Origin of the sequence: Weissella viridescens, from assembly GCF_003862435.1 — a bacterium.
GTDB classification, from domain to species: Bacteria; Bacillota; Bacilli; order Lactobacillales; family Lactobacillaceae; genus Weissella; species Weissella viridescens_A.
Genome location: NZ_RHGY01000005.1, coordinates 1 through 115,343, shown reverse-complemented (window position 1 = coordinate 115,343; position 115,343 = coordinate 1). Strand labels below are relative to the sequence as shown.

Below are 115,343 nucleotides of genomic sequence, written 5' to 3'. Positions count from 1 at the left end.
TTTGATTGATCATTAAAGTATTGTTCGTTCAAACGAGTTGAGACCTTAATATCTTCCTCAAAGAAAGCTTCCAATTGACTAGCAATATCTTCATCATACATGAAAGCATTCCCTTCGAAATTCAGTCCAAATGAACGCATGTCCATGTTAGCTGAACCAACTGATGACACCTTACCATCAATCGTAACAACCTTGGCATGAATAAATCCATTGTCATACGTATAAACTTCACCACCAGCATCCAAAAGTTCCTTGGCATAGTATTCTGTGGCACGGTAAACAAATGGGTGATCAGGCATACATGGAATCATCAAACGAACCTTAACACCTGACATGGCTGCAACGGTCAACAAATCCATAACACCTTGATCAGGAATGAAGTAAGGGGTTTGAATGGTAATTGATTCACGAGCTGAAGCGATTTGACGCATGTACCCTTGCTTAATTTGTTGGGTATCTTGATCAGGACCAGACGTAACGATTTGTACGGCTGTATTTCCCTTAACTTGTGGATCACTTGGGAAATAGTTCTTAGCAAATTGAAGCTTTTTATCCTTCTTAGCGGTTGCATTCCAATCCATAAAGAAACGACCTTGCAAAGCTAAGACAGCATCACCTTCAATACGTGTGTGTGTATCACGCCAGTTTCCAAATTTCTTTGAATCCCCAACATATTCATCTCCCACGTTCAATCCACCGATGTATCCAACCTTACCATCAATCACAACAAGTTTACGGTGTAGGCGGAAGTTAGCACGGAAAGTGATTGGCCATGGTGATTCAAGAAAGGCCATATCTTGTCCACCAGCTGCACGAAGGCGCTTATAAAGTTTCTTATTGCGCCCGTGTGAACCGAATTGGTCAAACAGTACGCGAACCTTAACTCCTTCATGGGCTTTTTCAGTCAATAAATCAATCAATTGATTTCCTAACTTATCGTCAAAGATTGAGAAGTATTCAACGTTAATGTGGTCCGTTGCATTACGGATATCTTCAAACAACGCCTTGAACTTATCAGGGCCATTATTGAACAAACGCACATCATTCTTTTGTGTCAAAACCGCTTCGTCACTATTCAAAAATAGGTTGAAAAATGGTTCTTGTTCACTGTACTTTTCACGGTCTTCATCTGAAGTCTTCGCTAATAAGGCACGTTGATTTTCGGCAATTTGATCAATCCCCAAATCCTCTTGTGTACGCAAATCAAAAATCTTGCTGTGTGAGATTTTACGGCCAAAGAATCCATAGATGAAGAATCCGATGACTGGGAAAAGAAGTAGGACCAATAACCAGGCCCAAATTGACGCAATATCACGCTTTTCATCGAAAACCGTGATGATTGCTGCAATTAAATTCACAACGAAAATAACTACAATAATACTAATAATAATGCTGCTTGACATATCAAGCTCCTCTCGCGGTTAAATTAATCTTATTTTATCATAATCCATTTATAAATGCATATTCATTAACGATGCATTTATATTTCCCGTAATTAAAAAGCCCCCACATACTGTGAGGGCTTTTACTTTACTTTTCGTCGCTATTTACAAACTTACGTTGGAAATCAGCAATTGTTTCATATTCAGTTTGTAGTTGACGTGACAAACGAATAAAGATTGGTGACAACGCACGATAAACGGCATAGTTTTCAGGCTTTGGTTCATAAGTGTTTGAATCACCGATCATACCACCGATCACATCCAAGCTATCAACCATACCAAGCGCCTTTTGTGCCATAACTGTAGCAGCCAATGCACCTGATTCAAAGGCCTTTGGCACTGTGACAGCTTGTTCAAAGATGTCAGCCATCATTTGACGCCATAACGGTGAACGGGCGAACCCACCAGTTGCTTGAATTGAAGTCAAGCTTCCAGTCACTTCTTCTAGGGCTAGTGACACCATGTAGATATTAAAGATAACACCTTCCATCACGGCACGTACCATGTGGGCACGCGTGTGCTTGTAAGTGAGACCAAAGAATGACCCCTTAGCATTTGCATCCCAGATTGGAGCACGTTCCCCACCAAGATATGGGTGGAAGAGCAAACCATCGGCACCAGCCGGTACGTGGTTCGCAATTTCAGTAATCAAATCGTATGAGTCCATGCCCATCAAGTCAGCAGTTGACTTTTCGGCATCGAACATATTGTCGCGGGCCCAACGCAAAACGTCACCCCCACTGTTCACAGGCCCACCAACAACCCAGTGATCCTTATCCAAAGCATACGTAAATGTACGTCCCTTTGGATCAATCTTTGGTGCATCCGTTACGACACGAATGGCACCAGAAGTTCCAATCGTCACCGCAGCAACACCAGGTTGCACAGCGTTAACACCCAAGTTAGACAATGGACCATCTCCGGCACCATAAACGAATGGGGTTTGTGGGTCAAGACCAAGGTATTGCGCCAATTGTGGATCCAAGCCACGTTCCATGGCGTAAGGATCAACAGTTTCAGGCATTTGGTCCTTACGAACACCAGTCACTTCAAGGGCTTGTGAATCCCAGTCCAAGTCAAAGATGTTAAACATTCCAGTTCCAGAAGCAATTGAGATATCCATACGGTTTACACCGAACAATGAGTGGAACAAGTATTCTTTAATTCCCAAGTAATGTGCTGCATTGTTATAGATGTCTGGCTTTTCGTTCTTTAACCAAAGAATCTTTGACAATGGTGCCATTGGGTGAATAGGCGTTCCCGTCTTTGAGTAAATTTCTTGACCCAAACCAGTTGAACGCAATTCTTCAGTGTACTTAACGGCACGGTTATCGGCCCAAGTAATGACACGTGTCAATGGTGTCCAGTCTTCATCGAAAGCAATCAATGAGTGCATGGCTGAACTGAATGAAACCGCAACGATTTCACCATCTGTTGCTTTAGCAGAAACTGTGTGAATGGCTTCAACAAAAGCACGCCAAATCTCTTCTAAGTCTTCTTCGGCCATATCTGGCTCATCACGATATAATTTGTAGCCTTTGTTGGCACTAGCAATAACATGTCCAGCCTTATCAAACAAAACAGCCTTGGTTGACGTAGTTCCTAAATCAACCCCAATTAGATACTCCATTTTCAATCTCCTATCGGATGTAAACGTTTTTTTGTTTTTCTTTACTTTTCTATTTTATGCTTATTTATTCGTTTTGAAAACCCTATCATTGCTGTTTTAACAACTTCTTTTAGATTAAAGGTCTTCAGTTTGATTCTCTTGTAGTGGTCGATAAACTCGACGTCGATCAAGCGCAAATTGTGGACTTGAAAACTCGCCTGGTTCAGTCTGTGACAACGCTTGATCAAATGATTGAATATTCGCGTCTAACTCATCTAACTGATGTAAAATATTGGCTTCTTTGATTTGGGGACGAACTGGTGAACCGTAATCAAGTTGACCATGATGTGCCAGTACCGTATGGCGGAGTACCAGCATATCTTCTGAATTTAAATCAAGTTTGAGTTCATGGGCTGCGAGAACAATTTGCTCATCAATCAATGTGATATGGCCAATTAGGTTCCCTGCCGTTGTGTATTTCGTTGCAACTGGTCCCGTTAATTCAATGACTTTCCCTAAATCATGTAAAAGTCCTCCCGCATATAAGAGACTCCCATTAATATTTTCATATTGTTCCGTCACAGCTTGTGCTAAATGCACGATTGAAAGTGAATGGTATGCTAATCCACCTTTAAAGGCATGATGATTGGATTTAGCAGCTGGAAAAGTAAAAAATTCATCATGGTACTTCTTAAACAAGTACCGCACGACCCGCTGCCATGTGGCATTGGTAATTTGGAACATAATCTGGCTCACTTCTTCTTCGAGTCCTTCTTTTTTCACCGGTGCTGACTGCATAAAGTCAGCCGGATCATTCGGTTCACCAGGCTCAGTTTTACGCATCTCTAATACGCGTAGTTGAGGTTGATCTTTGTAAGTTTGGCGAATAGCCTTAATGTGTACGACTTCCCCGGCCACAAATTCTTTCGTTTCAGCTTCTGAAACATCCCATTTTTTGGCACTAATTTCCATTGAACGATCGGAAACCATTAGATTTAGATAAGGCTTGCCTTGTTGGGTGCGTCGGACATCAATATCATTCAATAGCACGTTAGCTTCAAATTGTTCATTATTTGTATAATCTTTTAGCATACGGGTGCCTCCCTTGGCGCATAAACGATTGTTAGTTTTACGTCATTTTACCATGTTCTGGTATGAAACACGAAAAATAGGCATTACTGCGCAAAATCTTTTTTTGGCAACAAAAAAACCTGTTCATAAAAAATGAACAGGTTCACGGTTAGAAAGCGAGTTGCTTCCAGTTTGTTTAATTAGAACTTATCTTTAACACTATCAACGGCGTCTGAGGCAGCATCCTTGGCATCACCAAAGGCTTGCTTAGCCTTACCCATCAAACCTTCAGCCTTACCCTTGGCTTCAGTCTTTGAATCTCCAGTAGCCTTACCAGCAACTTCCTTAGCCTTACCAGTTGCTTGGTCCATAGCACCCTTAGCTTGATCTTCTAATGACATAATAAATACCTCCACTTGATATAAGTTAATTTGTTACTTGATTATTATACCATTGTATGGCAAATTAATCAAAACTTTAGTGCAATTGCATTATGCTTGATACAAATCAGCAATCGGTTTCGTTAATGTGTTGTTGATTTCCATCAACAATTGGTTCATAGCTTGTTCTGATTCCATCAACTTTTCAATGGCATCATATTCTTCAATTTCTTGTGCAACAGTTTGCCATGCGGCAATTTGAGCTTCGTCAGGTTCTTCACCAGCTTGCATGGCATCGTTAATTGCAATTTGTGCTGATTGGAAACGTGTAAATACTTCGTTTGTCTTTTCGTCTTCACGAACAGCCTTAAGGGCTTCAGCCAAGTTCTTGTATTGTGGTGTTTCTACCAAGTCACGTGCTGTTGCATTGACATTATCAAAAATATTAACCATCTTAAATTCCTCTTTTCATTGATTGCCTCTATTATGGCATACCCACAGTGCTTTTAAAAGTTTCCAATCAAATCTGACCAAACCTTTTTCGCCCCACGGTTGAAGTTGTCAATCGTATCTTGCGTCCCTTGGCGAATCTTGCCTGTAATATCGTTGGTTCCTGAATCAGAATTTTGATTTTGGGAAGCTTGCCTTGCTTTTGCGGCAGCCTCATCAGCTTGTTGTTCACGTACACTTTTGACATCAAATGGTGTATTCGGTGTATTTGGCAACACTTGCTCCAACGTTTGCTTCATTAACGGACCAGCCGTTTGACTAAGATAAATTGGCAAAGTATGTTCTGCATCCGTTTTATCATAGCCCATCCAAGTTGTGACCACGACATCCGGCGTATACGCGATGGCCCATGAATCAGTCGCATTCGTTGCTGATGAATCCTTACCGGTCACTTCTGTCGTTCCAGTCTTGCCGGCAACCTTAAAGCCATAAGGATTAGCAGAAACACCGGTTCCATTCGTATATACGCCCAACATCATTGACGTCATTTCCTTAGTCACCTTAGGACTCCACAAACGCTTTTGTTGTGGTTTAGCCTCGACGATTACCTTACCTGAGGCATCCTCAATTTTGGTAATAAAGTGACCATTACTCATCTTTCCACCATTCGCAAAACTTGTATAGGCTTGTGTCATTTGAAGTGGTGAAACCCCTTTCTTCATCCCACCAATTGCTAATGATAGATTGTTATCTGACTTTTCAACTGGCAAACCAGCATCCTCAGCACTCTTAAATCCGACCTTAGTCCCGATCTGATCCAATAACCATACCGCAGTAATGTTATATGAATTTTCAATGGCCTGATACATTGGTACCGGCTTAGTTTGGACATCTTCCGCATTATGTGGTTCATAGCCATTCGAGCCAAACGACGAGATTTGATTCTTCAACTTTGAATCAACTGAAAAACCACGTGATAACGCTGGTGCATAATCAACAATTGGCTTAATTGTTGAACCCGGTGAACGATACATTTGCGTAGCTCGATTAAAGCCGCGGAAAACGTGTTCACCACGTCCGCCAACAACCGCACGCACCCCACCATTTTTGGCATCCATCACAATTGAAGCGGCTTGCGAATCGCCACCAACAGGATTTAGACTGGGATCATCAAAATTATTTTGCAAATTCGTTTGATCATCTTGGTCCAGACTGGTGTAAATCCGGTAACCATCATTCAAGAGTTTGTTTTCCTTAAGATGATACTTGCCAATGGCTTCATTGATAACAGCATCAAAGTAAGAAGGATAACGATAACTATTATCAACATGCTCATGATTGCTGGCACCGATTGGTGTTTTCGCAATTGTGTCAGCATCAGCTTGAGATAATTTATGATCATTAACCAAATTTTGGAGCACTTGATTGCGTCGATTCAAGGCTGCTTGCGGTTGACTAATGGGGTCATATCCATTTGGTGACTGCAACATCCCCGCTAACATCGCACCTTGTTCAACATTTAGATCCTTAGCATCAACCCCAAAGTATTTTTGGGCTGCATCTTGGACACCCCAGGCGCCACGACCAAAGTAAGCATTATTCATGTACATGGTAATAATGTCATTTTTACTGTATTCTTTTTCAACTTGAACTGACAAAAATAGTTCTTTAATTTTACGACTAATCGTCTGGTCTTGCGTCAAGAATGCATTTTTAACTAACTGCTGGGTAATGGTTGATCCACCTGCCGAAGCGTGACTTCCTTTCAGACGATAATAAACGGTCGTTAAGGCTCCCCGTAACGTCCCTTTAACTGAAAAACCCGGTTCCTTATAAAAATTACGATCTTCGGTTGCAATAATCGCATTGGTCACATTCGGTGAAATTTGGTTAAATCCCACGTATGTCCCCTTTTGTCCAGCAATCGAACCGGCTTTTTTATTGGCATGATCGTAAATAATGGTCGAATCTTTAAGGCGCGTTTTTAGATCGCTGACATCTGTCGTCTTTGCTTTAAACGTTCCCAAGGCACTGATAACAAAAATCAGCGTTAAAAATAGCACAATCAACCAGCGTGTTATCTGATATCGCTGCCAAATTGGCTTAATGCGCGCAAATCCTTTTTTAAACCAGTTCTTCATCTTTCTCTCCATATCTTAAAGCCAAGCTTGAATGGTTTCAGCCGTTCGCTTCGCTTCTTCGACACTATGGGTCATCACAAAAATTGTGTCATGACCCGCCAACGTACCGACAATATTTTTAAAATTAACATGATCAATTAAGGCCGCAATACGATTTCCGTTTCCTTCAGCAGTCTTGAGCACCACCATAAATTCAACCCGTTCAACAGAACTCACTAATTGCGTTACGTTTAGTTTCAATTGACTTAATTCATCTGCCGCATACGGCTCTAAGACTTGATAACGATTGAGACCATTTTCATCTGTATGGCGCACAATCTTCAACTCATTGATGTCACGCGACACGGTTGCTTGCGTCACGCTGTATCCAGCTGCTTTTAGCGCATCCATCAACTTCTCTTGTGAATCAATCACATTTTTTGAAATAATATCCAAAATCTTAAGTTGTCGACTTTGTTTTTTGGTTGGCATGTTTTCATCCTCAATGTTCATTCTTGGTAAAAAACCGACGCCGTTCCACTCAGTTGAGTAAAATGAAGTCGGTTCTATATCAGCAAATCATTGCATCCGTTTTAATGCATTGCTACATTTCCTTAGGTGCTTTAACCCCTAGCAAACGTAGTGATTCTGTCAAAACTTGTGACACGGACTTAACCAATGCCAAACGTGCGTTTAACTCTACATCATCTTTCAAAATGACTGAGTTAGCGTAGTACTTATTGAAAGCGCGTGCCAAACTCAAAGCATACTTGGCGATAACAGATGGTTCGTATTCACGCCATGCACGCTTTAGCGTATTGGGGAATTCCGCCAATAACTTTTCAACTTCCCAAACTGCATCATCAGTAATTGTTAAGTCATCCATGACCAGTTCAGGGTTACCAGCTTTACGCAAAATTGATTGTGCCCGGGCATTTGTATATTGCACATATGGACCAGTATCACCTTCAAAGCGAACAACATCTTCAAGCTTGAAATCAAAACTCTTTGTGCGTTCGTTCATCAAGTCGTGGAAGACAACCGCGCCAACTCCCACTTCGTGCGCAACTTCTTCTTTGTTTGGTAAGTCAGGGTTCTTTTCTTCAATTTGTTCTTGAGCTAATTCAACAGAATCATCCAAAACATCCTTCAACAAAATAATCCGACCTGAACGCGTTGATAGTTTCTTACCGTCAACGGTAATCAAACCAAATGAAACGTGTTCAATATCATCAGCCCAATCAAAGCCCATCTTCTTTAAGACAGCCTTCATTTGTTGGAAATGTTCACGCTGTTCACCACCAACAACGTAAAGTGACTTCACGAAGTTATAGTTACGCTTACGGAAAATAGCCGCGGCCAAATCACGCGTCATGTACAAGGTTGCCCCGTCAGTCCGCTTAATCATCGCCACATTCAAATCCTCGTCGTCCAAATTAACAACTTGGGCGCCTTGTGATTCTTCTAGGAGCCCTTTATCTTCAAGCATATCCACAACTTCATCCATCTTATCGTTGTAGAATGATTCACCATTAAATGAGTCAAATTCAATATCAAGTTCATCATAGATATCCATGAATTCCTTCAATGATTCATCACGGAACCACTTCCAAAGATGCGTTGCCTCTTCATCCCCATCTTCAAGCTTCTTGAACCAAGCACGACCTTCGTCGTTTAAGGCTGGATCTTTTTCAGCCTCTTCGTGGAATCTCACGTAATACTTGACCAAAGTGTTGATTGGGTCAGCCTTAACTTCTTCTTCTGAACCCCAACGCTTGTAAGCAGAAATCAATTTACCAAATTGGGTACCCCAATCACCAAGGTGGTTAATCTTAATAGGTTGGTAGCCATTGGCACGCGAAATTTCTGCCAAAGAATTTCCAATAACCGTTGAACGTAAGTGTCCCATTGACATTGGCTTAGCAATGTTTGGTGATGACATATCAATGGTGACATGCCCCGCTTCACCGTCCGTGTTGTGTCCATAGTCTTCATTTAACAAAACATCACGCAGGAAGTTTTGTCCGGCTTGGGCCTTATCTAGGAAGAAATTAACGTATGGGCCAGTTGCTTCAACTGTCTCAAACTGACTTTGATCAATTGCATCAACAATGGTAGCGGCAATTTGATTTGGCGCTTGATGGCGAGATTTTGCTAAAGTAAATGTTGGAAACGCAAAATCTCCCTTACTTGAATCCTTTGGAATCTCAATTTTACCTAAGATGTCAGCTTGACTCAATTCGTCAACTGCTGGATCAAGAACTTGCGCAACAAGTGCTTTATAGTCCATTAATTCTCCTCCTCCGTTTCAGTTTCTTCTTCATCGTCATCATCCAAAATACCAGCTGGTGCTTCTTCTTCTTCTTTTTCGTCATCATCTTCGTCATCAGATGGACGTGGTGCTGGGTTATCGGTCTTCTTTAAAATTTGTGCGTCTGACATACGCACAACGGCCCGTTGGTTATATTCGTTAACGGTCGCTGTATCTTCTGGATCGAAATCCGTAATCAAAATCATGATTGAGTGTTCGTAGATTTTTTCAACGATTCCTGCAAAATCATGTTCGAAGTTCGCAAACTTCTTTCCTGAAACGTAATCACCGATATCAAATTCTGATGTATTTTCAATAGGTTCTTTAGCCATGTGCTACGTACCCCTTTTCTATTTTTAACTCTTATGTTCACTGCATTAATCTTTGTATTATACCAAACAATGGTTGGCAATTCTACTCTGATTCATGAGTCAATTCGTTGACCACACGGTTGGCAATCGCCCAATCATTTTCATAAGGTGTATCAACCCCATCAATTTTTTGGTATTCATCCAACCCTTTTCCAGCCAAAACCACAACGTCATTTGGACCTGATGCTTTAATGGCCTCTGTGATTGCCTTAGTCCGATCTAATTCTTCTATGACTTGGACCTTATCCGTATCAATATTTGCTGCAATCTCAGCATTAATATCAGCTGGGTTCTCATATTGTGGATCATCACTTGTCAAATAAGCGACATCCGCACCCTCATTAATGGCTTGTCCAATTCCGGGGCGACGTGAAACACCCTTATTTCCAGGTGCACTCACGACAATGGCCAATTTATCGACACGCTCGTTGGCGCGAACAAACTGCAACAAAGCTGCGATTGAAGCATAGTTATGCGCATAGTCAACATAAATCGTACCGTGATCTGCACTCGTTAATTCTTGCATCCGACCAGGCACCTTCACTTCATTCAAAGCAGTCCGCATTGCTTCTGGATCAGCTCCAACTAGGCGTGTGGCAATCATAGCAGCCGTAGCATTACCTTGATTGAAATCCCCCGGCATATCTAGGTCATATTCCCCATCAAGTTCAAGCGCTTGTCCTTGTTGTCCATGAGCATTTACTGCAAACGTGCTCCCTTGTAAATCTTCCTTAACCGTCCGATAAGAAACATCCGCACCCATATCTTCGTCAGCATTGGCATGTTCTTGTGCATATAACCAGAGACCATCCTTTGGTACGGCCATTTCAGCTCGTTCAATTAATTGAGCAAAGTGGTCAGAATCGGCATTCAAAACAATTTGATCTGAGTGATCAAATAATTCCATTTTGCATTCAAGGTAATCCTCAAATGTTGGGTGCTCATTTTCACCAATGTGGTCAGGACTAATGTTTAAGAAAATCCCAACATCATAACGCAAGCCATACACACGTTCTTTTTTGTATGCCTGAGATGACACTTCCATCACCATGTGGGTCATCCCATTTTCAACAGCCTCTGCCATCCAACGGAACAAGTCAAGTGATTCTGGTGTCGTCAAGTGGGCGCGATAATGGAACTTTGGATCTGTCCCAGTAACGACGGCCAACGTTGAAGACAACGCCACCTTATCATCAGTAGCCTCACGCAAAATTTCATAGGCCATATAGGCACTTGAAGTCTTTCCCTTCGTTCCGGTAATCCCAATCAATGCCAACTTATCTTGAGGACGGTCATAAAAGGCCATACTCAAAATACTCATCGCAGCCGCAACATCATCCACAATCCATGTTGGCAAGTCCAATGTTTCTGTAAAATCGGCTGGTGCGACAACCGCAATCACACCCTTTGCTTTGGCATCTGCTAAATATTCAGGCTTAAAATTGCCCTTGATAAAAAACAATGTTCCTGCGGTCACATCATTTGAATTATAAGATAAATGCTGAATGTCACCTTTAAAATCTGGTGCCGTTAAAACCAAACTTTCATCAGCCAAATAATTCGTAACTTGTTCTCCAGTAAGTGCCATGTACAGCGATCTCCCTCTAATCTTTGTTTAAAGCTTTCATAATTGTTTGTACAGCACGGCCCCGCGCAGCATAATCAACGCGTTGCGTCACAGACATCTCGCCCAAGGTTGCCCCTGTTTCGGTTTCAACAATGGCATCTAGGCCATTGGCACCCCGTGGTGCCTGCGCAATCCGCACCCCACCTGTGGCTTGAGTCGTCATTGTCTGACCATCTGGAAATATCACATAAAAATCTGATTGCAAATATCCAGATCGATCAGATACAGTATCAGCCAAATCTAAAACATATTGATTAATTTCGGCATCCGTTTTTAACGCGTGGGCCTTAAATTCACGCATCGTCGTTACCCCAAAATGTTCCGGTAATGCTGGAATAAATAAGGCAGAATCATCAGCTAAGACAATTTCATTTGGTAATAAGGCGTGAATCGTGCTAGCTTTCATTTTAACATTTTCTGCCATGTTATCAGTTGTTTCTTTAGGAAAAGTTATTTGTGCATGCAATTGGCGATAATTCACAACTGGTTGATCAAAAAGCGCAAAAAATTCTGCAATTTCAGCTGTTTTATGTGAATTATTTGAAGCAATGACAATTGGTTGACGCATATTAAGCTCCTTCATGAATCGCCTTCAGTGTGTAAAATGAACCCGTTACCAAAATCATCGCCTGTGTACTTTCACGCGCTTGTCGTGCTAGTGAAATCGCAGCAGCCGAATCGTCGGCAACATCGACATTAACGTTACTCATCATCACAATTTTAGCGGCTAGCTCATCCGCCGACATCGCATTGGGTGCATCAGGGGTAACTGTAATCACTGAATCCGTAAATGGTAATAACTCATCCAACATCTCATGCCAGTTATTATCCTTTAGGAATCCAAGAACCATCAAAGGTTTAGCTTGTAAATGCCAAGCTTTTAGTGAATCAACTAAACTTGCTACGCCACTTGGGTTATGGGCCCCATCATATAAAATATTTTGGTCTGCATCATACTCCATGCGTCCTTCGATTTTAACGCGTGACAATGCTTCAACTAAATCAACATCTTGGATATAAGCACCTTTTTGCTTTAACACATCAACGATTTGGAGCACCGTTGACAAATTTTGAATTTGATATGACCCAGTAAGCGACAGTTTTAGTCCTTTTAAATCATTCACATTCAATAGCAAACCATCTGGAGCAGATTTCAACAGCGTAATCTTAGGCTTATGATCATACCAAGTTGCCCCCACTTTTTCGGTCGTTTCTTGCAAATACTTATTAACGGCAGCATCTTGTCCAGGATAACTCACGACCGTTGCACCAGGCTTAATCGCCCCTAATTTTGTCTCGGTAATCTTAACGAGGTTTGTCTCTTGTTGTTCAAAATAATCTGGTGCAATTTTAGCAAAAGCAACCACTAATGGATTATCAACGGCATTAGTGGGGTCACACAAACCATGTTGTCCCGCTTCCAAGACCACATAATCAACTTGTTTACGACCAAAATACTCTAGCGCAATTAAAACCCACCATTCAAACTTGGTTAAGACTGATGCATCCCCACCGTGACGATGAATTTCAATTAAGATATTTTGGTAACTCGCAATGAACTCAGTCTCATTAATTTCCTTACCATCGATACTAATCATTTCACGATCATCATTAATCACGGGTGATGTAAAATGCCCAACTTTATAACGGGTATGTTTGATAATGTCCGAGAGCATAATGCCCATCGAACCTTTTCCGTTCGTTCCAACAATATGAATGATTTTTAAGCGTCGGTCTGGTTGACCAATCCAACCTAAAACCTCACGGACAATATTCGTTCGGGTGCGATCACTGGCATCTACGTCAGGACGGGCACTAATTTTTTTATTGATTTGTCGATAGACATCTGCAATTGGCATACTGGCCCCCTTCATAAACTTTATACTAGCTCATGCCATTAAAAAACGTCCTAGCTAAAGGACGCATCTTGTTATAGATCAATACTTGGCAATGTGAATTGATTATCAGTCATAGCGTCAACATTGGCCACCATGGCAATGTGCGCATGATGATTCACAAAGTTAACGGGTGCATCCCCACCATATTCACCATCCAAATTAATCATAATTGGATTTTGCTCATCACCCTCTGGAATAATCTTAACTTCATTTGATTTTACATAAAGCACATTTGGATCATTCACGTGCTTACCCTTGAGGGCTTCACTCATAATCGCCATCAATTCGTTCAACTTGCTCGTCTTCAAAACAAGCAATGTAAACTTACCATCATCTAATTTTGCATCGGGCACAATTTGTTCAAACCCACCGACTGAGTTTGTTAATGCCAAAAAGAAGAGTGAAGATGGACCATCATAAACGCCATCATCATACTCAATCCGTAAATTCATTGGACGAATGCGTGGCAATAATTCGGCCCCTTTAACAACATAAGCTAAATAACCATACATTGACTTTAACTTAGAAGGCACTGAATACGTCAATTCTGACAGTGAACCACCAGCTGCAATATTCATAAAGTACATGTCGTTGGCTTGACCAATATCCATGCGCGCTGCCTTCTTTTGTAGGATAACTTTAGCGGCTTCGATTGGATTGTCACGCGGAATGTGTAAGGCGCGAGCGTAATCGTTGGTCGTCCCAGCTGGGATAACAGCCATCACTGGTCGCTCATCTAAATCAGCAATTCCGTTAACCACTTCATTAACGGTTCCATCACCACCGGCAGCAACAATCAATTCAAAACCATCAAGTGCGGCACGGCGCGCTTCATTCTTTGCTGAATTTTCTTCGGGAGTTGTCGCAAACGCACTAGTCTCATAACCAGCCAATTCATAAATATTTAAAATATCGACCAAGTCCCGTCGAACAGCCTCACGTCCGGAAGTTGGGTTGTAAATAATACGCGCTCGTTTTTTCATGCGTCATCTCCTTATTTTCATAATATAACATTATGTATTGCTGATTATGCAAGTTGCACAATCAGCATGTTTTTTATTCTGGCTTACGATCCTGCAAGGATGTCATCAAAAGTTGGTTAACAACACCTGGGTTTGCGTTCCCCTTGGTTGCTTTCATAATTTGACCAACTAAGAAGCCAACTGCACGGTCTTTCCCATTATGGAAATCAATGATTGATTGTTCATTGTTATCCAAGATTTCATCGATAATTGGTTGCAATTCAGCAGGATCAGACATTTGCTTAAGGCCATTCGCTTCAACGAATTCAGCAGGATCTTCACCCTTAGTGATGGCTGTGAAGACACGCTTAGCCATCTTTGTTGAAATTGTACCATCATCAATCAACTTAATCATCTCAGCGAGATGATCAGGCGTCAAAGCAGTATCTTGCAAGTCAACTTGCTTTTCATTCAAATAGGCATTCACATCACCCATGAGGTAATTAGCAGCACGCTTAGGGTTGGCCCCAGCTGCAACCGTTGCATCAAAGAAATTAGACATTTCAAGGGTCTGGGTTAGCACCTTTGCATCATATGGTTCCAATCCCAAATCTTCAACGTAGTGCTTACGACGTTCTGGTGCAGATTCTGGCAATGCATCTGCCACTTTGGCAACCCACTCATCCGAAATGTGCACAGGTGACAAATCTGGTTCTGGGAAGTAACGGTAATCATCTGCCGTTTCCTTCACGCGCATCAAGACAGTTTCACCAGTGGTCTCGTCAAAACGACGTGTTTGTTGTTGAATCGTTCCCCCAGCAAGATAAATCTTAGCTTGGCGATCTTCTTCAAAGGCAAGTCCTTTACGAACGTAGTTGAAAGAATTCAAATTCTTCAATTCAACCTTAGTCCCATATTCCTTTGAACCAACCGGACGAATTGAAATATTGGCATCAACACGCATTGATCCCTCTTGCATCTTAACGTCAGAGATACCCGTGAATTGGATGGCTTGGCGCAATGCTTCCAAATAAGCGTACGCTTCATCAGGCGTTGACATATCAGGCTCACTCACGATTTCAATCAGTGGTGTGCCTTGCCGGTTCAAATCAACATAAGAATAGCCATCAGTTCCGTGGGTATTCTTTCCGGCATCTTCTTCAACGTGCATTTCAGTAATGCCAATGCGCTTTGTGCCATTCTCTAATTCAACATCAATCCAACCCTTTTGTCCGATTGGCTTTTGTTGTTGCGTAATTTGATAAGCCTTAGGGTTATCGGGATAAAAATAATTCTTACGATCCCAGTGCAAATCACGTGTGATGTCAGCATGCAACGCAGTAGCTGCCATCATACCGTATTCCAAAGCACCTTGGTTTGCTTGTGGCAAAACCCCAGGATAACCCCAGTCAATCACATTTGTGTTTTGATTTGGCTCTGCCCCGTACCCAACTGGGGATGGAGACATTGCCTTAGAATTCGTTTTTAATTCAACGTGGACTTCAAGTCCAATCGTTGTTTCAAAATTTGGTACAGCCATTACTTTGCACCTCCAGGAGTCTTTTCATATAACTTTGTTGCTTGCTCAAAAGCATAACCAGCTTGGTATAGCTTTGCTTCTTGGAATTGGTCACCAATAAATTGCATACCAACTGGTAAATCATTGGCAAAGCCAGCATTGACTGACATTCCTGGCAAACCAGCCATATTCACTGGAATTGTCAAAACATCATTCATATAAGTGATTTCTGGATCATCTGAATTTTCACCAAAATCATACGCTACATTTGGTGCGGTTGGTGCCACAATCAAATCGTAGTCGGCAAAAACCTTCTTGAAATCGTTAATCATCAAAGTTCGAATTTGCGCCGCTTTCTTAAAGAAGGCATCATATGAACCAGCAGAAAGTGAATAAGTTCCTAGCATAATCCGACGCTTAACTTCATCTCCGAACCCTTGAGAACGTGTTTGAACATACAAATCATCCAAATTCTTCACATTTTCAGCACGGAAACCATAGCGAATACCGTCGAATCGTTGCAAATTAGATGAAGCTTCAGCTGAAGCTAGAATGTAATAAGCTGCAACACCATACTTAGTATGTGGTAATGACACTTCGTGCACCGTGGCCCCCAAAGACTTGAGTGTCTCTAGGCCAGCCATGATGGTCGCTTTAACTTCTTCTGAAACACCGCGACCAAGGTATTCTTTGGGCACAGCAATCTTCATTCCAGTTAGGTCGGTTGTTAAATCAGCCGCAAAATCAGGTACGACTTGTTCAGAACTCGTTTGGTCCTTCGAATCAACACCAGCAAGGGCGCTCAAAACGTGCGCATTATCCTTAACCGTGCGTGACAATACACCCACTTGGTCAAATGATGAGGCAAAGGCGATAACACCCCAACGTGAGATACGACCATAAGTCGGCTTCATCCCCACTAACCCATTAAAGGCGGCCGGTTGACGGACTGAACCACCTGTATCAGTTCCCAAAGCATATGGGATTTGACCAGAGGCAACTGCAGCAGCTGATCCACCAGATGAGCCACCCGGTACCTTTGCGGTGTTCCAAGCATTCTTAGTTTTCTTGAAGTAAGACGTTTCGGTGGTTGATCCCATCGCAAATTCGTCCATGTTCAACTTACCAACACCGATAGCACCGGCATCGCGTAGCTTTTCAACAACCGTTGCATCGTAAATTGGAACGAAGTTTTCCAACATGCGTGATGCGGCAGTCGTCTTAACCCCATCGGTGACAATGTTGTCTTTAATCCCGTAAGGAATTCCAGACAATACATTATCAGCATCAATGCCAGCTTCGTCTTGTGCTTTGGCAGCAACAAGTGCTTCTTCCTTCATCACAGTCAAAAAGGCGGCATACTCTGGATCAGTCGCATCAATATTGGCCAACGTGGCTTCAACCAGTTCAGTGGCAGTTATTTCCTTATCAACAAGTTGTTGATGTAACGTTTCTAAATCAGTGTGTAGAAAATCCATTAGTTCTCAGCTCCTTCATCAATGATTGTTGGAACCTTAATTAAGTTCCCTTCGCGCTCAGGGGCATTCGCAAGCAAAGACTTGGTTTGATGTGCATTCACAGCAACATCTTCACGCAATACAGTGTGCGTATCAATTGGTGAATAAGTCGGTTCAACACCTGTTGTATCGACTTCGGCTAATGTCGTCACCAAATCAAAAATCTTATCTAATTGTTCTGTCATCATGTCGGCTTGGGCATCATCCAAAGTCAACTTGGCCAATCCCGCGACATTTTCCACGGCTTGGCGATTCAGTTTTTCTACTGCCATTATTCAATCTCCTTCGTTATTTCACTTCGGTTTGGGGTAAAAAGCGTAAGCCCTTGGGATAGAAATTCTTCATTTGGCCATTAACCAATTTACCGAATCCCACGCCATTGTCAGCCATCGACAGGCTATACCAACCGTTTTCCTGGGCATGCTCCGGGTCAACCATAAAAGTGTCACCGTGTACATACTGCGCCCATTCTGTGGTCGTCAATGGGTATGTTCGTTTAAAGTCAGCTGGCTTTGCGGCTAACGCATAAGCCAAACTTGGCTCAAAACGTTTCTTCTTAAAGGTACCTAAGTGTAGACCTGCTCGTAAAACCTGTAACCCCTTTAGATCTGGGGCTGCCTCCGGCAATGCGTATAGTTGATCACCAAAAGCATACAAAACGCCTTGGGGTTGCGTCTTAATATTCGCTTGGGCAAATGTTTCCCACAACTCACGTTGCTCGGCAGTCAAGTTTGAGCGTGATAGCTTAACTGGCTTTGCTGTGTCATCTGACTCCGCTTTATGTAGTTTTGCCATAAAGTGACCCTCACCTGCAACATGGTTGGGGAATAAACGTACTGTATCTGCTAAAGCAGGATTTCCGTCAGCCCATTCTGGGCGTCCATCATCAATCCCCTCAGCTTTGTCAACTGGGACAACCGAGAATTCCGGGTAAGTTTCCAATAACCACGCAATAATCTGCTCATCTTCCTCTGGCGCAAACGTACATGTCGAATAAACTAACGTACCACCTGGTTTCAGCATTTTGACTGTATCCACTAAAATTTCTTTTTGTCGTTGGGCATTTTCTGCCGGATACTCAGGCGTCCAATATTGAATGGCATCCGGATCCTTACGGAACATCCCTTCACCTGAACACGGTGCATCCAAAACAATTGTATCAAAATATAGCGGGAATTTTTTTGCCAACACTGTTGCATCATGGTTCGTCACTAATGCATTAGCAACACCAAAACGTTCCATATTTTCACTTAGAATTCCGGCACGTTTGCGGTTAATTTCGTTAGATACCAACAGGCCATCTTGATTCATGAATGACGCTAGGTGCGTTGATTTCCCACCAGGTGCAGCGGCTAAGTCAAGCACCTTGCTCCCTGGTGTTGGTTGTGCCAACTCTCCGACCAATTGAGCTGAGGGTTCTTGAGAATAAATCACACCGTCTGTATGATCAATCGAATGGCCAGAAACAGCACCATAATAGCCCCAACGGCTCCATGGTACCCGGGGACCAAGTGGGGTGTCTACGGGTTGGTCATTGGGCTTCAAGGGATTCACCCGAAATGCTTTGCTGGGTTGGTCATCCAATGCTTGAAAAAAAGCATCTGCATCAGCTCCAAGCAGCCGACGATATTTTTCTTTGAAAGCTTCGGGTAACTGCATCGTCTCAACGCTCCTTATTTAGCCTATTTTGATTTTAATTTTACCACAAAAAAAAGCCAAACTCACGTTATGAGCCGACTTTTTCGTTTTTATAAAATTAAAACTGACTAGACCAACTTTAAAACATTTTCAATATAATCGGCTAAGCCATCTTCATCATTTGTTTTCCGTGTGATCGCCTGGGAAACTGGTGCCAATTTCTGGTTACCGTTCTTCATCAAAATACCATGGGCCGCCCCACGTAGCATTTCATAATCATTCATTTCATCCCCAAACGCATACACCTGGTCTGGTTCGATGTCGTATGCTTTTTGCAACGCTGTTAACGCCATGTACTTATTCACATATTGCATGCGTAATGAGACAATTGATGACCCTGATCCCCACGGCACTGCTTCAACGTCCTGATCCCCATACGTATCACGTACAAACTGTACAAAAGCTGGTTGATATTCAGGGGCAATATAAAACAGTACTTCATTAAAACGTGCTGGTAAGTTATCAATCGTCAATAGGCGACGCTCTTTGACACTCATTGGGAAGAAAATCTGTTCTTCAGGACTTAGGATAATGCGCTCTGTCCGCCCCCAAGCATCTTCGCGATTTTCAGCGGCAATTCCTTGGATATGATGCACGTCAAATGCAATCATAATGCGATACAAAATATCACTTGAGAAGGTAATACTGTACTCCCCATCCCAACTAGCATTCGGSTTAAATCCCAACCCACCATTGAAAGTCATTAATGGAGAAGTTAGCCCAATTTCACGATAAATTGGCTCCGAAACGCGTGGTGAACGTCCGGTCACAATCGACACAACATCCCCTTGCGCCTGTAACGCTTGTAAGACTGAAATTGTATAGTCAGATACCTGACCAGCTTCATTTAAAGTTGTATGATCCAAATCAATTGCAATTAGTTTTTTCATAGTTTTCATCCATTTTTTTAGTTTAAATTGCCCATAGCACGGGCATCGATAGTTTTCAGATTAACTGATAGTTTCAGTTATTGCAAGCCTCACCCAATCCAATTTGACACAAAAAAAGATGATTGCATTCACCTCAATCATCTTTTTAATATTCATTAATAATCATCTTCAGAATCGGAATCATCAGAATCATCTGGTAATCCTGTATGTTCACTCAACGTAATTTCACTATAGTTTGCATTGATGGTTAACGCTCGTTGTTGGTTACCACGTGTCACAGTATTATTTTCATCATCTTTATCAATCTTGACATACTTTCCCTTGCTATCCTTGGCACCTGATTCAAAGATAATTTCATCCTTAGCATGCAAGTTATAGCCAGGGGCTTGGATTTTATCAATGGCGACATGTCCATCACGAAGCTTAATGTCGCTGGCTTGATTCAACTTCAAACCTGAACCGCTAATTCCCATATCACGACCAGTGACGTGAAGTTTGTCAAACGTACTATTTTCAACATACATGCGTCCATCACTTGAACTCATATCCATTGATTGACTTTGAATATTACGGAGACGGGCCCCACCATCCTGCATCTGTACCTTAATTCGGTTGGCCTTAAAGTCATCCATAATCACGCCACCATCTTTACCAGTGACGTTTACTTGATCAAGCTTAACATTCTTTGGTACAACAATCGTTGTATCACTCTCATCATCATAGTCGTTAATTGTAAACCCAGTATCTGAATCACCTAATGTCATGACCATGTTATCTTGTGTATTGTCTTTTGTTGTCACATGAAGCGTGCCATCTGAGACATTCACAGAACTCTGCTTACCACCCCAAGAGGTTGTTTTCACTTGCCAACTATCCGTATCACCTTGTTTCAATGTAACTTGTTGGTTTTTAACATTTAAGTCAATATTTTTAATGGCATCCTTAGCAAAATTCTGTTGGTTTTTACGTACAGAGACGGTTTGCAATCCCTTCCCTTTTTCCCAAGAAATATTGAAGTTGGATTCATTAAAAGTGGCGCACATTAACGCAACACCAGCAACAGACAAAATCCCACCAATAATTAAAGGCTTCTTTAGTTTCATTGGACTACACCCCCTTTGATTGGTTGCCACGGTGATTTGACACCAACTTACGACCCAACCACTTCATAAATTTAATAAACATTTCAAACATCCACTTTGTAATATTCCAAATAATTGGACCAAAGATCACAACTAACCCTGTTAGCAAAAGTCCTAATCCACCAAAGAAAATTGCTGTAGGTACTGAACTTGAAAAAAGTGAAAATCCGGCAAAAATCGCAGCTAATCCAGCCCCTAAGACACCGATAACGCCGGCGTAAATTGAAAAGATCATCATGACAAAGGCAAACAAGATGCCTAAAATCATTGGAATCAAGAAGAGTGCCAACAATACTAAGATTGGGCTTGCCAACAAGCCTAAGATAATCAACCAAATCATTTGACTACGATTCTTCCCCTTAGCTTGAGGCGTAACATCGCTCGCTTGGTTAGCTTGTTCATCGTCTAAGTTCATTGTGTATTCCAAACGTAATGAACGTGCAAATTGCTTAGGCGTACCATATTTTTGTACCATCTCTTCAACAGTCCAATTGGCATCCATGGCTTGTTCTTCATAGAACTGAATCATTTCTTCTTGATCATGGCTCGGTACGCCATTTAAATAGTTACGGACTTCCGCAAAGTAATCGTTAAACATTAACCTTCCTCCAAAAGTGAACTGACAGCTGCGTCAAAATCGGCCCAAGCTGAACGAATTTCAGCTAAGTGTTCTAACCCGGTTTCGGTGACGTGATAATACCGGCGAATTCGACCTTCGAACGGTTCATCATAATTTGTTAAATAGTTATTCTTCTTTAAGCGACGTAAGACGGGATACATCGTTGATTCACTCACATTCAATTTTTCTTGAACGGCTTTTGTGATGATATACCCATATGTATCCTCCTTAGACAAAATTGATAAGACTGTGCCATCAAGAATTGTCGTTGGTACTTGAATATCCATATCATGTTTCCTCTCATACTGTTTTCGATATAATATATACTATATCATCTATAACATAACGTCAAGTCGGTTATGCAAAATAAATTGATGATATTAAAAAAAGTGCCTTGGAACAGGATTCCAAGGCACTTTTAATTTTATTATTGCGCTAAAATACGATCAATTTCAGCTAATTCATCAGGCGTAAAGGTCATGTTACCAGCAACCTTCACGTTGTCCAACAGATGATCAACAGATGACGCACCAATGACGATTGAAGCGACACGTTTATCACGTAACAACCAAGCTTCGGCCATTTGAGCCAATGTTTGGTTACGGTTCTTCGCCAAATCGTTCAATGCATTCAACTTAGCAACCGTCCCCTTAGGGTCATCGGCAATAAACGAATTTGAACGGTGCAATGGCAAGTCTTCTGGGAAACCATCCAAGTAACGGTCCGTTAGCAAACCTTCAGCTAAAGGTCCATAAGCAATCAAACCAGCATGGTGGGCATCCAAAATATCTAACATATTATCTTGTTCAGCTTCACGGTTGAACATATTATATGACATTTGGTTACCAATGAATGGTGTATGCAATTCTTCGAAAATTTCGGCAATCGCTTGTGTTTGTTCAGCAGTATAGTTAGAAACCCCCACGTACAAGGCCTTACCCTGACGCACAAGTGAATCTAGTGCTTCCGCTGTTTCACGTAAGTTTGTATTCGGATCCCAACGATGTGCGTAGAAAATGTCAACATAATCCAAGTGCATGCGTTGTAATGACAAATCCAAAGCAGCTGTCAATGTCTTACGCCCTGAGAATTCGCCTAGCGGACCAGGCCACATGTGGTAACCAGCCTTTGTTGTAATAACCAATTCATTACGGTAAGGCTTTAAATCACTTTGATAAACTGCCCCAAAGGTTTCTTCCGCCGTTCCATTTGAAGGACCATAATTAGACGCGTTGTCAAAAGAAAAAATACCGTTATCAAACGCTTTCAACATCACTTCACGAGAGTTTGCAAGAGGCTTTTGATCACCTAAATTACGCCAAAGTCCAAATGACAATGCTGGTAAAATTAAACCAGAATCTGACACTCGGCGATATGGTAGAACATCATAGCGATTATCTGCAGCTGCATAGACCATCATTATTTCTCCGTTTCTTCAAGTAACTTATAGTTTTACAGTAGGGTTGTTATGTGACTTTAAAAGTTTATCAAGGGGTTCATTTTGGTGAATACGCTTAATTGCTTCAGCCAAAAGTGGGGCCACTGACAAAACCGTCAACTTTGATGATTGATTTTCTGGTGCGATTGGCACGGTATCAGTCACCACAATGTGGTCAATGTTTGCATCATTGGCCAAAAGACGTCCAGCATCGTTTGAGAAGACTGCGTGCGTTGATACCGCAAAGACTTCTGTTGCCCCATTGGCCTTCAATGCTTCAGCCGTCATTTGCATGCGACGACCAGAGTCAATGATGTCATCAATGATAATGGCACGACGACCTTCAACTTCACCCACAATTGCATCTGGTGATTCAGGCATGACTGCTGCAACTGAATCATTGATGACACCCCAAGGGGCTTCCAATAGTTCCGCAAACTTACGGGCACGTCCAGCCCCGGTATGATCTGGTGAAACTACCACCAAGTTTTCGGTTAGCTTACGTTCAAAGAAGTAGTCTGAAAGTAATGGTGCGGCCAACAAGTGGTCCACTGGGTTGTTGAAGAACCCTTGTAATTGATCAGCATGAAAATCAACGGCAACCACACGGTCAACTCCGTTCATTTCAAGTAATGAAGCCACCAGTTTAGCTGTGATAGGCTCACGTGCTTTTGCTTTACGATCTTGACGACCATAACCGAAATATGGAATCACCACATTAATGGTTTCAACTGAGCTGCGACGCAAAGCATCAACGGCAATCATAATTTCCATGAAGGCATCGTTGGCTTCGGTCGCAATGGGCGCAATGATGAAAACATCATCCCCACGGACGCTTTCCAAAATACGCTCATAGATTTCACCATCAGCAAAACTGGCTTGATCAATTTGTCCTAAATCCATATGTAATTCGTCAGCCACTTTTTTAGCTAACGCATGGTTTACTGATAAACCAAATAATTTTAATTCAGATGACACAGGCTCTTCCTCCGATATATCTCTGCACTTAAGCTTTAACGTGTTCATAATATATTTTCATTTTAACAGATTTTAGACGGTCGTGCTATGAGTTGCCCTGAAATCCCCAATTCATCAAATGTTGTTAAATCGATTTAAACAAACTAGTTTTTTTACCTTCAAACTGGTAAAATAAGTAAAATTAATTAAATGCGGTTAACGCATCACTATAAGGAGAACATTATGACAACAATGACTGCGAGCATTGCCGGCTTTACTTTTGACGATATCTTGTTAAATGCGGCTGGAGTGTATTGTCAAACAACCAAAGAATTGGATCAAATTCTTGAAGCCCCAGGTGCTGGTTCACTGGTGACTAAGAGTGCCACACCAATCGAACGCGCCGGAAACCCTGGTGTCCGTTATGCTGATATGGCCTTGGGTTCAATCAATTCAATGGGTCTCCCAAACTTGAGCTTAGATTATTACTTGGAATATGCAATTGCGCACCAAGATGATAAGCCACTCTTCCTTTCAATTGCTGGACTATCAAAAGATGATAACTTACAAATGTTGCGTGAAATTCAAGCCTCAGATTTCAATGGTTTAGTTGAATTAAACCTTTCATGTCCTAACGTGCCTGGTAAGCCTCAAACAGGTTATGATTTTGAAACAACCCGCCAAATTTTGACGGAAGCTTTCACTTTCTTCAAGAAGCCTTTGGGTGTTAAGTTGCCACCATACTTTGATATTGCGCACTTTGATATGATCGCTGAAGTCCTAAACGATTTCCCATTGGCGTTCGTGAACACCATCAACTCAATTGGAAACGGTTTGATGGTTAACCCAGATACCGATACAGCCATGATTGCCCCTAAGGGTGGCTTTGGTGGCCTTGGGGGTGCAATTGCTAAGCCAACTGCACTTGCTAACGTTCGTGGATTACGTCAACGTTTGAATCCTGAAATCAAGATCATCGGAACTGGTGGCGTAAAGGACGGTCGTGACGTTTATGATTTGATTTTATGTGGTGCTGATCTCGTTTCTGTTGGAACCACTTTGCATCAAGAAGGTCCAACCGTCTTCAATCGTTTAAAGCACGAATTGGAAACCGAAATGAAGGTCAAAGAATACAATGATGTCGCACAATTCCGTGGACAATTGCAAACACTCGACTAATCCGCTATACTAAGCGTAACGAATCAACCATGCTGGGGTGCCAAACGGCTGAGATAATACCCACAAACCTGATCCAGATAATACTGGCGGAGGAAGCTTGGTTTTGTTTACGCGCAACACCGCCCATTTTTTATGTGGCGTTTCATACTGTAAACAAAAACCGTAGTCAAACCTTTCAATAGTGTTTGATTACGGCTTTTTTTGTCTCCACTGTTTGATTCGAATAACTTTAAGGAGGTTGCTTGTCATGCAGACAGTGCAACAAAACAACACACGCTGGCATCTAAAAGATGTCATTTTCTTGGCGATTATCGCTATTTTCTTTGGAATTATTTACCAACTATGGGGCTATATGTACTACGCCCTCGCCGCGACACCACTCAAACCCTTCGCCAATGACCTAACCCTCGGGGTTTGGCTCATGGCAGGTCCGATGGCTGGCGTTCTCCTCAAAAAAGTTGGGGCGACTTTCCTAGGAGAATTACTCGCCGCCACTGTGGAAATGCTACTCTTCTCAAGTTGGGGTGTTTCAACCCTCCTTTCTGGAAGTATTCAAGGACTTGGTAGTGAACTTGGTTTTGCCATGACGGGATATAAAAACTGGGACAAATTAGGGCTAACCCTTTCGGTCATCACTTCTACGATTGTGACACTTGGCTGGGATCTCTTTAGTAACGGCTATCTCCACTACCAACCTATGATGTTGGTTGGCTTGTTCGCTGCCCGCTTGCTTTCAGTGGGATTCTTTGCTGGCGTCTTAGTTTATTGGATTAAACGCCTCCTTGACCAAACCGGACTAATGAAATAGCACGATGACTAAACTCGCCATTGAAAATTTCAGTTTCCGCTATCGGGACTCCGGCCCTGATGAACTCAGTCAAATTACTTGGACACCCGCTGCGGGTAGTTTTAACCTTCTGATTGGTGCATCAGGTTCCGGTAAATCTACGTTACTTAAAGCCATGACCGGTCTATTACCACAATTTGGTGGCACAGTTACTTCCGGGGAAATCACCCTCGACGACTTGCCCATTGCCACCGTGGCTCCTTTCGAACGCGCCAAGCGGGTGGCCCTTTTATTCCAAAACCCGAACCGACAGTTCGCCATGGCCACACCGCTCGAACAAATAACGTTTGCCCTTGAAAATATTCAAGCGCCAGCTGCCGACATCCCCCATCAAGTTGATGAGGCATTAGCCACCATTGGCATCACCGCACTGGCCAACCAAAATCTAATCACCCTTTCCGGCGGTGAGAAGCAAAAAGTCGCGTTAGCTACAATTCTTGCGCTTGGGAGTGACTATATTCTGCTTGATGAACCATTCGCTAATGTCGATCCGCATGCCCGCCATGAATTGATGCATTTGCTCAAACAACTTCAAATGCACCATGGCAAGACCATTATTGTCGCTGATCACGATTTTTCTGGCTATCCGGACTTGATTGATACTGTGTATCAATTGGTCGATCATCAGCTCACGCAAACGGACGCCAGCGTCCTTTCCGCAAATACTGGTGTTGACCCGCTTTTTCCAGCACCTTCGCGCAACGCCTTGAGTCCGTTAGCATTGGATGATGTATCGATTGACATGGCTGGACGTCCCTTAATTGAATCCGCCACGTTTGCGCTGCCAGCCGGTCAACTCGGCCTGCTATCTGGCGTCAACGGAAGTGGGAAGTCAACGTTATTTGCAGCAATAACCCATCAACGTCCCTATCGAGGTTTGTTGCACTGGGATGGCCAAGATAGTCAAAAAATAAAAATGAAACGCTGGGCCCAAACTGTCGGCCTTGTTTTTCAAGACGCGATGGACCAATTCGTTGCTTTAACGGTTGCCGATGAACTTGCCTTATCTCAAAAGCATACCCGACTACCTGATTACTGGACAACAGCACGCATTGAACAGACCCTGGATCAATTGAACCTAACGCCACACACTGAGGCAAATGTGTATCAATTATCCGGTGGCCAACAAAAGAAACTTCAAGTCCTCAGCATGCTCATTATGAGCCAGCCGGTATTGCTTTTGGATGAACCGTTGGCAGGCTTGGATACCGTTTCTATGCAACACGTCTTGGACTTAATTCAAACAAGCATTCAAGCCAATCACATCAGCGCCTTAATGATTTCACATCAACGAATCGGCTTAGCTGATTATGTCGACTATGAAATTCACTTACAAGGGCACCATTTAATCATGGGAGGTGCACAATGACCTTCAATCCAAGTGTTTTATTGATTATTCTCTTAGGGATTGGCTTTCCCATGGCTTTTACTCAGTCAATAACCGCTAATGTCGTGGTTTGTGTGCTGGCGCTATTGTATCTCATGCTTCACCACGCCAATCTTAAAACCATTGGCTTAGTGACGCTAATTTCACTCCCTCTCGCTTTGGGGACCGGTTGGTCCTTCATCGCTTTCGGAACAGGTGACGTCTGGCTGCAAGCGTGGCTGCAAGTTAGTCGTCTCTTCGCCTACTTATTCTTGGGGATGTCCCTCACACTGACGACCCCAGTGAAAGATATGTTGATGAGTTTCGTCTTACATCTACATCTTTCACCAACCTTCGCCTACGGCTTGCTGGCAGCGTTTAATCTGCTACCACGTATCCAACGCCAAGTGAAAACGATTCGTTATTCTGCCAATCTGCGTGGCATGACGTATCATTTGTGGCAACCCCAACTGTATTTCAAAGCCATTTTAAGTGCGATTCAATGGTCTGATGATTTAGCACAAGGGATGGCCTCACATGGGTTTTCTGAGGGCTTCCCACGTACCATGACCTATCAAGATACGCTACCGAAATGGCAATGGTTAGTTGCTGGTATCCTTATTATTGGCTATGTGGGGATGAGTTTTTTCATTTAACGCCCCCTACACCCACCCCAACAAAAACCCCGCCTAGCTAAATGCTAAGCGGGGTTTTTAATCTGTCATATTTTAGGCATCGCCTTTTTGTGCTTCAATAATGAGCATCATTGGTCGCCTTAATTCATCGCGCATACCTGGCTGATCCAACATTCGTTCTGGTGGTGTTGGTTCAATCACATGTTCAAGTATAAATCCATTTTTTAATAATGTCTCGATGTACGTCGTCAAGGTACGGTGATATTTTTTGACATCTGATCCAAGAAAATGGGTTGCACGTTCGCCTTCTTCAAAATAATGATCCACGGGAAAATGATCAATATTCCCGTCCGTATCTTTGACCCAGTCTTCTGACCCTTCTGCCGTGAAGATTGGATGTTCCACGGTAAAAATGAGTTTTCCCTGCGGTTTAAGCATGCGTCGCAATTTTTGAATGAGCTGTTCGTAATCAGCAACATAATGTAAGGCTAAAGAACTCAAAATGACGTCGAATTGTTCATCAGCAAATTGCAGACTTTCAGCATCCCCTAATTCATATTGCACAACGTCAGGATACTGATTTTTAGCCTTGGCTACCTCTAGCATTTTCTCAGACGGATCAATTCCGATGACAGATGTTGCACCTTGTTCCGCAGCATATTGGCAATGCCAACCATACCCACAGCCAATATCTAAAACCGTCTTCCCTTGGAAATCTGGCAAAATTGCTTTAAGCGCTTCCCACTCGCCAGCACCAGCTAATCCCTCCACACTGCGTTGCATCTGACTATACGCGTCGAAAAACGTCTCATCATCGTAAATTGATTTTTGCATGACCTTCACTGCCTCCTGAAATCAGTTTGTTGCGCCTATTGTAGCATAAACGTAGCGATACAAAAAAAGGCCACGCGCTATGCCTGGTCTTTTTTAGTCAATGCTGGCTGGATTTGCTGATAAATCCCCCACATCACATAGATAATCGCAAAAGTTAGAAAAGTTGAGCATGTCACATCTGTCAAAAAGTGTGCACCTACTCGAACTCGGGCTAAATCAACGATCACGGTAAACCCAATGCCCCCAAACCACCATAACTTATGCCACTTTCCCGTGGTAAACCAGGCTAGAACAACTGTTAAAGTTGCTGCCATCGCATGCCCTGAGGGAAATGACTTATGACCATTTGCTCCATTCATCGTATACCATGCCGTAAAGTGGTTACCTTGTTGCATTAATTCATACGGCCGTGCGCGCCCCCATGCCTGTTTGAGTGCACCATTCACTGCCATTGCTAGCAAAACGGTCAACGTAGCAAAGACCGCAACCACGAGCAGACCTTCCAATTGCTGTACTGATTTATTTGTGAGCCACAGCTGGATCAAGCAGGTGAATAGTATAAAAATAACGACAGCGATGACAAAAGTCATGCCTGAGCTCAGTGGGCTCACTTGCATATCGCTGTTCGCCACAGCCACCGGCTGCCCCATTTTTACATTATGTAAAACAGCTCCACCGTAACTAAGGACTTCTTTCAAAGCTTTCTGGGTTTGCCAGAGTCCTAACGCGCCACTTCCCACCATTAAGCAATTCGCAAATAGGCGATTTGTGCGAACGCGCCAACCATACGCCATTCCAATTTCGCCACTCACCATCACGACCAGATACATTGGCAAAATACCGATAATCTGAAAAAAGGTACCATACCAACTATTTTGATTCATGAACGTGCGACTAATCGCGAGATCAAAGCCAGTCCCAATCAACATAAGCACTAAAAAGATGCTACTTGCGAGACCAAAGACTTGATATTGTTTTTTAACTGACATCATGCGCTCCATTCTGGTTTTATCTTTCCCTATGTTATAAGAAAGGACCCCAGAATAGCAAGTGCAACATAAAAAAGCGCTACGGTTCCCCTAGCGCCTTTGGTTTTATTGTAATTGATTCGTTGGTGCGATTAATATGCGATATAGTTCCCACATGATATAAATAATTAAGAATGTTAAAAATCCTGAGAAAACAGTATCACTCATAAAGTGGGCGCCGATGCGCACACGTGAGATATACATAAGGACGGCATAGCCAATGCCAAAGCCCCAAATATACCGATGCCACTTTCCAGTCGTAAACCAAGCAAAAACAATCATTAGGGTTGCCGCCATTGAATGACCAGACGGGAATGATAGATGTCCGTTGGGTCCATTAATGTGATACCACGCTGTAAAGTCACTTTGTGTCGCATTTAATTCGTACGGACGGACCCGACCCCAGGCTTGTTTTAAGGCAATATTGGCTTCATAGGCTAAAAATACCGTTAAGGATGCAAACACACTCACAATAAGCAATTGTTTCACTTGTTGGTCTGATTTATTGTATAACCAATATTGCAAAACAGCTGTCACGACAATAAAGATAAAAACCAAAATGACATACGTTACTGCCAGATTTAAGCTCGCTTCGCTGCTATCACTATTGGCCAACCCAATTGGTCGATGGCGATGCAAGTTATCTTGCACAGCTAAGGAATAGCTTTCAATTTCTGATAAATATTTTCGGAGTTGCCAAATCGCCAACGCGAAGCCACCCACGATTAAACTACCTGAAAAAAGTCCATTCGTCCGATCACGAAATCCATAGGCCATCGCAATTTCACCACTTAAGACGAGTAGCATATAGACTGGAAATTCCCCAAATGTCTGAAAAATCGTCCCAAAAACACTATTATAATCAATGAAATGACGACTAATTTGCAAGTCCCAAATGCCTGCAATCACCATGAATACGACAAAAATCCCCGTCGCACCAATAAACCATCGTTTCTGTTCTGCAACGCTCATCACATACGCTCCCTTTTTGTTAGCCACTCTACTACACTTTTTATTATGGCAGGTCGATGTAAATCTAGTGTAAATTTATGGTAAAGAAAAACGCCAGTGTATTATCACACACCAGCGTTTTCGCTTTATTTATCGGCAAAAGCAATATCTGCCAAATGTTGATGATCGCGCCAGAAACCTGTCAGTGAAAGGTGCTGCGTTAAAATCTTCATCACGAGATCTTCGATTGCCATATCATCTGACAAAGCAATCACAACTTGACCATCTGTCTTAGAAACAATGTCGACTTGTGGCACTTCCGTTAAGAAGGTCACTAAGTTTCCAGCATCATCGGTCGTGAAGACATAGTGATTTTGCGCTAGACTGTCTGCTTCCAAATCTTGCATGGTTCCAGATTGATCAATCTTTCCATTCCGCAAGATATACAAATAATCACTATTCGTTTCAAGCTCAGTCATGTTATGTGAGGTTAACAAAACCCCTTTACCCTGCTTAGCTAATTGCATTACCAGCCCCAACATCACCTTAGCCGATGGCACATCCACCCCAGACGTTGGTTCGTCAAAGATATAGGTATCAAAATCACCGACATAAGCTTGCACGAAACTAATTTTTTTCTTCATGCCAAATGAGTACGTACTCATCTTCTTATTCAAATCATTACTGATTTCCAAAACATCAGCAATATGCAAGGCATCTTTATAATCAGCCTTTTTGATTTTACACATATACTTTAGAAAAGCTTTTCCAGTCATTTGAGCGTATAGGTTGTCTGCATCCGGCATAACTGAAACCGTACCATGCGCGACTTCACCACTCGTTGGGCGGAAATAACCACTAATCAAACCAATGATTGTTGATTTACCAGCGCCGTTTGGCCCAACAATGGCTGTAATTTTACCATCCGCAATCTTCAGATTAATATCATCCAAAACAACTTTATTTTTAAAGCGTTTGTTCACATGCTTAAGTTCAATCATGCTACACCTCCTTGCGACTGAAAATCAAACCACCAATAACGGTCAATCCAACACTCAGTGCGAAAACAGATAGGATGCTGCCCCAATTAGCGGGTTCTAAATAACCAAATGGTGTTAACTTTAAAATGAAATTAATAATATTATTGGATTGGATTGCATTGATAAGCGCCAAAACAGGTAAGACAATGCCGACAATTGCCGCTGTGAAAATGCTGAGCTTTTCTTGATTAAAGAGACTTGAAATTAACATTAATAAAGCCGCCACATATAAGAACGTGACAAACAACATCGAAATATCCAACCATGGCAAGTCAAACTTTTGACGATAAACGAGAACAAAGCCAAACGTTACAACACTCAACAAGACTAAATAAACGAAGATAGCCAGGAACTTTGCTGCATAAATTTTAACACGTGAGACATATGGCACAATAAATCGAATTGTTTGTCGATCCACTTCACCTGAAACAATACCACCGAATAGGGCACCGGCAATCAGTAAGCCAAAAATCAACAACATCACATCAACCGAACCAAATAAGGGAAATTGACCTGCATCTGGATTCACGACAAATGTCTCTTTGTTTTTGGCGATAACATAAGCCATCCCAGTAAAAACGATATAGACAAAAATATTCTTCTTCGTTTTAAAGGCATCCAAAAAATCTTTTTTAAATATTTGCCACATAGTACTCCTCCACTTTTTAGCATTACATCATTATAACATGTTCATATCTAACCCTTTAACCGACCAATTTCTACCCTACTCGTACCTAAAGAAAAAACGTGATAACTCAAGAAAGAGTCATCACGTTTTTTAGGGTTATTAACCGCGCTTCTTCAAACCAAATCCTAATGCACCCAATCCAGCTAACATAGCTGCACCGGCAATGGCTAGACCGTTTTGTTGGTCTGAACCAGTGTTAGGCAAAGTCTTGGCATTTGACCCATGGAACTTTTCCATACGCGTTTGTGCTTGTGATGCGACAACACCGTTTGATTGCTTAGTAGCAGTTGAACCAGCGTTCTTAGCACCAGTGTTTGCTTCAATCGCATCATCTTCGTCATCAAGGAATTCATCTTCAAAGTCATCAAAGTAATCATTAAAATCATCAAACAAGTCATTGAAGTCTTCATCATCGATGCCGTACTTATTGACGTAATCTACCAATGCGTTGTAAACATTGATTGGATCTTCATAAAATGTCTTCAAGAAGGCATCGTATTCAGCATCCGTCATGTTCAAATCAGGATTCTTTTCCAATAGATCTGCAAGCTTGTTATTCAAGTTTTCAAAGTAATCTGAAGTCTTGTTATACATTGCATCATCATCACGCTTAGCGGCAACGTTTGCCTTTGGCGCAGCAGCCTTTGGTGCAGCAGCTTTTGGAGCTACCTTAGCCTTAGGTGCAACAGTCTTTGGTGCTTCTGTTGTTGCAGTTGCATCAGCCTTTGGTGCTTCTGTTGTCGCAGTTGCATCGGTCTTTGGTGCTTCTGTTGTTGCAGTTGCATCAGTCTTTGGTGCTTCTGTTGTTGCAGTTGCATCAGTCTTTGGTGCTTCTGTTGTTGCAGTTGCATCAGTCTTTGGTGCTTCTGTTGTTGCAGTTGCATCAGTCTTTGGTGCAGCTTGATCTAGGGCAACCGTGTTGTCGGCTGTAGATGTTGCAGCTGGAGCAACTTGTGTTGTCGCTGGAGTTGATGCCTTAACATCGTCAGCGTGTGCATTAGTTGTTCCTTCAGTTGCAACAACTGCAGCAAGCGCAGCTGAGGCAAACAATAATTGCTTCTTAGTCATATGTTCTCTCCCGAATAATAAAAAAATACTTCCAATGAATTAAATACTTAAGGTAAGTTTAACAAAATGATTTTATAAGTCAATGGAATATGACAAAATTTACAAACGAAACTCAGTTACTAATATAATATAAGTAATAAAAAAGGCATTATTGTGCATACATATCAAGCATTTTCTCACTTTTTATGACAAATTGTCACAGAAAATTTTTTCAAAATACCATTTGATTAATTGGCGCTCGGCCCAAGCAGATTCAATAATTCGAACAGCTGTAGTTGGCCTGGTGCTGAGGTTTCGGTCAGGCTACCAAAAGTTAACTGCGAACCGAACTGGTACCCTTCCATTCGTGACCTTTGCCCAGCTACACCCATTGCTATCGTGATGAGCGGTTTTTCTGTCTTTGCAGCAACTGACTGTGTCACCATTAATAGCGTCTGCGCCTCAGCCGACGTCTGCACACTTTCAGCAAATTTAACAACGTCGACGGGCAGTTGCACCATCTCAGCTAAAATTGTGTGCACAGCAGGTTGTTCGAGGTCAAAACAATGCTTCGACCCAATCACGGTCACTTGCTTTTGCTCAGCCAGCGCACATATGTCAGTCATCATATCCAAATGGTCGACTTCAATATCAATGGCGCTCGCTCCGTTGGTGACAGCAAGCAGATTTAACTGATGGTACAACTGCTGATCAAATACCGCTTGTCCGCCTTCCGCCTGAGTCCGGTAGGTCACCAATACCGGCTTATTAAACTGCGCCAACAATTTGGGCATTATTTTAATTAAATCAAAAAAAATATGCCAAGCATCGATTCGCCATTCTATGATATCGGCTTGGCATTGATTAAACTGATTAATTTGGGCTTGAAACATCGCTTCATCAGCTACCAGCATTGGCACTGCAATTAAAGGGCGTTGTGGTGTCGCCAGTGCTGTCCCAATTTTTAATGCTTTAGACATCTTCTAACTCCTGTTGGATGGCACTAACAATTGCGTCGGGTGTGAGCTGTTCGACTGGTTGCACAAATGTTGCAACTTGCTGGTATTTCGCAAGCCGTGCTTGATAGAGTTCCACCACATCTTGGAAAGACTTTTCTGCCAGAATGGGGCGTGTTGTATCCCCCATCAAGCGTTCTGCCACCGTACCAAAGCGAGCATCCAAATAAACGACTGGAATTTGCGCTGATTTTAATAACTGCAAATTTTCGGGTTGCTCAACGATACCCCCGCCAGTGGCTAAGACACCCTGTGCTTCACCCAAAGCTTGTTGCAACACTGCTTGTTCACGTTCTCGAAATGCGGCTTCTCCATCCTGCGCAAAAATTGCACCAGGTGTTTGTTGCGTCTGTGCTTGAATGAGTGCATCTGTATCATAAAACGGAACGTTCAGGCTTTCAGCTAAGGCTTGCCCGACCGTGGTTTTACCGGCACCCATGAAGCCGACTAAAATTGCTGTTAACATCGAATGCCCTCCCAATCATAATTGTGCTAAATCGTTGAAAAATGTTGGATAAGAAATGGCGACCGCTTCTGCACCTTCCAACGTGATGGTTCCTTCTGTTAGTAATGACGCAATTGCTAACATCATCCCAATCCGATGATCGCCATGACTATGAACCGTTGTTGGCTCTGTTACATGTAACGCAGTGGGACCAACAATCCGGAACCCATCTGGTAAGGCAGTGATTTGCGCCCCTAATCGATTTAATTCCGTTGTCACAGCATCAATGCGATCCGTTTCTTTAACGCGCAGTTCCTCGGCGCCAGTAATTTCGGTGACCCCTTTTGCTTGCGTTGCTGCTAAAACAAGCAATGGCATTTCATCAATCACTGCCGGTATATCCACTTCAGTGACTTTAATACAATGCAACTGCTGCGTTTGTGCCAACACATCACCAATGGGTTCACCTGTTGTCGACTGCATCTGAACTGGAATCTGCGCACCCATGCGGGTTAACAATTGAATCAATCCCGTGCGTGTTGGGTTCATCCCTACTGCCGGTAATTTAATGCGACTTTCTGGAACAAGCACGCCAGCGGTCAACCAAAAGGCAGCTGAAGAAAAGTCACTAGGTACCGTCACTGTTGCTGGCGTTAACTTTTGTTCAGCGGGTACAGTTAACGTTTTGCCATCCCGAGCTAAAGTCACCCCAAAAGCAGATAACATGCGTTCGGTGTGGTCTCTGGTCGCAATCGGTTCGGTAATCCGCGTCGTTTGACTTGCTTGGAGGCCAGCCAGAATCAACGCACTTTTTACTTGCGCTGATGCGACCGGCAACGTGTATTGTATCCCATTTAACGTCCGATTTGGTGCCAACTGAATGGGCAAGCCTGTGGCAGGTGTCACAGTCCGTAAGCCCATTTGTTTGAGTGGGTTTAAGACGCGGCCCATCGGCCGTTGTTGGAGGCTAGCATCCCCTGACATATCAAGTTCAAATGGTTGCTTGGCCAGCACGCCCAAACTCAATCTAAGCGTCGTTCCCGAATTCCCAAAATCAAGGGTCTGGCTTGGCGCACTGAAACGTGCGAACCCTGGACTTTGAATGACTGTTGTCGCACCTTGGGTTTCAATCGTGACGCCAAGTTGGCGATACACACGCATGGTCGTTTGCACATCCTCAGCCTCTAATATGTGTTCAACGTGCGAGGTTCCCTGCGCCATACTACCCAACATAAGCGCCCGATGCGAAATACTTTTATCACCCGGAACATGAACGGTCCCCGTTAAATGGGTACGTTTACCTGGTAATTGTTGTTGTGTCATATTAAAACTCTTTCAATTCAGTTCGATATTGGTCAACTTGGGCTTTAAAGCGTGCCATCTGATCCGTATCAAACTTATCTAACATCGCTTGGGCAATGGTAATTGCAACCATTGCTTCAGCAATGACAGCTGCAGTTGGTACTGCTGTCGTATCAGAACGTTCGATAGATGCCCGGTCAGTTTCATGCGTAGCAATATTGACACTTTCCATTGGCCGATAAAGGGTTGGAATCGGCTTTACAACACCCTTCACAACAATCGGTTCACCTGTCGTCATCCCGCCTTCAAAACCACCTAAATGGTTTGATGTTCGGAAAAAACCACGGTCAGCATCCCAACCAATTTCATCCATGACTTCACTACCAAATGCTTCCGCATTCGCAAAGCCACCACCAAACTCAACCCCTTTAAAGGCATTAATACTGACAATGGCTTGGGCAATTTGACTATCCAATTTTGTATCGGCTGCAACGTATGAACCCAACCCAGCTGGGACACCAGTCGCAATCACCTCAACCGTTCCACCCACGGTGTTACGGTCACGCTTAGTCTGATCAATCAAGTCTTGCATGGCTTGATCAGTTTCAGCATCTAATGTACGTGTTTCAAACTGTTCCGTTTGCGCACGTAAAGCTGACAGATCGTTAAAATCAGTTATGTTTTCCAACGGTGTCCGCACTGGTCCGATATTCACCACAAAGCCATGTACATCCACACCGACTTCCGCTAATAATGTTTTAGCAACCGCACCAACCGCAACACGCATAACCGTTTCTCGTGCTGAAGAGCGCTCCAAAACATTTCGCAAGTCTTGGGCATGCCCATATTTCATCCCACCAACCAAGTCAGCATGACCTGGCCGAGGCCGCAATACTTTGCGCGTACTATTTTCAGGTGTTGCCGCGACATTTGGGTCCATAATATCCGCCCAATTATTGTGGTCACGATTATGGACATTTAACGTAATCGGTGACCCTAGCGTTTCTTGATGCCGCACCCCACCTAAAATAGCAATGGTATCATGTTCAATTTGTTGACGGGCACCTCGCCCATAACCTTTTTGACGACGTTGTAACTCTTGATTAATCATCTCCGCTGTCAACGTTAATCCAGCTGGAATCCCCTCAATAATCGCCATTTCTTCTGGACCATGGCTCTCACCGGCCGTCATATAGCGCATGTATTAATATCCTTTCACGAATGCTTCTAATTTCCGAACATCTTTTTTAACAATGATGGGTTCCCCCACTTGGGCAAGGCCAATGAAATTAATTCGGTCATCCGTGCGTTTCTTATCACGTTTCACTAAATCAAAGAATTCATCTTGTCCAATATATTCTGAAAAGACGGGTAGCCCAACCGCCAATAAACGACTGGTAATTTGGTCACTCACGCCAGCTTGGGTATAACCATCGCGTTCTAAACGATCGGTCATGGCAACCATCCCAATCGCGATGGCTTCACCGTGACGCAAATCACCATGCGCCATCAATTCAATAGCATGCCCAAAGGTATGGCCAAAATTAAGAATTTGGCGTTGGTTATGATCGAATTCATCTTGTACCACAATATCGCGCTTATACTTTAACGAGGATTCGATCACTGGCACCAACTTGCTCTTCAAGTCAGCCACCGATTGAATTGATCCCGTTAAATCAGCAAATGCGCCACCAGCTAATAAACTCATCTTGACTGACTCGGCATATCCTTCAACTAAATCACGCTCAGAAAGCGTCATCAAAAAGGCTGGATCAACCAAAACAAAATCAGGTTGATAAAATGTGCCCATCACATTCTTCACTTCGCCCAAATTTACAGCTGTTTTGCCCCCGATACTGGCATCAACTTGCGCTGTCATTGAGGTTGGTACTTGAATGAGACTAATCCCACGCATATACAATGATGCCACCATGCCAGCTAAGTCAGTAATCACACCACCACCAAGCGCAATCACACCGTCTGAACGGGTAAAGTGATCGTGACTCATTTGTTTCACAATTGTTTGTACCAGTTCAATACTCTTTGATCCTTCACCGGGTGCCACGACGGCCGTGCTAACCGTGAAGCCTGCGTCGCGGAGCTTCTTGACAACAGCCTTCAAATAAATATCAGCCACATTCATATCTGAAATCACAATAATCTTGCGTGGTGACCAAACTTGCCTAACTTTGTTTCCAATCGCGTTGCTCCCACCATTTTCTAAATCAATTTGATAAGGGTGATCTTTTACATTCACATCAATCATCTGTGTGCGTCTCCTTTACGATTGTTTTAATTGCCGTTGCTTTTTGCATTAAAGTCTTTAATTCCTCAGGCGTCAGCGCTTGGGCGCCGTCGACTAAGGCTTTTTCTGGTTGATCATGTATTTCAATCATGAGTCCTTGTGCTCCAGCTGCAACTCCTGCCAACGCAAGTGGCTCAACTAGGGCACGTTTTCCAGCTGCGTGTGAAGGGTCGACCAATACAGGTAAGTGCGTCAATTGTTGTAAAACCGGTACCGCTGCAACGTCAAAGGTATTACGTGTATATTTATTATCAAAAGTCCGAATCCCACGTTCAATCAAAAATACATTTGGATTTCCCGCAGCTAAAATATATTCGGCTGCATTTAACAAATCATCAATCGTAGCTGACATACCGCGTTTCAAACCCACTGGCTTGGTTTGCTGTCCCAGTTGCTTTAACAAGCTGAAATTTTGCATATTGCGCGCGCCAACTTGAAAAATATCCGTATATTGATTAACTAAAGCAAAATCACGCGTATCCATAATTTCAGTCATCATATCTAATCCATATTGGTCGGCTGCCTGACGATGTTCTTTTAAGCCAGTCTCGCCATAACCTTGAAAGCTGTAGGGATTTGTTCGTGGCTTAAACGAACCACCTCTTAAAATTGTTGCGCCTGCCGTCTTTACAGCTTGGGCCATGGCGTCAATGTGCGCTTGACTCTCGATTGAGTCGGGCCCAGCAACTAAGGTAAAGTTTTCCCCACCGATTTGGCTATGGGCAGTCTGAATGACCGTATCCTTAGGTTGCCATTGGCGTGAGGCACGAAGAGCAGTTGGTGCATCGGTAATAACTTGCGCCGTTTCAGGCAAGTCAACTGTATCTAACATCGTCACATCCGGCACACCGACCTGCGTTTGATGATCGAAAATCACAAATTCATTGGGAAATTGCGTCTTCATTTGTGTGTATAGCACTTCAGCGCTATCGTTATTAGGCATTGTTATGATTATCATTTTGCGCTACTCCCATTTCATTCATCAGTGTTAACAAGTCCGGCTGATATCCGGTCCAGCGTTGCTGGCTTAAGCATCCCTGCCCAACTAACATGGCTAATCCATTAAAGTTATTGCGCTGCTCACTTTGCGCTAGACGCATTAACGGCGTATTTGCATGGTTATATTTTAAATCAACAATGTTAACGTGAGCTTGAGTCACCTGCATTTGGGCGTCCGATAAAATCGTTTGATTATCATGCATCCCAACTGTTGTTGCATCAACAATGACGTCCATTTCCTGTAATTGATCATCAATTGCCGTTAAGTCATATAATGGCTGTTCAAGTAAACTTTCTGTAACAGTCGCATACGCATCAAAATGGTCACTCGGCCGATTAGCAACAACGAGTGTGGTCTCCGCTGGTTTAGCAGCCATAATTGCCCGCGCCGCGCCGCCGCACCCAATTAATAGCACGCGCTGACCAGTCAAGATCCCAATTTGATATTGCAAGGCTAACCAAAAGCCCTGCCCATCCGTTGTATCACCAATTAAATGGCCCTGTCCATCCCGAAAAACCGTATTAACGGACTGTGTTTTTTGCGCCAAAGGTGTCACATCATCTAACTCAGCCATTATCGCTTGCTTATAGGGTGTTGTAACGTTCGCCCCGGCTAACTGGGATAATACACCGGATATCTCGGTGTTAAACACCTCTGGATTTATGTCATACAAGGCATAATTTGCGACAACATGTGCTTGTGCAAAGGCTTGTGTTTGCAATTTTGGTGACATGGAATGCGCAATCTGCCAACCAATTAAACCGTAATGTTGCATAACGTTGTATGCCTACTCTCTTCTATAGTGTAAGTATTATTATAACAAATTCAGTGCCAATAATAAAAAGCATTCAACGGATCCCCGTTGAATGCTTGCTTTTAAAAGAAGGTTCCAATGCCATAGTGAATGGCAATCGTTAGTAAGCCTAATAATATATTTCGCACAATCGCACGTCCTGGCAAACCATGACCTAGCCGGGCGCTTAACCAACCCGTTAAGCCAACCGCGAAAACAGTCGCTAAGATGGTCATCGGATATTTTAATGATAATGGACTCAACCACATTGCCAAGAGTGGGAAAATCCCCCCCGCCGCTGCACTGAAGAGCGACGATATCGCTGCTTCGACTGGGCTAACGTAGTGCCCTAATTTAATATTATATTTACACTGCAAGATTGTTTCCAGGGGTGCCTTTTGCATTAAATCATCCGCAATCGCATCAGCTGTTTGTGCCGTTACCCCACGGCCGATGAAAAATTGACTGATGTCGTCGGCTACTGCCGTAGGATCATTGGCCAACCGTTCTTTTTCATGCGCAACCACCACTTTTTCTGAATCAGATTGCGCACTGACCGAAGCATACTCCCCTGACGCCATTGATAAAGCACACGCAAACAGGTCTGCCACCGCCGCAACCATGATTGTAAATTGATTCGTCGTCGCTGCACCAACTGAAAAGATGACCCCGACAACCGTTAAAATCCCATCATTTGATCCCAAAACACCGGCTCGCACCGCATTTAATTTTTCTTCCATGGTCATTTGTACGTTATTTTTCATCGTCGCTCACTCCTATCGTCCCATCAACTTACCAATGAAGAATGTCACTAACATCGTAAAAATCCCGGCAATGACATTGCGCAAGGTCCCTTTCCAACGATCAACCCCTGAAAAACGAGCTGCCGTATACCCAGTAAGGGCTAACGCAATCACGACAGCTATCGCGGTTCCTTGAATCCGCCACTGTGGCATGAGCAACCAAATTGAAAGCATTGGTAACACTGACCCGAGGGGAAACGAAATCATTGAAGCAATGGCCGCTCCCATCGCCGAAACCTCATGATGTAACGTAAAACCGTGGCGCTCACGGACTGTCGTTCCCAAGGCATCTTGATCCATCATTTCTTGAGTCGCTTGGGTAGCCAAGGTTGGTTTAATTCCTAATTTTTCATATTTATCGGCAACAAAATTAAACTCCTGCTGATAATGCGTTTTTAATGCTTGTGCCTGTTCTTCTTCAGCTCGAACTTGGGCATCATTTTGTGAATGAACTGACACATATTCGCCCATTGCCATCGATACAGTTCCCGCTAATGCACCCCCAAAACCGGCAATCAAAATCGCAAAGGTATTTGCCGTTGCACCTGCCACACCAATCACAATCCCAGAAATCGATAAAATCCCATCATTGGCCCCCATCACGGCAGCTCGCATAATATTGTTACGTTGTGCTAAATCAAGTTTTCCCATCTCAATTGCCTCCCGTCTAACTTAGAACCATTATAATTTAGAATGATTCTAAAGTCAAATCAAAAAAAGAACCAGCTGTCGCTGGCTCTCAAGTCATTACATTAAATTATTTTTTGCAGCAATTTTAAGTACTGGGATTCCAATCAAAGGCACAATAATTGCACCTGCGATGATTTCAAAAATACCATTTGTTCCGGCAATCGTTGTGATCAACCAATTTGCTAATCCAGTATGTGGAATTCCGGTAAATGATGTATTCATCACTTTAAAACTTACCCACGTGATAATAAGGACGAGCGCTGTATTGATAAAAGCCGATAAGGCGCCTAGCCCAACTAAGTACCAGCGCTGTTGATGCCATGTTTTATTTTTAACATAACGCCAATATAAGAAACCAATAATAATTCCCACAGCCATCCGTGGAATGAAGGCCGTAAATGGATTTCTAAACATTAAAGCACCAATACTTGGGACTGAAGTCCAAGCATGCCAACATGAATAGGCGGCCCAAACTGCCCCTAAAAGCGCCCCTGTTTTGGGCCCCAAAACCATTGCACCAATCGCTACCGTAAAAGTAATAATGGTCACTGAGGCGCCTAGGAAGAACGCCCCAATTGGCAAAGTTCCCAACCAAGGAACTAGAGATTGCACTAAAATAATCGCAATGAATAATGCCGTCAAAACCAATCGACGACTTTTTTGTGAATGTGCATTCATGATTTTTTAACGCTCCGTTGTTTCATTTCTTTTATTTGCTAAATATGTTTTCATTCGGTCAATTGCAGTATGCAAGGTTTCATCAGATGCTGCATACGAAATGCGGACATAGTCTTTGGTTGCTGAAGAGAAGGATTCACCAGGGATAACCGCAACTTTACCGTTAAAGGCGAGATCCTTAGCAAAGGCATACCCATCATCTCCCATATCCAAAGGAATCTTGGCAAAGATATAAAATGCCCCAGCTGGTTCATCTAAGATGAAGCCCATCTCTTCCAATTCAGGGACTAACCAATCACGACGACGCTTATAAATCGCCTTCATCTCGCTTGGTGCATCTTGTGCATCATTCAAGGCCGTAGCTGCCCCATCTTGAATCACCTTTGGCAAGGCAAACGTAATGGCTTCATGAACCTTTTGCGCTTCTTCAATCAACGCTTTTTCGCCAAAGATAAAGCCAATGCGGTAACCCGTCATTGCGTGTGACTTTGACAAACCATTCAACACAATCGTTTGCTCAGGAATAATTGTTGACAATGAGACGTGTTCTTGATCATAAGTTAATTCTGAATAAATTTCATCAGAGATTACCCATAACTTATGCTTTTTAAAGACGTCTGCCAATGCTTCCAATTCTTCGCGTGAATAAGTCACACCCGTTGGATTATTGGGATAGTTTAATAAGATAGCCTTAACAGGAACATTAGCTGCAGCAATGGCAGCTTCAACACTGGCTGGTGTTACCTTAAAATCATCTGGACGTGTATCAATTGACACTAATTTCCCATGGGCCAAATCTAGGGCTGGGTAATAAGCTGAGTACAAAGGCTCTGGCATAATTAAGCCCTCCCCAGGGTTAAGCAACGTCATGAAGATGACGTTAATTCCCTCAGATACCCCCTGGGTCACAATCACATTATCAATGTCATGATAAGGCAAATCGTACTTTTCATGGAAATAGTCTAGTGCCGCTTGACGCAATTCTGGTTCACCTTGCGAAATGGCATAGTGTGAGTTATTTTCGTTAATTGATTGAATCATGCGGTCTTTAATGCGTTGATCTACGTTAAAGCCTGGCTCACCAAAAGTGAGGCGAATTAAATCCGGGATGCCGCTCACTAATTTTTGAAAGTCAGTTAATTTATCTTCAGTCATGTTCATGACTGTGTCACTCAAAGGTTGTACAAAATCTGCGTTAGTCATTTCAGGCCCCTTAATGTTAAATTTTCATGTGATTATTATATCACGTCCTTGCTTTTTGCCAGTTTGTTTCAATAATTATTGCTAGAATTTAAAGCATTTTTAAATTGATAAACACTTCACAAGTGTCGTGTTTAAAAAAGCCCAGCTCAGCTGGGCTTAATTGTTTATGCTTGTAGTTTCTTAGCCATGTAGGCTTGGATTCGACGCATTGATTCTTCCAAATCTTCTGTTGATGCGGCATATGACAAACGAATGTTGCCTTGGCCACCTTCACCAAAGATTGAACCAGGTGCAACCCCGACCAATGCTTCCTTAGCCATGTCACGAACAAAGGCCATATCGTCCATATCAATTGCTTCAGGAATCTTGGCAAAGATATAAAAGGCACCACTTGGGCGAGCAACAGTAAAGCCAGCAGCTTCAAGACCGCTTTGTACAATATCACGACGAGCTTGATAAGCATCGCGCATCTCTTCAGCATCTTGCAAGCCGTTGTTCAAGGCTTCTGTCGCAGCTGCCATCATTGGTCCTGGCGCAGTTGTCACAAGGAATTGGTGCATCTTAGTCACGTGTTGCATCAACGCTTGTGGTCCGGCCACATAACCAACACGGTAACCGGTCATGGCATGTGACTTAGAAAGACCACTTACCAAAATCGTTTGTTCGGGCAAAAGCTTAGACATCGTTGTGTGTGGTCCATCAAAACAAAGTTCAGCGTAGATTTCATCTGAAATCACAATCATATCACGTTGACCCAAAAGATCAGCCAAGGCTGCCACTTCAGCTTCATCGTACGTCACACCAGTTGGGTTTGATGGGTAGTTAATCAAAATCCCCTTGGCGTCTGGGTTGGCTTCCAAAACAGGCGCCAACTTTTCAGGTGTCAAACGATAATCTGGTGCTGTACTCAAGCCAACAATTTCAAGTCCCAAAATCTTTGCAATGGCATCATACATTGGGAATGATGGCGTTGGAATAATAATTTTTTCTCCTGGATTGAACAACCCACTCATCGTGGCAAACAACGCTTCAGAAGCTCCAACTGTTACCGCAACTTCATTATTTGAATCATAGCGTGGTGCTTGGAAACGGTTAACCAAGTAGTCGCTAATTGCTTGACGCAATGCTAAATGACCGGCAGGTTGTGCGTAATGAGAATCATCATCATCAATATCGCGCTTTGCAGCTTGCTTAATATGTTCAGGAACGGCAAAATCAGGTTCCCCTAAAGTTAGCTTAATCAAACCAGCAATTTCTGAGAATTCCGCATCAATCACACGAATTGGTGATGGCAAAACGGTCGCAAGTTGTTGGTTATGTTGGTTGGCTAAACTTGGTTTTACTTCTGGCATGTTTTTACTCCTTTTGACTCACAGGTCATATGGCATATCTCACCGGATATTGGACAACAACACATAGGAAAATCCCTATCTATTTTTTCTGATTAACTAATAGTATACACATTTTCAGACAATTTGGCGCTATTTTTATTAAAACCATTCACACTTCATGTCATTTTATTAAAACAATGTTTTCGCATAATCGCGAATGGCTGGTTCGTAGCCGGCACCACGAACGGACGGGTCACCATCTAGCAAGTCATGAATTTTACCACCATGATTAGCATAATTGAGTGACTCAGTATTTGCAATTTGTTGCAGTTCTTCAATCGTATAGGCATCGCGCGTCAAATCAAAGCGAACTGACCCATCTTCTTGTAACACTTGGTGTGCTTCAAGCGCATTCCAAATTGAAACCAGTTGATCATGCTTATCTAAAATAAATTCTGAATGGTAATCATGCGTCACAATCTTTAAATTCGATGCATCCGCTACCCCGCGGTTATGATAACGGGCGTCAGGATAACGAACCTGGCGATGCAAGAATTTTTGAGCCGACTGTTTCAAACCTACACGCGTCATATTCTGGGTGCGCGCAAAATCAATCATTGGCTTACCTAAATAATAACGTAATTGATGATCCACAACATCGTTAAGCATGGTCATTGAAGGTTGCCCAAAGAAACGTTTCGTTCGCGTTTGGTATTTTGCATACATTAACCGTGCCACACGATTCGTAAAATCAATGTACGTTCGCAACTGTTGCATCTCCCCAATGTATAAATAATATAGGGTTGGTGTCGCGCCACGTTCTGACCAAAAACCCAAGCGGGTCATTTGCACAAAATTTTCCGCATCAAGTTCAAGGCCCATGACCTGTTCAAGCATAGCAATCCGTGCGGTAGCATTCTCCTGGCTTGGCTTAAATTCAGCCATTAACATATCGGTAAATATTTCCGAGCCAATTCGGTGTGCATCAAACCACAGCCGCATTTGGGTCGCTTGTTGGTCAAATGATCGTGTTTCAAGGAGGCGTTCAACATTCATTTGATACTGCTTAATCGCAGCCGACGACCAACCATCTTGAGTTAATTGCGCGATTTGTTCGTCTAATGTCAAAACGGCATACCGTTGGTCGTCTTGGCGAAAAGTTGCTCCAGTTCTCATTACAAATAAACCTCCTTGAATTAATTAATCCTGTAAGGGACGTGTTGAATCACGTTCGACAAAAGCAACATCAACGGCAATTTTTTGACGATCTAAACGATGATCGGCAATTCTTGCAATCAAGACATCTAATGCTGTTTTGGCAACAACATCAACCGGCTGATGAATCGTTGTGATACTAGGTTGGTAAAATGCCGCATAATCCGTGTCATCATAGCCAATCACGGACATATCATCAGGCACGCGCCACCCCAATTTGGCTAAACCTGAAATCACGCCAATGGCCAATTCATCATTCAAAGCAAACGTGGCCGTGGCATGTGAAATTGAAACTGCCATAGCCGCAGCTTGTCCAGATTGCTTTGACATATTGTGGGTTGTGATTTCACTCACCTTTACCCCAGCTTCTTCCATTGTCGCTTTAAAGGAACCCGCCCGATAAAACAGGTTGTCTGTAAAGACTTGGTTTCCCAAAAGGGCGACGCGCTTGTGACCCTCGGCAATGAGATGTTCCGCCGCTAAGCGACCACCCTCTTGATCTTTTGTGTAAACCACATCGGCAAGCTCTAAATCATCATGGTTTTCTGTAACGACCATGGCAATCCCACGTTGCTTCAATAAATCAGCAATCCGATTTGGATCAGCCAATTGACTCACAACAATGACGCCACTCACGCCCGCTTCAATCATGCGCTCCACAGCGGCATCAGCTTGCTTTTGTTCACCCGACATAATTGATAGGGACATATTTTCTGGCAATAAATTCTGTAAATGTTGTACGAAAGCCCCAAAATAAGGCAACGCCAACGTTGGCACAACGACACCAATCAACATATAATGACTTTTTTTCAAACTACGCGCGCTGATATTTGGCACGTATCCGACTTCGTCACGGGCTGCAAAAACTTTTTCCCGTGTTGCCTCTGAAAAGCGGTCCCCTTTATTATTCAAAATTTGTGAAACCGTCGCAATCGACACATCTGCGAGTCGTGCAACATCTTTAATGGATGCTTTTTTCATGTTTTTTCTCCTAGTCTACAACGGTGATGCCTGTTGATCCAACCGGCAATTGGACAAATTGCCCCGGTAAATCAACATATCCCAATACATCAATCAGGTCTTGGACCTTTTCAGGTGCAACCAACGTTGCAATCGCTGGTCCTTGTTCAACCAAAACCGTACCATAAATGTCTAAAGCGTGCGAGGCTTGGCGAATTGCCGTCAAAGCAGTGTTATCTGTCGCCGCTGGCCGTTGTAAGTTATCATTTTCCAAAAGTTGACCGGCTAATTCACGTTGTTGATTTTGCCAGGCTGCCATCAACATATTCCCACTAGCATTCGCTGCAACAGCATCAGCATAGTTGATTTGTGCAGCAGTGTGTGGCATTCCCGTTGGCATTGCTTCTGGTAAGTACATTAAGACGGTATATGCTGGGCAAATAAAGCCACTTGCATAGACATCCCCATCTTGTAAATAACTCACCGTAGGTTGTCCTAATAAGGCTGCCGCAACGTGGGCTGGTTGCTGGGCTGTTCTAGCGGCTAAGGTTAACTTTGTGAAATCATCTAACCCCAAATCCCCTAATTGGTTCGCTAATTCAATCCCAGCCAAAATCAAGGCATCCTGAATCCCTAGATACTGCTTGGTCGGACTTGTATTCGTAATCTTGATTGCATGTGGTGTCAGACCCGGGGCCAGATTCGTTGCAATCTGTACAACATAATTGCGTTCATCAGTTGCAACTGTGTCGGCAAACGGATGCTGGACCTGCCACTGCTCGGTTGGTTCACCAATTTCAATGGTTAGCCCAACTTCAAGTGGTAAACCAATTGATTGCATGCCTGACCCAAAGTTGGCTAAGCTTGCTGGAATAAAAATTTTCATCATGATCCCCAATCTCTTGCTAACCCCATTAAATGGGACCGTTTAGCGTATTAGGTAAATTTTAACATGTTTTACTAAAATGTTTTACCCATTTACGTATAAAAATTAAAACATTAATTTTCATTTAAGTTGTGCTATACTTTTAACTGTTGTCTCGTCGTACAGGGTAGGTTTTAATGCGTCAAGTGTTGGGGAAACGGAATGTGATCCCCAAACGAAGGTTTTACCGCGATATTATTACCACATTCACTGTTGTCAGTGAAACCCTCCATCAAAAGGAGGTGTTTTCAAAATGAAAACATTAAAGAAATATTTCCCCCGCTTGGATACCAAGCAGGTCGCTTTGTTGGGGCTTTTAGCAGCTCTATTGCTCATCTTAAGCCGCTTCACTTTTGGTCCAGATTGGCTTAAGTTTGGTTTCTCATTCATAGCTTCTGGGCTAATCGCCAAATGGTACGGTCCGATTTGGGGGGCTTTTGTTGCCTTTATCTGTGACTTTATCGGCGCCACCATCTTAACCAGTGGTCAACCCTACTTTCCTGGGTTCGCCCTATCAGCTGTCGTCGGTGCGCTTATTTATGGATTCTCATTCTATAACCGGGACCACTTAAGCTGGACACGTGTCATCGTCACTACGGCGCTCGTGCTGGTCATTGTTAATCTATGCTTAAATACGATTTGGGTCGTTACCTTGCAAAATGCTTGGCATAACCCTGGTATGCTTAAGACCATGGTTTCAACGCGTGCCTTAAAGCAACTTGTTTTCTGGCCAATCCAGTCAATCTTGCTTTATGTCATCTTGAACAACAAGCAATTGGATCGTCTACGCGCAGAAGTGTTTGCCCGTTAACTCAATTAAAATAAATAAATCCCGCTCCTAGTTAATTCCAGGTGCGGGATTTTTTTATGCCTAAAATTCAAATCGGTTTTATACCGCTGGCCAAGTTTGTGCGTCAACTAATTGTAGATGATTATCCAACGAGCCACTATTTCCTGCTAAGACTAAATTAAAATTTTGATCACGTGTCAATGTCATCTCAGGGTCTAGTTGTTCGATTGCATACCCTTTGATGGCAATAGAGCCTAGATTACTCGTCAAGGTCGCATCAAATTCACCTGTCACTTGATCTGGTCGGGCAAGGACGAATTGAAACGCTGTGTTCAATGAGCAAATCCCCTGTTTTGAAAATGGACCTACCCCATCATCAAAATCGAGAACCAACCGTGTCATATCATTTTCTTTTGCGGTAATCATTGCCACAACTGCCTCACTGATTGTCATGTGCATTTCAAACGCCTCCTCACTTAACTTACTACAAGTAAGTGTAACATCTTTTTAGCCGCAAAAAAAGGCGGGATTGCATCGCAATCCCACCAAATTTTTTACTTATCTTGAACATCAACCAAAACAACATGGTCGTCTAAAGTACCACCGTCACCCTTAAGTGATAGGTTCAAGTACTTGTCGACATCAAGTGTCATGTTTGGATCCATTTGGTCCTCTGAGTAACCCTTAACATAGACGTCACCCAAGTTACTTTCAATTGTGTCATTAAAATCGTTGGTAATTTGGTCAGGACGTGCTAATACAAGATGGAATGCCAAATCTAGTGTACATGTGGCTTCATCTGAGAATGGACCAACCCCATCATCGAAATCCAAAACAATTTTTGTATCATCATTTAAGTGCTTTTGCACCATTGTCTTTGCTGCATCTGTAAATGTTAACTTCATTTTCCTGCCTCCTATAACCTACTTGTTTTACTGACACTTACTATATACAAGAAACCATAAAATTGCATTAAACATATCCTGAAATCTGTCGTAAATGCGCAATCATCATTGCGTCATCGGCAAGAAAAGACAAAGCAATACTGCACCCAATATGTAATATAGATTTCTCTGACTTTTATTATTTTTATTGCGATATCCAAGTCACAACAAGACCGTTCCGAATATTAAAAAGACAACTGCAAACACGTGTTTCATTAGTGTCTCCTACAATGTTTCAATTTATTCCATTTACTGATTTTAGCTCGCTTTTAACACTTAAAAAAATAAAGTCATACTCAAAAAAGCCCTTCAAGCATGAGGGGCTTTTTCTTAACACAAGTGTTGCGAATCCTTAAAAAATATACCAACTTAACATTGTTATGCATTTTAAGAATTGTCACTGCGGTGTTTAAAATGATTTGATGACATTACGTTCTGCACATGCACAAGCACGTTCAAATGCCATCATGAATCGATCACGTTCCGTAGGGGTGCGAAAACGTAAGATAAACTGTTCGGCAACATCGCCGACGGCAATTCGACAAATACAACTTCCAGTCACGCGACCAACGTAAATATCAGCCCTGTCGCGTTCATGAATCGCGGTGATCAAAGCATTAAATACCTGGGGGGTGATACTTGCTTGGATTTGCAACAAGTCGTCTAAAGTCGTGATTCGGTTCGGTGTTGTGACTAAATTCATAACGTTCCTCCTCATTAATAAATCCTATTGCGGGCCTGATTTAAATTTAACATATCATCATTTTAGTTGCAACACTTAATTATTTTTTATTAAGTGTAAAAATTTAACGGTTAAAACATGTTATAATATAAAAACAGAATTTAAATTTATTTAAGGAWGAACATTTTATGAGTGATTCAGTTTCGAAAACCCAATATCTACAAACAATTTTAGAATTAAGTGGCGGCGATGAGTCAACCAAAATTTCCAACAACCAGATTGCCGATCACCTCCATGTGACGCCATCTTCTGTTTCAAATATGCTAACAAAATTGCAAGAGACTGGTGAAGTCAATGTTGTCCCTTACTACGGCGTAACGTTAACAAAAACCGGTCGAGAAACGGCAATTCGTTTGATTCGTTCGCACCGTCTTTTTGAAACTTTTATCGCTGAGGACTTAGACCTCCCCGTCTCAGTGGCTCACGATAACGCTGATCATCTTGATCACGATGCTACTGGTCAACTGATGGATGCGCTGGATAGTTTCCTTAAGCACCCCAAATATAGCCCACAGGGGCTCCCCATCCCTGATGCGGAGTATCACTACTCACCTGAAAAGTTAACAAGTCTATACGATGCTAAAGATGGTGAAACGATTACCATCCATGCCTTTACTGAGGACTTGGAATTGTTGCGTTATGTGGAAACCATTGGTTTGCCACTTAATTCAACATGGACGATTAAAGAACGTTTACCTTTTGATGGCCCATTAATTTTAAACAATGCTGAACGTGAATTACAAATCACACGTCACGCTGCTGAATTCATCTATATTGAACAATAAAAAAACCGAAGGACCAAGAAATTGGCCTTTCGGTTTTTTATTTACGTTTTACTTCTTACGATAATCTTTCAAAGCTTGGAATAGATTGAATGCAGCCATACCTAATCCGACAAGGGCAAAGAAGCGCCCTGCACCTGATTGTCCATTCTTGTTTTTGTTCTTAGCCATATCTATACACTCCTTTACTTAATCCAACGGTTATCTTTTTCAAATGAATCTAGGACCGACTTAGGCGCCTCATTAAATGGCATTTCCTTTGTTAGGTCTCCTTGCATGATAACACGACCACGCTCTGCTGTATAATCACAAGTAATCAATGTGACCATTTTGCGTCCAGGCACTGGGTCAGCAACTTGGACATCCGTAGGCTTAACCACACGATAACTCGTTGCCTTATACTCATAGACTTTCTTCATATCTGTCAAATAAATCTTTTGGCCCACTTTTCCATGGTAATAGATTGGTGAGAAAAGAACTTTTTTACCAGATTCTCCCTGAATAAAGTGACTAGCCAGCGCATAATTACCTTGACCCATCTGTTCGTTTTCATTTAATGTACCAGCCCCTAAGGAGAGAATGGTATCACTCACCCCATTGGCAATCGGAACAGATAAGCCGATTTCAGGAACGGAAACAAATCCGATAAAGTTAACTTTTCCAGCATTGACACGTGCTTTTAGAATTTGTTGTGCTGATAAGGTATTCACCTTACTCCAGTCATAATTGGCATCTTTTTTCGATTTATCTGCCTTTTTAAGGGTCTTTTGCGTCACCTTTGGTTCAAATGTATTAATCGCAAAGGTGGCAATTTGATTATGGAAAATCAAACCTAATGCCACAATAATTAGCAGGACATAGATTAAGGTCGCCCACCATCGGTGCTTACGACCTGTTTTTTTCTTTTGATCTGCCATATTGACTAATCCTGTTCTGCATCAAAATTATTGATAAAGTACAACAAAATTTGTAGCTCATTGGTTAAGTCCACATTTTGGACGCGCACGTCTTTAGGCACATCTAGACGCAATGGCGTGAAGTTTAAAATACCACGGACGCCAGCATCTGCTAGACGCTTAGCTGTCTTTTGCGCTTCTTCAGCGGGCACAGTCAAAATCGCCACTTCAATGCGTTGATCTTTAATTTGCTTTTCCAAATCATCGATGCTGTAAATCGGCACACCTGCCTGAATCGTATTCACAATCTTTGGATTCACATCAAAAGCCGCTGAAATTCGGGCATTTGAACTTTGATGAAAGTTGAAATTCAACAAAGCTTGACCCAAATTACCAACTCCAACTAACGCAACGGAAGCTAAATTATCTTGATTCAAAATGTCACCAAAGAATTCCATCAACTCTTTAACGTCATAGCCATACCCGCGCTTACCTAACGCACCGAAGTATGAAAAATCTCGTCGAATTGTCGCAGCATCAAACTTTACTGCCTTTGAAAGTTCATTAGATGAAATACGCGTCACCCCAGAATCTAGTAGGATCTTTAAGTAACGGTAGTAGATTGGTAATCTCCGTGCTGTCGCGCGTGGGATATCCTTTTCGGTCGTTTGGACGTGTTCTTTGTCTTCGGTCATGCTTTCACCCCTCACCATGTTAGCAAAAATATAATACACTAACTATAACATAGTTAGTGTATTATGTGAATATATTAACAACTATTTTTCACAAGCCTAAAACAGTGTATCACTGCGTGTTTTAAACCTTTTTAGGCTTACCTTTATCCTTACGATGCTTACGCTTAGCCTTTTTTTCTTTAGCAAAACGGTCTTCACGTGATTGCACCGTTTGCTCCTTACGAGCAGGTTTCACGAACTTTGTGCTATTTTTATCAGTCGCACGTTTTTCAGGTGTTGCTGTCTGAGCTGTTGTGTCAGCCTTTACACGTGGTTGCTTAGCTGGTGCATTGCCCTTGTTTGCGGGACGTGCCTTGGCCTTATTATCACCACCGGCACGGCTATTACGCAAAATTGCGGTATCGTTTTCAAGCAAACGGGGACGCCCCTTAACCACTTCGATATCAACAGCGACCATACGCTTTAAGTCACGTGCATCATGATCGTTTCCAAATGTGATGACCAAACCATTTTTACCCATTCGTCCTGTTCGACCCGAACGATGTGTATAGGTTTCACCGTCGCGCGGTAAATCAAAATTAATCACAACCGGCAAATCAGGAATGTCAAGTCCACGTGCACCCACATCAGTGGTTAAGAGGAACTTGGCATCCCCATTTTTAAATGAACGCATCGCACGTTCACGTGTAGAACTTGAATCTCCACGCACCAAGGTGGCCATTCCGATATGTTCATGAGCTAGGAAATTAGCCGTCATCTTCAATTGTTTTGTTGTATTGAAGAAAACCATCGCTTGCATCTTCTTTTGCGCTGCTAATTGACGTAAACGCTTGTTACGTTGATCCGTCGCCGTTAACCAAAACTCATGTTCAATTTTAGTTGGCATTGGCACATCGCGTTGATCAATGCGTTCAAATTCACGATCAAAGACACCAGCTGCGATTGTCTCGTCAACTTCAGTGGCACCAAATAAGGCAACTTGAACATCAGAATTATCAATGGCATCCCAAATTTCATCAACTTGTTTGGCAGTATCATCACGTAGCAATTCATCGGCTTCATCAAGCACCAAAGTGCGTAGACGTCCGAGCTTTAATTTATTATTGTTGATTAACTCAACAACACGACCCGGTGTTCCAACTAACACTTCGGGATGCTTCTTTAAGCGATCCAATTGGTTCTTAATGTTGGCGCCTCCAGTTAGAGACAGCACTTTAAGACCCAGTGTACTAGCCCATTCACGCATCACGTGTGTCGTTTGCATGGCAAGTTCTTGTGATGGCGCTAAGACCAATAGTTGTTCGCCATCATCTGGAATCACGTTTTCAAGCAATGGCCAAGTAAAGGCTAATGTTTTTCCAGTTCCAGTTGGGGCAAGCGCGTCGATTGAACGACCATCCTTTAGGGGTTCAAAAACCGCTTTTTGAATTGGCGTTAATTCACTGAACCCACTTGATTGGATTTTTTCTTCAAATTTTTGATGCATTATTTCTCCTTGCGTCGGTTATGTCGCTTAATCGGCCGGGAATTCAATTCCAGCAGACTTACGTAAATCAGTCAAAACAAGATTTACGCGCTGACTTGTTAGTAATAATTCTTTGTATGCGTTAGCATGTGTGGCTGGATCTTCCATAATGGCAGCAAAATCATTGGCTTCAGCAATCATCGGATTTTCTGGCGCAGCTTCACTGATGATGAGGTCATTGCCCTGTCCGTCGTTATAGCTAACTTCACCTAGCTCGGCAATGTTATCAATGAGAATGGTATCTTTGCGTCCCATAATTTCTGAGTGTTGGTAACTATTCGACATTTTACCAAATTGAGCCGTCATGTCGAAATCAGGATAGCGCAAAATGGCGGTTCCCCGACCATCGGCACCATTTGCTAATTTTGTCGCAAAATAATGGACTGAATCAGGTAATCCAAAAAGGGTCACAATGGCATAAATTGGATAAACCCCCAAGTCAGTTAAAGCACCCGCACTAAACTCGCGCGTTAGCACATTTGGCTCTTCCCCAGCAAGGTAGGCATCAAAACGTGATGAGTATTGTTCATAAACAAACGTTCCACCTGAAATGACTGGCATCTCTGCTACCATAGCTGCAATGGCTTTGAAGTTAGGTTGGTGAATATGGCGTGCGGCCTCAAAAAGGTGCACATTTGGATGTAGGCGGAGCAATGAATAAATTTTTTCATATTCCTTTGGATTTGAAAAAGCAGACTTCTCCACAATCACTTGGACATCATGTTCAATTGCCGCTGAAACTTGTTGATAATGCAAGCTATTGGGCGATGCGATATAAACAACATCAATCCCACTCGCATAAAAAGCATCCAAATCAGTAAACACATCTGCTTGGGGTGCAAATTCGCGGCCAGTCGTTTCCCGACGCGAATAAACACTTGTAAGTTGATAACGGCCTGTGGTTTCTGCGGCCTCAACAAACATTTTACTAATCCAATTTGTTCCAATAACCCCTAATTTTAGCATATCATTAATCCCCTCATATACTCATTTAACGTTCTACCATTATACCATTTCACAAGCTAAAACTCGGCTGTAGTTTGCAATTATAAGACTTGCTTCCCCGTCACAGCGAGTTGCTCATCCAAGTCGTAGATAATTGGCTCACCATTCGCAATTTCTAAATGCATAATATCTGCATCGGAAATATGCTCAATGTGTTTTGTCAAGGCACGCACAGTACTGCCATGTGCCACAATCAACACATTTTGACCCGCCTGCAAACGTGGCACGATGGTCGATTCATAATATGGCAAAATACGTGACAATGCTACCTTCAAGCTCTCGCCATGTGGTAATTCTGCTTCTGGGATATCGTCATAACGGCGATCAAAAGCTGGATATGTCTCGCCATCAACCGTAATTGATGCTGGATGACCTTGCGTCTGTGGTGGCAATACATCATAGGCTCGGCGCCATTCATGAACTTGTGCGTCACCCCACTTCGCGCGGGCATCATCTCGGTTGATGCCTTGCAAAGCGCCATAATGCCGTTCATTCAAACGCCACGTTTTTTGCTCCGGTACATACAGTTGCCCTGATTCTTCAAGCATAATATGTAACGTTTTAATCGCCCGTTTCAACAAAGAGGTTGCCGCAAAATCAAATGCAATTTGCGTTTCTGCAAGCAAAGCACCAGCTTTATGCGCTTGCTCCACACCAGCAGGACTCAAATCCGTATCAATCCAACCATTAAACAAATTCTTAGCATTCCATTCACTTTGACCGTGACGCATAATCACTAATTTTGCCATGTTCACATCGACTCCTTTAACGCAATTTACCCCCATTATACACCACTGTGCGGCTGATTTCACTGCACACGTGTCGCTGTCAAAAGCGTATAAAAAAATCCCACTCAGATAACTAAGCGGGAGTCCTTAATCATTAAGCTTTACGTTCCAAAACCGTCACAGATTCAACGTGTGTTGTTTGTGGGAATTGGTCAATTGGTTGTACATCACCCTTGATTTGGTAACCTTGTTCTAAGAACAAAGCCACATCACGTGCAAGTGTAGCTGGGTTACAGCTAATATAAACCACACGATCTGGTCCCATTTCAACAGCGGCATCAATCAATTCTTGTGTTAGACCCTTACGTGGTGGGTCCAAGAAGATTACATCCGGCTTTAGGCCATCTTCAGCCCATTCCGCCATCTTTTCTTCAGCCTTACCAAGTTCAAACTTGGCATTTTGAATCCCATTGATATCAGCATTACGCTTCGCATCATCAACCGCTTCAGGGACAACTTCGACCCCAAGGACTGACTTGACCCGATCAGCAATCGTCAATGAAATTGTTCCAATACCTGAGTATGCGTCAATCACGACATCGGTTGGCTTCAATTCAGCCTTGTCGGCAGCATTTTGATACACAACTTCAGTCATTTCAGGGTTCACTTGATAGAATGAGTTTGGCCCAATGGCAAAAGTCTTTCCTAACAAAGTATCCTTGATGGCCTTTTCACCCCAAAGAACCTTGTTTGTGTCACCCATGATGACGTTTGTCTTTTCTTGGTTAACGTTTTGAATGATTGAAACAACTTCTGGCAAAGCTTCACGAATATCATTAATGATAAATTCAGCCGTTGGCAAACGCTTAGCGCGTGTTACCAAGACAATCATCATTTGGTGTGAATAGTGTCCACGACGAATCATAATCGTACGCACAACACCCTTATGGTTATCTTCGTCATATGCAGCCACGTGATACTTACGTAAGATATCACGAACGACCACAATCGCCTTATCAATTTCTGGATCTTGAATATAGAAGTCTTCCATAGGTTGCAAACGGTGTGAACCACGACGGTAGAAACCAGTCGTCAATTCGCCATTAATTTCGCGAACTGGGATTTGCGCCTTATTACGGTAACCCCATGGGTTTTCCATACCAATTGTTGGAAGAACATCAACGGCGACGTGTTGCTTGTTGAACACATCAGCCACTTGCTTTTGTTTGTGCTTAAGTTGGGCATCATAAGTTAAGTGCGCCAAAGGTGCAACACCTGACGTCAATACCTTTGTATCAATTTCAGTGTTACGATCTGGTGACTCTTCCAAACGACGGATCACACGTCCAAATCCAAAGTTAGAAGTAACCTTAGTTACTCCAACAAGGATTTTTTCGCCTGGCACAGCATTAACAACGAAAATTGGGAAGTCTTCATACTTGACGACACCATTTCCTTCATAAGTAATATCAATAACTGTGGCTTCAAATTCTTGGTTTTTTACAACCGGTGCTTTTCTCTTCATCTTTTCTCCTTCTTGGTCTTTTCGACAACCAGTAAGCAAACAGTATATCACACTTTATCATAAATAAAAAAAGTTCAGCTAAATTAGCTAAACTTTCTATCGCTTACATTTTACGCAATGCCGCAATACGGTCTTCCATTGGTGGATGCGTATCGAATAAATGGCTCATGCGACTTTCTTTTTTCAAGGGATCTCCAATGTATAAGCCAGCGCTGCTTGGGGCAACATTTTCCTCAGCCATTGGTTCACTTCCTGAAATTTTAATTAAAGCATCAATCAACCCCTGCGGGTTTCGTGTTAATTCAACTGCTCCAGCATCGGCCAAAAATTCACGATTACGTGAAATGGCAAGTTGAATAATTGTGGCTGCCAAAGGTGCGAGCATCATCACAATCACTGCCATCACAAGCCCAAAAATATTCGTTGATTGATTGTCACGGTCACGTGAACTCCAACCCCAAAAACTTGTCCCAAAGTTAGCCAGCATCGTAATGACTGACGTCAAGGCAACCGCTAAGGTTTGAATTCGAATATCGTAGTTGCGCACGTGAGTCATTTCGTGGGCCATCACACCTTCAAGTTCCTCACGATTTAATTTTTGTAGAATACCCACAGTTGCAGCAACGGCGGCATTTTCAGGTTTGTTTCCTGTCGCAAAAGCATTTGGACTTGAATCATCAATAATGAAGACTCGTGGCATTGGCACTTTTGCCACCATCGCCATATCTTCAACAATGTGCCAAAGTTCGGGTGCTTGGTCGGCTGTCGTAATTTCATGTCCATGATTCATCGACATGACCACATCTGTTGATTGGCTCATCATGTAGAAGGCATAAATACCTCCAGCAACCAACGCAATCAAGACTCCAGCGGTCCAGCTGCCCATTAAGAAATAACCTAAAGCCGCACCCACAATTGCTGTAAAAAAGAAAAACCCAAAAATTAAAACAACGGTTTTACGTTTATTCTGTGCAATTTGTTCAAAGAGCATGTTATTTCCTCGTTTATCTTATAATCCTTGATCGTCAAATGATACTTTTGTTTGGGCCTTTTCTGCTTCAGGTGTTTCCAAGAACTTAGCTGGCTTGAACCCATGGACAGAAGCAACAATATTCGTTGGGAAAGTTTGCAACTTCGTGTTGTAACTTGCAACAGAAGAATTAAACAATTGACGTGAATACGCAATCTTATTTTCAGTATTCGTCAACTCTTCCATCAACTTTTCATATTGTTGTGAGGCTTTCAAATCAGGGTATGATTCAGCCACCGCAAAAATTGACTTCAAATTTGCTGACAACTTATCTGACAAATCCATTTTTTGTTGGTGGTCAGCATCAGGTACCTGTGCAATTTGGTTACGTAAAGCGACCACGTTCTCTAAGGTACTCTTTTCAAAACGCGCATACCCCTTAACCGTTTCCAATAAGTTTGGAATCAAGTCATTGCGTCGCTTCAATTGCACGTCAATTTGGCTCCATGATTCCTGTGTATACATGCGGGCCTTAACTAAACCGTTATAAGCATTGATCCAAATAATGACAATAATCGCGATAACTGCTAAAGCAATCCAAATTCCCATTTTAATACCTGCTTTCTTTATCTAAAGTTGTGTTTGTCGTTATTATACCAAACAATACCCTTGCCTAAACTTAAGTTTTTATTGAGCAAAAAAAGCTTGTGGGAATTGGTAGCGATCCACGCGCCAACGATCATAGACCGTGCGGTCCGGAAAGACCCGATTGGTCAATACCGCCAAACCCTCACCGGTTTTCAAATTCAAGGCCATAATGGTCCCGGTAAAACCAGTTTGGTAAAGCCAATCTTGTTCAATCGACGGGTTATCTTCACCGCCAAAGCGCCAATAATGCCATCCCAATGTTCGAAAATCAAACCGGTTTGCCTGAAGCAATGCGATAACTTCTGGATCAAGCCAAAAATGGGTGAATTTGAGAGCATCTGCTAAGGTACTAAATATACCAGCATGCCCCGCCGCCCCACCTAATAAGTTAGCTTTAAAATCGTCGACAGTTCCTTGCAGTAACCCGCCACGCTCTTCAACATTTTCCGTTGGCGCAAATCGTTCCGTTGGTAATGCATACAATTCCGGCATTTGTGGTGTGCGATAGCCGGTTTCATGTAAGCCCAGCGGTTCAAACACTAATTGTTGCATGGCTTGTTCCAAAGGTTGTCCCGTCAACACCTTAAGTGCCTCACCTAAAAGCATGTAACCCACATCTGAATAATGGATTTCAGTCCCCGGCGCACTCATTAATTCACGATTATAAAGGTCAGATAATAACATATCTCGCGTTAAATGATTCGTTTTACGGACACTACTTGGCAAGCCCGAGTTGTGTTGTAAGACTTGTCGAAATGTAATCTCTGGATGATTGAATTGTGGCAACACCGTTTGAATGGTTTTATCTAAATCGAACTGTGATTGACGAACCAATTGGACATAAGCTGCAGCAGTGTAAAGTTTGGTCAATGATGCCAAATCATAGATCGTATTTGCCTGAACTGGGTGAGTAAGATTTGCATCCCGTAAGCCGAGCGCAGTTTGTGCTTTTTGATTATCAGCCGTTACCATCCCCATATTGACACCAACTAAGGGCGTTTGATCAATTAGTCGTTGCCCAATGCGCGTAAGATTTTCCATCACTGTTTGCATTTTTCATCTCCCTTTCATACAAAAAAAGCAGCCCAAAGGCTACTTACACTGCAGGCATTATTCAGCAATTTTGTCGGCAATACTCTTTTGAATTGCCTCTAATTCAGCCTCTGCAGCTTCTTGAGTATTTGCTTTTGTTCCAACATAGAACTTAATCTTAGGTTCGGTTCCAGAAGGACGAACAGCTACCCAGCTGCCATCTTCCAACCAATACTTCACAACATTGGCCTTTGGCAAAGCTAATGGTTCGGCAACCCCAGTGGCCATCGTTGTCACTGTTTGTTGATCAAAGTCCTCGGTCTTAACAACAGCCACACCACCGAATTCAGTTGGTGTTTCATTTCGGAAGTCTTGCATAATGGCTGCCATTTTATCGGCCCCATCAATTCCTGCAAAGGTCATTGACTTTGTATTTTCATCAAAATAACCATATTCAGCAAACAACGCTTGCAACCCATCATAAAGGGTCATATCTTGACTCTTATAGAAGGCTGCTACTTCGGCTAACATCACTGTTGCTTGGATTGAGTCCTTGTCACGCGTGAAAGGCTTCATCAAATAGCCATATGATTCTTCAAAACCAAACAAGAACGTATGTTCATCAGTATCTTCAAAGTGTTGGATTTGTTCAGCAATGTACTTAAAGCCAGTCAAGACATTGATGGTTGCCATATCATAGTGATCGGCAATCGCAGTCGCAAATTCAGATGACACAATTGACTTCACGACCGCACCATTTTCAGGCAACGTCCCAGCATCAGCCTTAGCTGTCAAAATGTAATTTAACATGACCGCAGCAATTTGATTTCCTGAAAGGAGCGTATACGTACCATCCGGTTGACGAACCGCAACACCCATCCGATCAGCATCGGGATCAACGGCAATCGCCACATCGGCACCATTTTCAGAAGCGGTGTCAATTGCCATTGCAAGCGCGGCATGATCTTCTGGATTTGGTAGTGCAACCGTTGGAAAATCACCATCCGGCTCCTTTTGTGCAGCAACCATTGTGACATTTTTAAATCCAGCATTTTCAAGTGCTGGTCCTGCAATCTTAGCTCCCGTTCCATGTAATGGTGTATAAACCAACTTCATGTCTTGGCCAACCGCATGGGTCAGCGTTGGATTGATTGTTACTGTCTTAATGGCATCAAGGTAGACATCATCAATATCTTGGCCAATTGTAACTAAGAGGCCCTTTTCACGCAAATCAGTTTCATCTGCAACGGGTACCGCAAACATGTCGGCTTGTCGGCTTGATTCAGTAATGATATCTGATTCCTTGGGTGGCATTTGACCGCCATCTTCCCCATAAATCTTATATCCATTGTATTCTTTAGGATTGTGTGAGGCCGTAATCATAATTCCGGCATACGCTTTCAAGTGGCGGACCGTAAATGAAAGTTCTGGCGTTGGACGCAATGACTCAAATAAATAAACTTTAATACCATGCGCACCCAAAACTTTAGCCGCTTCCAAAGCAAATTCCGCTGAGTGATGACGTGAATCATATGAAATAGCAACACCACGCGTTTTTACGGCGTCATCCAAACTATCCATCAAACGGGCCAAACCTTCGGTTGCTTGTCGCACCGTGTAAATATTCATCCGATTAATCCCCGCACCCATGATACCCCGCATACCTGCGGTTCCAAAAGATAAAGGTTGGTAAAAGGCATCTTCAGCCTTTGCATCGTCTTGCGCCAAATTTTGCATATCTGCTTGCAAATCACTTGGTAAATTTGTTTGTTCTTGCCAAATTTCAAAATTATTTTTCCAGCTCATTATTTTGCTCCTAATTATCACCGATTACTTTACTAACACTAAGTATAACACACATAAGAATACGCTTACATCATTCGTATTATCCCTTTTTTTCGGTAAAGACGTAATCTGTAGGTAAATTAAACTCTTGTCGCACTAAATTAAGCGCGGCGTGGAACACCTGGTCCATATCGTAGTAACGATACTGTCCCAAACGCCCGCCGAATACGACTTGATCTTGATGTTGACGTGCTAAAGCGGCATATTGCTTATAAATCGCCATATTGGTTTCGTCATTGATTGGGTAATAAGCTTCCTTATCACGATCCCAAGTTTGTGGGTATTCACGTGTGACCACTGAAACACCTTCATCCGCAGCACCATCAAAGTGTTTCCACTCCATGACCCGTGTATATGGCGTCTTAGCATCAGTATAGTTAATAACCGCATTCCCTTGGTAGTTATCAGTGTGCACCACTTCTTTTTCAAACTTCAATGAACGGTAACCCAGCTCACCATATTGATAATCAAAGAACTTATCAATCATCCCCGTATAGATAATGCTTGGGAATTCGGCGAGGTATGCATCTCGATTACTAAAGAAGTCAACCCCGGTTTGGACATCGATCAACGGGTTATCCAAAAGTTGATCAAAAATCTGCGTATATCCACCAATCGGAATCCCTTGGTAACGATGATTAAAGTAATTATTATTGTAAATAAAACGAACTGGAAGCCGCTTAATAATGAAGGCTGGCAAATCAGTTGCCTTACGTCCCCATTGTTTTTCCGTGTAACCCTTGACTAATTTCTGATAGATATCAGTTCCAATCAATGAAATGGCTTGTTCTTCAAGGTTACGTGGTGCCCGATTGCCTAATTGACCCAAAGCCGCTTCGCGTTGCTCCGCAATCTTCGCTTGAGCTTCTGCTGGCGTCTTGGTACCCCACATCTCGTAAAATGTGTTCATATTAAATGGCAAGTTGTACATTTCACCTTCGTAATTTGCCATAACTTGATTCTGGAAACCATTAAATGTGGCAAACTGTTGCACATAGTCCCAAATCTCTTGATTATCCGTATGGAAAATATGCGCACCATAGTCGTGAACCGTAACCCCATGCTCAACGTGGGTATACATGTTTCCACCAACATGGTCACGTTTTTCAATCACTAAAACGCGCTTACCCAACTTTGCGGCTTCATGTGCAAAAATCGCACCATATGGACCGGCACCCACTACCAAATAATCATATTTTTTTGTATTTAACACGGGGCTTTACCACCATTCTCTAAAATTTATAAAATTGTTTTTTCTCTGATTACTATTTTACCATATTTCATTTTATCGCTTAGGTTGAACCGATAAAATTTCAACACAACGTTACTTTTCATGTGTCCACAAAAAAAAGCACTAGTTTTCAACTAGTGCTTTTTTCTTAATCATTCAAACCTAAGCGATCAAAGATATCATCAACATGCTTAAGGTGCCAGTGGTAGTCAAAGGCATCATCAATATCTTGCTTTGAAAGTTGGGCATTAATTGTTGGATCAGCATCCACTAAGTCACGGAATTGAATTTGCTCATCCCATGAACGGGCTGTTAATGGTTGCACTGTATCGTAGGCTTCTTCACGTGACAACCCACTATCAACCAACTTCAACAACAAACGTTGTGAATAGATCAAACCGTATGTGCGCGTCATATTTTCTTTCATCGACTCTGGGAAGACTTGCAAGTTTTCCAAAATACCTGTCAAACGATGAATCATGTAATCAAGCGTTGACGTTGCATCTGGCAAAATAATACGTTCTGCACTTGAGTGTGAAATATCACGTTCATGCCAAAGCGCCACATCTTCCATAGCAGTAACAGAATAACCACGCAAGACACGTGAAAGTCCAACAATGTTTTCTGAACCAATTGGGTTACGCTTGTGTGGCATAGCAGATGAACCCTTTTGTCCACCCTTGAAGCCTTCTTCAACTTCATGAATTTCGGAACGTTGCAATCCACGAATTTCAGTTGCCAATTCTTCCAACGTTGTTCCAATCACGGCAATTGCTGAGATATAATCAGCATGCAAATCGCGTGGCAAAACTTGTGACCCAATGGGTTGTGGCGTCAAGCCAAGTTCTTTCATGGCGTATTCTTCAACACGGGGTGGTACATTGGCGAAAGTTCCGACAGCTCCTGACAACTTTCCAGTCGCCATTTCCTTTGAGACGCGTTCAAAACGTTCAATGTCACGCACAGCGGCTTGATAAAAACGTGCCAAAACAAGTCCAAAAGTTGTTGGTTCAGCGTGAACGCCGTGTGTACGACCCATCATCACGGTATTTTTATACTTACGTGCTAACTTAGCTAATTCATCACGGTACTCAATCAAGTCTTGCATAATGATTTCGTTTGCTTCACGAATTCGTAAAGCTTGTGCCGTATCAACCACATCAGTTGATGTTAGCCCATAATGAATCCACTTCCGTTCGTCACCCAAAGATTCAGAAACATTACGCGTAAAAGCAACCACATCATGGCGGGTTTCCTTTTCAATTTCTGCAATGCGGTCGGGATCAAAAGTCGCATTCTTACGAATTGCATCTAGGTCAGCTTGTGGCACATGTCCTTCAGCTACCCAACCAGCAGTTACCGCAATTTCAACATCTAACCAAGTTTGATATTGGTTTTCAGTTGACCAGACTCTTGCCATCTCAGGGCGTGTATAACGATCAAGCATAAATAAGTTAGCTCCTTTTTTTAAACACGAATTAAAAACTCATCGCCTAGTATTATAACGTATTTTCACGAACATAAGCAATACATTACCTGTTGATGATTGAAAAAAGCGAACAAAAAAAGCCACAAATTGTGGCTTTTCCGTAAATTAACTACTTTTTGTTTTCTTTAGCGGCTTGTGCTGCAGCTGCTTCAGTATACTTTGAAAGGACATTCTTCATATCTGGGTCCTTGATATCGACATTCGCCTTACCAAGTTCCTTACCAACAATCGCATTAACTTGATCTTGGTCAGACATCACTTCATCAACCTTAATGTTCTTTAGGTCACCCTTCATCTTATCGAATGCAGGCTTCTTTTCTTGCGTATTACGCTTTACAACGTAGTAGCCAGAATTTGATGAGGCTTGAACTGGTGTCTTCGTATATTCACCATTCTTAAGCTTGAAGGCAGCCTTCTTGACGTTAGGATCAACCTTAGTACTTGTTGAATCGAAGTCGTCTAGCTTTCCACCGTTCTTCTTGCTTGCTGAATCACCTGAATACTTCTTTGCAAGTTCAGTAAAGTCTTGCCCATCATCTAATTCCTTAACAATCTTTTCAGCATCACTCTTGCTACCCATCAAGATAACAGAAGCACTCGTCTTTGGTTCGTAGTCCTTATAAATCTTCTTCAAACCGGCGTTTGAGAAGTTTGTATTGGCCTTAACCGCTTGACGTTCCAAAAGTTCAAGCTTAACAGAATCACGGTAAGTTTGTGGTGTCATCCCAGAAGCAGTCAATTGTTGTTCAAATTGACTTCCCATTTGATCACGGGTTTGATTATACTTCTTCGTAACATCCTTGTTTGAAACTTCTTTACCATACTTCTTATCCAACACTTGAGTCACAATCATATTGGCTAATGTTTGTTGACCAGTTGGTGTTTGCTTTAACTCTTTATAGTATTTAGATTGGGTAACGTTTCCATCATCGCTTGTCGCAACGCTCTTAGGTCCGGCTCCCCAAATCGCTAATCCGATTCCGGCGATAAGGACAACGCCTACGCCTAATACTTTTTTCCACATATGCATGGGCCTCTTTCTATTTTTTAAATATTATCTAGTGTAACATAAATTTCTAGGTTATTCGACTTCATAGGTCACGCCCATCGCGAATTGCCCATTATCTAGTGGCACTTGAATATTCATGTGCTCCTTAAACTCAGCATCATGATAATGCAGTACCGCTCGTTGGTATGGCCAATCAAAATCAGGGAGTTGATCAAGCAATGCTTCATCAGCTGTCGTTGACGTATTTAAAATGAAGCGTACAAGCATCCGTAACCAATCCACATGCGATACCTTATCCAAAAAGGCAACGTGCGTAAATGGCATTGGTCGCATCTCACCCTGTAACCCAACACCTGCTTGTGGCATGGTTGGCATTACAAACTGATAGAGCCCAGGCTCAGCGAACGGCATTTCTGGCACGGCCAAATCACGCAATATCGTTTGTTCTGCCGTTTCAATATTAACTTGACGATTTGTTTGGTGACTCAGCACAATTGGATGCAATTCTGCGCCATCAAAGAAGTAATTCAACAAAATTTCTTCTTTAGGCTCAGTCAATGTTGATTCCAAGTACTTTTCACGCGCAATTACATCGACTTTAAGCCCTGCCGACTTCAAGCTGTTAATCAATTTAATCCGATTTCCCGGTACCACAATTCGCGTTGGTTGCTCGACTTCCACCACATTCATAATGTCCGAAATTTCGAGCGGCTCGAAATACTGCTTATCACTAAGTTGTGGGATAAACGTGAGATCATGTGGATTATTGTTCATTAATACCGTTTCATAACCTTGTCGCTTGTATTCGTCGCTCACCATCGCCATCACATATGACGCTGACGCGCCATCCCCTAAACGAAAGGCCCCAGTCCCAATTATCAGCACTGTATTTTGACCTAATCGCTCACTTTCATTCTCCGTCTCAAACGTTGAATAAAATTGTGAGACAGATTCTTGGAACTCACCTGCTGAAGGCTCAAAAGCCTTATACGTTGGCAAAACATTATTATCCCAACGATAACGGCGGACACTATCATACACAGATGACCAGAGTTTAGCAATCAATCCATCCGAAAGCCCATAGTACTTGGCCCTTTTCATGAGATCAATATCCCAAGGATGATCTTGCACATCAATTTCCAACTGCATAATCTTTTGCAATTTATAGAAGAAAAAGGCATCAATGTGCGTTAATTCCGCTAGTTCGTCCACTGTATAACCACGGCGAATGGCTTCTAATAGCAATAAAATCCGATTATCTTGTGGGTGAATCAATTGGGCAATCACTTGACTATCTGTCAATTCACCCATCAAGTCAGGTGAAAAACTCCGATTGCTAAAGTGGGCCGCCCGCAAAGCCTTTTCTAAAGCTTCCTCTAAACTACGGCCAACTCCAATTGTTGCTCCAACGGATTTTTGGATGGTATCAAGCCGTCGATTCGTCTCGATTCCACCAAGTTCAAGTTCTCCAAATGTAAAGACTGGGAAACGCACCACAATGTGATCCATGGTCGGTTCGAGCATCGCTGTGTGTTCAGCATAACTACTTGGAATATGCACCTTTTCTAAACGATCACCAAGCATTAAGCCTGTCATGACTGGGACCATCGGATAACCCGTTGCCCCTTCAATCAGAGAAACTTTACGGTCATAATATGGCACCAATCGCGTCACAACATACGTATCATCTTCAGGATTAACAGCGAATCGTACTTGGAGCAGTCCCTTAATATCAAACCCACGGGCAATTTTGAAAGCCGTATGCCGCAGTGTTTGCACAACCGGGTCTGCCAAAGTTTGAATCGGTGTAATCGCAATGGAATCTGCTGAATGAATCCCCACTGGATCCATATCTTCGATTCCGCCAATCAGTACATTCGTATCTCGAAAATCACGCATAACAATTAAGGCGATCTCCTTATAACCGCGAATACTTTTATCCACATTGACCTGGTGCGTCAACGATCGTGCCAAGGCATCTTCGGCAATTTGATCTAATTCCTCAGCATCTTCAGCCTGCATACGTAACGCTTGACCCTGTGGTGCAATTGAACGGACAACCACAGGAAATTCGAGTTCCCGCGCCGCATCAAAGACTTCCCCAGGGGTACTAGCTAATCGCGTCTGAACCGCAGGTAAATGCCATTGTTGCAAGCGTTCTTGCAAGTATTTCGTATTTTGTGTGGCTTTTAATACCGGTGTAGAAAGCCCATAAATTTTTGGACCTTGATCACCTAAAATTTGTTGGACTTCAAAAGCCAAGCGAATTGCAGTCGTACCACCGACATTTGGGACAACCCCGGTAATCCCATTCGCAATAATGACTTTTACCAGATTTTCGGCAGTTAAATTTAATACCTCAACATGCACATCCGTCCGGCTTGCTGTAAAACTGTCTGGATTATCGTCGACCAAAAAGACTTCACAGCCTCGCTTAAGTAAGGCTGAAACCATTTGGTAACTTGCTGAATCGGATTCAGTTTCCCGTCCAAAACCATTAGCAGATCCACCAATCAACAAAATTTTTTCTGCCATTTCTATCCTCCTCGGCGTACGGTCACCATATCCATGAAATCATCAAATGGTTGCGTCGCTTCTACCGGACCTGGTGCAGTATCTGGGAAAAATTGCACACTAAAGGCCGGATAATTTCGGTGTCGGAGTCCTTGAATTGACCCGTCCGTTAAATCAACATGTGTCACAAAAACATCGGTACCTTTAATCGTACTCGTCACGATTTGATATCCTTGCGCCTGTGTCGCATACATAATTTGATTTGTAATTTGTTCTCGAATCGGATGATTCATCCCATGATGCTCAATGGGCATTGGTTCAACCTCAACCCCATTGGCTAGCGCAAATAATTCATGTCCTAGCCCAATGGCAAGTAGCGGTACCGTTTTTTGTAACGTTCGAATCAAACTTAAAATCTCTTCCGGAATATCATGCGGATTCCCAGGTCCGGATGACAAGACAATCCCATCTGGATCAAGATTCAAGACTTCCTCTAATGTTGCTGTATATGGTAACACCGTCACGTTGGCATCGTAGTCGTTCAACATGCGCAGCGTCCCATTTTTTAGACCAAAATCAATGACGACAATGTTAGCGCCACGTCCTGGATTAACATACGCACGCGGCGTTGACGTCTGTTGTACTTCTTGGTTGGTTAAAACCAACGCCCGCAATTGATCAAAGGCATGATCATCGGGGAAATCCACAATTGACGCCTTTTGACTCCCTGTTTCGCGCAGATGACGCGTTAATGCTCGTGTATCAACTTGTGAAATCCCCGGAACATTATGTCGCAACAAGAATTCATGCAAACTCATGGATTGCAAACGATTCGTTGATACTTCGGCGACTTCGCGAACGACAACGCCCTTAACCATTGGACCAATCGCTTCATCAGCCCGATGATTAATTCCCGCAGCACCGATTGTTGGCATCGTAAAGACCACAATCTGATTATGATAAATCGGATTGGTCATAATTTCTTGATAACCTGTCATTGCTGTGTGAAAAAAGATTTCGCCAAAGGTTGTGGCTGGTGCCCCAAAGGCGACACCTTCATAGACGGAACCATCTTCTAATATTAAATATCGTTTTGCCATCACTTTACCTCGGACCTCCTCAGCTGGATGCTGTGAGTTTCCTTGCCCCATTTAACTCACATTTTATTCAATTTCAACAGAGTCGCGTCCGTCTACTTCTTCAACATTCACCTGAATGCGTTCCATGGCAGATGTTGGAATATTCTTCCCAACAAAATCAGCCCGAATTGGCAATTCACGATGTCCACGATCCACCAAAACAGCTAAGTTAACCACAGCTGGGCGACCATTGTCCATCAAAGCATCCAAAGCAGCGCGAATTGTACGACCTGTATATAACACATCATCTACCAAAATCACACGCTTGCCATCAATATTGACATCTAATGGTTGCTTGGCAAGCGTTTCAGATTGATCATCACGATATGACGAAATATCAAGTTCCCCGACAGGGATTTCAGCACTTTCTAATTGTTGAAGACGTTCAGCAATGTGTTGTCCGATAAAAACGCCACGCGTTTTAATACCCACAATGACTAAATTATTTATCCCCTTGTTCTTTTCAATAATTTCATACGTAATACGTGTTAATGCGCGTTGCATTGCCATTGAATCTACAATTTCTTTCGTCATAGCGTTTCATACTCCTAGTTGTATTAAAAAAGCGTTATCCACTTAACAATGTGAATAACGCTACTTCATCAGGCTTTTTTGACATGTGCGTTATCCTCTTGCACCTCACGGGATGCTTTTAAGACGATACGCCTCTATTTTAACATAGATACGTCAAGCTTTCATTACTTATCCTCTTCATGGTATGGGTCCAAAGTCGCCAACATATCCGTAAAGTAATCTGGTAATGGGGCTTCAAAGGTCATCTCTTCACCCGTGGTTGGTTGTGTGAGCCCTAATGTTGCAGCATGCAAATACTGCCCCTTTCCTGGAAGGGTCTTAGCCGGCCCGTAAAGTGGATCGCCAGCTACTGGATGATTAATATAATCCATGTGGACACGAATCTGGTGAGTCCGTCCTGTTTCTAAGGTAACACGGAGCAATGTGTAGCCTACATAACGCTTTACAACTTCAAAATGGGTCACAGCATCACGACCACCTGCCACAACACCTTGTTTCTTGCGATCTGTTTTTGAACGTCCTAAAGGTGCGTTAATTGTCCCTTGGTTTTCTTTAAATTCGCCGTGGACTAAAGCATAATATTGACGCAAATTTTTCTTTTCTTTTAATTGTTCCGTTAATGCTTCATGAGCATGATCATTTTTGGCAACCATCAAAAGACCTGAAGTATCCTTATCAATTCGGTGAACGATTCCCGGACGAATCACACCATTAATTGAAGATAATTGGGTATGATACATCAATGCATTCACTAGAGTCCCATTAGCGTGTCCTAAGGCTGGGTGCACCACCATCCCTTGAGGTTTGTTAACAACCAGTAGGTCGTCGTCCTCATAAACAATATCTAAGGGAATATCTTCTGCTTCTGCTTTAAGTTCCACTGGTTCTGGCACGTCAAAGGTAATCACGTCCCCAGCTTTAACTTTGTAGTTGGCTTTCTTTGCGGCATCATTAACTTTTAGTGCGCCATCACTGATAAAACCACCAATTTGGGTTCGTGTATAGTCGTCAAAGGCATCTGCGACAACCTTATCGAGACGTCCCGTTTCTTCATTAATTGTTAACTGCTCTTGTGTCATAATTTTCCTTTTGTGTGTTTGATAACTTTGCTAATTTTGATTGAAGGGCGGCATGAATGCTAGGTGATAACCAATAAGCATAAGATTCCCCATCATAAACAAAGAGGACGGTGCGCTTAGTAAATTGCACATACTGTAGTTTTTCCAATGGGATACGATCTGAATGGATCCCAAAGGCCGGCTTAAAGCGAATACTATCATCCGTTAATTCAACACGTTGTCGACCAAAAATGAGTGCAATTAAGACAACAAATATCAAATAACTTACTGCTGTAATCGTATTAAATGTCGTGACTTCTAACCACATAATCGTCCCAAAGACAGGAATCATTAATAACCATGTCCATAAAACGTAGCCTGCCAATCCTGAAACTTGATAATAACCGCGCATAATCTTCTCCTCAATCTCTATCTCGCTAATAAGTATAACATGTTATGTCCTGATTACCTGGTCAAGGTGTCGGATTCGTCTATTCTACCCAATCCACGCTGAATTGAAACAATTCTGTAATCATTCATCTTTCTTACTGCCACACTCATTCATTATACTAGTATTATAAATACACAATTAATGGGATGGGAAATGTTATGAGACTTGAAATAATTGGGATGGGGATCACAATTTTAGGATGGATTGCCCTTTTGGTATGGGTAATCAACATCCTATTTACACATCATGACCATATGCAACAATCGATTATTATGAAGGCTTTAGGCTGGATTGGTGTAATGCTAATCTTAGTTGGCGGTGGTATTAATTATGCCTATAATCAAACACAAGATATTACGCCTGCATCAACGCCTAAGTCTCAAGTCAAAACGAACGACACATCAAAGTAACCATGATCTATCATCTTTACTTTGATGCAGCCACCCGTGGACAAAACGGGCCCAGTGCCGCTGGCGTCATTATTGTAGCTGCCCACTCACAAACCCCATTCAAAACAACGTTAGCGGACATGTCCAATCACGCTGCCGAATTTGCTGCAGCGAGTTTCGCCCTAAACTGCGTAGCACCATTAGCTGAACCGACTGACACATTGATGCTGCATTCGGATTCTAAAATCGTGATTGATAGTTTAACCAAAGGTTACGCTAAAAACTTTATGGCAGACGTCACACACATCAATCAGCAATTGGACCAATATCGCAATGTCATTTTAGAATGGATTCCTGAAAAACAAAATCAAGGGGCCCATCAGCTTGCCAACCAAGCCCTTGCTACTATTTAAACAAAAAACGCTTAAATTCTACTTGAATTTAAGCGGTTTTCTTTAGAATTAGATGCTCCTCCGTACCCCCCCATGACATTTTGGCGCTAATCCTTGACTAATCATCACAAAGGCAAAAAATGAAGGCGGTAAAGAGGGAGAATATAAGCATTGATATTCCACTCCAGAGGGCTATTGTCACTGGTGTTGCGGTATGCTCCACAGGAAACAAAACAAAGCTAGCTTTTAAAAAATTGTCGCATTTGCTACATTCTAACATTTGTAACCATGAACCTTCGTAGTAGTTTACATAAAGAAGGCAATATGTACAACATGATACATGGTCTAAATTATTTGGGTGATTTAACAGACCCGAAAAGTGATGATAACAATAGCTAGGTGTGGTGTAATGCACGTTGTGTTAACTCAATTTGGTCTTGCTCCTTTTCCGAAACACTATTGTTGGTAGCGTTCTTAGATATATAACCAGTCACCTGTATATGCAAAAACCGCCAGCTTTTTATAGCTAGCGGAATATTTTTTATAAATTTTACCGGCTACCATTGTCGATTGATGGTGTGAAACTACCCTTCGCTTTTGCTACCGCCTGTGATTGTTGTTCGGCACGAGCTGAAGCACTTCTCAAGGTACCACCCACACGGGCTGAAGAAGAGTGTGAAAGCTTACGTTGAGTATAGTTAGAGTGCCCCCACTTATAACCGTTGAGATAGTTATTGTGATCTGTATAATATACCCATCGCCCATTTGCATAGTTTACAGCCCCAGCTAATTGTGGCGTTTTATTTTTGGCAATATCAGCAGACCCACATGCTGATGCTCGTTCAAATAAATTCTTAGATGAAGCCCCAGCTAAATTATTATCCTTATCAAAATATAAAGATTGAACGCCCGGGGTTGAATCATTAATATCAATAGTTGCAGCTGATGCTTGCACAGTTCCTAAAGCCAGCATACCACCCAAAACAGTTGTTGCTAATAACAGTTTTTTCATATCACTGTCCATTCATATGATAATCCTTCTGCGATAAATCACCTTTTATATTATAGAATAAAAAATAATGTTAGAATTGCGCACTATGTCATTTTATATATACACATTTGTCACTTATACTCTCAAAATATCTATCATGCGACACGATTATTACTGTTTTCCCCTTGTTTTTTAAATCAACCAATAATTCTGCAATTCTTCTCTTATTTTCTTCGTCCAAAGATCCTGTCGGCTCATCGGCTAAAATAACATCTGCATCTTTTAATATTGTCTTAGCAATCGCAACACGTTGTTGTTCGCCACCAGATAAATCATGTACTTTCATTTTCAGATAATTTACATCCAATCCAACATCTTGAAGTGCTTTAATTTGCTGATTTAATTTATCTTTTTTCCCAATTTTCTTATAAACTAAACTAATATCTAAATTAGCTTTAACTGTCTTATCATCTATCAGACCGAAATTTTGAAATAAATAATCTAGTTTATTTCTTCTCCATCCAGTAGCTTCCCTGCTGTTAACATTTGGAATTTCTTCACCAAAGACTTTCACGACTCCGGAATCAGCGCTTCCCACTAATCCAATTATGTTTAAAAGTGTACTTTTCCCCGCCCCGCTCGGTCCAAATATAGTAGTCATCTCCCCTTTGGTAAACACTAAGTTTAATTTTTCTAAAACTTGGTGTTTACCAAATTTTTTATTCAAATTTTCAACCGTTATATTTCCAATGTTTGAAAACATTACTTATTCTCCTTTAGCACTTTATGTTTAATAACAACAGCTGACACAAGAACACACAGCAATTCAAAACTAAATAGCATAAATAGCCCAACCAATGAAATACCATCAAAATCTGCTTTTGCCAATAACATTATTAATAAAATAACGTATTGCATAATAATCAATAACATTAATTTAGAAATCATGCGTAGATTACTGTATCCCGACATGTATTTATAATATATTTCCTTATCGTTGCTCCTGAAATAAAGCACAACTAAATACACAGTTATCAATAATATAAAGGCTATTGTGACCATTAGTGAAACAACCGTCTTTTTTATATTCCCAATGCCATTTTTAAGATTATCCGTATCCAGATTATTTAATTTAACAATCTGTGCATAATTGTCCTCATAATTACTATCTTCTAGATCTTTAAAAATTGACTTATAAGTTTCTCTTTCACTAATATCAATAGGCATTTTTAATGCATCTCGGTTTTCTTGGCCATTCATAATGTTTCTGCATACATATGAACTATTATTTGTCGTAGATACTACCATAGGCTGCATCTCTCTAACATCACCCATACTTAGGTCAAAATAGGTGCGATTTGCTGGTACAGATATTACTTTTAAAACCGGTCGCTTCCCTGTAATTTGTAACTCCGTATCTGAAATATACTTCTTTAAAGCAGTAAGTTCACTTTTCTTATTTTTAGGCATAAGTAATACTAAAGTTGATTCATCATCATTAACTTTAATCGTTCTGTTATCTACATCCTTAATTGGGAATCTTTTTAAATAATTCGGATTAACGATATTAAATTTTTGATAGTCATGATCTTTTCTATCGGTGTATACTTTATCAGCTTCAAAATCACCACCATCAAATAATAATGCCCCTCGACGATTTAATTTTTCATACATCAAATCATCCAACTGTTCCAATGAAATTAATTTTCCAACTTCATTGTCATTGTCATAACCGACTACTTTTGGCCCTATTATCCCGTATTCTGAACCTATCTTTTTATTTTTATAACTAGTGAAAACTCTATGTTGCGCCTCAGTTGATACAAGCTGAAAAATTGGAACAAGGTTACTAAATACMATTATTAAGATAATCGCTTTAATAATATATATAATATAAAATGACCATGATAAATAATTTTTGTTTTTTAACTGACTATTTAAAGAAAGATAATTTAAAGAGAAGACGGCACCTAAAGCTGTTAAAATCAAAATAACTATAATAGAACCTAATACTATATATGCCGTTAACTGTATATGCCAATGTTCGAATGCAAGTAAATAAGTAATTACAAAACCTGTAATGATCAACATAAACAAAAAAACAGTTCTAAACAATTCTCGAGTCATCATTAAGTTAGATAACCCCTCCAACTTATAACTACCAATATATTTACTACTTAACAATACATACAACAAAACAAAAATTGAAAGTAATCCAAACAACGCAAATTGTAATTCAGTTAAATCAGGAAACTCAATTTGTAAATTGGCTTTTTGATAATCCTTACTTTCTTGAAATGACGAAAGCGTATAAGTTTTATGAAATTCACGATTATATTTCAAAGCTAACGCCTCAATAAACTTATCATAATCGTCCTTACTGTCTGTCTCAATATAAAAATCACCTTGCCGTCCGTTATAAGAAATATCATTGTCAATTGGACTAATACCTGAAGAATATCCCTTTAGAGGCAAATCGTTAACATATTTAGAACCTACTTTTTTAGTAGATTGTTGAAAAAGGGTCCAAATATTGCTAGATTTCACAGTATGCACTTGATAGTTCAACTCTGCCCTAGGAAGACCATAATTATAAAAACCAGCTTTATCAATCTGATACCCCGAAAGAAGCTGAACCTTCATATAATTAATATTAACTTCTTTACTAGCATCATTTAAAACAGACAAAACTTCTTTATATTTATCATCACTATCAATGAAATCAGGTATATTAATTACCTTAAATTTATCCTCAAAGTTATATTGCTGTTCGGCTGTCCGTAATAAATAAGCGTTATTTGAATTATAAAAAAGAAGATATGCACCCAAAATAAAAATTGAACCAATTATTATTAATAAACTTTTTCTGAACATTTAAAGTTACACCTTATAATAAAAAATAATTAAATCACATAAATAATTTTATATGATTTAATTATTGCATGTCCATATGGCATATTTTAAATATGGAAAAAATGTGACATATTATAATATCAAGCGAAAAACAAATATGTATGGAAAGAATCTCTCTTACCACTGGTATAGTCCGTACGCATTCTATTTGTCTACTACCAAGCGCTACCAAGTTAAGTGCTAAAGTCATTTTCACTTATCGTCTACTTCCGCTTCTCTTTTATGCGCCCACGGTATGCCCTTCACGTGACGTCCTAGTGTCAGTCATTGAATTAATGGCTGCTACTCTGAGTGAAATATTTCTTCAGCTATGACCTCATCATTTAACTTTTATCCACGCGGTTTTCTTTAGAATTAGATTGGACTATAATGATAAAAAATAACATTTAAGAAGGTTAATGACTATGGAGAACCCCACTCACCCTAAAACGTTACATCACACCCTCATTACTAATGGCGATCAAGGCCAAATGGTACAGGCCGTCCGACAAAAAATTCAGGATTGGCAGTCGACCTACGCCAATGAAATCTCTGGTAACATTTGGATTTATGAAGAAAATGACGCAACACCTTACCTGCAAGTCACTGATTTTGACAATCAAACGACGCTGTTCAAGGGACTCAAGCCCACTCTCGCATCTGATTTTCTAAACAATTTACAGACAACCATGCAACAAAATTTCACCCAAAATCAAGCTGAACTCAATATTATTGTTATCGACGATTTTGAAAGCACCACGTGGTCAACAGCCAAACAAACAGTTTTAACCCAACTATTTGAAACGGGGGCTGAGCACAATTTCTTTACCATCTTTATTAATAGTCCATACGCTAATTTAACGCAGGATTACCGTAACAACTTCGCAGAAATCATTGATTTTTCAAACTAGCCATCTATAGAGGAGTCTTTATGTCAGATAAACTAATTGAAGTGACCGTTAAAACACCCGAGACGGAAACACACGTCGCTATCTCTGCCCTTGGTACGCTTAGTGTCGTTATTGCCGCATTGACAGGTTCTGCACTGTTAGCGCACTTGAAGAAAGCGCAATAATACTTTCTTTTTATTAGTAAAAGCGTTAAACTATATACTAATAACCGTAGGAGGTTAACCTAATGACTGAAAAAAACAAAGAAACACAAGCAGAACTCAAGCAACGTTTAACTGACGAAGAATACGCTGTTACCCAAAACGCAGCCACTGAACGCCCATTTAGTGGTAAATACGACGACTGGTGGGATGATGGTATTTTTGTTGACGTCGTAGATGGGACACCCCTATTTAGCTCAACTGACAAATATGATGCTGGATGTGGTTGGCCTTCATTTACACGTCCCATTGATGACCATAATTTAGTAGAGGAAGCTGATTACAAGCTACTGCGTGAACGTACTGAAGTTCGCTCAAAGAATGCTGATTCACACCTTGGACACGTTTTTGATGATGGTCCAACTGATCAGGGAGGTTTGCGTTACTGCATTAATTCAGCAGCACTTCGTTTCGTGCCTAAGGCCGACATGGAAGCTGAAGGTTATGGCAAGTATCTCCAACTTTTTGATAATTAAACACAAAAAGAGACGTTACCCGACATGGGGTAACGCCTCTTTTTTTATATCAAACTTTGCTAATTTTCCAGTCTGCTTACGACGAGATGGCACAAGCAATCCCAATGAAAGCATTAGCAAACCAAAGGCTTCCAATAGATGTGATGGTGCCACACCCGTATTTGGTAGCGTTTTACGTGCTTGATTCAAAGTCACATACATTTCTTCAGTCGTTTTTGCAGCATCAATTTAATTCATCCTTGGTTTGGTCATCAAGACCAACCAGGTTTTCAAATTGTTCTTTAACCCTAGGCTTAGTCTCTGCCAAATCATCGTTTGGTGCTACTGGATCAACTGGTCCTTTGGAATCTGTTGAGTCGACAGGCTTAATGTCTTCATCCTTCTTCTGTGAATCAGCTTCAGAGAGGTCATCTACTGAAGCATCAGACGTCATAGCTGATGCGAAGGCGAAAAAGGCCGCAAAAGCCAATGCTTACCTGCCTTATCCATTTTAAAATGGTCTATTCTAATTGGTCTGATGCTTGTTTTAAACCAATCCCGGTCCAGGCAGAAAGTAATGAGAAGACTGGTGAAATCCAAGCAAAGATTGTAAACAAAGCAAAACTTGTTACTGGGACATTTAACGTTTGGGCCGCAAAACTTCCGGCGACCCCCCATGGCACGAGGTAGTTAATCACAGTTCCTGAATCTTCAAGCGTTCGCCCAAGAGCCAACGGTGATAGCTTCACTCGCTTAAAAACCGGCTTCCAAAGTTGCCCTGGTAAGATTGTTGCCAAGTATTGCTCACCAATCATAAAGTTGGCGAGGATTCCTGTCATAATTGTCCCCGTGACCGTTGCAGCTTGCGTCTTCACACGTTTAATCACTGGTGCCATAAAGTCTTGCAAGATGTTTTCTTGTGACAACATTCCACCTAGTGCTAGTGCCAGCATAATGATGATGACTGTTGGCATCATTGATAACATCCCACCACGATTTAATAAAGCTTGAATCGTTGGATTATCGGCTGAAGTCTTGAATCCGTTTAAGATGGTATCGCTCAGAGCCGTCAATGAATGGTTCGTTAAGAAAATCAATGAAGATAACACAACGTTAATCATCAAGGTTGGAATCGCTGGAATCTTTACCCAAGCCATAACGAAGAGTAAGACCAACAAAAGCAATGACCAAAAGTTTGGTTGTAATTGATGTTGTAACGTTGTGATTGAAGATAGACTTGCCGTCGCATGATTTTGTAGTCCAAGCACAGTAAAGGCAATTAGCGATACCAAGAAGGCTGGAATAGTCGTCCACATCAAGTTCTTAATATGGGCAAACAGATCAGTACCCGCGATTGATGCTGCTAAGTTGGTTGAATCTGACAATGGTGAACTTTTATCACCAAAGATTGCTCCTGAGATAATTGCTCCGGCAAGTACTGGCGCTGGGAATCCTAACGTTAAGCCAACACCCATCAAGGCAACTCCCACCGTCGCCATCGTCGTAAACGCTGATCCAATGGCCGTTCCAATCAAAGCCGGAATCAAGAACGCTGCTGGTAGGAACCATGTTGGACTTGCCAAATTTAGTCCCGTCCATAATAGCGTTGGAATGACACCAACCGCCATCCATAATCCAATCAACATCCCAATTAACAAGAACAAGAAAATTGGGGCTAATCCGGTTTGAATCCCAGATAACAATTGATTTTGCAAATCATTCCATGAAAAATGGTTGAGCTTTCCAAAAACCATCGTCACCATAATCGCTGTAATCAACGGGACAAATGGGGGTAAATGAAATTGAATAATACTAATGCCAAAGATTGCAAATAATAAAAGCATTAAAAGTGTGACTGATAAAAATCTGTGTTTGTTTTGCATAATGATATCTCCATCTAATTTGTTTGTGACATGGTTCTGTGTGCTCTAATTAAATGTGATATCGAATCAAACCACCTGATGTTTCTTTTAGTTCAAATACCCCAATGTGCTAACCTCCTTAAAATAAAAAAAGTCCCAACTACGCCTAAGCATAGTTGGGACGATATTAGTGTTTACTAATCCGCGGTACCACCCAAAATTATATTCGACAAATAGACTTGTCCAATACCTCTTTGATCCGACTATTCGCATGTAAATAATTCAGTAACTAAACCTGCGCCGCTCACAGCAATACACGGCTTCTCTGACATACAATTTAGCTACCTACTGACTTAATGTAACTAATCTTACTCAGCATGCTCTCATTTGTCAATCATTTTTATGAAACTTTTTGAATTAACGTCGTAAATAGATTAGCTTTTTTCACACCCTGTGTGGGATAAAGCTTAAGCTGTGGCGTTTTACCGTCAATAAAGTCATCATCTGCTTTTTGACTAAAAGAGACGCGTCCAGTTGCTACCACATCATTCGTTTGAAGTGGCGCAGCCACGTTTGCCTTTGGCTTAATTGCATTAATTGACACCGTATCATCCGTTTGCTTTACAAAATATTGTTGACCGGCACCCGCTTTCAGGGCAACTTGACCGTGATTTCCCTCAGCATTATCGATTTTAACAGACTGCTTTGTTTGTGGGGCTTGCAACTTGGTTTGATCTTGGACTTGACCAAGTACCGATAAGGTTTGATTGAAAATTTCTTGACGTGGATGGTCATTCGTATTCAAAACAACTGTAATGACTGGTTGGTGGTTCAACGTCCCGTGTGAAACAAGATTTGAGCCATTATTCGGCGTTAATCCCGTTTTTAGTCCATCAATATGGTATTGCTTATTCCCCAACAATAAATTGGTATTTTTCAAAACCATATTTGACCCATCAGGTAATGGGAAATTTGCTTCTTTTTTCTGTGTGTACGTTGTAATTTGTGGGTAATCATCGACCAAATGCTTTGAAATTAGGGAGATTTCACGTGCTGAAAACTTATTTTCCGCACTGGGTGCAACAGATTTGTCTTCAAAAGAAGCTAAATCACCATTTCGTAGTCCTGAAGCAGAATACATCTTTGGATTTTTAATCCCCCAGCTAGTTAACAATTTTTCAGCTTGTTGATAATAATTTTCCTGCGAACCAGCTACCAAGTGGGCTAGCTCCATGGCTCCAGCATTAGAGGATTCAATCAAGGTTGCGTCCAAAATTTGTGAAATCGTGTACGTCCGACTCGTTGTCATCGGCACATTTGCCACACTGCTATCCTGACTGAATTTGGCAATATCTTCAGGAATTGTCACCTTTTGATCGAGTGATAATTCATTTTTTTGGATTTTTTGTTCCAACATGTAAACAACAATTAATTTAGAAACCGAGGCAATTGGCAAACGTTCATTTCCGTTTTGATCTGCCAACACCTGTCCCGTTTTCGCTTGAATCACAACTGCTGAACCCATATCTGTTTTAGGCGTAATGACGGCAGCTTGCGCGACTTGCGCTGGCACCACCGCTAAGCCAGCAACAACTGCACCAATTTGTAAATACTTCAATAATTTCATTTTGTCACTTCCTCTTTATATGAGTCAGTATACAAAACTCTGGTTCAACTTGGCTTAAAATCGCCGAAATTTATGACTATGTTAATCATCACTTTGTTCTAAACCAACCTTCGTCACTGCTGAAATCATCGAGCACAAAGGCGATGCCCACGCAAAGATGGCAAATACCGCGAAATGCGTTACTGGAACCCCTAAGGTTTGGGCACAAAAACTACCCGCAACGCCCCATGGCACCAGATAATTCACAACAGTTCCTGAATCTTCGAGCGTTCGGCTTAAGGCGACTGGCGCTAAGTCCAAACGCTTGAAAGTTGGTTTCCAAAGCTCCCCTGGCAATATCGTTGCTAAACATTTTTCGCCAATCATAAAATTAGCGAGAATTCCAGTCATTAACGTCCCAATTACTGCCTCAGCTTGCGTCGTAACACGTTTAATCAGTGGGGCCATAAAATCAGCTAAGATTGACTCTTCAGTGAGAATCCCACCCAAAGCCAAAGCTAAAATAATGATCAACACTGTACTCATCATCGATAACATTCCACCACGATTTAATAATGCTTGTACCGTTGCATCTGATGAAGTTGTTTTAAAGCCATTCATCATTACATCACTCAAATTAGCAACTGTGTGCGTATGTAAAAAGACCAACGCCGAAGCAGCGACATTAATTAACAAGGTTGGAATGGCCGGAATTTTAAACCAAGCGGTCACAAATAACAGCCCCACCAATAATAAGCTCCACCATTGCGGTGTTAAATGCGCTTGTAACTGCATCAAACTTGCTGGGCTAGCCTGGGTATGATGCAACAACCCCAAACTCGTAAACCCAATCAATGATAGGACAAAGGCTGGAATCGTTGTCCACATCATATTTTTAATGTGCGCGAACAACTCACTTCCAGCAATTGAAGCCGCCAGATTCGTTGATCCAGAAAGGGGCGAACTCTTATCGCCAAAGATGGCACCTGATATAATTGCTCCAGCCAACATAGGCATCGGTATTCCAAAGGTCGTACCGATGCCCATCAACGCAACACCAATGGTCGCAATTGTTGTAAACGATGACCCAATCGCGGTTCCGATGAGAGCGCTAATCACAAAAGCAGCTGGTAAAAACCAGTTCGGTTGTGCTAAGTGGAGTCCACTCCACAACAAAGTCGAAATCACTCCATCCCCCATCCATAAGGCAATAATCATGCCAATCAATAAAAACAAGAAAATAGGCGCTAGGCCGATCCGAACACCTGCCAAAAGTTGATTTTGCACTATTTGCCATGAGTAACCATTTAAACGGCCAAAAATCATCGTCACCATCAACCCCAAGGTCAACGGCACATATGGCGCTAACTTAAAATGAATCATGCCAATTCCAAAAATCAACATCAACCCAATAATTAATCCCGTTACGGCAATAAATCGCCTTTTTTGCTGTTCCATTATGCTACCCCACTAAATTCTTCCCAATAAAAAATCCCAACTATGCCTAAGCATAGCTGGGACGATGTTAACCGCGGTACCACCCAAAATTATATTGAACATGCTCAATATCGCTTCATTTGATTTATTTATGAGTTTTCTGTGTATAGTTCACACCCCTGACCTGCGTCGCTCCCAGCTAAACACGACTTCTCTGACATACAATCAAAAGCGCTATTTCTTTTTATGAGAATAACTCTAATCTTAATTTAATATCTTGTCAAGAAAAAAATAGCGATCTCATCCATGAGACCGCTATTTAATTTAATCATTTAATGAGATAAAACGCACTTCATCTTCAACATAATCTTTTTCTTTGGCAGGACCTTCAATTGAACCAAATACAAATTGAGCGCGCAAACGCCAATTTTCCGGAACCTTGAAAGCAGCGCGAACATCTTCATCAATCAATGGATTATAGTGTTGTAGGTTACCACCCAATCCATGTTCACGTGCTGTTAACCATAGTGAGTATGAGACGATACCAATGGCCTGTTCTGACCAATCATAGAAGTTAGCTGCATACGTTGGCACATCTTGTTCCAATTGCTTAACAACATCAGTATCTGTGAATAACAAAACTGTTCCGTACGCATGCTTAAAGCCATTTAACTTAGCTAAAGTAACTTCAAAGGCCTCTGGATCAGATACAACTTGACGCATCCGTTCGATGACCATATCCCAAAGGGCTTCATGCTGCTCGCCAAAGGCAAATACCGCACGCACCGTTTGACTATTAAAAGCACTTGGCGTTTCACGAATTGTATTTTTGAACATCTCTTCTAGTTCAGCATCTGTATAGGGAACATCGTGCCCCAATGCATAAAATGAACGACGGGCTGCTTGTAGTTCTAATAGTGAGTTAAATTCTTCCATGGTAAATTACTCCCTCTCCAAATAAACGTGTTATATACCTTACAAAAAGTAAGTATATAACATTACAAAAAGTAAGTAAAGTGTTTTTTCACCATTTTATGCATTTAAATCATAAACGTCGGAATACCGTGCCCGTTGTAAATCAAGCCAGTATTGTGGATTCAAGGTCTCTCCAGTCGCATCTTCTAGCACTTCAGCCGGTGTCTTAGAAGCACCATATTGCCAAACATGTTCACGACGCCAATCAAAAATCGGTTTAATGTTTCCTTCAGCAAGCAAAGCCTCGACGTCAAAGTCCTTATGCATGGCATGATAGAGCTGCGCCGCATACAAGTGTCCCAATGCATATGATGGGAAATAACCAAAGTCCCCACTGGCCCAATGAATATCTTGCAAAATACCATCAACAGCATTATCTGGACGAATTCCAAGATATTCTTCATACTTGCTATTCCAAAGTTCTTCAAGATCATCGACATTATAATCATCATTAAAAATCGCTTTTTCGATTTCGTAACGAATAATAATGTGCAATGGATAAGTGATTGGATCAGCCTCAGTTCGAATCAACGTTGGCTTGGTTAGCATCCAGCCTTTATAGAAGTGTTCAAAGTCGATATCATCCAAACGACCATCTAGCGCTTTTTGCAAAATTGGATATTCATGTGACCAGAAATCCTTTGAACGTCCAATCATAACCTCGTTAAAAAGTGATTGAGACTCGTGAATACTCATTGCAATTCCCTTATTAAAGGGTGTGTAATCCCACTTAGGCGCAACATTTTGAGCAAATAACCCGTGACCAGCTTCATGATAAATGCCAAGAACTGCCATTTGGAAGTCATTAGCAGCCCAACGCGTGGTAATTCGCGCATCATCGCGATTCAAATCCTGCATAAAGGGATGGATTGTATCATCAAGGCGACCCTTATTTGCATCATAGCCTAAACGTTGAGCCGCATCCCAGACATACTGACGTTGTAATTCGACTGGGATTTCCCGTGACAAGAAATCATTTTCTGGTTCAGTCCCTTGTGTTTGCAAGTCGTGTTGCAAAGCCATAATCCCATTTTTCAAAGTCTCAAAGACTCCGTCCAATTTCGCTACTGTTAAACCAGGTTCGAATTGATTCAATAAGACATCATAAGGCGTTGCTTCATCTTTACGCCAATATGAAATAAAGCGCTTTTTTGTCGCAATTAATTCCTTTAGCGTAGGTGCATATAACTGATAATCATCAGCCTCACGTGCTTTCGTCCATGCATCTTGTCCTGCAGAACTCAACTTACCAAACGCAGTGTATTCATCTTCTGGAATCGCAGCAACTTCTTCGTAATCAGTTACATAACGATCAAATAATTTTTGCTCGTCATCCGTTAATAGGTCTCGATGTTCTTTGAAATATGCTACTAATTCAGCAGCTTCAGTTCCAGTCGCAACTTGAAAGTATTTAGAACTCAAATAACTAACTAATTCAGCTCGAAAATCACCTGCAGCAACAGGCATACCGGTTAATTGATCCCATTCTGCTAATGCCAAGCCTTCTTCAATCAAAGCTTGCTCTTTCATATTGGCTCGTAAATCTGCACCAGTAAATTCAGTCATGCCATCACTCCTCTTCTAATCTCATTGTTTTCTAATATTTTACACCAATCTACAAAAAAAAGCACAAATTGTGCTTTTTTTATTATTTATTCACATAGTAACGACTAAACAATCCAAAAATGATTGTCCAAGCAATTCCAGCATAAGCTGCAATTCGATCTGTTGGAGTTATGAATAACATGGCAAAAATAAAGATGAAAAAGAGAATCGTGGCTGGACTCGTTATCCGATAAAATGGCATTTTAAATCCATCGGGTAAATAATCCGAACTACGACGATAATGCCGATGCGCGATCATGATCAATGTATAAATGACTAATGTAATCGCCGCAGTCGCAGATGCAAAGAAATTAAATGCAGACGATAATGCTGGAATGAAATTTACAATCGGTGTCAAACAAATCAAACCTGCTGAAAACAGAATCGCACGCGCAGGAATTGCGGTCTTTGAAAGTTTTGAGAAATAACGTTCAACGACACCATCGTTTTCTTTAGAAAGAGCAAAAATATCACGTCCTGCTGAATAAATCAGTGTATTTAACGCTGACAATGCAGCTGTTAAAACAACGAAGTTCATAAGTGCAGCAGCACCATTCAGACCAATTAACTGAAAGACCATCACAAAGGGACTCTCATTGGCTGGTAGGTAACGCCAATTACAAATTGACATAATAATTGCCAAAGCACCCACGTAAAAAATCAAAATTCGGACCAAAACCGTGTTAATGACTTTTGGAATAACAACACGTGGATCAACTGTTTCTGCAGACATTAAACCAACAAATTCAATCCCAACGAAAGAGAAAAACACCATTGGAAAAGCTTTTAGAAAATCAACCGACCCATTCGGGAAAAACTGAAAGCCATCTGTAATATTTTTAAAACTGACAACACCACCATGAACACCCGGCGTTTTAAATCCCGTTATCATCATGAACAATCCGATGGCAATAACAATTAAAATTGCAATGATTTTAATTGAAGCGAACCAAAATTCTGCTTCACCAAAAAAACGCACTGCCGTCAAATTTAAAATAATCAAAATAGCCATAATAGCCAATTCCATCTTCCAGGCTGCAATATGCGGCAACCAGTATTGTAAATATTGACCAATTGCAGTTAATTCAGCCATAGCGGGCAAAATCAATGTAATCCAGTACGACCAACCCACAAAGTATCCTGTCTCACGATTAATATATTTAGAAACCACACTGACGAACGAACTAGATTTAGGATCAACATATAACATTTCACCAATGGCACGCATCATGAAAAACAAGAATCCACCTGTAATCATATAAATAAATAGAACGGATGGTCCCGTAAGATTGATTGTATCCCCCGCCCCTAAAAAGAGCCCAGTCCCAATCGTCCCACCGATCGCCATCATCTGGACGTGGCGTTGCGTTAAGCCACGCGATAGTTCTGTTGGTTTTGTACTTGCTTCTGACATTTCTCCCACCTCACCTTTGCTTCGATACAGATAACTGTACCACAAGTGTGCATATTTTTACAATAAAAACATTTTTTATGCACTAAAAATGAATATATTACACAAAAAAAGAGACATACCTCAGTATGTCTCTTTAAATCATAAATCACTTAATTAGTTGCCGAACTTAGCTACTAGCCATGAAACAACAACAACAACTACAACCGCACCAATAATTGATGGGAAGATAGCCATACCGGCCAAGTGAGGACCCCATGAACCTAGCAACTTTTCACCAAGCCATGATCCAACTAGCCCTGCGGCAATGTTGGCGATCCAACCCATTGAAGCACCCTTACTAGTGATTGCACCACCGATTGCACCGATAACTGCACCAATAATAAGTTCCCAAATTAATCCAAACATATCCTAACTCCTAACTCTTAAATTACTTGTCAAACTTTTCTTTAACGTCGTCAACAACATCGTTTGCCTTGTCAGCAACGTTTCCAGCAACTTCGCTGGCCTTATCCTTGGCATCGCCAAACAATCCCTTAGCCTTACCAGCAAGGCCTTGTGCCTTACCTTCTGCTTCAGTTTGCTTGTCTCCAGTAACGTTTCCAGCAACTTCCTTTGCCTTACCTGCTACTTCGTCTGTCTTACCCTTAACTTGATCTTCCAAACTCATAATAATACCCTCTCTTTCATTTATTGACTCTTATTATATAGGCTAACTTTTAAAAAGGGAAGTGTTTTTTCTTTTTTTAAATTCAAAATTTCATAAACAACACACCTTTTAAGCTGATTAATTTCAGTTGCATATTCTGCCAGGAATACCTGTTTTACCGCATATTACGCCATTTTCCCTGCATGTCTTCTCCTATTTTTACAAGCTATATTTTTTCATTTCATTAACCAAAATAACGTCGTCCGGCGCATAAAAATCATGGCCAATTTATGTCATGTCATAGGTAGACTTGTTTTTTTCTGCGTCTTTACTTAACTATTCTAAATTTCTTTTGCATTATGCATATTAACCCGTCCCCTTTGTTTCCTCATACAATTTTGGTCTTAGGCCCATATCTCAAATAAATATCATTCATGGTACCAACTAGCGCCATCGTCTTTTACGACTCAACCCTATACCTCAAAATCAAGCCCATTGACACTTAATGACTTCTCCATCTTGATTAACTCATCATTTAAACTTTTCACTTGAATTGCGAGTCGATCATTTTCTTGATGTAATTTCGCATTTTCTTCAACGATTTTATCCATATAATAAGCTTCAACGCTCTGATGTTGTTGCTTACAAGTCAAATACCATGCACTTATTGGTGTTATCATCATTGCAACACCTGAAAATATACTTTTCCAATCAATAATCCCCATCGTCAACTACCTCCGCTTCTAAATCTTCCATTTTCAAATCTACGTCGTTCATATTTACTACATTTTGTTAAAAGTCCTAACTCCTGGGTCCTGAAATTAATGTCATGTAGAAAGATGTACATCTCACATGCACCCCTCACCACGTTGACTTCATGACATTCAAATCTAATAAATTATTACGATTTAACCATCTAAAACGGGCATTATAACTCGGCTTGTTCGCATTCTTTTCAGCATCACGCCAGCGTCTTGGCGTCCGCTCATCAACATAATGTAATTGGGCAATCATTTCCCACCGCACCCGATTTCGATAGCGTTGATAGAACACTTCTTTACATTCTCGATCAAACACATCAATACAAGTCTTAATTTTAGCCCATTGCTCTTGTAATTCATTTAATTTTTCATCTTGTTCAATCCGTACAAGTGTATTCTCAAATGCATTTGAATAGTTATTTTGCGCACGTCCTCTACCAATATTTTCATCTTTTTTGAAATTGGTTGGCGCAACTCTTGTTCACGCATTTTTATGTCTAAATCCAAGCCACCCGTAAAATACCGTTCTAATAATTTATCAATCCGATCCGCCATCGCTATTACCTCCTATACCTTTTGCAACACATCTCCGCTCTAAAGTTGTCCATTTTGTGTAATTTCATGAAAACAATTGACTACAATTACACTACCGTGTACTATTGAAGTACAGTAAAACACACGATTTCATCGTGTTATTACTGCTATTTCTACTAACTCAATTGATGTTTCTATCATACAACACAGTTGTGTAATTAGTCAACGTTATTTGTGTACATTTGTGTAATTGTTGATTAAAATCCAGAAAGGATACGCCATGAGTACATTTGAAAACATTAAACGCGTAGCGAACGAACGTGGACTTTCACTAAAACAGACTGCACTGAAAGCTGGACTTTCCGAAAATGCCTTATATCGCTACAATCAGGGCGTTGAACCAAAGTACGAAACAGTAAAAAAAGTAGCCGATGCCTTGGGCGTGTCAGTTGATTATCTATTAGGACATACTGAAACTCCCATGACGGAACACTCGGCACATCCAGAGCAACCCGTAGATCTCGATCAAGTCTTATCTGAAGAAGGCATGGCTATGTTTGATGGGCAGCCACTTTCAAATGAATATAAAAAGGCTTTACTTACGATGCTAAACGGATTGAAAGACAACGGGCAATAGCCTATGCATGAAGAATTATTTGCTGCTTTATTAAAAGTTGCCGATGCTTCCAACATTGCCATCAAAGAAGTGAGCGGTAACAGCAATGATCCTGACGTCGCCTTTTGTAACCAAAAGGTGATTAACTTAAATCACAACTATCAATCATCGATTAGTGTCGCCTTTCGACTCGCCCATGAGATTTGTCATATCCAATTCTCGCAACCATCGTTTCTATACACATTTTCGCCGTATATAAAGAATAAGGTTGAACGTGAGACGAATACACATGCCATTCGTATGATTGCACATTTGGTTTATGGTGATACCCCAAACGAATACAGAAATTGGTCGGATTTTATGAATGAGTTTGGTTTGCCAAGTTGGTTTGAACCGCTGGTCAAAGAAATGATCTATGATTAATTTCATATAAACGCACACATACTTTCAACACAAAAAAATGAAATGGAGTTATCACATGCATAAACATTGGGCGACTTGGCTCGTCGCTGGTATCTTATTAGTTGGGGCAACTGGTTTTGGATCTTATGAGTACGTTTACTCACAAAACACTAAAAAAGCTGAACTAGCTTCTGTTAGGGAAAAAGAATCTTCATTAGCCAAGCAAAAGTCAGAGTCAGAGTCGAAATCGACAGCAAAAGCGAAAGCAAAGCAAAAAACAGCGCAACAAGCTGAATCAACCACGCCGACTGTAGCAAGCTCAAATCAAGAATTGGCAGAAAGCTCATCCAACAACGCCGTCGAAGCAGATGCTACATCAATGGATGTTGCGACGTTTATTGGTAAATATGGCATGACTTATGCCCGTTACCTGAGAGAACATGACGGCATGGGTGTTGAACAATCTCTACAGGCGGCGACGTCAATTGGCGCCGGCATGACGAGTGGTGAAATGCAAAATATGTACGGTCTAGAACAAGGCCGTTTAACTGAAACTGTAGATCATAAGTTAGTTGAAACAGGATCTAGCAACGATACTGAAGATACCTCATATGCTGAAAAAGCCCGCACACCGAATGCTGAATTCACATTGTCAGATGGCACTAAAATTCACAACGATGCCAATGGTGATTCATTTGACGAGAACGGTCAAAAAATTGGTAAAGGTGATTAAACCTAATATATTATTCTATAGACCTGAGCGTGTCTTAAAACCGCTCTTTTTAATGGGGATTTTGGGCAAAATGTGGACGAAAATTGAAATCCATAAAATGGATATACCATTATTCACCATTGAAACAAAACAAAAACGCTGCTACAACGGCGTTTAGTCCGTTATACCAGCGTTTATGAGAAAGTATGATTACTTCAAACCATACTTCTTGTTGAACTTGTCCACAGCTCCATCGGCAGTAGTAAACTTTTGCTTACCAGTGTAGAAAGGATGTGAATCTGAAGTGATTTCAACACGAATCATTGGGTATGTGTTACCCTCGTATTCAACTGTTTCGTCTGATGTACGAGTTGAACCAGTCAAAAGCTTGTAACCAGTAGTTGAGTCAACGAATACCACTTGGTGGTAATCTGGATGAATATTAGGCTTCATTATCAATTTCTCCTTATCGCCCTAGCACCTAAGTGCTAGAGTCAGTTTTCTATTTAAGTTAACTGAATTATAATACCATATTTTAAAAACTTTTGGTAGTCCAGAATTGTTTTTCTGGTTAAATTCTCGTTATTTTTCGTCAGATTCTTCAGCACTCATAACCGCCATAAAGGCTTCTTGTGGCACATCGACAGAACCAACTGACTTCATGCGCTTCTTACCCTTCTTTTGCTTATCAAGCAACTTAGCACGACGGTCAGGGTCACCAGTGTGAATCTTTGACGTAACGTCCTTACGGTAAGCTTTAACTGTTGAACGCGCAATAATCTTTGATCCGATGGCCGCTTGAATTGGCACTTCAAAGTTTCGACGCGGAATAATATCCTTTAGTTTTGACGTAATCAAACGTCCACGAGATTGTGCAAAGTCACGATGAACAATAAAGCTCAACGCGTCGACCTTGTCCCCATTCAACAAGATATCAACCTTAACCAAATCAGATGGACGGTATCCTGCCAAATCATAGTCCAATGATGCATAACCACGCGTTGAAGACTTCAACTTATCGAAGAAATCAAAAATGATTTCTGAAAGTGGCATGAAGTACTTAACATTCACACGTTGCTTGTCCAAATACTCCATGGTATCGAATTCACCACGCTTGCTTTGTGCCAATTCCATAACCGTTCCGACATAATCATTCGGTACCATAATTTGCGCAGCCACATATGGCTCTTCAATGCTCTTAATTTCCGCAGCATCAGGCATTTCAGCCGGATTAGACACTTCGACCATCTCACCATCATTCTTGTATGCATGATACGTAACAGAAGGTGCCGTTGTAATCAAATCGAGGTCGAATTCTCGTTCCAAACGCTCTTGAATAACGTCCATGTGCAACAATCCCAAGAATCCAGTCCGGAATCCAAAACCAAGCGCTTGTGACGTTTCAGGTTCAAACTCAAGTGACGCATCGTTTAATTGGAGCTTTTCCAAGGCTTCACGCAAATCATTGTAACGTGCGTTATCTGTTGGATAAAGCCCAGAATAAACCATTGGCGTCATTGGTTGATATCCTGGAAGTGGTTCAGCAGCTGGGTTATCAATAGTTGTAATTGTGTCACCCGGACGCGCATCACGAATACTCTTGATTGATGCAGCCACGTAACCAATATCACCAGCCATGAGATACTCACGCTTAATTGGCTTGGGTGAATTAATACCAACTTCCGTCACTTCATACTCCGCACCTGAGTTCATGAAACGAATCTTGTCTCCGGGCTTCATAACCCCTTCACGGACACGAACTGTTAAAATAACCCCTTTATATGAGTCATAGGCTGAATCAAAGATAAGGGCTTGTAGCGGCGCCTCAAGGTCTCCTTCAGGAGCTGGTAACTTTGAAACGATTTGATCCAACAATTCAGGGATTCCAATTCCCTCTTTTGCTGAAGCCATCACGGCATCGGAAGCATCGATTCCAATATCTTCTTCGATTTCTTCACGGACACGCTCTGGATCAGCAGCGGGAAGATCAATCTTATTGATGACCGGGATAATCTCAAGGTCATTTTCAATGGCTAAATAAACATTTGCCAAGGTTTGTGCTTCAACCCCTTGGGCAGCATCAACAACCAAAATTGCGCCGTCAACAGCCGCCAAAGAACGTGAGACTTCGTATGAAAAGTCGACGTGACCTGGTGTATCAACTAAATGAAAGATGTATGTTTCACCGTCTGGAGCCTCATAGTGTGCTTCAACCGAGTTCATTTTGATTGTGATTCCACGTTCACGTTCAAGATCCATAGTATCTAATAATTGATTTTGCATATCACGTTCTGCAACCGTATGTGTTGATTCCAAGATACGATCGGAAATTGTCGACTTTCCATGATCAATATGGGCAACAATACTAAAATTACGGATACGTGATTGGCGCGCTTTCATTTCTTCTAAATCCATTTTTTATGCGCTCCTTCAGTTTAAATTTTATTTTGCTAGTACCTTTCATTATACCGTTGATAGCCAACGTTTGTCATTGTTTACTGCAAATAAAAAAACGAACAACTAAAATAGTTGTTCGTTTCTTTATTTAAGCTAAATTACTTATCTGAAATTGAAGCGATTCCAGGCAAATCCTTACCTTCAAGGTATTCAAGTGAAGCACCACCACCAGTTGAGATGTGTGTCAATTGGTCAGCAATTCCAAGTTGTTGAACAGCTGCAGTTGAGTCACCACCACCAACAATAGTTGTTGCATCATTCTTCTTAGTAACTTCAGCAAGCTTTTCACCGATTGCCAAAGTTCCCTTAGCAAAGTTAGGCATTTCGAACACACCCATAGGTCCGTTCCAAACAACTGTCTTAGCATCGTCCAAAACTGAATCGAACAATTCGATTGACTTAGGTCCAATATCAAGACCCATGTAACCATCCTTGATACCATCATCAGCGATGTAAGTGTCAGCATCGTTAGCAAACTTATCAGCTGCTACGGCGTCAACAGGCAAAACTAGCTTATCACCAGCTTCGTCGATCAACTTCTTAGCCAAATCAACCTTATCTGCTTCAAACAATGAGTTACCGATTGACTTACCATTGGCAACGTCGAATGTATAAGCCATTCCACCACCAACGATAACCTTATCCGCCTTCTTCAAAAGATTTTGGATAATTTCAATCTTGTCAGAAACCTTAGCACCACCGATGATAGCAACGAATGGACGCTTTGGATCTGTAACAGCTCCACCTAAGAACTTGATTTCCTTTTCCATCAAGAATCCAGCGGCTGTTTGATCAATGTTAGACGCAATACCTACGTTTGAGGCGTGTGAACGGTGTGCAGTACCGAAAGCATCGTTGACGAATACGTCACCCAATGAAGCCCAGTACTTACCTAGTGCAGGATCATTCTTTGATTCGCGCTTTGTTTCAACACCATCTTGAACATCAGCAAAACGAGTGTTCTCGAATACAAGAACTTGTCCGTCGGCAAGACCGTTAACGGCATCTTCCAATTCAGGACCTTCGATTGCAGGAACAAATGTAACAGGTTGTCCTAGCAAATCAGCCAAACGTTGTGCAACAGGCTTCATTGACAACTTCTTCTTATCATCTTCAGTCTTTACACGACCCAAGTGTGAGAAGACGATGGCACGTCCACCGTTATCCAAAACATATTTAATTGATGGCAATGCAGCCTTAATACGGTTGTCATTTGCAACTTCAACTTCGCCATTTTCTTCCTTCAATGGGACGTTGAAATCAACACGCATTAGAACCTTCTTACCTTTAACATCCAAGTCTTCAAGAGTTAACTTAGCCATAATAAGAAATTCCTTCTTTCTGTTTTTATATCATTAATTATAACATTTTTTGAAAAAAACAGGCGATTCAGTTTACACTAAACCCCCTGTTTTTTTAACGAACTGAATCGCTTATTAAAGCTCTGCTAAGTGCTTCAAAGTACGGATCATGTTTGAAGTGAAACCGTATTCGTTGTCATACCAAGCAGCAGTCTTAACCAATTGGTGATCACCAGCTGTTACGACTTCAGTCAAAGTTGGGTCAAAGACAGAACCGTGTGTGTCTCCGATGATATCTGAAGAAACAATTTCATCACCGTTGTAACCGAATGATGGAGTTTCGTACTTCTTCATAGCATCGTTAACTTCTTCTGCAGTAACCTTCTTGTCCAAGATAGTTGTCAATTCAGTGATTGAACCGTCAACAACTTGTACACGTTGTGCATGTCCGTTCAACTTACCCTTCAATTCTGGAACAACCAAACCGATGGCCTTAGCAGCACCAGTTGAGTGAGGAATTGTGTTAGCGGCAGCAGTACGGTTGTTACGTGGCTTGCTTCCACGAGGTCCGTCCAAGATCATTTGTGTTGAAGTGTAAGCGTGAATAGTAGTCATCGTTCCAACTTCAATTCCAAATTCCTTGTTCAATGCATCAGCCAATGGAGCCAATGATTGAGTCGTACATGAACCAGCAGAAACAATGTTATCTTCTGGAGTCAAGATATCTTGGTTAACACCGTAAACAACAGTAGGAATATCACCAGCAGGAGCTGAGATCAATACCTTCTTAGCACCGGCATCCAAGTGAGCTTGTGCCTTTTCCTTTGAAGTGTAGAAACCAGTTGATTCCAAAACAACGTCAACGCCGTCGTTTTCTACCCACTTCAAGTCAGCAGCGTTCTTTTCAGCATAAACGCGGTACTTCTTACCGTCAACGATGATACCATCTTCGTCAGCTGAAACTTCAGCGTCCAATGTACCATGAGTTGAGTCATACTTTAGCAAGTATGCCAACATTGCAGGGTTAGTCAAGTCGTTGATAGCAACAACTTCGATGTCATCTGCAGCATCCTTTAATTCAAGAATACGGCGGAATGCCAAACGACCAATACGTCCAAATCCATTAATACCAATCTTTACAGTCATGATAAATGATTCCTCCCAGAACTTCATTTCGTAAACTTTTTTACAAGTCTTATTATACGACTTTGTTTAACAATTCGCAAACTTTCAGAACGTTTTTTTGCGGACATGTTACGCGACTGCTAATCACGATTTAAACGTCCTCATCACCCTACTTTATTTTCCAATCTAAGACTTCTTCAAGCACGTCTTCGTGATTTCTTAACGTCATCCGCATTTCTTGTGACATATTCTTCATAATGAAATTAACGACACCCTTGAAAAGTGGTGTTAGTGCAGTAACTGCCATCCGAATAATAATAAGTGCTGCGATAAACACGATGACAACTGTTAAAATTCCGATCATATTTTGAATTGGCATAGTAAACACTCCTTTTAATTAACTTTAACTTAACTTTGATTTGAAATAAAAGCTCAGCGATAAAGCTAAGCTACATTTATAGTATATATTAGGTTAAAATTAATTGCAATAGGTTTAATTTAATTCGCCACTCCTACGGTAGAAATCTAAGGTTGCTTGTGCAAAATCAACAGGATACCCAAAGGCTTCTTCCAACATCCAGGGAGCCAAGGGCATATCTGGATGTTGCTTTGCCACACGTTTTAAATCATCCACACTTGTCATATACGTTAAAACTGACTCGCGTGCATTTACTTCATTATTTTGTGCCCGTGCCGATTGATAATCTAATAAATCACCTAAATCTGAAATTGCATGGAAATATTCTTCAACAAGCGTCTCTGCTTTTTCAAAAGTTGATAAGGCTTTATCAATGAAGATATAAACTTTACCATCCTTAATAGAAGTTACGCCTGCTAATCCAGAATTTTCTTGTAGGGGAATCGTATCTAGAATCGTGGCTGGCATCCCGCGGTCTGCTAAATCATCTTCTACCCGTATGAGTAAGTCCTCATACCGATTATTTTGCATTGCGATCCTCGTAGTCTGCAATGAGACCTTCTACATATGCTTTGGCACGATCGACAACACGTTGTCGTTCATCATCAGGTAGTCCGGAAATATCTAAGCCCCAATGTGCGGCCATGAGCGCTGGTTCCTCGGTTACGTTTGTTGTACTCATTTGATCTGGATCTTCAACAAGCTCAGATTTTGATACATTAAAGTATTCTGCCATTTGTTCAATCTTATTAATCCGTGGATAGGTTTTACCATTACACCAGTCTGAAATTGTTGCTGTTGAAACACCAACAACCTCAGAGAGCTTTGCCGCGGTCATGCCATGTTGCTTTAGAAGACGTTTAATATTACGCCCCATGATATCTTTTCCTTCTGAACTAGCCATAGTGTCACCTTTTCATATTTAAGTTTTTTCTTTATACAGTTATAATAAAGGGAAACTTAACGAAATGCAAGGTTTAACCTAATCGTAATATTATGAATTGCTTTTGCCGTATTGCTCGTCTATAATATTATTGGTAGTTGGACCCGTAGTGTAATGGATATCACGTTAGATTCCGGTTCTGGAGATGTGGGTTCGATTCCCGCCGGGTTCATTTTTAAGGTGTTACAATCGTTGGTATATAGCTATTCGTATTGTGTATGTGCAAAAAATGTGCAAAATCAAAAAAGCCCTGATAGTTTTCTCGTAAGTGAGAACCTATCAGGGCTTTTTACTATTTGTTCACTAGTTAGTTTGATAAAAACAACCAGATCTATTCATGCCATTTAAATCGCTGAAACATTTCTAGTCATCAATTTTGTTCTCAATGCGTCGGCGCTTTCAAAGTCATCGGTAAAAACACCTTCAAAACCATGTTCGAAAATATGTTTTAAAGTTGCTGTGTCGTCAATGGTCCAAATACGTTGAAATTGAGGAAAGTCATTTGCCATGACTGATTTTTTTAAATGCAAGGCGTCTAGCTGATTACGTGCCATAAAATCGAGTGGTCGCAAAATGGGTTCTTCGCTAATCAATGCAATCTGTTGGTGTTCATCTAATTTACCGATGCGTTTTACACTACCCAAATTCACAGATGAAAAAACCGTTTGTCCAGCAAGACCAAAATCGTGAACTGCTTCTAGCGCTATGCTTTCAATTCCCGGATACTGAATATTTTCCGTCTTTAATTCAATGTTTAAAATTAAATCCGTCGATTTAAAAATCTCTAGCACACGTTCTAACGTCGGAATTTCATTTTGCTTTCCCTGCCGTTGTTGCGGACGCTGGTTATCGCTTATTAAGTGAAACTGTGCTAACTCCGCCAAAGTAAAATCTCTAATATAGCCGTGCCCATTCGTCGTTCGATCAATTTTTTCATCATGCATGACAACTGGATGAAAATCTTTGGTCAAATGGACATCAAACTCAACGGCCTCTCCCTTACTGGCAAGATACTCAAATCCATCAATTGAGTTTTCAATAAATTTAGTTGGTATACCGCGATGCCCAAAGATCGTCGTTTTATCCATACTTATTCACCAGTTTGTTCGTTTGCTGACTTAATATCAGCATCAGTCTTTTTTGCTGCCTTTGCGAGTTCCTTGTCAACATTTTTACCATTGATCACATTTTCCATTGCATTTTGTGTATTCACACGTTCATTTGGCATCGCTGTAATCAAAGCACCTGCTGATGCAGAATTTTTCTTAGTGTCTTTAAGTTGATCGACTGGTGCAGCCAAAATTGGTGTCTTTTTGAACGCATCTTTAAGCAACTTGGTATCGTAAGACTTTTTATTGATTGCAAAGTAGCCTGTATCGATTGACCATTGCGCCTGTTCATTCGGTGAAGTTGCAAACTTTAAAAACTCAGCTGCACCTTTTTGTTGTTTATTCGTCTTTCCCTTGGAAAGCCAAATACTGGCACCACCAATTGCAACACCATTGGCAGTTTTATTCTTTGGATGTGGCATATATGTCACCCCAACATTAAATTTGGCATTCTTTTTAATATCCCCAAGTGAGGCTGAAGAATTCATAAACATATCTACTTGTTTGGAAGTAAATCCCGATAATTCATTATCCGCTGCATTTGCACCAGTTCCATAATCAACAAGTGTTTTTGCGTCCGCATTTGTCTTAATCCAATTCAGAATGTTCTTACCCGCTTCATTATTAAATGTTGACTTTGTTGCGGTCTTCTTACGCCCATTACCATTATTAACTAATTCTTGATTTTGATTTGCTAATAGCTCTTCAAAGTTCCACCCATAAGGCAAAATTGATAGCTTTGCTTTACCAGTTTTTTCTTTTAACTGCTTAGCCGCATCCGTCACCTGCTCAAAAGTTGGACTCTTAGGTAATTCATCAATGCCTGCTGCCTTGAACGCGTCTTTATTATAATAAAGAACTGGCGCGCTTGAATTAAATGGCATTGAATACAGTTTTCCATCAACGCGATAATAATCTAAAATGTTTTCACGAATATCGGAGGTATCATACTTATATTTTTTTGTGATCGTTTCCATTGGCTCAATCATACCTGAAGTTGCCAATTGTTTTGTTGAAATTTCGTTTGATTGGAAAAGAACTGGCGCTTTTTTTGTGCCGCCGACCGACAGGAATTTAGGTAATGCCTCAACATATTGACCTTGAAACTCTGGCACTACCTTATACTCACTTTGCGACTTATTAAAATCGTTTACGACACGTTCAATCGACTTTTGTGTCTCACCTGTCATTGAATGCCAGAAGGTAATCTTTTCTGGTGTACTTGCCGCATTACCTTGAACTGCAGCCAAAGGCATCACCACACCTGCGCTCACTGTCAATAAAATAGAATATTTTGCGATATGTTTAAACATGATTTGCTTCTCCTATTAATCATTTTGCTGTTATATCGTAGCTCATAAACTGTTTTGAATCGGGTTACTTAATGACACCACTCGTCAACCCGTTTTTAAAATACTTTTGACCAAAGAAAATAATCAACATTGTCGGTATAACAACGATAATTGTTGCAGCCATAATCAAACCCCAATTACTTGCGGTATCTTGTGCCCGCATTTGTCGTAACCCAATTTGTGCAGTCCGTACCTTATCATTATCAGTTGAAATGAGTGGCCATAAGTACATATTCCAGTTGGTTAGGAAACTGTATAGGGCAAAAGTAATCAAACTAATCTTACAATATGGCATCACCACCTTCGTGATAAATTGAAAATGTGAGAGTCCTTCAATCTGACTCAACTGCCTCAATTCTGGGGGTACTTGTTCAAAACTGGTTTTGATCATAAATGTGCCAAAAGCTGAAGCTAAAAACGGTAATGCCATTGCCGAATACGTATTGAGTAAGTTTAAGTCTCGCATTAAATTAAAGTTTGGAATGATTTGGGATTCAAAAGGTAACATCATTGTACTCAAAAAGATAATAAAAACCGCTTTTTTGAATTTAAAATCTAAAAAGACAAACGCATACGCGGCTAAGATTGATAACACAACCTGCCCAACCATGACCACACTTGAGATAATTAAACTATGCAATAAAAATTTGGCCATATGCGTATCAGTAAAGACATGGACATAGTTAGTAAATATCAATCTTCGGGGAATTAAATGTCCCTGTGAAATGGAGTTACTTGATGACAAGCTTAATGAAATTCCAAGTATGAGTGGTAGCATTAAGATTAATGCAATCACGCTTAGCAATAGAAAGTTTCCAATTTGTTTGTTTCGACTAACCTGCATATCTAGCCGCCTTCCGCTTATTTAAGTAGAACTGGATAAACGTAACGATCATAATAATGACTGTCAATACGACCGACTCCGCACTTGCACGCCCAATCGTATGATTGACAAATGCATCCTGATAAATTGAATACACCAATAAATTCGTATGATAGTCGGGCCCACCAGCCGTTAAAATATCCACTTGTCCAAATGTTTGGAACGCATTAATTAGCGTCACAACCATTACAAAAAACAAAGTAGGCTCAGTTCCTGGCAGGGTAATTTTGCGTAAACGTAACCACTTTGAAGCATCGTTTAAATCAGCAACTTGGTACAAATCCGTCGGGATGGCTTGAACGGCTCCTAATAAGATTAAAAAGGCAAATCCAATATTCATCCAAACGGTCGTCCCAATAATTGCCACTAAGGCCCACATCGGATCTGACAACCAATTAATATCTGGCAAATGAAGTGATGTTAACACTTTACTAAATAAACCGATTTGTGGGTTAAACATGAACAACCATAATATTGATGCCACGGTAACTGAGATACCCATTGTTGAAGAAAAAATTGTTCTGAAGAATCCCATTCCTCGCATTTTTCTACTTGCAAGAATGGCCAAAAAGTAAGCACAAATGACTGTTAAGATTGTGGTTGCAATAACAAAAATCATTGTGACCGTAATTGACGTGATAAAGCTTTCTGAATGCATTAAATTGGTAAAATTCTTAAATCCAACAGATTTAACCGGTTCGCCCATCAAGTTAGTTAACTGAGTACTTAACCAGAATGTTTTCAACATTGGATAGAAAACAAACATGCCCAAAACAACTATAGAAGGCAATAGTAAGACAAACGCCAGTACATTTTGTTTCTTTTGCATTATTTTCCCTCTGACACTTTGCGTTAAACGGCTAATTCCGTGAGTGGACCAAGGCCAACTAATTGATTTTCAGTATCAAAAATCATCAATTGTTCCGGTAAAATATCGAAACTGATTTGATCACCTGCGTGTAGCTTTAATTGGTCACTAACTTTTAACCTAAATGGTTCTGCAGTACCAATTTCAACCGAAACATTTGTCCCATCCCCCAGTGGCTCAATATGGGTAATCTTTCCATTGAAGCTACCTTGTGGCGTTAGTTGCACATTTTCAGGACGAATTCCAACGCGAACGTCCCCAGTAAATGTATGCCTAAAGTTAATTTTTACACCGTTTACCAGCTGCAATTGATTCCCTGTTAATTTAGCATCCAGCAAGTTGATAGCTGGAGAACCAAAAAAGTCTGCTACGTAAGTATTTTCTGGTGTATTATACAGTTCAAGCGGTGACCCGATTTGCTCAATTCGGCCTTGATTCAATAGCATCACCTGATCTCCCATGGTCATAGCTTCTGTCTGATCATGCGTCACATAAATGACGGTTAACCCTAAATGTTGCTGTAATGCGCGGATTTCACGGCGCATTTCGGCTCTTAGTTTCGCATCAAGATTTGATAATGGCTCATCCATTAATATCACATTCGCATCTGACACCAATGCCCTAGCGAGTGACACGCGCTGTCGTTGACCACCAGACAAATTTGCGGGTCGTTTATCTTTGTACTCCGTTAGATGGACGGTTTGTAAAACTTCATTCAATCGGTCCTGCTGAACAGCTTTATCCACATGACGTGCTTTTAATCCAAAAATAATATTCTCAGACACCGTTAGATTGGGCATCAGCGCATAATTTTGAAAGACCATTGCTAGATGACGATCCTTAGGCGACAAATTCGTGACATCACGTCCATTAATTTCAATGACGCCTTCATTGATGGGAATAAAACCAGCAATAGCATTCAAAATGGTACTTTTACCAGATCCTGATGCACCCACTAAGACATAAAATTGCCCATCTTCTATTTCTGTATTAATATCTTTTAAAACCTCTTCACCATTGTCATATGTTTTCTTTAAGTGCTTTAACTTAATTGACATGTGTCATAAACCCCCTCTATGATAACCAACTGGTTAATTAATTTTTATTACAGGATTTACTTTATCAAGTCTTTGTAAATCTAACTTAGTGAACAGGTAAAGACTTCTCTTCCCTTGTAAGTAAAAAAAGCGTTTCAATGATGAAAACGCTTTATTGTAAATATTTAATCTTCAATTGAAATATATTTGTTATACATATGAATTTACTAAATTTAAGTTTCATTAAATCCCAATCGTGTTATAATAAAGCTGTGACAAAGTTGCAACACAAAATAGATGGAGGATTTTAACATGGCTGATTATACTGAAAAAGAACAAAAGGTTGTTTCAAACATTGCTGACACAATCGATAAGTTGGATGATTCAATCGCAAAGTTAGATTCATTGGAAGCTGATTCAAAGTCACATTCTGTTAAGGAATGGGCTGAAGAACACAAGGCTATTCACGAAATCAAGCACATCTTGAGTGAAATTGGTAAGTACGGTAAGTATGACGAAAAAGAAGCCGTTGCTGATGAAAAGGAACTTGAGAAGTTTATCGAAAGCCTTGACTCAGACGATTCTTCAAAGTAATTAATATTTGAACAATAAAAAAGTAGATCGCTCACGCGACCTACTTTTTTTGTGTCTTCAAATGTATGCTTAACGATCACCATGCTTCAAAAAGTCAGCAGCTTCATAGGCAGGGTTTGGATATTGATAGAATCCCTCACCACTTTCCATACCTAACTTACCTTCTGAAATCATCTTATCCATACGTTCAAGGGCGATTTCAAGTCCCTTATGTTCTTTTTCATTCGTCAAACTTGGTAATGTCTCTTTACCGATATTGTAGGCTGTTCGCAATCCAACACGATCAATGTTTCCAAAGGGACCATACTTGGCTTCCTTTGCAATCATCCAGCTACGATCAATGTCTTGAATTGAACCAATATCATTCCCCCAAAGAGCTTCGGCTGAAGTAATCCAAGGAACAAGTAATGAATTCAACAAGTAACCTGGTTGCTCCTTCTTAACTAAGGTTGGTACCATGCCAATTGATTCTGCAAAGGCGCGGACCGAGTCGATGGTTGCTTCAGAAGTTTCCTTCGTTGGCATCATTTCTGTTAAATTCTCAATCCAGATATGATTGGCAAAGTGCAATGCCATAAACTTATCTGGACGACCAGTATCTTCAGCAAATTGTGACGGCAACAAAGTTGAAGAATTTGACACAATAATGGCTTGTGGATTCAAGACAGCAGCAAGACGATGATAGAAGTCCTTTTTAATATCTACGACTTCTGGAATTGCTTCAATGACTAAGTCAGCATCCTTCACGGCTTCAGCTAAATCTGAGTTATAGGAAATATTTGCATGTGCTGCTTTGATTTGGTCTTCAGTTGCTGAAACATCATCACGATAGTCTTGATCCCAACTGTTCACACGCTTTTCAGCTGCTTTAATCGCATCCTCACTAATATCGTAAACAACAACATGTTTTCCATAAAAACCACATTGATACGCAATTTGAGACCCTAATACGCCACCACCAGCAATTACAATATTATTTAACATGCTATTCTCCTTTAATTCCATTCATGCTATATCTGCTTATTTTATGTAAAAAAAAAGATAACCACATCCGTGATTACCTTTTAAATTTGTCTTAGAAAGCCTTAACGATTTCCAAAACACCAAAGACTAGCAAGTAAGCTGCCAACAAAGCAACTACAAATGACAAGCCAAAGGCTGGACTGAACATCATCACAACACCAAGGATAAGACCGATGATTGCCATGATAACAACAAACCAGTAGTATCCCTTTCCAACTTGCTTAACGTACTTAGCTGCCCATAGTTCGAACAATGAATCCATTACCATACCAATGGCAACGAAAATCCAAACGTAGATAGCACCGAAGCTTGCCGGCCAGATGATAATTGCAATACCAACGATAATATCCAAAACCGCAAGGAATGTTAGCATTCCTGTGCTCTTCATTCCCATATTACGTAGTCCACCACGTTGTGAGAAATGCAAAATTCCGTCAATAATCATGAAAATTCCAATAACAATTACGATAGCTGCCAAAGATCCACCAGGGAACTTCAAGACAACATACGCAAGTACAAGTGACAAGATTCCTAGCACTAAGCTAAAAATGTCAAAACCTTTACTCTGGTTCATAATAACCCTCCAATAATTAACGTTACTTTTTTATAACAGGCTTTATAATACCATACACATGATTTTTAATCAAAAAACCATTAAAAAACGTTAAAATTTAACCTGCCGTTGCTGTACCGTCTGCATAGTTAATTTTCACACCCGGTTGGACATTTGGAATAAAAACATTGTATTGAATACTGCCGTCCGTGGACTTTGCTTCCATCTTTGAACCAGAGGGCACCAAATCATTGCCATCATAAACTGGCGTTACACGATAACGGATTGTTTTATGTTGATCTAACCCTTTCCGTACAATCGATTCATAATAGTTTTGTCCAGTATTGCTAGCATCCCCATTTGACGCTTGGTTCGCCCAAGTTGTTTGTGTGGTGATGTTTCTTGGATTAGCCTCTGAGGCATCAAATCCCTTCACGCCTCCTGCCAGTGCATAAGCAATTGAATGCCCTCGGTTATAAAGGATTTGATTGCCATTTAGGCGCATTTGATGCCAACCAATTGGATTGATTTTTTTGTCATTTCCAGTATGTTCACGTTTCCGATATTCACGACTGGTATTGTTTAAATATGCGTTAGCAACCCCAGGACGCCCTTTTTGGTCAAGTTGTGCTAATTGCACATATGGTGCAACTTTTACATTTGCATTTAAATCATTTTGATTATTATTAATCACATACGCCCCTGAACCATTAAATGCGAGGCTATTGGCACGTAACTGTTGCTTTACATTGGTCGTAACAACACTTGCGGCCAGGGCTTGCGTTGGGTGAACACTTGCCCCGCCAGATTGACTTGTTTGCAATGAACCAGTTTTTGTACGCGTTAATGTATTTTTTGATACTTGCGTGTTTGGCGTAAATTTTTTGACTTGTTCATCTGAAATTAAGCCATAGTGTTGCCCTACCAATAATGCACCGGCAACTGCCAATCCAGCAATTGTGATTTTCTTACCGTTCATACCCTGTGTTTTACGTCGTCTTGCCATGCGTGTTCCTCATATTCTTGATTAAGTTTAACCTAAAATACTATTAAACCACAAAAAAAGCCAATTAACAGCATTGGCTTTTAAAATATCAAGATTTTTTAGCTTTTCTACGGGCAAAGATTCCTAAACGGTGCCGAATTTGATCTGGCGCTAGATATTCTTGGAAAATTGGTAAGGCACGCTTAGGCTTACCCCCGACAAATTCTAACGTCCGACCTGACATATCAGGTTGACCTGCAGAGACTTTCTGATTTGGCTTAATTTTAATAATAATCCCCCGATAGTATACGTTGAAAATAATTTCTAAACTCACATATTCAACTTGTTCCCACGGTACGATGATATATCCACCTTTATTTGCGCGAAACTCAATCCCTTTTTCACCATAAAAAAGGTAGCCCGGTTGGATATTCACTGGCGATAGTAAGGCATTCGCTGGTGCCTTTAATCCTGTTTGTTCGGTTTGCTGAGTCATGACGATCAACCTTCCCTTTATTTCTATGTATAAAAGCTGGCAGAATCTACCAGCTTTTGTTAATTAAGCCATAATACCAAAGGCATAGGCCAAGATTCCAACGGCAAACAATCCAAAGATGATCACAATTGGTGAGACATTCTTACGGAGTAGCCATAGGACAATAAACATCAAAATTAATGGTGCTAATCCAGGAATAAGTTGATTCAAGGTATCTTGCACTGTCGTAATCTTAATAGCACCCAAGTTCTGTCCATCTTTAATCTTACCCGCGATATCAGTAATCGTTTGTGGGCTAAGGTGTCCAGAATTAATCTGCTTAGCAAGCGTATCTGTATCGACATAACTTCCCTTTTGCAAATGAACCTTTGATAGGACCATTGGGAAATTCATGGTTGTCCAACGTGGGACCAACACTCCCATGATAAACATCCCCAAAATTGAAGCCCCTGTGGTTAACTTTTGCATCATACCACCACCCAAATTTTGGGTGATATTAGTTCCCTCACGGTATCCCAATTCTTGGGTATACCATAAGAACGCCATACGCATCACGTTCCAGACCAGGAAGAAAATAATTGGACCAAGAATTTGACCACTTTGTGCTAGACCGGCCGCAAAGGCTCCCAAAACTGGTCGAACTGTTCCCCACCAAATTGGGTCACCAACACCGGCCAATGGGCCCATCATTCCAACTTTAACACTGTTAATTGCTTCATCATCAATCGCAGCACCATTGGCTTTTTGTTCTTCCATCGCCATTTCAACACCAAGAATTGGTGAAGCAACGTATGGATGTGTGTTGAAGAACTCTAAGTGGCGCTTAAGTGCAGCAGTGCGATCTTCTTTCGTCTTATAGAGACGCTTGATTGTGGGGACCATGGCATAAGCCCATCCCACGTTCTGCATCCGTTCATAGTTCCAAGCCGCCTGAAGGAAAGTTGAACGCCACCAGGTTGCATACCGATCACCTTTTGTTAGGTGCACTTCGGTTGATTGTACTTGCTTTTCTTGTACTGAATTACTCATTGTACTCTTCCCCCAAGCCTAGTAATTATTTAAAATTGCATCAATTTGGTCGCCGGATGATCCTGAACTTGTACCACCTGTGCTACCGCCACCATCATTTCCCCCATTGAAACGTGGTGAAAGTTGTAGGTAAACAAGTGCCAAGACTAATCCAATAATTCCCATTGCAATCAAATTCAATTCGGTAACTGCTGAAAGGGCAAATCCTAAGAAGAAGAAAGGCCAAAGTTCTGGTGTTGCCATCATGTTAATGACCATGGCGTAACCAACCACCACAATAAATCCACCAGCAACGGCCAACCCCTTAGTAATAACATCTGGAATTGCATTCAATGCCGCATTAACAGGCCCAGCACCAACTGCAATCACAATAATCGTTGGAATTGCAATACGTAGACCTTGCAAAGTTAATGCCGCCATATTCACAGCATCCACGCCGCGTAAACTTCCTTTTTCAGCTTGTCGATCGGCAACATGGGCCAAAACAACGGTCAATGTACGAACCCCAATCGTCAAAACTTGTCCGGCAATCGCAAGTGGCACCGCGATTGCCATTCCTTCGTAGACGCTGACTTGTGCAGGCCCAGTCACAAGGTAGGCTGACACCACTGATGCTAACGCCGCATCAGGCGCAACCGCTGCCCCAATATTCATCCAACCAAGAGCAAGCATTTGAAGAGTTCCCCCCAAGATAATTCCTTCGGTGACATGCCCATTAGCTAAACCAATCAAGGTTGCTGCAACAATTGGCTGTTGGAATTGAAACTCATCTAAAATTCCATCCATACCCGCCAAAAACGAAATCAATACTACAAAAAACGCTGAAATCATGCGTTTATCCTCCTCTAATAACGTTAGGTTCCGTACTTAATCTTTCAATAAGGCGAAAATATCCTTACTTTGATCACTAGGTACCTTACGGACGTCAAATTTAACACCTTGTGCTTGTAACTCTTCTAGGCACTGCACATCTGCACTATCAACAGCAATGGCATTCGTTACCATGCGCTTTCCTTCGGAATGTGACATTGACCCGATATTAACTTCTGTCAATTTCACACCAGCGGCTACTGCACGTTCCACATCTTGTGGTGTTTCGAAAAGTAACATGGTTTTAATTCCCTTAAACCGCGGATCGTCCCAAACATCTACTAACTTTTGAATTGGGACAACATTTACTTTAACCCCAACTGGTGCTGCTTGTACAAGCAAGGTCTTTCGTAGCTCATCGTGCGCCACTGTATCAGACACAACGATAATCCGATCTGGTTGGACCGCTTTCGTCCAAGCCGTTGCAACTTGCCCGTGTAAGAGACGTGAATCAATTCGTGCTAAACGAATATCCATCGTCGCTGTTCCCGTATGCTCCACCTTATCAATATCAGTTGCAGGTTGGCTCGGTGCTGCTTCAATGGCCGTATCTGCTTCTGTTGGTGTCTCATCTGTTTCTTGTGGTCGTTCAGGAATCGTATTAATTCCGCTTTGTGCGACTTCGATTAATCCATGCGCAATCTCACTCGCTTTTTCCGTTGTAAACCGGGCCCCATATGCTTCAATGAGCATCGGCAAATTCAATCCGGTGATAATAGCCATCCGGTCTGGATGCTCCGCTTGAATTCGTGATGCTGCGTTAAATGGTGATCCTCCCCACAAATCAACCAAAAATAGTACTTCGCCAGTCTCTGTCGCTTCACCAAGTGCTTGCATAAAATGTTGCATTAAATCTTCTGGCCCTTCATCTGGCATGAAGGTAACCACTTCAACATCTTCTTGCTTTCCAAAAATCATTTCACCTGATTGTTGGATTCCCTTGGCAAATTCCCCATGACTCGCAATAATGAATTTAACCATATCGCCCTCTCCTTTAATAAGTGCTGAATCAATTGATCCTCATTACAAACTTTATTTTACATGACTAGTTGCGTTTTGTAAACGTTTTCATAAAATAGATTTTCATAAAAAAAAAGAGACCATCTATTGGTCTCTTTACGTTACGTGTTTAACTATTCTTGAAAACAAGCCCGTGTTCAGGTGTTCGTGCATTTTTAACAATCTTATCAACCGCGAAAACTTCATCTAATTGGTCATCAGTAAATTCGCCGGTTTCTTCTGCTAATTCACGCAATGGACGGTTCGTCTTTAGCGCCTGCTTAGCTAAGTCTGAAGCCTTTTGATATCCAATAATCGCTGCCATTGCCGTCGTATATGAAATTGATAAGTCAATATCTTGTTCCAAGCGTTCTTCGTTTGGTGTAATGCCAACAATTGCATGCTCGCGGAACGTTTTCAAGGCTTGTGTCAAATGATCAACTGATGCAAATAGACGATAAAGCATCACGGGTTCAAACGCATTCAATTCAAGTTGTCCTGCTTCGACCGCATTTGTTACGGTAATATCATTTCCCATTACCTCAAAAGCTACTTGGTTGACAACTTCAGGAATCACAGGATTGACCTTACCAGGCATGATTGAGCTTCCAGCTTGACGAGCTGGTAAGTTAATTTCATTTAGGCCAGAACGAGGTCCTGAGCTTAGCAAACGCAAATCATTGGCAATCTTAGAAAGATCAACAGCTAATGATTTTAGTGCTGCTGAAAGTTGCAAGAAACTGTCCAAGTTTTGCGTTGCATCAAATAAGTCAGAAGCCTGCTCCAACTCCAAACCAGTCACGGCATTAAGTTCTGGAATAATGTGTTCTTGATAATAACGTGACACGTTAATACCTGAACCAATTGCTGAACCACCTAGATTTAACACGTGCAAATCAGCTTGTGCTTTATCAATCCGATTCAAGTCACGCTTAAGTGGCTTCAAATAGGCGTGGAATGAATTCCCTAGTGTCATTGGCACAGCATCTTGTAACTGTGTTCGTCCCATTTTATAGACATCTTCAAATTCTTCAGCCTTGGCACCAAGTGCTGCCATAAGCTTTTCAATTTCAGCCATGAGTGGCTTCACAATATGAATTAAAGCTAGTTTTCCAGCTGAAGGGAAGACATCGTTGGTACTTTGACTCTTATTCACATGGTCATTGGGATTAATGTATTGATATTCCCCTTTTGCATGTCCAGTATTCGTTAATGCCACATTAGCAATCACTTCATTGGCATTCATGTTCATACTGGTTCCGGCTCCACCTTGAATGGGATCAAGCGGGAACATGTTTTCGTAATCAACAGGCTGGTGTAACAATTCATCAGTTGCAGCTAAAATAGCGTCAGCAACATCAGGATCAAGGTTTCCGGCTCCTTTGTTCGCTTTTGCTGCAGCCGCTTTGATTTGAATCAAAGCTTTAACCAAGTTCGCATTGACATGGTCCTTGGTAATCGCAAAATTCTCTAAAGCACGCATCGTATGGATACCATAGTAAGCTTGATCTGGTACTTCCATTTGTCCTAATGAGTCTGATTCAATTCGCATTTTTATTGTTTCCCCTGTTATCGTTTTTCTCATTTTAAACAATTCCCGGCATCCCTTCAAGTCATTTTAAAGAATATGTAAACTAATATGACACGTACTAGCCCGTCGTTAATTAAACCTTCGGAAAATGCTATAATAGAAACATTATCTATCGAGGAGTTCTTATGATTAACCGAAAAAATTGGTGGAAAAGCAATCTGCCTGTCTATTTAATCATGTTTCTAATTGTTGTCGGCATCATCCTTTTACCTTATTGGCTTACAAATACAAGTCTAATTTGGCAAGCTGATGGTCTTTCACAGCATTTACCCGCCCTGATTCATTGGCAAAAGGACTTACACCACCTCTTAGCTACAGGTAATTGGCCCAGCCAGTGGAACTTTAAAATTGGTTTAGGGGCCGATTACTACCAAACTTTTGCCTACTACACACTTGGCGATGTTTTTAGTTATGGTGCCGCATTCATTAGTAGCAAACATATCGTGAGTTACTACTCAATCATGATTATTGTCCGCCTTTTCTGTGCCGGACTGGCCTTTTTGGTCGCAGTACGCCATTTTACAAAGTATTGGCAGCCTGTTGCCAACACGATTGCTACCCTAGTTTATCTATTTACCGGCTATCTGGCCTTAAGCATGTTTTCACATCCATACTTTATTAATCCGCTAATCATTTTCCCACTCTTAATTGTGGCCATAGATAACCTGATTAATAGAGATAACCCAAAATGGTTCCCTGCGGTCTTTATGATTGCTTGGGCTCTATGGAACAACTATTATTTCGCCTTTATGATGGCGATTGGGGCCACCATTTTCTTTGTATTAAACATTAGTCTGACCCATGCCTGGCGTAATTGGAAAATGTGGGTACGCACCATTTCAAGTTCCCTTGTTGGGTTTCTTTTGCCGATGCTTATCTTCTTACCAAGTTTAATGGGTACGCTTAGCTCTGCTCGTAGTCAGTATCGTTTTGCTAACGGATTGAGCATCTATCCTTTGAATTATTATTTAGCGCTACCTGGTAACCTTATTAATAATGCGGAAACACCTAATTTTTGGTTAACGGGTGGCTTTTCCGTCATTGGTATTATTGCAATTCTCTTCGTTTGGCGTCGTTTTAGAACTTATCCACTCCTTGGCTGGGTCTTTGTGATTGCTGGAATCTTCCTGCTTTTCCCAGCCGGTGCCGCTATTATGAACGGCGGATCTTCACCGTCAAATCGTTGGATATTTATGCTCGGCCTCCCGCTTGGATTAAGTGTCGTCTACCTTTTGAATCACCTACCTGAACTACAAAAACGTGATTTCTACTGGATGACTGGCATTGGCGCCATTATCTTCATGTCAATCTTATTCAGTAATAATTTTGATTTACATGCTAATTTTGCGAATACACTGTTCATCGGGATGCTCACTATTTTCTGTTTGTATTGGTCAATTTCGCATAAAATTGGATTGTACGCCCTGCTTGGTGTTGTTGCTTTGAATGCTATCGTCATCATGCAACAAAATCATACAACTGATTTGAATCCGGAAAAAGGGACCCTCCTTTCAAATTCAAACGTACAAAAATTGATCGACCAACAATCAAATTATTTTGATGAGAACATTGATAACACGTTGGCCAAAGACCGTGGTGAAAAAACGTCACCTGTCCCTTCAACGCTTTATCGCTCATATATTGAGACCCAGTTGGGCACCGATGCAGAAATTGATCCAGCACCTTCAACAAACTTGGCTTTGAATAGTCCAGCTCACAATGCTGAATCCTATTGGTCATATCAAAGTGGTGCCGTAAATCAACTGATGAAGCAGCTTGAGTTGCCTCGAAGTAATAACAATGATATTACAAGCAACCTAGACCGACGCAATATTTTGGCGAATGTTTTTGGTATCAAATATTGGTATGCTAATCGCCGATCAGATGCCCCTGCTAGTTATCACAAGTTAACCCCACCCATTACGATTAATCGACAAAACGTGACACAAAGTGATTTAGTCTACCCGCTGGCCTATCTACCTAAGTATGTTGTCAGCGAAAAAACGTTTGCCAAAGCAGATGCCACAAATCGTGAAGCATACTTAGCTGATGGTGTTGTCACTAATGCCGCACCTGAAACGACATCAAAGCATCAATTGGAGCGAAATGTCACATCTGCTTCAATTCGGTCCAACTTACAAGCTAATTACCAGAAAAAAGTTCATTTCAGTTACACACCAAATCGTGAATCTGACGAACATGGCATCTATCTCAAGCCTGATGCGACATTATCTAATACAGAATTACATCTTGAAATTTCCAACTTGCACTTTAAGCCTGCGAACTTTAACGAACGGGCGCAATTTGCTACCAATAGTTATCGTGATGGCCAGCAAGAAAGAAGTTATAATCCGCGCAATCCATTGGACTATCGGACAAACGACCAAGCCTTTAATTGGAATTGGCGCCGTAAGCACCTTAATTCGATTGGCAAGAATGTCAGTGGATATACATTTACAACGAGTTATGCTGGTAATGATCAAACGTTTATACAAACGGGAAAGAAAAATCTGTCATTCTACAACCCAAGACAAAATATTACGCTGAACTTAGGTCCTGCGACGGATGTTAAGGATACCACCTATCTTCCCCTTCAGTTTAGTCAACCAGGACATTACACGTTTGATGTTAAGATTAAGGCCGTTCCCACAGGTCGCCTCTTTAAAAAGGCAGCACAACACGCACAGAAGCATGCAGTCCCATTGAACATCCAAAATGACAAAATTTCTGGTGCAGTCACTAGTGCTAAACCTCAAATTTTAACAACCTCGATTCCTTATTCAAAGGGTTGGCAATCAGTCAATAATCAATTGATTAAAGTTAATGAGGGGTTCCTTGGGATTAAGCTTCACTCTGGACAGAACAACTTACGTTTAACCTATCAAACACCTGGCCTCAAACTAGGAAAGCTACTCTCATTATTGGGAATTGCTTTATTAATTATCCTTAGTCTTTGGTATTTGATCAGAAAAAAAGCCATTAGTCACGCCGACTAATGGCTTTTTTGCGTCAATCATTAATCAAATTTAACAGCTTCATCTGCTAAGATAAGGACGCTTTCAATCTTATTTTTTGCACGTAATGTTTCTAACCAACTATCTGAAAAATCATTATCAATGTAGCTAAATGCTAGACCAACTAGCGCAGCATTGGTGTCCGTATCACCACCTAATTGTACGACTGACAAAACAGCCTCGGTATAATCTTGATAGTTTAAACTCGCCCATAAGACCACATTTAATGTATCCAAAACATAGCCAGATGTCGCTAATTCTGATGATTTTTGTTCTTTAATGTGCGCGACGATATCGTTCGGTGTGACAGTTGCATCAGTCACCAACCATCCCATTTCTTCTTGTTGCAACAGCGTTTGTACAGCTGGTTGGCGGTTAATGGCCCGAATAGCTTGTAAAATTGCTTTTTCACTGTCACCACGACGAGCAAGTACTCGAATAAAGTAGACAAAGAAACGTGACGCTAATTTAGACCGCATTTGCCCGTGCGTTAAACCTGTCACTTCATCAACAACTTGTTCCAAAGTCATTTGCGCTGGATATGAATAAAAGGCTAATGGCCAAATCCGCATTAAGGCACCATTCCCACTACCCAAAGGATTATTTAGCCCAAAATCGCCATATTTGCCTGTCTCATGGAAATATTTAATCGCTGCAGCTGTTTCATCACCATATCCAAAAGCTGTCCCATCGGGCGTATATTGACCGTCATAGAGATAATCATCAAAGTTTTGCATAATTGCTTTTAAATCATATTCTCCGGTCAATGCCGTAATCGTTGCGAGGTTTAAACTTGTATCGTCACTCCAGGTTCCTGGTAGCTGATCATTCCCACCGCCACCCTGCATTTCAGTCTGAATCTGTGCATCAGGACCATTGAACTCGTAAGGCACACCAAAGGCATCACCCATCGCAAATCCATACATACCTCTTCTTAATAATTCATTTGCCATTTCAACACCTATATCTCTTCCGTTTCGAACCAATCTTTAATTGGTACCCATTTACCAGTTTTATTGATGAAGATTTCATAATCCGTAATGTTTGTGATGGTATGTCGATCTGTTTCCAATGGCATCCAGAAAGTTTCATCCGCACGTCGTAAAATATCAATGTGTGAAAATTCTGTTGTTTTTCCTTCCGGATCTTTTAATTGAAAGAAATTTTCAATATCAAATTTCTTCTCACCTACAATTGGACCATCAACTGTTAAATCGTCGACTAAGTCTTGAAAAGATTCATTTGTAATAGTTTCACTCATTTGTCTGTCCTTACTTTTATCATTATCTATAGGGCTATTATAACTGTTTCTTTTATTGATAACAAAAAAGAGACCATCTTATGAGATAGTCTCTTTTAATTATCGGGACGACAGGATTCGAACCTGCGACCCCCTGGTCCCAAACCAGGTGCTCTACCAAGCTGAGCTACGTCCCGAAATGTAAATAAAAAATCCCAAATGGGATTATGCCGTCGGTGGGAATCGAACCCACACTCCCAAGAAGGGAACTGGATTTTGAGTCCAGCGCGTCTACCAGTTCCGCCACAACGGCAACTAATTCAATCATCACATCAAGGGCGATTGATGGGATTCGAACCCACGCATGCCGGAACCACAAACCGGTGTGTTAACCAACTTCACCACAACCGCCATGGCAGGGGTAGAGGGAGTCGAACCCCCACCGACGGTTTTGGAGACCGTTGTTCTACCATTAAACTATACCCCTATGAAATGACGTAATGCTTGAAAAACGGTCACAACGGGGTTCGAACCCGTGATCTCCTGCGTGACAGGCAGGCGTCCTAACCAACTAGACCATGCGACCAATGGACGATACAGGGATCGAACCTGTGACCCCCTGCTTGTAAGGCAGGTGCTCTCCCAGCTGAGCTAATCGTCCATATGCATTGCGACGTCCTATCCTCGCAGGAAGAGATCCTCCAACTACTTTCGGCGCTATTGAGCTTAACTTCTGTGTTCGGTATGGGAACAGGTGTGACCTCAATGCCATCATCACAACACGGTGTTGATGAGACTTACG

Annotated in this window: 119 protein-coding genes, 7 tRNA genes, 1 rRNA gene and 2 riboswitches (1 of these 129 running past the window's edge); of the genes, 17 read left to right on the top strand and 110 right to left on the bottom strand. The window is 41.5% G+C overall.

Annotated elements, in window-relative coordinates:
• The 23 genes from cls to D3P96_RS05620 all read right to left on the bottom strand — a co-directional run.
• Nucleotides 1-1,403, bottom strand: the 5' portion of a protein-coding gene (cls, locus tag D3P96_RS05730) for a cardiolipin synthase (protein WP_124943417.1). Its footprint begins 52 nt before the window's first position; 1,403 of the gene's 1,455 nt are visible here — the first part of the coding sequence; its start codon is at nt 1,401-1,403; its stop codon lies beyond the left edge, outside the window.
• 127 nt (nt 1,404-1,530) lie between these two features.
• Nucleotides 1,531-3,072, bottom strand: coding sequence for a gluconokinase (gntK, locus tag D3P96_RS05725; RefSeq protein WP_124943416.1), 1,542 nt, complete (start codon nt 3,070-3,072; stop codon nt 1,531-1,533).
• A gap of 114 nt (nt 3,073-3,186) precedes the next feature.
• Nucleotides 3,187-4,143, bottom strand: coding sequence for a 3'-5' exoribonuclease YhaM family protein (locus D3P96_RS05720; protein ID WP_124943415.1), 957 nt, complete (start codon nt 4,141-4,143; stop codon nt 3,187-3,189).
• Between the two features lie 179 nt (nt 4,144-4,322).
• Complete coding sequence (locus D3P96_RS05715; RefSeq protein WP_124943414.1) at nt 4,323-4,523, bottom strand: CsbD family protein; 201 nt, start codon at nt 4,521-4,523, stop codon at nt 4,323-4,325.
• 90 nt (nt 4,524-4,613) lie between these two features.
• Entirely contained in the window at nt 4,614-4,955 is a 342-nt protein-coding gene (locus tag D3P96_RS05710) for a YlbF family regulator (RefSeq protein WP_124943413.1), read from the bottom strand.
• Nucleotides 4,956-5,008: 53 nt separating this feature from the next.
• Entirely contained in the window at nt 5,009-7,093 is a 2,085-nt protein-coding gene (locus D3P96_RS05705; protein ID WP_244919071.1) for a PBP1A family penicillin-binding protein, read from the bottom strand.
• A 15-nt stretch (nt 7,094-7,108) separates the two neighbouring features.
• On the bottom strand, nt 7,109-7,585 hold the full coding sequence (gene argR / locus D3P96_RS05700; protein ID WP_244919070.1) for an arginine repressor: 477 nt from the start codon (nt 7,583-7,585) through the stop codon (nt 7,109-7,111).
• A gap of 91 nt (nt 7,586-7,676) precedes the next feature.
• Nucleotides 7,677-9,362 (bottom strand): arginine--tRNA ligase, encoded by a 1,686-nt coding sequence (argS, locus tag D3P96_RS05695; RefSeq protein WP_124943410.1) that lies wholly within the window; start codon nt 9,360-9,362, stop codon nt 7,677-7,679.
• Nucleotides 9,362-9,715 (bottom strand): hypothetical protein, encoded by a 354-nt coding sequence (locus D3P96_RS05690; protein ID WP_124943409.1) that lies wholly within the window; start codon nt 9,713-9,715, stop codon nt 9,362-9,364. The genes argS and D3P96_RS05690 overlap by 1 nt, the downstream gene beginning before the upstream one ends.
• Nucleotides 9,716-9,797: 82 nt before the next feature.
• Complete coding sequence (locus D3P96_RS05685; RefSeq protein WP_124943408.1) at nt 9,798-11,342, bottom strand: UDP-N-acetylmuramoyl-L-alanyl-D-glutamate--2,6-diaminopimelate ligase; 1,545 nt, start codon at nt 11,340-11,342, stop codon at nt 9,798-9,800.
• A 16-nt stretch (nt 11,343-11,358) separates the two neighbouring features.
• Nucleotides 11,359-11,949 (bottom strand): non-canonical purine NTP pyrophosphatase, encoded by a 591-nt coding sequence (locus D3P96_RS05680; RefSeq protein ID WP_124943407.1) that lies wholly within the window; start codon nt 11,947-11,949, stop codon nt 11,359-11,361.
• Nucleotide 11,950: 1 nt separating this feature from the next.
• Nucleotides 11,951-13,240 carry a bifunctional folylpolyglutamate synthase/dihydrofolate synthase gene (locus D3P96_RS05675; RefSeq protein ID WP_124943406.1) on the bottom strand — a complete coding sequence of 430 codons (1,290 nt, stop codon included), beginning with the start codon at nt 13,238-13,240 and terminating at the stop codon, nt 11,951-11,953.
• Between the two features lie 71 nt (nt 13,241-13,311).
• Nucleotides 13,312-14,262, bottom strand: a complete 951-nt coding sequence (locus D3P96_RS05670; protein ID WP_124943405.1) for a diacylglycerol kinase — start codon at nt 14,260-14,262, stop codon at nt 13,312-13,314.
• 73 nt (nt 14,263-14,335) lie between these two features.
• Nucleotides 14,336-15,781, bottom strand: coding sequence for an Asp-tRNA(Asn)/Glu-tRNA(Gln) amidotransferase subunit GatB (gene gatB, locus D3P96_RS05665; protein ID WP_124943404.1), 1,446 nt, complete (start codon nt 15,779-15,781; stop codon nt 14,336-14,338).
• Nucleotides 15,781-17,238, bottom strand: a complete 1,458-nt coding sequence (gene gatA, locus D3P96_RS05660; protein WP_124943403.1) for an Asp-tRNA(Asn)/Glu-tRNA(Gln) amidotransferase subunit GatA — start codon at nt 17,236-17,238, stop codon at nt 15,781-15,783. Before gatA ends, gatB begins: the two co-directional genes overlap by 1 nt.
• A complete protein-coding gene (gatC, locus tag D3P96_RS05655) occupies nt 17,238-17,549 on the bottom strand; it encodes an Asp-tRNA(Asn)/Glu-tRNA(Gln) amidotransferase subunit GatC (protein WP_124943402.1) in 312 nt (103 codons plus the stop codon). The genes gatA and gatC overlap by 1 nt, the downstream gene beginning before the upstream one ends.
• Nucleotides 17,550-17,565: 16 nt before the next feature.
• Nucleotides 17,566-18,936: an RsmF rRNA methyltransferase first C-terminal domain-containing protein gene (locus D3P96_RS05650; RefSeq protein ID WP_124943401.1), complete on the bottom strand. Its 1,371-nt coding sequence runs from the start codon at nt 18,934-18,936 to the stop codon at nt 17,566-17,568.
• 107 nt (nt 18,937-19,043) lie between these two features.
• On the bottom strand, nt 19,044-19,865 hold the full coding sequence (locus D3P96_RS05645; RefSeq protein WP_185696101.1) for an HAD-IIB family hydrolase: 822 nt from the start codon (nt 19,863-19,865) through the stop codon (nt 19,044-19,046).
• A gap of 155 nt (nt 19,866-20,020) precedes the next feature.
• Nucleotides 20,021-20,968 (bottom strand): DUF4097 family beta strand repeat-containing protein, encoded by a 948-nt coding sequence (locus D3P96_RS05640; protein WP_124943399.1) that lies wholly within the window; start codon nt 20,966-20,968, stop codon nt 20,021-20,023.
• Between the two features lie 4 nt (nt 20,969-20,972).
• Nucleotides 20,973-21,605 carry an HAAS signaling domain-containing protein gene (locus tag D3P96_RS05635; protein ID WP_124943398.1) on the bottom strand — a complete coding sequence of 211 codons (633 nt, stop codon included), beginning with the start codon at nt 21,603-21,605 and terminating at the stop codon, nt 20,973-20,975.
• Nucleotides 21,605-21,913: a PadR family transcriptional regulator gene (locus tag D3P96_RS05630; protein WP_124943397.1), complete on the bottom strand. Its 309-nt coding sequence runs from the start codon at nt 21,911-21,913 to the stop codon at nt 21,605-21,607. The genes D3P96_RS05635 and D3P96_RS05630 overlap by 1 nt, the downstream gene beginning before the upstream one ends.
• 140 nt (nt 21,914-22,053) lie before the next feature.
• Nucleotides 22,054-23,043 (bottom strand): aldo/keto reductase, encoded by a 990-nt coding sequence (locus D3P96_RS05625; protein WP_124943430.1) that lies wholly within the window; start codon nt 23,041-23,043, stop codon nt 22,054-22,056.
• Nucleotides 23,044-23,070: 27 nt separating this feature from the next.
• Nucleotides 23,071-24,042 (bottom strand): ribose-phosphate diphosphokinase, encoded by a 972-nt coding sequence (locus tag D3P96_RS05620; protein ID WP_124943396.1) that lies wholly within the window; start codon nt 24,040-24,042, stop codon nt 23,071-23,073.
• Nucleotides 24,043-24,264: 222 nt separating this feature from the next.
• On the opposite strand from D3P96_RS05620, the gene D3P96_RS05615 reads away from it, so the two are divergent.
• The 4 genes from D3P96_RS05615 (at nt 24,265) to D3P96_RS05600 (ending at nt 28,069) form a co-directional block, all read left to right on the top strand.
• A complete protein-coding gene (locus D3P96_RS05615; RefSeq protein WP_124943395.1) occupies nt 24,265-25,200 on the top strand; it encodes a dihydroorotate oxidase in 936 nt (311 codons plus the stop codon).
• Nucleotides 25,201-25,223: 23 nt separating this feature from the next.
• Nucleotides 25,224-25,312: riboswitch (TPP riboswitch) on the top strand.
• A gap of 135 nt (nt 25,313-25,447) precedes the next feature.
• Nucleotides 25,448-26,008 carry an ECF transporter S component gene (locus D3P96_RS05610; protein WP_124943394.1) on the top strand — a complete coding sequence of 187 codons (561 nt, stop codon included), beginning with the start codon at nt 25,448-25,450 and terminating at the stop codon, nt 26,006-26,008.
• Between the two features lie 4 nt (nt 26,009-26,012).
• Complete coding sequence (locus D3P96_RS05605; protein ID WP_124943393.1) at nt 26,013-27,416, top strand: ABC transporter ATP-binding protein; 1,404 nt, start codon at nt 26,013-26,015, stop codon at nt 27,414-27,416.
• Nucleotides 27,413-28,069, top strand: coding sequence for an energy-coupling factor transporter transmembrane component T family protein (locus D3P96_RS05600; protein WP_124943392.1), 657 nt, complete (start codon nt 27,413-27,415; stop codon nt 28,067-28,069). The genes D3P96_RS05605 and D3P96_RS05600 overlap by 4 nt, the downstream gene beginning before the upstream one ends.
• Nucleotides 28,070-28,141: 72 nt before the next feature.
• Here D3P96_RS05600 and D3P96_RS05595 read toward each other — a convergent pair whose 3' ends face one another.
• The 21 genes from D3P96_RS05595 to D3P96_RS05495 form a co-directional block, all read right to left on the bottom strand.
• Nucleotides 28,142-28,882, bottom strand: coding sequence for a class I SAM-dependent methyltransferase (locus D3P96_RS05595; RefSeq protein ID WP_124943391.1), 741 nt, complete (start codon nt 28,880-28,882; stop codon nt 28,142-28,144).
• A gap of 77 nt (nt 28,883-28,959) precedes the next feature.
• On the bottom strand, nt 28,960-29,871 hold the full coding sequence (locus D3P96_RS05590) for a phosphatase PAP2 family protein (RefSeq protein ID WP_185696099.1): 912 nt from the start codon (nt 29,869-29,871) through the stop codon (nt 28,960-28,962).
• 105 nt (nt 29,872-29,976) lie between these two features.
• Entirely contained in the window at nt 29,977-30,882 is a 906-nt protein-coding gene (locus D3P96_RS05585; RefSeq protein WP_124943389.1) for a phosphatase PAP2 family protein, read from the bottom strand.
• Between the two features lie 125 nt (nt 30,883-31,007).
• Nucleotides 31,008-31,862, bottom strand: a complete 855-nt coding sequence (locus D3P96_RS05580) for an ABC transporter ATP-binding protein (RefSeq protein ID WP_124943388.1) — start codon at nt 31,860-31,862, stop codon at nt 31,008-31,010.
• Nucleotide 31,863: 1 nt separating this feature from the next.
• On the bottom strand, nt 31,864-32,550 hold the full coding sequence (locus D3P96_RS05575; protein ID WP_124943387.1) for an ABC transporter permease: 687 nt from the start codon (nt 32,548-32,550) through the stop codon (nt 31,864-31,866).
• A gap of 138 nt (nt 32,551-32,688) precedes the next feature.
• Nucleotides 32,689-33,657, bottom strand: coding sequence for an LPXTG cell wall anchor domain-containing protein (locus D3P96_RS05570; protein ID WP_124943386.1), 969 nt, complete (start codon nt 33,655-33,657; stop codon nt 32,689-32,691).
• A 227-nt stretch (nt 33,658-33,884) separates the two neighbouring features.
• Nucleotides 33,885-34,616 carry a type I 3-dehydroquinate dehydratase gene (locus D3P96_RS05565; RefSeq protein WP_124943385.1) on the bottom strand — a complete coding sequence of 244 codons (732 nt, stop codon included), beginning with the start codon at nt 34,614-34,616 and terminating at the stop codon, nt 33,885-33,887.
• Entirely contained in the window at nt 34,609-35,118 is a 510-nt protein-coding gene (locus D3P96_RS05560; protein WP_124943384.1) for a shikimate kinase, read from the bottom strand. The genes D3P96_RS05565 and D3P96_RS05560 overlap by 8 nt, the downstream gene beginning before the upstream one ends.
• A 15-nt stretch (nt 35,119-35,133) precedes the next feature.
• Nucleotides 35,134-36,420, bottom strand: a complete 1,287-nt coding sequence (gene aroA, locus D3P96_RS05555; RefSeq protein WP_124943383.1) for a 3-phosphoshikimate 1-carboxyvinyltransferase — start codon at nt 36,418-36,420, stop codon at nt 35,134-35,136.
• A gap of 1 nt (nt 36,421) precedes the next feature.
• A complete protein-coding gene (gene aroC, locus D3P96_RS05550; RefSeq protein ID WP_124943382.1) occupies nt 36,422-37,600 on the bottom strand; it encodes a chorismate synthase in 1,179 nt (392 codons plus the stop codon).
• Nucleotides 37,601-37,603: 3 nt separating this feature from the next.
• Nucleotides 37,604-38,665, bottom strand: a complete 1,062-nt coding sequence (gene aroB / locus D3P96_RS05545; RefSeq protein ID WP_124943381.1) for a 3-dehydroquinate synthase — start codon at nt 38,663-38,665, stop codon at nt 37,604-37,606.
• Nucleotides 38,658-39,662 carry a 3-deoxy-7-phosphoheptulonate synthase gene (gene aroF / locus D3P96_RS05540; protein ID WP_124943380.1) on the bottom strand — a complete coding sequence of 335 codons (1,005 nt, stop codon included), beginning with the start codon at nt 39,660-39,662 and terminating at the stop codon, nt 38,658-38,660. The genes aroB and aroF overlap by 8 nt, the downstream gene beginning before the upstream one ends.
• Entirely contained in the window at nt 39,640-40,479 is an 840-nt protein-coding gene (locus D3P96_RS05535) for a shikimate dehydrogenase family protein (RefSeq protein WP_124943379.1), read from the bottom strand. The genes aroF and D3P96_RS05535 overlap by 23 nt, the downstream gene beginning before the upstream one ends.
• Before the next feature lie 101 nt (nt 40,480-40,580).
• The gene (locus D3P96_RS05530) at nt 40,581-41,261 is read right to left on the bottom strand and encodes a VIT1/CCC1 transporter family protein (RefSeq protein ID WP_124943378.1); all 681 of its coding nucleotides are present in this window, start codon (nt 41,259-41,261) and stop codon (nt 40,581-40,583) included.
• A gap of 12 nt (nt 41,262-41,273) precedes the next feature.
• Nucleotides 41,274-41,951 (bottom strand): VIT1/CCC1 transporter family protein, encoded by a 678-nt coding sequence (locus D3P96_RS05525; protein WP_124943377.1) that lies wholly within the window; start codon nt 41,949-41,951, stop codon nt 41,274-41,276.
• A 96-nt stretch (nt 41,952-42,047) separates the two neighbouring features.
• Nucleotides 42,048-42,668 (bottom strand): ECF transporter S component, encoded by a 621-nt coding sequence (locus D3P96_RS05520; RefSeq protein WP_124943376.1) that lies wholly within the window; start codon nt 42,666-42,668, stop codon nt 42,048-42,050.
• 6 nt (nt 42,669-42,674) lie between these two features.
• On the bottom strand, nt 42,675-43,871 hold the full coding sequence (locus D3P96_RS05515; RefSeq protein WP_124943375.1) for an aminotransferase class I/II-fold pyridoxal phosphate-dependent enzyme: 1,197 nt from the start codon (nt 43,869-43,871) through the stop codon (nt 42,675-42,677).
• Nucleotides 43,872-44,035: 164 nt separating this feature from the next.
• The gene (locus tag D3P96_RS05510) at nt 44,036-45,223 is read right to left on the bottom strand and encodes an aminotransferase class I/II-fold pyridoxal phosphate-dependent enzyme (RefSeq protein ID WP_124943374.1); all 1,188 of its coding nucleotides are present in this window, start codon (nt 45,221-45,223) and stop codon (nt 44,036-44,038) included.
• Nucleotides 45,224-45,391: 168 nt separating this feature from the next.
• On the bottom strand, nt 45,392-46,378 hold the full coding sequence (locus tag D3P96_RS05505) for a DUF3114 domain-containing protein (RefSeq protein ID WP_124943373.1): 987 nt from the start codon (nt 46,376-46,378) through the stop codon (nt 45,392-45,394).
• Between the two features lie 24 nt (nt 46,379-46,402).
• On the bottom strand, nt 46,403-47,398 hold the full coding sequence (gene rbsR, locus D3P96_RS05500; RefSeq protein WP_124943372.1) for a ribose utilization transcriptional repressor RbsR: 996 nt from the start codon (nt 47,396-47,398) through the stop codon (nt 46,403-46,405).
• Between the two features lie 10 nt (nt 47,399-47,408).
• On the bottom strand, nt 47,409-48,266 hold the full coding sequence (locus D3P96_RS05495; protein ID WP_124943371.1) for a homoserine kinase: 858 nt from the start codon (nt 48,264-48,266) through the stop codon (nt 47,409-47,411).
• 157 nt (nt 48,267-48,423) lie between these two features.
• Nucleotides 48,424-48,517, top strand: a riboswitch (THF riboswitch).
• A 38-nt stretch (nt 48,518-48,555) separates the two neighbouring features.
• On the opposite strand from D3P96_RS05495, the gene D3P96_RS05490 reads away from it, so the two are divergent.
• Nucleotides 48,556-49,113, top strand: a complete 558-nt coding sequence (locus tag D3P96_RS05490) for a folate family ECF transporter S component (protein WP_124943370.1) — start codon at nt 48,556-48,558, stop codon at nt 49,111-49,113.
• 78 nt (nt 49,114-49,191) lie between these two features.
• Here the strand turns inward: D3P96_RS05490 and D3P96_RS05485 are convergent, their stop codons facing one another.
• The 3 genes from D3P96_RS05485 to D3P96_RS05475 all read right to left on the bottom strand — a co-directional run bounded on the left by D3P96_RS05485 (nt 49,192) and on the right by D3P96_RS05475 (nt 50,739).
• Nucleotides 49,192-49,551 carry an iron-sulfur cluster biosynthesis family protein gene (locus D3P96_RS05485; protein WP_124943369.1) on the bottom strand — a complete coding sequence of 120 codons (360 nt, stop codon included), beginning with the start codon at nt 49,549-49,551 and terminating at the stop codon, nt 49,192-49,194.
• Between the two features lie 95 nt (nt 49,552-49,646).
• Nucleotides 49,647-49,997 carry an iron-sulfur cluster biosynthesis family protein gene (locus tag D3P96_RS05480; RefSeq protein ID WP_124943368.1) on the bottom strand — a complete coding sequence of 117 codons (351 nt, stop codon included), beginning with the start codon at nt 49,995-49,997 and terminating at the stop codon, nt 49,647-49,649.
• Nucleotides 49,998-50,445: 448 nt separating this feature from the next.
• Entirely contained in the window at nt 50,446-50,739 is a 294-nt protein-coding gene (locus D3P96_RS05475) for a hypothetical protein (protein WP_124943367.1), read from the bottom strand.
• A gap of 167 nt (nt 50,740-50,906) precedes the next feature.
• Between D3P96_RS05475 and D3P96_RS05470 the strand changes: the two genes are divergently transcribed.
• Entirely contained in the window at nt 50,907-51,563 is a 657-nt protein-coding gene (locus tag D3P96_RS05470) for a metal-dependent transcriptional regulator (protein ID WP_124943366.1), read from the top strand.
• Between the two features lie 182 nt (nt 51,564-51,745).
• Here D3P96_RS05470 and D3P96_RS05465 read toward each other — a convergent pair whose 3' ends face one another.
• The 18 genes from D3P96_RS05465 to D3P96_RS05380 all read right to left on the bottom strand — a co-directional run bounded on the left by D3P96_RS05465 (nt 51,746) and on the right by D3P96_RS05380 (nt 71,815).
• On the bottom strand, nt 51,746-52,477 hold the full coding sequence (locus tag D3P96_RS05465) for a class A sortase (RefSeq protein WP_124943365.1): 732 nt from the start codon (nt 52,475-52,477) through the stop codon (nt 51,746-51,748).
• Nucleotides 52,478-52,482: 5 nt separating this feature from the next.
• On the bottom strand, nt 52,483-53,151 hold the full coding sequence (locus D3P96_RS05460; protein ID WP_124943364.1) for a redox-sensing transcriptional repressor Rex: 669 nt from the start codon (nt 53,149-53,151) through the stop codon (nt 52,483-52,485).
• 121 nt (nt 53,152-53,272) lie between these two features.
• Entirely contained in the window at nt 53,273-54,637 is a 1,365-nt protein-coding gene (locus tag D3P96_RS05455; RefSeq protein ID WP_124943363.1) for a DEAD/DEAH box helicase, read from the bottom strand.
• Between the two features lie 27 nt (nt 54,638-54,664).
• Nucleotides 54,665-55,642: a Gfo/Idh/MocA family protein gene (locus tag D3P96_RS05450; RefSeq protein WP_124943362.1), complete on the bottom strand. Its 978-nt coding sequence runs from the start codon at nt 55,640-55,642 to the stop codon at nt 54,665-54,667.
• Between the two features lie 80 nt (nt 55,643-55,722).
• Nucleotides 55,723-56,430 (bottom strand): 2,3-bisphosphoglycerate-dependent phosphoglycerate mutase, encoded by a 708-nt coding sequence (locus tag D3P96_RS05445; RefSeq protein ID WP_124943361.1) that lies wholly within the window; start codon nt 56,428-56,430, stop codon nt 55,723-55,725.
• Between the two features lie 133 nt (nt 56,431-56,563).
• Nucleotides 56,564-57,934, bottom strand: a complete 1,371-nt coding sequence (rlmD, locus tag D3P96_RS05440; RefSeq protein ID WP_124943360.1) for a 23S rRNA (uracil(1939)-C(5))-methyltransferase RlmD — start codon at nt 57,932-57,934, stop codon at nt 56,564-56,566.
• Between the two features lie 103 nt (nt 57,935-58,037).
• Nucleotides 58,038-58,925, bottom strand: a complete 888-nt coding sequence (gene htpX / locus D3P96_RS05435) for a zinc metalloprotease HtpX (RefSeq protein ID WP_124943359.1) — start codon at nt 58,923-58,925, stop codon at nt 58,038-58,040.
• A gap of 18 nt (nt 58,926-58,943) precedes the next feature.
• Nucleotides 58,944-59,513 carry a LemA family protein gene (locus D3P96_RS05430; RefSeq protein ID WP_124943358.1) on the bottom strand — a complete coding sequence of 190 codons (570 nt, stop codon included), beginning with the start codon at nt 59,511-59,513 and terminating at the stop codon, nt 58,944-58,946.
• A gap of 78 nt (nt 59,514-59,591) precedes the next feature.
• Nucleotides 59,592-60,605, bottom strand: a complete 1,014-nt coding sequence (locus D3P96_RS05425; protein WP_124943357.1) for a serine hydrolase domain-containing protein — start codon at nt 60,603-60,605, stop codon at nt 59,592-59,594.
• A gap of 57 nt (nt 60,606-60,662) precedes the next feature.
• Complete coding sequence (locus D3P96_RS05420; protein WP_124943356.1) at nt 60,663-62,390, bottom strand: phospho-sugar mutase; 1,728 nt, start codon at nt 62,388-62,390, stop codon at nt 60,663-60,665.
• Between the two features lie 79 nt (nt 62,391-62,469).
• The gene (glf, locus tag D3P96_RS05415; protein ID WP_124943355.1) at nt 62,470-63,642 is read right to left on the bottom strand and encodes a UDP-galactopyranose mutase; all 1,173 of its coding nucleotides are present in this window, start codon (nt 63,640-63,642) and stop codon (nt 62,470-62,472) included.
• 166 nt (nt 63,643-63,808) lie between these two features.
• Complete coding sequence (gene purB / locus D3P96_RS05410; protein WP_124943354.1) at nt 63,809-65,107, bottom strand: adenylosuccinate lyase; 1,299 nt, start codon at nt 65,105-65,107, stop codon at nt 63,809-63,811.
• A gap of 151 nt (nt 65,108-65,258) precedes the next feature.
• A complete protein-coding gene (locus D3P96_RS05405) occupies nt 65,259-66,173 on the bottom strand; it encodes a peptidylprolyl isomerase (RefSeq protein WP_124943353.1) in 915 nt (304 codons plus the stop codon).
• A 57-nt stretch (nt 66,174-66,230) separates the two neighbouring features.
• Entirely contained in the window at nt 66,231-68,693 is a 2,463-nt protein-coding gene (locus D3P96_RS05400; protein ID WP_124943352.1) for a carbamoyl-phosphate synthase large subunit, read from the bottom strand.
• Nucleotides 68,694-68,695: 2 nt separating this feature from the next.
• Nucleotides 68,696-69,772, bottom strand: coding sequence for a carbamoyl phosphate synthase small subunit (locus D3P96_RS05395; protein WP_124943351.1), 1,077 nt, complete (start codon nt 69,770-69,772; stop codon nt 68,696-68,698).
• Between the two features lie 63 nt (nt 69,773-69,835).
• The gene (gene pyrR, locus D3P96_RS05390; protein ID WP_124943350.1) at nt 69,836-70,345 is read right to left on the bottom strand and encodes a bifunctional pyr operon transcriptional regulator/uracil phosphoribosyltransferase PyrR; all 510 of its coding nucleotides are present in this window, start codon (nt 70,343-70,345) and stop codon (nt 69,836-69,838) included.
• Nucleotides 70,346-70,509: 164 nt separating this feature from the next.
• Complete coding sequence (locus D3P96_RS05385; RefSeq protein ID WP_124943349.1) at nt 70,510-71,424, bottom strand: RluA family pseudouridine synthase; 915 nt, start codon at nt 71,422-71,424, stop codon at nt 70,510-70,512.
• On the bottom strand, nt 71,399-71,815 hold the full coding sequence (locus D3P96_RS05380; RefSeq protein WP_185696098.1) for an EbsA family protein: 417 nt from the start codon (nt 71,813-71,815) through the stop codon (nt 71,399-71,401). Before D3P96_RS05380 ends, D3P96_RS05385 begins: the two co-directional genes overlap by 26 nt.
• A 197-nt stretch (nt 71,816-72,012) precedes the next feature.
• Between D3P96_RS05380 and D3P96_RS05375 the strand changes: the two genes are divergently transcribed.
• Nucleotides 72,013-72,264 carry a hypothetical protein gene (locus tag D3P96_RS05375; RefSeq protein WP_124943348.1) on the top strand — a complete coding sequence of 84 codons (252 nt, stop codon included), beginning with the start codon at nt 72,013-72,015 and terminating at the stop codon, nt 72,262-72,264.
• 2 nt (nt 72,265-72,266) lie between these two features.
• Nucleotides 72,267-72,656, top strand: coding sequence for a reverse transcriptase-like protein (locus D3P96_RS05370; protein WP_124943347.1), 390 nt, complete (start codon nt 72,267-72,269; stop codon nt 72,654-72,656).
• Between the two features lie 529 nt (nt 72,657-73,185).
• On the opposite strand, the gene D3P96_RS05365 is transcribed toward D3P96_RS05370, so the two are convergent.
• The 3 genes from D3P96_RS05365 to D3P96_RS05355 form a co-directional block, all read right to left on the bottom strand.
• The gene (locus D3P96_RS05365; RefSeq protein ID WP_124943346.1) at nt 73,186-73,647 is read right to left on the bottom strand and encodes a hypothetical protein; all 462 of its coding nucleotides are present in this window, start codon (nt 73,645-73,647) and stop codon (nt 73,186-73,188) included.
• A gap of 88 nt (nt 73,648-73,735) precedes the next feature.
• Entirely contained in the window at nt 73,736-74,389 is a 654-nt protein-coding gene (locus D3P96_RS05360) for an ATP-binding cassette domain-containing protein (RefSeq protein ID WP_124943345.1), read from the bottom strand.
• Nucleotides 74,389-76,500 carry a hypothetical protein gene (locus D3P96_RS05355; RefSeq protein ID WP_124943344.1) on the bottom strand — a complete coding sequence of 704 codons (2,112 nt, stop codon included), beginning with the start codon at nt 76,498-76,500 and terminating at the stop codon, nt 74,389-74,391. Before D3P96_RS05355 ends, D3P96_RS05360 begins: the two co-directional genes overlap by 1 nt.
• Before the next feature lie 443 nt (nt 76,501-76,943).
• On the opposite strand from D3P96_RS05355, the gene D3P96_RS05350 reads away from it, so the two are divergent.
• The 3 genes from D3P96_RS05350 (at nt 76,944) to msrB (ending at nt 78,105) form a co-directional block, all read left to right on the top strand.
• The gene (locus D3P96_RS05350; RefSeq protein WP_124943343.1) at nt 76,944-77,429 is read left to right on the top strand and encodes a hypothetical protein; all 486 of its coding nucleotides are present in this window, start codon (nt 76,944-76,946) and stop codon (nt 77,427-77,429) included.
• A gap of 20 nt (nt 77,430-77,449) precedes the next feature.
• Nucleotides 77,450-77,593 (top strand): hypothetical protein, encoded by a 144-nt coding sequence (locus tag D3P96_RS08365; RefSeq protein WP_185696097.1) that lies wholly within the window; start codon nt 77,450-77,452, stop codon nt 77,591-77,593.
• Nucleotides 77,594-77,655: 62 nt separating this feature from the next.
• On the top strand, nt 77,656-78,105 hold the full coding sequence (gene msrB / locus D3P96_RS05345) for a peptide-methionine (R)-S-oxide reductase MsrB (protein WP_124943342.1): 450 nt from the start codon (nt 77,656-77,658) through the stop codon (nt 78,103-78,105).
• Nucleotides 78,106-78,120: 15 nt separating this feature from the next.
• On the opposite strand, the gene D3P96_RS05340 is transcribed toward msrB, so the two are convergent.
• The 13 genes from D3P96_RS05340 to D3P96_RS05280 all read right to left on the bottom strand — a co-directional run bounded on the left by D3P96_RS05340 (nt 78,121) and on the right by D3P96_RS05280 (nt 88,945).
• Nucleotides 78,121-78,300: an LPXTG cell wall anchor domain-containing protein gene (locus tag D3P96_RS05340; RefSeq protein WP_185696096.1), complete on the bottom strand. Its 180-nt coding sequence runs from the start codon at nt 78,298-78,300 to the stop codon at nt 78,121-78,123.
• Between the two features lie 28 nt (nt 78,301-78,328).
• Nucleotides 78,329-78,538, bottom strand: a complete 210-nt coding sequence (locus tag D3P96_RS05335; protein WP_148091219.1) for a hypothetical protein — start codon at nt 78,536-78,538, stop codon at nt 78,329-78,331.
• A gap of 67 nt (nt 78,539-78,605) precedes the next feature.
• Entirely contained in the window at nt 78,606-79,967 is a 1,362-nt protein-coding gene (locus D3P96_RS05330) for a Na+/H+ antiporter NhaC family protein (RefSeq protein WP_124943339.1), read from the bottom strand.
• Nucleotides 79,968-80,346: 379 nt separating this feature from the next.
• Nucleotides 80,347-81,573 (bottom strand): D-alanyl-D-alanine carboxypeptidase family protein, encoded by a 1,227-nt coding sequence (locus tag D3P96_RS05325; protein ID WP_124943338.1) that lies wholly within the window; start codon nt 81,571-81,573, stop codon nt 80,347-80,349.
• Nucleotides 81,574-81,654: 81 nt separating this feature from the next.
• Nucleotides 81,655-83,010, bottom strand: a complete 1,356-nt coding sequence (locus D3P96_RS05320; protein ID WP_124943337.1) for a Na+/H+ antiporter NhaC family protein — start codon at nt 83,008-83,010, stop codon at nt 81,655-81,657.
• A 303-nt stretch (nt 83,011-83,313) separates the two neighbouring features.
• Nucleotides 83,314-83,925, bottom strand: coding sequence for a nitroreductase family protein (locus tag D3P96_RS05315; protein ID WP_124943336.1), 612 nt, complete (start codon nt 83,923-83,925; stop codon nt 83,314-83,316).
• A 96-nt stretch (nt 83,926-84,021) separates the two neighbouring features.
• Complete coding sequence (locus D3P96_RS05310) at nt 84,022-85,530, bottom strand: carboxypeptidase M32 (protein WP_124943335.1); 1,509 nt, start codon at nt 85,528-85,530, stop codon at nt 84,022-84,024.
• Nucleotides 85,531-85,612: 82 nt separating this feature from the next.
• Complete coding sequence (locus D3P96_RS05305) at nt 85,613-86,983, bottom strand: amino acid permease (RefSeq protein WP_124943334.1); 1,371 nt, start codon at nt 86,981-86,983, stop codon at nt 85,613-85,615.
• Nucleotides 86,984-87,136: 153 nt separating this feature from the next.
• Entirely contained in the window at nt 87,137-87,388 is a 252-nt protein-coding gene (locus D3P96_RS05300) for a GlsB/YeaQ/YmgE family stress response membrane protein (RefSeq protein ID WP_124943333.1), read from the bottom strand.
• Nucleotides 87,389-87,410: 22 nt separating this feature from the next.
• Nucleotides 87,411-87,650: a CsbD family protein gene (locus tag D3P96_RS05295; protein WP_124943332.1), complete on the bottom strand. Its 240-nt coding sequence runs from the start codon at nt 87,648-87,650 to the stop codon at nt 87,411-87,413.
• 452 nt (nt 87,651-88,102) lie between these two features.
• Nucleotides 88,103-88,354 carry a hypothetical protein gene (locus D3P96_RS05290; RefSeq protein ID WP_124943331.1) on the bottom strand — a complete coding sequence of 84 codons (252 nt, stop codon included), beginning with the start codon at nt 88,352-88,354 and terminating at the stop codon, nt 88,103-88,105.
• Between the two features lie 136 nt (nt 88,355-88,490).
• The gene (locus D3P96_RS05285; RefSeq protein WP_124943429.1) at nt 88,491-88,832 is read right to left on the bottom strand and encodes a hypothetical protein; all 342 of its coding nucleotides are present in this window, start codon (nt 88,830-88,832) and stop codon (nt 88,491-88,493) included.
• The gene (locus D3P96_RS05280; protein ID WP_124943330.1) at nt 88,751-88,945 is read right to left on the bottom strand and encodes a hypothetical protein; all 195 of its coding nucleotides are present in this window, start codon (nt 88,943-88,945) and stop codon (nt 88,751-88,753) included. The genes D3P96_RS05285 and D3P96_RS05280 overlap by 82 nt, the downstream gene beginning before the upstream one ends.
• Before the next feature lie 259 nt (nt 88,946-89,204).
• Here D3P96_RS05280 and D3P96_RS05275 point away from each other — a divergent pair, with 259 nt between their 5' ends.
• From D3P96_RS05275 to D3P96_RS05265, 3 genes are read left to right on the top strand one after another with little or no spacing between them, the layout of a single operon-like run.
• Nucleotides 89,205-89,561, top strand: coding sequence for a helix-turn-helix domain-containing protein (locus D3P96_RS05275; RefSeq protein WP_124943329.1), 357 nt, complete (start codon nt 89,205-89,207; stop codon nt 89,559-89,561).
• Between the two features lie 3 nt (nt 89,562-89,564).
• The gene (locus D3P96_RS05270) at nt 89,565-89,963 is read left to right on the top strand and encodes a hypothetical protein (protein WP_124943328.1); all 399 of its coding nucleotides are present in this window, start codon (nt 89,565-89,567) and stop codon (nt 89,961-89,963) included.
• Between the two features lie 55 nt (nt 89,964-90,018).
• Nucleotides 90,019-90,675, top strand: a complete 657-nt coding sequence (locus D3P96_RS05265) for a hypothetical protein (protein ID WP_124943327.1) — start codon at nt 90,019-90,021, stop codon at nt 90,673-90,675.
• A 189-nt stretch (nt 90,676-90,864) separates the two neighbouring features.
• Here the strand turns inward: D3P96_RS05265 and D3P96_RS05260 are convergent, their stop codons facing one another.
• The 7 genes from D3P96_RS05260 to D3P96_RS05230 all read right to left on the bottom strand — a co-directional run bounded on the left by D3P96_RS05260 (nt 90,865) and on the right by D3P96_RS05230 (nt 96,859).
• Complete coding sequence (locus D3P96_RS05260) at nt 90,865-91,107, bottom strand: type B 50S ribosomal protein L31 (protein ID WP_124943326.1); 243 nt, start codon at nt 91,105-91,107, stop codon at nt 90,865-90,867.
• 129 nt (nt 91,108-91,236) lie between these two features.
• Nucleotides 91,237-93,069, bottom strand: coding sequence for a translation elongation factor 4 (gene lepA, locus D3P96_RS05255; protein ID WP_124943325.1), 1,833 nt, complete (start codon nt 93,067-93,069; stop codon nt 91,237-91,239).
• 140 nt (nt 93,070-93,209) lie between these two features.
• Complete coding sequence (locus tag D3P96_RS05250; RefSeq protein WP_124943324.1) at nt 93,210-94,433, bottom strand: phosphoglycerate kinase; 1,224 nt, start codon at nt 94,431-94,433, stop codon at nt 93,210-93,212.
• 114 nt (nt 94,434-94,547) lie between these two features.
• Entirely contained in the window at nt 94,548-95,558 is a 1,011-nt protein-coding gene (gap, locus tag D3P96_RS05245; RefSeq protein WP_124943323.1) for a type I glyceraldehyde-3-phosphate dehydrogenase, read from the bottom strand.
• Between the two features lie 148 nt (nt 95,559-95,706).
• The gene (locus D3P96_RS05240; RefSeq protein ID WP_124943322.1) at nt 95,707-95,916 is read right to left on the bottom strand and encodes a hypothetical protein; all 210 of its coding nucleotides are present in this window, start codon (nt 95,914-95,916) and stop codon (nt 95,707-95,709) included.
• A gap of 114 nt (nt 95,917-96,030) precedes the next feature.
• Entirely contained in the window at nt 96,031-96,486 is a 456-nt protein-coding gene (locus D3P96_RS05235) for a hypothetical protein (protein WP_124943321.1), read from the bottom strand.
• Entirely contained in the window at nt 96,476-96,859 is a 384-nt protein-coding gene (locus D3P96_RS05230) for a helix-turn-helix transcriptional regulator (protein WP_124943320.1), read from the bottom strand. Before D3P96_RS05230 ends, D3P96_RS05235 begins: the two co-directional genes overlap by 11 nt.
• Nucleotides 96,860-96,998: 139 nt before the next feature.
• Between D3P96_RS05230 and D3P96_RS05225 the strand changes: the two genes are divergently transcribed.
• A tRNA-Arg gene (locus tag D3P96_RS05225) sits at nt 96,999-97,070 on the top strand.
• Nucleotides 97,071-97,242: 172 nt separating this feature from the next.
• On the opposite strand, the gene D3P96_RS05220 is transcribed toward D3P96_RS05225, so the two are convergent.
• The 5 genes from D3P96_RS05220 to D3P96_RS05200 all read right to left on the bottom strand — a co-directional run bounded on the left by D3P96_RS05220 (nt 97,243) and on the right by D3P96_RS05200 (nt 102,168).
• Nucleotides 97,243-97,986, bottom strand: a complete 744-nt coding sequence (locus D3P96_RS05220; protein WP_124943319.1) for a glycerophosphodiester phosphodiesterase family protein — start codon at nt 97,984-97,986, stop codon at nt 97,243-97,245.
• 2 nt (nt 97,987-97,988) lie between these two features.
• Complete coding sequence (locus tag D3P96_RS05215) at nt 97,989-99,320, bottom strand: ABC transporter substrate-binding protein (RefSeq protein WP_124943318.1); 1,332 nt, start codon at nt 99,318-99,320, stop codon at nt 97,989-97,991.
• 64 nt (nt 99,321-99,384) lie between these two features.
• Nucleotides 99,385-100,014 carry a carbohydrate ABC transporter permease gene (locus tag D3P96_RS05210; RefSeq protein ID WP_244919069.1) on the bottom strand — a complete coding sequence of 210 codons (630 nt, stop codon included), beginning with the start codon at nt 100,012-100,014 and terminating at the stop codon, nt 99,385-99,387.
• A 178-nt stretch (nt 100,015-100,192) separates the two neighbouring features.
• Complete coding sequence (locus D3P96_RS05205) at nt 100,193-101,071, bottom strand: carbohydrate ABC transporter permease (RefSeq protein ID WP_124943316.1); 879 nt, start codon at nt 101,069-101,071, stop codon at nt 100,193-100,195.
• Nucleotides 101,072-101,094: 23 nt separating this feature from the next.
• Nucleotides 101,095-102,168 (bottom strand): ABC transporter ATP-binding protein, encoded by a 1,074-nt coding sequence (locus tag D3P96_RS05200; protein WP_124943315.1) that lies wholly within the window; start codon nt 102,166-102,168, stop codon nt 101,095-101,097.
• A gap of 291 nt (nt 102,169-102,459) precedes the next feature.
• Here D3P96_RS05200 and D3P96_RS05195 point away from each other — a divergent pair, with 291 nt between their 5' ends.
• On the top strand, nt 102,460-102,741 hold the full coding sequence (locus D3P96_RS05195; RefSeq protein ID WP_124943314.1) for a hypothetical protein: 282 nt from the start codon (nt 102,460-102,462) through the stop codon (nt 102,739-102,741).
• Nucleotides 102,742-102,810: 69 nt separating this feature from the next.
• Here the strand turns inward: D3P96_RS05195 and D3P96_RS05190 are convergent, their stop codons facing one another.
• From D3P96_RS05190 to D3P96_RS05155, 8 genes are all read right to left on the bottom strand, one after another.
• On the bottom strand, nt 102,811-103,725 hold the full coding sequence (locus tag D3P96_RS05190; RefSeq protein WP_244919068.1) for a 3-hydroxyacyl-CoA dehydrogenase: 915 nt from the start codon (nt 103,723-103,725) through the stop codon (nt 102,811-102,813).
• Nucleotides 103,726-103,816: 91 nt separating this feature from the next.
• Nucleotides 103,817-104,338 carry an HdeD family acid-resistance protein gene (locus D3P96_RS05185; RefSeq protein ID WP_124943312.1) on the bottom strand — a complete coding sequence of 174 codons (522 nt, stop codon included), beginning with the start codon at nt 104,336-104,338 and terminating at the stop codon, nt 103,817-103,819.
• Between the two features lie 97 nt (nt 104,339-104,435).
• Complete coding sequence (locus D3P96_RS05180) at nt 104,436-105,323, bottom strand: DNA/RNA non-specific endonuclease (RefSeq protein WP_244919067.1); 888 nt, start codon at nt 105,321-105,323, stop codon at nt 104,436-104,438.
• A gap of 88 nt (nt 105,324-105,411) precedes the next feature.
• Nucleotides 105,412-105,798, bottom strand: coding sequence for a DUF956 family protein (locus D3P96_RS05175; protein WP_124943311.1), 387 nt, complete (start codon nt 105,796-105,798; stop codon nt 105,412-105,414).
• A 63-nt stretch (nt 105,799-105,861) separates the two neighbouring features.
• Nucleotides 105,862-106,827, bottom strand: a complete 966-nt coding sequence (locus tag D3P96_RS05170; RefSeq protein WP_124943310.1) for a PTS system mannose/fructose/sorbose family transporter subunit IID — start codon at nt 106,825-106,827, stop codon at nt 105,862-105,864.
• Nucleotides 106,828-106,845: 18 nt separating this feature from the next.
• Nucleotides 106,846-107,658 (bottom strand): PTS mannose/fructose/sorbose transporter subunit IIC, encoded by an 813-nt coding sequence (locus tag D3P96_RS05165; protein WP_124943309.1) that lies wholly within the window; start codon nt 107,656-107,658, stop codon nt 106,846-106,848.
• 36 nt (nt 107,659-107,694) lie between these two features.
• Complete coding sequence (locus tag D3P96_RS05160; RefSeq protein ID WP_124943308.1) at nt 107,695-108,678, bottom strand: mannose/fructose/sorbose PTS transporter subunit IIB; 984 nt, start codon at nt 108,676-108,678, stop codon at nt 107,695-107,697.
• A 148-nt stretch (nt 108,679-108,826) separates the two neighbouring features.
• Complete coding sequence (locus tag D3P96_RS05155; RefSeq protein WP_124943307.1) at nt 108,827-110,248, bottom strand: aspartate ammonia-lyase; 1,422 nt, start codon at nt 110,246-110,248, stop codon at nt 108,827-108,829.
• 164 nt (nt 110,249-110,412) lie between these two features.
• Here D3P96_RS05155 and D3P96_RS05150 point away from each other — a divergent pair, with 164 nt between their 5' ends.
• Nucleotides 110,413-113,283 (top strand): YfhO family protein, encoded by a 2,871-nt coding sequence (locus tag D3P96_RS05150; protein WP_124943306.1) that lies wholly within the window; start codon nt 110,413-110,415, stop codon nt 113,281-113,283.
• Nucleotides 113,284-113,303: 20 nt separating this feature from the next.
• On the opposite strand, the gene D3P96_RS05145 is transcribed toward D3P96_RS05150, so the two are convergent.
• The 9 genes from D3P96_RS05145 to rrf form a co-directional block, all read right to left on the bottom strand.
• Nucleotides 113,304-114,254: an ADP-ribosylglycohydrolase family protein gene (locus D3P96_RS05145; protein WP_124943305.1), complete on the bottom strand. Its 951-nt coding sequence runs from the start codon at nt 114,252-114,254 to the stop codon at nt 113,304-113,306.
• 8 nt (nt 114,255-114,262) lie between these two features.
• Nucleotides 114,263-114,562: a hypothetical protein gene (locus D3P96_RS05140; RefSeq protein WP_124943304.1), complete on the bottom strand. Its 300-nt coding sequence runs from the start codon at nt 114,560-114,562 to the stop codon at nt 114,263-114,265.
• A gap of 102 nt (nt 114,563-114,664) precedes the next feature.
• Nucleotides 114,665-114,738: transfer RNA gene (locus D3P96_RS05135), tRNA-Pro, on the bottom strand.
• Nucleotides 114,739-114,769: 31 nt separating this feature from the next.
• Nucleotides 114,770-114,854 (bottom strand) — tRNA-Leu (locus tag D3P96_RS05130).
• Between the two features lie 24 nt (nt 114,855-114,878).
• Nucleotides 114,879-114,952, bottom strand: a tRNA-His gene (locus D3P96_RS05125).
• A gap of 2 nt (nt 114,953-114,954) precedes the next feature.
• Nucleotides 114,955-115,028, bottom strand: a tRNA-Trp gene (locus D3P96_RS05120).
• Between the two features lie 25 nt (nt 115,029-115,053).
• A tRNA-Asp gene (locus D3P96_RS05115) sits at nt 115,054-115,127 on the bottom strand.
• Between the two features lie 2 nt (nt 115,128-115,129).
• Nucleotides 115,130-115,202: transfer RNA gene (locus tag D3P96_RS05110), tRNA-Val, on the bottom strand.
• A gap of 4 nt (nt 115,203-115,206) precedes the next feature.
• Nucleotides 115,207-115,323 (bottom strand): 5S ribosomal RNA (rrf, locus tag D3P96_RS05105).
• Nucleotides 115,324-115,343 lie beyond the last annotated feature (20 nt).

Excerpts from the sequence above, each read along its gene's own strand:
- D3P96_RS05460 (WP_124943364.1), bottom strand. The coding sequence starts at position 53,151 with ATGACCGAAGACAAAGAACACGTCCAAACGACCGAAAAGGATATCCCA.
- aroF (WP_124943380.1), bottom strand. The coding sequence starts at position 39,662 with ATGATAATCATAACAATGCCTAATAACGATAGCGCTGAAGTGCTATAC.
- D3P96_RS05585 (WP_124943389.1), bottom strand. The coding sequence starts at position 30,882 with ATGAGCGTTGCAGAACAGAAACGATGGTTTATTGGTGCGACGGGGATT.
- rlmD (WP_124943360.1), bottom strand. The coding sequence starts at position 57,934 with ATGAAGAGAAAAGCACCGGTTGTAAAAAACCAAGAATTTGAAGCCACA.
- gatB (WP_124943404.1), bottom strand. The coding sequence starts at position 15,781 with ATGGCTGTACCAAATTTTGAAACAACGATTGGACTTGAAGTCCACGTT.
- D3P96_RS05450 (WP_124943362.1), bottom strand. The coding sequence starts at position 55,642 with ATGCTAAAATTAGGGGTTATTGGAACAAATTGGATTAGTAAAATGTTT.
- D3P96_RS05485 (WP_124943369.1), bottom strand. The coding sequence starts at position 49,551 with ATGCACATGACAATCAGTGAGGCAGTTGTGGCAATGATTACCGCAAAA.
- D3P96_RS05710 (WP_124943413.1), bottom strand. The coding sequence starts at position 4,955 with ATGGTTAATATTTTTGATAATGTCAATGCAACAGCACGTGACTTGGTA.
- D3P96_RS05420 (WP_124943356.1), bottom strand. The coding sequence starts at position 62,390 with ATGAGCTGGAAAAATAATTTTGAAATTTGGCAAGAACAAACAAATTTA.
- D3P96_RS05385 (WP_124943349.1), bottom strand. The coding sequence starts at position 71,424 with ATGACACAAGAGCAGTTAACAATTAATGAAGAAACGGGACGTCTCGAT.
- D3P96_RS05685 (WP_124943408.1), bottom strand. The coding sequence starts at position 11,342 with ATGGCACTTACTGGAGAACAAGTTACGAATTATTTGGCTGATGAAAGT.
- D3P96_RS05560 (WP_124943384.1), bottom strand. The coding sequence starts at position 35,118 with ATGTTAACAGCAATTTTAGTCGGCTTCATGGGTGCCGGTAAAACCACG.
- D3P96_RS05430 (WP_124943358.1), bottom strand. The coding sequence starts at position 59,513 with ATGGGAATTTGGATTGCTTTAGCAGTTATCGCGATTATTGTCATTATT.
- D3P96_RS05520 (WP_124943376.1), bottom strand. The coding sequence starts at position 42,668 with ATGAATGCACATTCACAAAAAAGTCGTCGATTGGTTTTGACGGCATTA.
- D3P96_RS05720 (WP_124943415.1), bottom strand. The coding sequence starts at position 4,143 with ATGCTAAAAGATTATACAAATAATGAACAATTTGAAGCTAACGTGCTA.
- D3P96_RS05315 (WP_124943336.1), bottom strand. The coding sequence starts at position 83,925 with ATGGAAGAATTTAACTCACTATTAGAACTACAAGCAGCCCGTCGTTCA.
- D3P96_RS05595 (WP_124943391.1), bottom strand. The coding sequence starts at position 28,882 with ATGCAAAAATCAATTTACGATGATGAGACGTTTTTCGACGCGTATAGT.
- D3P96_RS05330 (WP_124943339.1), bottom strand. The coding sequence starts at position 79,967 with ATGCAAAACAAACACAGATTTTTATCAGTCACACTTTTAATGCTTTTA.
- msrB (WP_124943342.1), top strand. The coding sequence starts at position 77,656 with ATGACTGAAAAAAACAAAGAAACACAAGCAGAACTCAAGCAACGTTTA.
- D3P96_RS05145 (WP_124943305.1), bottom strand. The coding sequence starts at position 114,254 with ATGGCAAATGAATTATTAAGAAGAGGTATGTATGGATTTGCGATGGGT.
- D3P96_RS05530 (WP_124943378.1), bottom strand. The coding sequence starts at position 41,261 with ATGAAAAATAACGTACAAATGACCATGGAAGAAAAATTAAATGCGGTG.
- aroA (WP_124943383.1), bottom strand. The coding sequence starts at position 36,420 with ATGACACAACAACAATTACCAGGTAAACGTACCCATTTAACGGGGACC.
- rbsR (WP_124943372.1), bottom strand. The coding sequence starts at position 47,398 with ATGAAAAAAGCATCCATTAAAGATGTTGCACGACTCGCAGATGTGTCG.
- D3P96_RS05265 (WP_124943327.1), top strand. The coding sequence starts at position 90,019 with ATGCATAAACATTGGGCGACTTGGCTCGTCGCTGGTATCTTATTAGTT.
- D3P96_RS05195 (WP_124943314.1), top strand. The coding sequence starts at position 102,460 with ATGGCTGATTATACTGAAAAAGAACAAAAGGTTGTTTCAAACATTGCT.
- D3P96_RS05290 (WP_124943331.1), bottom strand. The coding sequence starts at position 88,354 with ATGGGGATTATTGATTGGAAAAGTATATTTTCAGGTGTTGCAATGATG.
- aroB (WP_124943381.1), bottom strand. The coding sequence starts at position 38,665 with ATGATTGATGTGAATGTAAAAGATCACCCTTATCAAATTGATTTAGAA.
- D3P96_RS05640 (WP_124943399.1), bottom strand. The coding sequence starts at position 20,968 with ATGAAACTAAAGAAGCCTTTAATTATTGGTGGGATTTTGTCTGTTGCT.
- D3P96_RS05465 (WP_124943365.1), bottom strand. The coding sequence starts at position 52,477 with ATGGCAGATCAAAAGAAAAAAACAGGTCGTAAGCACCGATGGTGGGCG.
- D3P96_RS05200 (WP_124943315.1), bottom strand. The coding sequence starts at position 102,168 with ATGTCAATTAAGTTAAAGCACTTAAAGAAAACATATGACAATGGTGAA.
- D3P96_RS05350 (WP_124943343.1), top strand. The coding sequence starts at position 76,944 with ATGGAGAACCCCACTCACCCTAAAACGTTACATCACACCCTCATTACT.
- D3P96_RS05190 (WP_244919068.1), bottom strand. The coding sequence starts at position 103,725 with ATGTTAAATAATATTGTAATTGCTGGTGGTGGCGTATTAGGGTCTCAA.
- D3P96_RS05160 (WP_124943308.1), bottom strand. The coding sequence starts at position 108,678 with ATGGTTAAATTCATTATTGCGAGTCATGGGGAATTTGCCAAGGGAATC.
- D3P96_RS05155 (WP_124943307.1), bottom strand. The coding sequence starts at position 110,248 with ATGCGAATTGAATCAGACTCATTAGGACAAATGGAAGTACCAGATCAA.
- gap (WP_124943323.1), bottom strand. The coding sequence starts at position 95,558 with ATGACTGTAAAGATTGGTATTAATGGATTTGGACGTATTGGTCGTTTG.
- D3P96_RS05380 (WP_185696098.1), bottom strand. The coding sequence starts at position 71,815 with ATGCGCGGTTATTATCAAGTTTCAGGATTGGCAGGCTACGTTTTATGG.
- D3P96_RS05525 (WP_124943377.1), bottom strand. The coding sequence starts at position 41,951 with ATGGGAAAACTTGATTTAGCACAACGTAACAATATTATGCGAGCTGCC.
- D3P96_RS05475 (WP_124943367.1), bottom strand. The coding sequence starts at position 50,739 with ATGAATTTAGTCACAACACCGAACCGAATCACGACTTTAGACGACTTG.
- D3P96_RS05375 (WP_124943348.1), top strand. The coding sequence starts at position 72,013 with ATGAGACTTGAAATAATTGGGATGGGGATCACAATTTTAGGATGGATT.
- D3P96_RS05270 (WP_124943328.1), top strand. The coding sequence starts at position 89,565 with ATGCATGAAGAATTATTTGCTGCTTTATTAAAAGTTGCCGATGCTTCC.
- D3P96_RS05565 (WP_124943385.1), bottom strand. The coding sequence starts at position 34,616 with ATGTCTAAAGCATTAAAAATTGGGACAGCACTGGCGACACCACAACGC.
- D3P96_RS05295 (WP_124943332.1), bottom strand. The coding sequence starts at position 87,650 with ATGAGTTTGGAAGATCAAGTTAAGGGTAAGACAGACGAAGTAGCAGGT.
- D3P96_RS05670 (WP_124943405.1), bottom strand. The coding sequence starts at position 14,262 with ATGAAAAAACGAGCGCGTATTATTTACAACCCAACTTCCGGACGTGAG.
- D3P96_RS05470 (WP_124943366.1), top strand. The coding sequence starts at position 50,907 with ATGAGTGATTCAGTTTCGAAAACCCAATATCTACAAACAATTTTAGAA.
- D3P96_RS05535 (WP_124943379.1), bottom strand. The coding sequence starts at position 40,479 with ATGCAACATTACGGTTTAATTGGTTGGCAGATTGCGCATTCCATGTCA.
- D3P96_RS05490 (WP_124943370.1), top strand. The coding sequence starts at position 48,556 with ATGAAAACATTAAAGAAATATTTCCCCCGCTTGGATACCAAGCAGGTC.
- D3P96_RS05300 (WP_124943333.1), bottom strand. The coding sequence starts at position 87,388 with ATGTTTGGATTAATTTGGGAACTTATTATTGGTGCAGTTATCGGTGCA.
- purB (WP_124943354.1), bottom strand. The coding sequence starts at position 65,107 with ATGCTTGATCGTTATACACGCCCTGAGATGGCAAGAGTCTGGTCAACT.
- D3P96_RS05205 (WP_124943316.1), bottom strand. The coding sequence starts at position 101,071 with ATGCAAAAGAAACAAAATGTACTGGCGTTTGTCTTACTATTGCCTTCT.
- D3P96_RS05175 (WP_124943311.1), bottom strand. The coding sequence starts at position 105,798 with ATGACTCAGCAAACCGAACAAACAGGATTAAAGGCACCAGCGAATGCC.
- D3P96_RS05625 (WP_124943430.1), bottom strand. The coding sequence starts at position 23,043 with ATGGTCTATGCAGCTGCAGATAATCGCTATGATGTTCTACCATATCGC.
- D3P96_RS05600 (WP_124943392.1), top strand. The coding sequence starts at position 27,413 with ATGACCTTCAATCCAAGTGTTTTATTGATTATTCTCTTAGGGATTGGC.
- D3P96_RS05650 (WP_124943401.1), bottom strand. The coding sequence starts at position 18,936 with ATGCAGTTACCCGAAGCTTTCAAAGAAAAATATCGTCGGCTGCTTGGA.
- D3P96_RS05215 (WP_124943318.1), bottom strand. The coding sequence starts at position 99,320 with ATGTTTAAACATATCGCAAAATATTCTATTTTATTGACAGTGAGCGCA.
- D3P96_RS05425 (WP_124943357.1), bottom strand. The coding sequence starts at position 60,605 with ATGCAAACAGTGATGGAAAATCTTACGCGCATTGGGCAACGACTAATT.
- D3P96_RS05630 (WP_124943397.1), bottom strand. The coding sequence starts at position 21,913 with ATGGATATTCAAGTACCAACGACAATTCTTGATGGCACAGTCTTATCA.
- gntK (WP_124943416.1), bottom strand. The coding sequence starts at position 3,072 with ATGGAGTATCTAATTGGGGTTGATTTAGGAACTACGTCAACCAAGGCT.
- D3P96_RS08365 (WP_185696097.1), top strand. The coding sequence starts at position 77,450 with ATGTCAGATAAACTAATTGAAGTGACCGTTAAAACACCCGAGACGGAA.
- D3P96_RS05495 (WP_124943371.1), bottom strand. The coding sequence starts at position 48,266 with ATGATGAAAATTTTTATTCCAGCAAGCTTAGCCAACTTTGGGTCAGGC.
- D3P96_RS05320 (WP_124943337.1), bottom strand. The coding sequence starts at position 83,010 with ATGGAACAGCAAAAAAGGCGATTTATTGCCGTAACGGGATTAATTATT.
- D3P96_RS05580 (WP_124943388.1), bottom strand. The coding sequence starts at position 31,862 with ATGATTGAACTTAAGCATGTGAACAAACGCTTTAAAAATAAAGTTGTT.
- D3P96_RS05605 (WP_124943393.1), top strand. The coding sequence starts at position 26,013 with ATGACTAAACTCGCCATTGAAAATTTCAGTTTCCGCTATCGGGACTCC.
- D3P96_RS05405 (WP_124943353.1), bottom strand. The coding sequence starts at position 66,173 with ATGTGGAAAAAAGTATTAGGCGTAGGCGTTGTCCTTATCGCCGGAATC.
- D3P96_RS05675 (WP_124943406.1), bottom strand. The coding sequence starts at position 13,240 with ATGCCAATTGCAGATGTCTATCGACAAATCAATAAAAAAATTAGTGCC.
- D3P96_RS05275 (WP_124943329.1), top strand. The coding sequence starts at position 89,205 with ATGAGTACATTTGAAAACATTAAACGCGTAGCGAACGAACGTGGACTT.
- D3P96_RS05480 (WP_124943368.1), bottom strand. The coding sequence starts at position 49,997 with ATGAAGTTAACATTTACAGATGCAGCAAAGACAATGGTGCAAAAGCAC.
- pyrR (WP_124943350.1), bottom strand. The coding sequence starts at position 70,345 with ATGACGAAAGAAATTGTAGATTCAATGGCAATGCAACGCGCATTAACA.
- D3P96_RS05610 (WP_124943394.1), top strand. The coding sequence starts at position 25,448 with ATGCAGACAGTGCAACAAAACAACACACGCTGGCATCTAAAAGATGTC.
- D3P96_RS05235 (WP_124943321.1), bottom strand. The coding sequence starts at position 96,486 with ATGCAAAATAATCGGTATGAGGACTTACTCATACGGGTAGAAGATGAT.
- D3P96_RS05165 (WP_124943309.1), bottom strand. The coding sequence starts at position 107,658 with ATGATTTCAGCGTTTTTTGTAGTATTGATTTCGTTTTTGGCGGGTATG.
- D3P96_RS05180 (WP_244919067.1), bottom strand. The coding sequence starts at position 105,323 with ATGGCAAGACGACGTAAAACACAGGGTATGAACGGTAAGAAAATCACA.
- D3P96_RS05170 (WP_124943310.1), bottom strand. The coding sequence starts at position 106,827 with ATGAGTAATTCAGTACAAGAAAAGCAAGTACAATCAACCGAAGTGCAC.
- D3P96_RS05140 (WP_124943304.1), bottom strand. The coding sequence starts at position 114,562 with ATGAGTGAAACTATTACAAATGAATCTTTTCAAGACTTAGTCGACGAT.
- D3P96_RS05395 (WP_124943351.1), bottom strand. The coding sequence starts at position 69,772 with ATGGCAAAACGATATTTAATATTAGAAGATGGTTCCGTCTATGAAGGT.
- D3P96_RS05505 (WP_124943373.1), bottom strand. The coding sequence starts at position 46,378 with ATGAGAACTGGAGCAACTTTTCGCCAAGACGACCAACGGTATGCCGTT.
- gatC (WP_124943402.1), bottom strand. The coding sequence starts at position 17,549 with ATGGCAGTAGAAAAACTGAATCGCCAAGCCGTGGAAAATGTCGCGGGA.
- aroC (WP_124943382.1), bottom strand. The coding sequence starts at position 37,600 with ATGCGCTATATGACGGCCGGTGAGAGCCATGGTCCAGAAGAAATGGCG.
- D3P96_RS05445 (WP_124943361.1), bottom strand. The coding sequence starts at position 56,430 with ATGGCAAAATTAGTGATTATGCGTCACGGTCAAAGTGAATGGAATGCT.
- D3P96_RS05680 (WP_124943407.1), bottom strand. The coding sequence starts at position 11,949 with ATGCGTCAACCAATTGTCATTGCTTCAAATAATTCACATAAAACAGCT.
- D3P96_RS05615 (WP_124943395.1), top strand. The coding sequence starts at position 24,265 with ATGACAACAATGACTGCGAGCATTGCCGGCTTTACTTTTGACGATATC.
- D3P96_RS05510 (WP_124943374.1), bottom strand. The coding sequence starts at position 45,223 with ATGCCAGAAGTAAAACCAAGTTTAGCCAACCAACATAACCAACAACTT.
- D3P96_RS05150 (WP_124943306.1), top strand. The coding sequence starts at position 110,413 with ATGATTAACCGAAAAAATTGGTGGAAAAGCAATCTGCCTGTCTATTTA.
- D3P96_RS05705 (WP_244919071.1), bottom strand. The coding sequence starts at position 7,093 with ATGAAGAACTGGTTTAAAAAAGGATTTGCGCGCATTAAGCCAATTTGG.
- D3P96_RS05240 (WP_124943322.1), bottom strand. The coding sequence starts at position 95,916 with ATGCCAATTCAAAATATGATCGGAATTTTAACAGTTGTCATCGTGTTT.
- D3P96_RS05210 (WP_244919069.1), bottom strand. The coding sequence starts at position 100,014 with ATGGCCAAATTTTTATTGCATAGTTTAATTATCTCAAGTGTGGTCATG.
- D3P96_RS05455 (WP_124943363.1), bottom strand. The coding sequence starts at position 54,637 with ATGCATCAAAAATTTGAAGAAAAAATCCAATCAAGTGGGTTCAGTGAA.
- D3P96_RS05220 (WP_124943319.1), bottom strand. The coding sequence starts at position 97,986 with ATGGATAAAACGACGATCTTTGGGCATCGCGGTATACCAACTAAATTT.
- D3P96_RS05280 (WP_124943330.1), bottom strand. The coding sequence starts at position 88,945 with ATGGCGGATCGGATTGATAAATTATTAGAACGGTATTTTACGGGTGGC.
- D3P96_RS05305 (WP_124943334.1), bottom strand. The coding sequence starts at position 86,983 with ATGTCAGAAGCAAGTACAAAACCAACAGAACTATCGCGTGGCTTAACG.
- D3P96_RS05400 (WP_124943352.1), bottom strand. The coding sequence starts at position 68,693 with ATGGCAGAAAAAATTTTGTTGATTGGTGGATCTGCTAATGGTTTTGGA.
- D3P96_RS05335 (WP_148091219.1), bottom strand. The coding sequence starts at position 78,538 with ATGACGTCTGATGCTTCAGTAGATGACCTCTCTGAAGCTGATTCACAG.
- D3P96_RS05690 (WP_124943409.1), bottom strand. The coding sequence starts at position 9,715 with ATGGCTAAAGAACCTATTGAAAATACATCAGAATTTGATATCGGTGAT.
- D3P96_RS05230 (WP_124943320.1), bottom strand. The coding sequence starts at position 96,859 with ATGGCTAGTTCAGAAGGAAAAGATATCATGGGGCGTAATATTAAACGT.
- D3P96_RS05310 (WP_124943335.1), bottom strand. The coding sequence starts at position 85,530 with ATGACTGAATTTACTGGTGCAGATTTACGAGCCAATATGAAAGAGCAA.
- D3P96_RS05250 (WP_124943324.1), bottom strand. The coding sequence starts at position 94,433 with ATGGCTAAGTTAACTCTTGAAGACTTGGATGTTAAAGGTAAGAAGGTT.
- D3P96_RS05360 (WP_124943345.1), bottom strand. The coding sequence starts at position 74,389 with ATGTTTTCAAACATTGGAAATATAACGGTTGAAAATTTGAATAAAAAA.
- D3P96_RS05635 (WP_124943398.1), bottom strand. The coding sequence starts at position 21,605 with ATGTTTAACGATTACTTTGCGGAAGTCCGTAACTATTTAAATGGCGTA.
- D3P96_RS05260 (WP_124943326.1), bottom strand. The coding sequence starts at position 91,107 with ATGAAGCCTAATATTCATCCAGATTACCACCAAGTGGTATTCGTTGAC.
- argR (WP_244919070.1), bottom strand. The coding sequence starts at position 7,585 with ATGAACATTGAGGATGAAAACATGCCAACCAAAAAACAAAGTCGACAA.
- htpX (WP_124943359.1), bottom strand. The coding sequence starts at position 58,925 with ATGCTCTTTGAACAAATTGCACAGAATAAACGTAAAACCGTTGTTTTA.
- argS (WP_124943410.1), bottom strand. The coding sequence starts at position 9,362 with ATGGACTATAAAGCACTTGTTGCGCAAGTTCTTGATCCAGCAGTTGAC.
- D3P96_RS05325 (WP_124943338.1), bottom strand. The coding sequence starts at position 81,573 with ATGAAATTATTGAAGTATTTACAAATTGGTGCAGTTGTTGCTGGCTTA.
- D3P96_RS05590 (WP_185696099.1), bottom strand. The coding sequence starts at position 29,871 with ATGTCAGTTAAAAAACAATATCAAGTCTTTGGTCTCGCAAGTAGCATC.
- D3P96_RS05370 (WP_124943347.1), top strand. The coding sequence starts at position 72,267 with ATGATCTATCATCTTTACTTTGATGCAGCCACCCGTGGACAAAACGGG.
- D3P96_RS05575 (WP_124943387.1), bottom strand. The coding sequence starts at position 32,550 with ATGTGGCAAATATTTAAAAAAGATTTTTTGGATGCCTTTAAAACGAAG.
- D3P96_RS05365 (WP_124943346.1), bottom strand. The coding sequence starts at position 73,647 with ATGAAAAAACTGTTATTAGCAACAACTGTTTTGGGTGGTATGCTGGCT.
- gatA (WP_124943403.1), bottom strand. The coding sequence starts at position 17,238 with ATGGATTTTCTACACACTGATTTAGAAACGTTACATCAACAACTTGTT.
- D3P96_RS05570 (WP_124943386.1), bottom strand. The coding sequence starts at position 33,657 with ATGACTAAGAAGCAATTATTGTTTGCCTCAGCTGCGCTTGCTGCAGTT.
- lepA (WP_124943325.1), bottom strand. The coding sequence starts at position 93,069 with ATGGATTTAGAAGAAATGAAAGCGCGCCAATCACGTATCCGTAATTTT.
- D3P96_RS05185 (WP_124943312.1), bottom strand. The coding sequence starts at position 104,338 with ATGAACCAGAGTAAAGGTTTTGACATTTTTAGCTTAGTGCTAGGAATC.
- D3P96_RS05515 (WP_124943375.1), bottom strand. The coding sequence starts at position 43,871 with ATGACTAACGCAGATTTTGTACAACCTTTGAGTGACACAGTCATGAAC.
- D3P96_RS05715 (WP_124943414.1), bottom strand. The coding sequence starts at position 4,523 with ATGTCATTAGAAGATCAAGCTAAGGGTGCTATGGACCAAGCAACTGGT.